Below are 114162 nucleotides of genomic sequence, written 5' to 3'. Positions count from 1 at the left end.
CTGGGGGTGGCGCTCACCCTGTTTGATGCCAGGGAGCAGATAGAGATCCTCAAGCCCGATCTGGTGCTGCTGGACGTCTGGCTGCCCGATGGCGAGGGCTTTGCCCTGCTGCGGGAGCTGCGCCAGGCGGGGGCTTCCCTCGACGTGATACTGCTCACCGCGGCGCGGGAGGCCGGCGCCCTGCAGGAGGCGATGCGGCTCGGGGTGGTGGATTTCATCCTCAAGCCCGTGGTGTTCGAGCGGCTGCGCGACACCCTCGACAAATATTGCCAGAACCGCGCCGCCCTGGCGGCCTTGGCCGACATCGATCAGCAGGCGGTGGACGCCCTGCTGGGGACGCCGTTGCAGCAGGTGGCGGCAGGCGGTCTGCCCAAGGGGATCGACGGACTCACCCTGCAGCGGGTGCTGGCGGCGCTGGGGTCGCAGGGGGCCAGCGCCGAGGAGATCGGCGGCCGGGTCGGGGTGAGCCGCACCACGGCGCGCCGCTATCTGGAGTTTCTGGTGGGCCAGCAGCTGGCGAGCCCGGAGCTGGAGTACGGCACCGTGGGCCGGCCGGAGCGGCGTTATCGCCAGCCCTGAGCGGGATAGCCACGCATCTCGTCTTGCCAATAAAAAGAGCGCCTGTCGGCGCTCTTTTGCTGTGTAAGATCCGCCAACTCAGCTCGGTTCGGATTGCAGTGTGGCGGCCGGTGCGCGGCGCGCCTGCCACCACTGCCACACCGGCAACAGCAGCATCATCAGGGTGATCAGGGTGAAGGCGAGGGTGATGGGGCGCTCCCACAGGAAGCTCAGGGAGCCGTCGTTGATCACCAGGGCCCGGCGCAGGTTATCCTCCAGCATGCCCCCCAGAATGAAGCCGAGCAGCATGGGCGCCATGGGGAAGTCCAGCAGGCGCAGGCCGATGGCGATCAGCGCCACCAGCGCCATCACATAGATGTCCATGGTGTTGAAGGAGACCAGATAGACCCCGATCAGCGAAAACAGCAGCACCATGGGGATGAGCACCGGGCGCGGCACCTGCAGGATCTTGGCCAGATAGGGGATGAGCGGCAGGTTGAGGATCAGCAGCACCACGTTGCCCAGATACATGGAGATGATCACCGACCAGAACACGTCCGGGTGCTCCATGAACAGGCGCGGGCCCGGCTGGATGCCGTAGGCGATAAGGGCCCCCAGCATCAGCGCCGTGGTGCCGGAGCCCGGGATCCCCAGGGTCAGCAGCGGCACGAAGGCCCCGCTGGATGCGGCGTTGTTGGCCGCTTCCGGTGCGGCGATGCCGGTCAGGCTGCCCTTGCCGAACTCCTCCTGCCTGCGCTTGCTGGCGAAGTTGCGCTCGGCGCCATAGGCCATGAAGGAGGCGATGGTGGCGCCGGCCCCCGGCAGCACGCCGATGAGAAAACCCATCACCGAGGAGCGGGCAATGGGGGGCGCTATCTCTTTGACCTCGTCCCTGCTCAGCTTGAGGGAGCCGAGCTGCTGGATCTTGCGCGCCTCCTCCTTGCTGGTGTCCTTGCCCGGGCGCAGCACCGTCATCAGGATCTCCGCCAGGGCGAAGGTGGCCATGGCCAGCAGCAGGAAGGAGAAGCCGTCGCGCAAGTCCGGCAGACCGAAGGTGAACCTGTCCACCCCGACGCTGCGATCGATGCCGACGGTGGATAGCATGATGCCGAACAGCGCCATGATCAGCGCCTTGAGCACCTGGCCCTTGCCGGCAAAGGCCGCCACCGCCGAGAGCCCTAGTACCATGAGGGCGAAGTAGTCTGCCGACTGGAACGAGAGGGAGACCTTGGCCAGCAGCGGCGCCGCCACCATCAGGAAGATGGCGGACAGGGTGCCGCCGGTGAAGGAGGCGTAGGCAGCGATGGCCAGCGCCTTGCCCGCCTGCCCCTTGCAGGCCAGCGGATAGCCGTCGATGGCGGTGATCATGCTGGCGGAGCAGCCCGGGGTGTTGATCAGGATGGAGGAGGTGGAGCCGCCGAACATGGAGCCGTAATAGACCCCGGCCATCAAAATGATGCCGGAGGCGGGATCCAGCCCGTAGGTGATGGGGATCATCAGGGCGATGGCGGTGACGGGCCCAAGGCCCGGCAGCATGCCGATGAAGGTGCCGACGAAACAGCCGACGATCACCATGAAGATGTTGATGGGCATCATGGCGGTGCCCAGTCCTTGCAGAATGCCGTCTAACATGGGTTCTCCTTATCCCAGCAACTGGGTGAACAGCCGGCCCGGCTCGAGGTAGACGTTGAGCCCCTTGGTGAGCAGGGCCCAGAAGATGAGGGTGAACGGCAGGCTCACCTTGCAGGCGAAGGCGAGGCTCTGCTCGCCCATCAGCCGGATCCCGCCGATGAGAAACAGGGTGGTGGCGACCAGAAAACCGAGCCAGCCAAGGGCCAGGCCGTAGGCCAGCATCAGCAGCAACAGTGCAAACACCAGCCGCCAGTTGCCACTTTCTCGCTGCAGCCGCTCGCCGCCCGGAAAGCAGATCAGCAGCAGGGAGAGCAGGGCGCCGGCACCGGCCAGGGCATAGGGCAGGGTGCTTGCGGTGAAGGGTTCATATTCGTCCCCAGGGTAGCCGGGGATCTGGGTGGCGTGATAGCCGTAGGCGAGGGAGAGCAGCAAAAACAGCAGCCCCCCGAGTCGCTCCTTGGTCAGGTGCATGGGATGACTCCGATGGGCGGGCCAGGCCCGCCGACAGTGGGATTACTTGATGAAGCCGAGTTCGCGCATCAGGCCGCCGATCTGCTGCTCCTGCTGGATCAGAAAGGCGGTGAACTCGGGGCCGGCTTGATAGAGATTGGTCCAGTTGTTGCGGGCGCGGACCGTCTCCCACTCCGGCTTGTCATACATCTGCTTGAGCAGGGCGGCGAATTCGGCCGACTTGTCGGCGCTGACGGCGGGGGAGGCGAAATAGCCGCGCCAGTTGGCAAAGACAGTGGGGTTGCCCTGCTCGCTGAAGGTGGGCACCTCGCTGGCATCTGGCATCCGGGTCGGGGCCGTCATGCCGAGGATCCGCATCTGGCCAGACTTGACCGCCTCCATCGCCTCGCCAAAGCCGGTGGAGAGCACCTGGGTTTCTCCTGCCAGCACCGCCGCCATGGCGCTGCCGCCGGCATCATAGGCCACGTAGCGCAGCTTGCCGGCATCCGCCCCGGCATTCTTGAAGGTCATGGCCGCCACCAGATGATCCAGGCTGCCACGGGCTGAGCCGCCGGCAATCTTCACCTTGGCGGGGTTCTCCTGATAGGCGGCCAGCAGCTGGGGCCAGCTCTGATAGGGGGAGTCCAGCGGGACGGCCAACGCCTGGTAGTCGGCGATGATGGCAGCCACCGGGGTGAGATCCCGGAACGATTGCGGCAGCTCCTTGGAGAGGGATTTGACGATGATGGGGGTAGAGTTGACCATCAGGGTCTTGTCGGACTGGGCCGAGGTCTCGATCAGGTGAGCGATGGCCTTGGCACCGCCACCGGCCGAGATGTTCTGGTAGGAGGCGGTGGTGATGAGGCCGGATTTGGTCAGCGCCTCGCCGGTGCCGCGGGCGGTGTTGTCCCAGCCGCCGCCGGCGCCGCCCGGAATGAGGAAGTGGATTTCGTCGATCTTGGCCTGAGCGCCGAGGCTGACGCCCAGCAGGCAGCAGAGCAACGTGCGTTTGAGGGTTCCTTGCAACATGGTGTACTCCTTGTGATTGTTGCAGGAAGGTTAATTAATCAGGATTGGTCGGCAAACAATCTGACCGTAATGGCTATTAAGGCTGTTGTGGTCATTGTGTTCATTCTGGTCACGATGGGGTGAGATTGGGCCATGGCGGGGCTGAAGGTGGCCAGGATGGTACTGCGGCAGCGGCTGAAAAGGCGCGAGGCTCCCCGTCAGAGGAGGAGCCTCGCGGATGACGGGCTGGCTTATCCCTGTGATGCGGGTGCGGCGGAGACCTGGTCGCCGCCGGTGCCCTGCTGCTTGATGGCCTCGGTCGCCTGCTGCCTGCGCTGCAACTGCTCCATCACCAGCTTGTAGGCGATGTAGTACTTGTAGATGTTGCCCACGTAGGTCACGGTTTCCGGCCCTATTTTCTCCGCCGCCACGTACTCGACGTTGTGAAACCAGACGTTGGGATCCAGCCCCCGTTTCTTGGCCTCGGTGCGCAGCCGCGCCACCCGGGCGGGCCCGGCGTTGTAGGAGGCGAACGAGAAGAGTGCCTTGTCGAGGGCCGTCATGGGCTCGTCTGCATAGTAGTGGTCGATCATCCAGCGCATGTATTTGACGCCGCCGTGGATGTTGGGCTCGAGCTGGCGGATGTCGCCCACTTTGAGCCCCTTGCCGGTGGCGGGCATGATCTGCATGATGCCGATGGCACCGACGTGGCTGCGCGCTTTGTGATTGAGGGCCGACTCCTGATAGCCCTGGGCCGCCATCAGCAGCCAGTCCACCTCGTATTTCTCGCCATATTGGCGAAACAGATCCACCACCTGTAGAAACTTCTGGCGCTCGGCATCGGCGGCGGCGCTCTTGACGAACTTGTTCTGCTTGAGATAACGGGCCAGGATGGCGTCGCCACTGTGTTTGCCGCGCAGGGCGGCTATCTGTTCATTGAGCATGGCCAGCAGTTGCGGGCTCTCCTTGCGCACCGCCCAGGCGATGACCCCCCCTTGCCGGAACACCGGCTGTTCATGGATGCGGATGGCGGGGAATATCTTTTGCCAGAACCGGGCCTTGTGTTCGTCCATGACGATGAAGGGCAGCAGGCCGGCATTGACCATCTCCACCAGATCTTCATCTTCCAGCGCCTCCGGGGCGGGCTGGATGTCGATGAGGGGTTCACCCGCAGCCTTGCGCGCCTGGTTGTAGGCTGTGAGGCTCTCGAAGTAGCTGGAGGAGGGGCGCACATAGATCCGTTGGCCGGCCAGATCGGCGGCGCTCTCCACCTTGGGAGAGGCCGGTCCCGAGATGAGCAGTTCCCGCACGTTCTCCAGCAGAGGATCGGTAAAGAGCACCCCCTGCAGTTTGCGCCGCTCGGTGATGGTGAGGTTGGCGGCGGCGATGTCGCCCTTGCCCGCGATGAGGGCTTCCAGCAAGGCCTCGCGCGCTACCGGGATGAAGACCAGGTGCAGCTTGAGATGGCGCTTGAGGCTCTTTTGCTTGCGCAGCTGCTCGTTGAGCCGCTTCTCCACCTCGATGAAGGCATCGTAGGTGACGCCTCGCTGCACCCCCTTGTAGATGAAATAGCCGGTCTTGTTGTAGGTGGTGAGCACCCGGATGGTGCGCCGTGCCAGCATGGCATCGAGATCGCCAAGCAGGGGCTGTGCCAGCTGGTCGCTGCTGAAGGCCAGGGCGGCCGGCTCGGGGTCGGCTTCCTCTGCGGGGGAGGTTTGCGCTGCCGTGGCGGCCTGCAGCGGGCCGCACAGCAGCCAGCCCAGAAGGATCCATAACCGTATCATGACGATGCCCTCGTGTGTTTCATTGAGTGTAAGCGGCATGGGGCGGGCGCTTTAGCTCATTGGGTTTGGTCGGTGAGGGGCGCATAGCACGATAGGCCCTATCCTGCGGGAGCGAGGCGATGGGGCTTAGGCAAAAAGGAGAGCGGCATAAACGAAAAGGGGAGCCATAGCTGCTCCCCTTGAGTTGGTGTACTTGGTGCTGTGCAGGCCGTTGGCGCTAGAACCAGAAGCCGATGATGAAGGAGCCCGCCAAGGTCAGCATGACGTTGGCCACCGCATAGGTGCCGGCATAGCCGAGCGCCGGGATGGAGCTGTTGGCCGCCTCGTTCACCACGTCCATGGCCGGGGCGCAGGTGCGGGCCCCCGTGATGGCGCCGAGCAGCAGGGCCGGGTTCATCTTCAGCACCCAGACTCCGAACAGGTAGCCCACCAGCACCGGCAGGGTGGTCACCAGCATGCCGGAAAAGAGCACCACGGCACCGACCTGGCTCAGGTGGTCCAGAATGCCGCCGCCAGCTTTGAGGCCGGTGCTCACCATGAACACCGCCAGACCGAGATCCTTGGCCAGACGCAGGGCGCCCGGCGGCACGTAGCCGACGGTGGGGTGGTTGGCGCGCAGGTAGCCCATCAGGATCCCCGCCAGCAGCAGGCCGACGGCGTTGCCCAGCCCAAACTCGAGCTGGCCGAACACCAGGGAGACGGAGCCTATCAGCAGCCCCAGCACGAAGAAGGTGGTGAAGGCCACCAGATCCGTGGTCTGGCTGTGGATGCTGATGAAGCCAATCTTGTTGGCCAGCAGCTTGACCCGCTGCTTCTCGCCGCTGATCTGCAGCACGTCGCCCTTTTGCAGCATGATGTTGCGATCGAACGGCATCTCGATCTGGGAGCGCACCACCCGGTTGAGGAAGCAGCCCTTCTCGGTGAGGTTGAGCTCCACCAGATGGCGACCCACCACCGCATCGTTTTTCACCACTATCTCTTCGGTGACGATCTGCAGGTCAAGCAGGTTGCGGTCGAACACCTCCTTGCCGTTGCGGTAGTTGACGTCGAGCTTCTCGTGGCTCTCGGGGTAACCCACCAGGGCGATCTCGTCCCCTTCCTGGATGACGGCGTCGCCATCCGGGCTCGCCAGGATGCCGTTGCGGCGGATCCGCTCCACGTAGCAGCCGGTGTGGGGGTAGATGCCGGTCTCGCGCAGGGTGCGGCCGCCGATCCAGGCGGCGAGCTCGGGACCAACCCGGTAGGCACGGATGATGGGCAGGTAGGTCTTGCGGCTCTCGTTGTCGGAGAGGCCGCGCTCACGGGCGATCTTCTGCGCCTCGGTGTTGAGGTCGAGCCGTGCCAGCGAAGGCAGGTAGCGCACCACCAGCATCAGGCCGACCAGCCCCACCAGATAGGTCAACGCATAGCCGATGCCCATGTTGTCGAGCACCGACTGCATGTCGGTCTGATGGGGCAGGTTGAGCAGGCCGCTGCGCAGGGCATCCTGCGCACCCACCAGCGCCGGGGTCGAGGTGAGCGAGCCGGCCAGGATGCCGGCCGCCATGCCCGGCCCCAGGTTGAAGAACTTGGCGAGCCCCACGGTGAGGAAGAGGGCGGTCAGCAGGATCACCAGGGTGAGGGTGATGTAGTGGATGCCGTCACGCAGGAAGACGCTGAAGAAGTGCGGCCCCGCTTCTATCCCCACGCAGAAGATGAACAGCATGAAGCCGACGTTCTCCGTGGTGGCGGTGAATTCGAAGCCCATCTGGCCGAACAGCAGGGCGGTAAACAGCACGCCGATGGTGTTGCCGATCTGGAAGTTGCCGAACCTGACTTTACCGAGCAGCAGGCCGAAGGCCAGTACCACGAACAGCAGCAGGGAGTCGCTTTGATGTAGCAGTGTCACAAAATCTATGGTCATGCCCGGAAAAACCGAGGAAAAAAGTGGGGCCGATATTGTGCCGGATCCCTCACCAATAAAGAAGCGTCAAAGGAGGATTAATCGGCACTAACCCGCCACGCGACCCGCCTGTGTGAGGGAAACTGCGGGGCGGGTCTGGTGATGACCTCTATTTCCCTCTGCCAGCCCCGCTGTCAATTAGTGATTCCTGCTATCTGTGATCCTCGTCTTTCCGCTCTGCTTGAAAATTTATTCTCTGCTGTTTGGCAGGGCGGTTTCCTGGTTTTTCAGCACATCTGACTGAAGGGGATGGCATGAGTCCGGGAGCTGATAGGTGGGTGTTGCCAGGGAGTGACCCACGTTGTGCGGGATGGCGAAAAGATATCTGCAAAAGGCATCTGTCGGCGGCGATGGCAACCCATTCAGGGGGGTGACCAAAAACAGCAGAAAATCAGGTCGGCAGGGAAAAACATTGTCCGTCGCTGGCAATGGCCTGCCAGCCTAGGCCGTCATTGGCTTTGCTCTACTTACCCACAGAATCTGTGGATAACCATGTTCATGAAACTTGGTGATCAGGCTGTATCCCGCGCCAATACTGGGCTGCAAGGACTGTTCAAAAAATACCTGAGATAAATTGTTTCTATAAAAATCAAATAGTTAGGCGCAGCAGAACAAAACGCTGCCGGGGCGGATGCGGAATCAAAAGGGAGGCGTCACCGCGGGATGCGGCTTGTGCATTAAAATTGGCAGAGGAAAGCACTAAAGTGGATAACTTGCACCGAGATGGTGAGGAGATTGGCTCCCCCGACTGGACTTGAACCAGTGACATACGGATTAACAGTCCGCCGTTCTACCGACTGAACTACGGGGGAACATCAGGCAAGGAGGAGCATCATACAGAGGTCGTATTTCGAGGTCAATAGCCGCTTCTTCCGGCAGAGTGGATACCCAGCCCACCCCATCTCGGAGTACACTTCTGCTCTTGCGTTTTTTTGCCGGGAGTCGTCATGAGCAAGTTATTCCAGCTGGCCAGCCAGTTTCAACCCGCCGGGGATCAGCCAAGGGCCATCGCCCAGCTGCTCGATGGCATCGAATCCGGCCTTGCCCATCAGACCCTGCTCGGGGTGACCGGCTCGGGCAAGACCTTCACCATGGCCAACGTCATCGCCACCCTCAATCGCCCTACCATGATCCTGGCTCCCAACAAGACCCTGGCGGCCCAGCTCTATGGCGAGATGAAGGAGTTCTTCCCCGACAACTCGGTGGAGTATTTCGTCTCCTACTACGACTACTACCAGCCGGAAGCCTATGTGCCGACCACCGACACCTTCATCGAGAAGGATGCCTCCATCAACGATCACATCGAGCAGATGCGGCTGTCGGCCACCAAGGCACTGCTGGAGCGCCGTGACGTGGTGATCGTCGCCTCGGTGTCGGCCATCTACGGTCTGGGAGACCCGCAAGCCTACCTCAGCATGATGCTGCACCTGAAAGTGGGGGACCTGATCAATCAGCGGGATATCCTGCGCCGCCTCGCCGAGCTGCAGTACACCCGCAACGACATGGCCTTCCAGCGCGGCACCTTCCGGGTGCGGGGGGAGGTGATCGACATCTACCCTGCCGAATCGGACAAGCTGGCCCTGCGGGTGGAGCTGTTTGATGAAGAGGTGGAGCGCCTCTCCCTGTTCGATCCGCTGACCGGTGCCATCGAGCAGACGGTGGTGCGCTACACCATCTACCCCAAGACTCACTACGCCACCCCGCGCGAGACCATTTTGGGGGCCATCGAGCACATCAAGGAGGAGCTCAAGAGCCGCCGTGAGCAGCTGTTGTCGCTGGGCAAGCTGGTGGAGGAGCAGCGCATCAGCCAGCGTACCCAGTTCGACATCGAGATGATGCAGGAGCTGGGCTACTGCTCCGGCATCGAGAACTACAGCCGTTACCTCTCCGGCCGTGCCCCCGGCGAGCCGCCACCCACCCTGTTTGACTATCTGCCGGGGGACGGCCTGCTCATCATCGACGAATCCCACGTCACGGTGCCGCAGATCGGCGCCATGTTCAAAGGGGACAGATCCCGCAAGGAGACCCTGGTGGAGTACGGCTTCCGGCTCCCCTCGGCGCTCGACAACCGGCCGCTCAAGTTCGACGAGTTCGAGGCGCTTATGCCGCAGACGGTGTTTGTTTCGGCCACCCCCGGCCCCTACGAGCTGGAGAAATCCGGCGGCGATGTGGTGCAGCAGGTGGTGCGCCCCACCGGCCTGCTCGACCCCGAGATCGAGGTGCGTCCGGTCACTACCCAGGTGGACGACCTGCTCTCCGAGATCCGCAAACGGGTGGCGGTGGAGGAGCGGGTGTTGGTCACCACCCTCACCAAGCGGATGGCGGAGGATCTGACCGAATACCTGGCGGATCACGAGGTGCGGGTGCGTTATCTGCACTCGGACATCGACACCGTCGAGCGGGTGGAGATCATTCGGGACCTGCGCCTCGGCAAGTTCGACGTGCTGGTGGGGATCAACCTGCTGCGGGAGGGGCTCGATATGCCGGAGGTCTCGCTGGTGGCCATCCTGGATGCAGATAAAGAGGGTTTCCTGCGCTCCACCCGCTCCCTCATCCAGACCATCGGCCGGGCGGCGCGCAACCTCAACGGCAAGGTCATTCTCTACGGGGATACCATCACCAACTCCATGCAGGTGGCGATCGAAGAGACCGAGCGGCGCCGTGCCCTACAACATGCCCACAACCTCGAACACGGCATCACCCCGACGGGGCTCAACAAGTCGGTGGGCGATGTGATGGACATGGGGGGCAGTCGCAGTGCGGGCAAGAGCGGGCGGGGCAGTCGCAAGGCCGCCGAGCCACAAGGGGAGTACCATGCTCGTTCCGCCAGCGAGATCAGCAAGGAGATCAAGCGGATGGAAGAGCAGATGTTCCAGCATGCACGGGATCTGGAGTTCGAGCAGGCGGCAGCGCTGCGGGACCAGATCCAGCGGCTGCGCAACGAGTTGATCGAGAGTTGAGTGCCTTGCCGGGCGCCCGACGCTGGCTGATCTGGCGGCGTTTGCGCCGCCTCTATCGGGGTTTTCGTCACCCCGATACCCCCTGGTGGGCCAGGGGGCTGGTGATCCTGGTCCTGCTCTACGGTATCAGCCCGCTGGATCTCATCCCCGATGTGGTGCCATTTGTTGGCTGGCTCGACGATGCGACCCTGCTGCTGCTCTTGTTGTGGGGTTGGGAGTTATGTCTGCCAGGTGCTGTGAGGGCTGCGCTCGCCGAGCGGGAGTAGGCCGCCTTGGCCGTGCCCGCTGCATCGCCCGTTGATTTGATGAAAAGTGTCATGCCGGTTGTGTTTGGGCGTGATAAAAAAGAGCATGGTGGGGGAGATTGTGGCGCTCAATGCATTGGCGTAGACTCCACGCCGTTCACTTTATGGGTATGAGAAAATGGATCTGATCCTGTTTGCGATTGATTTTATCCTGCACGTCGACGTGCACTTGAAAGAGCTGTTTGAAAACTATGGGATCTGGGTTTACGCCATCCTGTTTCTGATCATCTTCTGCGAGACCGGACTGGTGGTAACCCCCTTCCTGCCGGGTGACTCCCTGCTGTTTGCCGCCGGTGCGCTCACCGTGGGCAGTGTGCTGGATGTGCATACCCTGGCCGCCGTGCTGATCATCGCCGCGGTACTCGGCAACGTGGTGAACTACACCATAGGTCACTTCTTCGGCGAGCAGCTGTTTCGCAATCCTGACTCCAAGATTTTCCGGCGGGATTACCTGGACAAGACCCATGCCTTCTACGCCAAGCATGGCGGCAAGACCATCATCATCACCCGCTTCCTGCCCATCGTACGCACCTTCGCGCCCTTCGTGGCGGGCATGGGTGCCATGACCTACCCGCGCTTCCTGGCGTTCAATCTGGTGGGCGGTCTGTTGTGGGTCCTTTCATTCGTCTATGCCGGCCACTTCTTCGGTAATCTGCCGGTGGTGCGTCAGAACTTTACCCTGCTCATCTTCGGCATCATCGGCATTTCGCTGCTGCCCATGGTGATCGGCATGGTGAAGGCCAGAATGAACGCCAGCAAGGCGGCGTCCTGAGCACCCTGCCACCTGGCTGATGAAGCAAAATGACATAAAAAGAAGGGAGCCGCTGGCTCCCTTCTTTATTTGTACTGCTATCGGGCTTAGCTGCAGCAGCGACCCTTGACCAGATTGCCGATGGCCACCACGACGAACACCAGCAGGTAGACTGCGAAGATGGCCACCAGCCACTGAGGCATGGAGAAGCTCAGGAACTGCCAGGTGACCTCGCTGCAATCGCCATCCGGGTAGAACATCCAGGGGATCCACTGATCCAGCGGCGCCCAGCTCGGGAAGTCGACAAAGCCTTCGCAGACGTTGAAGGGGGAGGGATTGACCTGATAATCCACATGCTTGAGCGCCAGTTTCAGGCCCCAGAAGGCACTGGAGCCCCACAACAGCAGAGCGCTCCAGCGCACGTACCATTTCTGCGGTGCCACCATGCCGAGCAGCCCTGCGGTGAGGACTCCCAGCGTGGCGATCCGCTCATAGACGCACATGACGCAGGGATGCAGGCCCAGCACATGCTGGAAGAAGAGGGCGCTCAACTCGAGGAACAGGGCAGAGGCTGCAAGCAGACTCCAGGCCAGGCGATGGGCGGCAATACGGCGCAGAAACTCTATCATCTGGTTGATCTCACAGAAAAAACAGTGGCTGAATTAGAGCAGAGCAGGGGCCAAAAGGAAAGGGCCCGCATGGGCCCTTATGGTATCAATGCAGGACGGGCAGCGCCGCCGGCGCGACGTTGTCGAGCACCAGCCAGCCAGCCTGATAGAACCAGTCGGTGAGCGGCCCGAGCAGCATCTCTACCGAGAAGAAACCCACCAGTCCCAGCACCAGGGTATAGGGCAGTGCCATCCACACCATGCGCCCGTAGGAGAGGCGCAGCAGCGGTGCCAGCGCCGAGGTCAGCATGAACAGGAAGGCGGCCTGGCCGTTGGGGGTGGCCACCGACGGCAGGTTGGTCCCGGTGTTGATGGCCACGGCCAGCAGTTCGAACTGCTCGCGGCTGATGGCGTTGTTGAGCAGCGCCGTCTTCACCTCGTTGATGTAGACGGTGCCGACGAAGACGTTGTCACTGACCATGGAGAGCAGGCCGTTGGCCAGATAGAAGAGCGCGAGCTGGGCGTCCGGCTCGGCGGCCAGCACCCACTGGATCACCGGTTTGAACAGCTGCTGATCGATGATGACGGCGACCACGCTGAAGAAGACGGCCAGCAGTGCGGTAAAGGGCAGCGCCTCCTGGAATGCCTTGCCGAGGGAGTGCTCCTCGGTGATGCCGGTGAGCGAGGTGGCCAGCACGATGACCGACAGGCCGATGAGGCCCACCGCCGCCAGGTGCATGGCCAGCCCCAGGATCAGCCAGAGGGCGATCGCTGCTTGCACTATGAGCTTGGCCTTGTCCTGGGCGGTACGTCCGGCCTCTTCATAGCGGTTGTAATCTTCCATGATGCGGCGTACCGCGTCCGGCAACTTGGCGCCGTAGCCGAACCAGCGGCACTTTTCGACCAGAACACAGGTGAGCAGGCCGCAGATGAACACCGGCACCGTGACCGGAGACATGCGAATGGCAAACTCGCCGAAGTTCCAGCCCGCCTGCTCGCCGATGATCAGGTTCTGTGGTTCTCCTACCAGGGTGCAGACACCGCCGAGGGCGGTACCGATGGCGGCATGCATCATCAGGCTGCGCAGGAAGGCGCGAAAGTCGTCCAGATGTTGGCGATTGAGTTCATTGACAGCGTCATCATCGGTATGATCGTGCGGGTTGCCGAACTCCTTGCCGGAAGAGACCTTGTGATAGATGGCGTAGAAACCGGTGGCGACGCTGATCACCACGGCGATCACGGTGAGGGCGTCGAGGAAGGCTGACAGGAAGGCGGAGACTAGACAAAATGCCAATGAAAGCAGGGTCTTGGAGTGGATCCGGATCAGCAGCTTGGTAAACACATAGAGCAGCAGCTGCTTCATGAAATAGATGCCGGCCACCATGAAAACCAGCAGCAGCAGTACCTCGATATTGGCCACCAGCTCATGTTTGACCTGCTTGGCCGAGGTCATGCCGATCAGCACGGCCTCAATGGCCAGCAGGCCGCCAGGTTGCAGCGGATAGCACTTGAGCGCCATGGCCAGAGTGAAGATGAACTCGACGACCAGCAGCCAGCCGGCGATGAAGGGATCAAGGTAAAAGGCGATCGGGTTGATCAGCAGGAATAGAAGAATAGCGGCCTTGTACCACTGGGGTGCATTGCCCAGAAAGTTCCTGGCAAAGGCTTGCCCTAAGCTGATTGGCATAATAATGGGTCTCTGTGTTGTGGTTGGTATCTGCGTCTATGCAGTCAAGACAGGCTCGACCAGAACATCCGGATGTTGTCCCTTATCAGATTGATTCCTCATGATTTTAATCAAAAAGAGCATTAACTATAAATAACATAGTCGGCCTTGCCCACGAGATTGGCCGTTTTATCGACAATCGATGGGGTTGGCTGGCACCCATTGCAGGAATCAATACATATTTTTAACAAATATGGCCTGCTTATGTGAGCAGAGGACCGACCTTCTGCTTGCCAGCCCTCCCTGCTTTGCTATTATTCGTGAGCCTTTTTACGTACTACAACAGAGTCACTACATGGTCATAAAAGCGCAGAGCCCTGCAGGGTTTGCCGAGGAATATATCATCGAGTCCATCTGGAACAATCGCTTTCCTCCAGGATCCATCTTGCCGGCCGAGCGTGAGCTGTCCGAGCTGATTGGTGTGACTCGAACCACCTTGCGTGAAGTGCTGCAGCGTCTGGCCCGTGATGGCTGGCTCACAATTCAGCATGGCAAACCGACCAAGGTGAACAACTTCTGGGAAACCTCGGGCCTCAACATTCTGGAGACCCTGGCCAGGCTGGATCAGGACAAGGTGCCGGATCTGGTAGCCCAGCTGCTGTCGGCGCGCACCAACATCTGCACCATCTTCATTCGTGGTGCGATCCGCAACAATCCGGAGCAAGCCGCCGAGATCCTGCGCGGTGCCGACGTGGTAGAGAACTCCCCGGAAGCCTATGCAGAGTTTGATTATCGCCTGCACCACCAGCTCTCCTTTGCCTCAGGCAACCCGATTTATGCCCTGATCCTCAACGGCTTCAAGGGGCTGTATAGCCGGGTTGGCCGTTACTACTTCTCCGACAAGCAGGCCCGTGAAGCAGCCGATGCCTACTACAAGACCTTGCTGAACCTGGCCGAGACCAAGAATCACGAGGCCGTGTTCATGACGGTACGTCAGTACGGCATCGAGTCAGGCAAGTTGTGGACCCGTCTGCGTCAGGACATGCCGAGCAATCTGTGCGACAACTGATGGTATTCTGATGCAAGAAAAACGCGCCAAATGGCGCGTTTTTTTATGGTGGATAGCTGCTTGCTCAAGCCGGTTTTTTCTCCGGGCAACGCCCGATGATATCGGCAGGCAGTTCACCATTGTCCTGCTCCAGCACCACATCGAACCCCCACAACTGATGCAGATGCTTGAGCACCTCGTGCCGGGAGTCCCCCAGCGGGATCCGGTTGTGCGGCACGTAGCGCAGCGTCAGCGAGCGATCGCCTTTCACCGCCACGTTGAATACCTGGATGTTGGGCTCCAGGTTGCTCAGGTTGTATTGGGCCGACAGGGTATTGCGCACTTGGCGGTAGCCCTCGTCATTGTGGATGGCGGAGACCTTGAGATAGTTCTTCAGATCGTCGTCATCAATGGCGAACAGCTTCATGTCGCGCATCACCTTGGGGCTGAGGAACTGGCTGATGAAGCTCTCATCTTTGAAGTTCTGCATGGCGAAATGCAGGGTATCGACCCAGTTGCTGCCGGCGTAATCGGGGAACCAGTATCTGTCCTCCTCGGTCGGGTTCTCGCAGATACGGCGCAGATCGGTAAACATGGCAAAACCGAGGGCGTAGGGGTTGATCCCCGAGTAGTAGCGGCTGTTGTAGGGGGGCTGGTAGACCACGTTGGTGTGGCTGTGCAGCACCTCAATCATGAAGCGATCGCTGATCTTGCCCTCGTCATAGAGGTGATTGAGGATGGTGTAGTGCCAGAAGGTGGCCCACCCTTCGTTCATCACCTGGGTCTGCTTTTGCGGATAGAAGTACTGGCTGATCTTGCGCACGATGCGCACTATCTCGCGCTGCCAGGGTTCCAGCAAAGGGGCATTCTTCTCGATGAAATAGAGAATATTCTCCTGTGGTTCAGCCGGGTAGCGTCTGTCTTCCACCCCGGAGGCCTTGTGCTGCTTGGGCAGGGTGCGCCACAGCTCATTGACCTGGGTCTGCAGATAGTCTTCCCGTGCTTTCTGGCGGCGCTTCTCTTCGGCCAGCGAGATCTTCTGGGGCCGCTTGTAGCGATCCACCCCGAAGTTCATCAAGGCATGGCAGGAGTCGAGCAACTTTTCCACCGCATCGATGCCGTGTTTCTCTTCACACTCGGTGATGTAGTTCTTGGCGAACAGCAGATAGTCGATGATGGAGGAGGCATCGGTCCAGGTCTTGAACAGGTAGTTGTTCTTGAAGAAGGAGTTGTGGCCGTAGCAGGCGTGGGCCATCACCAGTGCCTGCATCGGCATGGTGTTCTCCTCCATCAGATAGGCGATGCAGGGATCCGAGTTGATGACGATCTCGTAGGCCAGCCCCATCTGGCCACGTTTGTAGTTGCGCTCGGTGTGAATAAAGCGCTTGCCGAATGACCAGTGCTGATAACCGATGGGCATGCCGACACTGGAGTAGGCATCCATCATCTGCTCTGCCGTGATCACCTCGATCTGGTTGGGGTAGGTATCCAGTCGATAGAACTTGGCGACCCGGGCTATCTCCTGATGGTAAATGTCCAGCAGGTCGAAGTTCCAGTCCGGGCCATCGTCCAGCGGTGCGACTTTTCTTGCGGTTTCTACCATATGACCTCCCTCACGCCGCTTGCTTCTTGAACAGCTCCCGGAATACCGGATAGATATCCTCTACCTTGCGAATGTGTTCCATCGCGAAGTGGGGGAACTCGCTGGCGACCGATTCATATTCGTGCCACAGCGTCTGATGGGCACGGGTGGTGATCTCGATATAGGAGTAGTACCGCACTCGCGGCATGATGTCCCGCGCCAGGATCTCCCTGCACTGTGGCGAGTCGTCGGCCCAGTTGTCGCCATCCGAGGCTTGCGCCGCATAGATGTTCCACTGATGGGCAGGATAACGCTCGTTGATGATGTCGTTCATCATCTTGAGGGCGCTGGAGACGATGGTGCCACCGGTTTCCTGGGAGTAGAAGAACTCATGCTCGTCCACCTCCTTGGCCTGGGTATGGTGGCGGATATAGACCACTTCGACGTTTTTGTAGGTCCGGCTCAGGAACAGATAGAGCAGGATGTAGAAGCGCTTGGCCATCTCCTTGGTGGCCTGATCCATGGAGCCTGACACGTCCATCAGGCAGAACATCACCGCCTGGCTGGAGGGGACGGGCCGTTTGACGAAGTTGTTGAATTTGAGATCGAAGGTGTCGATGAAAGGGACCGCGTCGATCCGTCTTTTCAGCTCCCTGATCTCCTTCTCGAGCTGGGCTATTTCGGCAAAATGTTCGTTGGGATCTGCTGCCAGCAGGGCCAGCCTATCTTCCAGCTCATGCAGCTGGCGTTTCTTGCCGGCCTGCAGCGCCATCCGACGGGCCAGCGAATTTTGCAGTGAACGCACCACGTTGATGTTGGCAGGCACCCCGTTGGAGGTGTAGCCCGCCCGGTAGGTTTTGACTTCCATCAGCTGGTTGAGCTGGGTTTTCTGCAGCCGAGGCAGCTCGAGATCTTCAAACAGCAGATCGAGATACTCATCCTTGGAGATCTGGAAGACGAAGTCATCCGCCCCTTCTCCCTGGTTGGAAGCCTGCCCTTCGCCAGAGCCTTGACTGCCACCTCCTCCCTTGGGGCGGTCAATCTTGTCGCCGGAGACGAACTGGTCATTGCCGGGATGCACCATCTCCCGTTTGCCGCCTTGCCCCTGATGGAAATGGGGCTCGCCGATATCCTTGGTCGGGATGCTGATGCTCTCGCCTGTGTCTACGTCCTGGATGCTGCGCTTGGAGACAGCATCAGAGACCGCTTGTTTGATTTGCTTCTTGTAGCGGCGGATGAAGCGCTGCCGATTGACAGCGCTTTTGTTTTTGCCGTTGAGCCTGCGGTCGATAAAATGCGCCATAACTCCCCCTTGAACAGTCAGGGTCAGGATGACTTGCGTACCCTGAGATACCATTCGGAGAGCAGTCGCACCTGTTTGCGGGTGTAGCCTTTCTCCATCATCCGTTCGACAAAGTTATCGTGCTTCTTCTGCTCCTCGGCTGAGGTTTTGCTGTTGAAGGAGATAACCGGCAGCAGCTCTTCCGTGTTGGAGAACATCTTCTTCTCGATCACGGTGCGCAGCTTCTCGTAACTGGTCCAGTTGGGGTTACGGCCTGCATTGTTGGCCCGGGCACGCAGCACGAAGTTGACGATTTCGTTGCGGAAATCTTTCGGGTTGCTGATCCCGGCGGGTTTCTCAATCTTCTCCAGCTCGCTGTTGAGCGATGCGCGGTCAAACAGCTGGCCGGTCTCGGGGTCACGGTACTCCTGATCCTGGATCCAGAAATCGGCGTAGGTGACGTAGCGGTCGAAGATGTTCTGACCGTACTCGGAGTAGGACTCGAGGTAGGCGGTCTGGATCTCTTTGCCGATGAACTCCACATAGCGCGGGGTCAGATAGCCCTTGATGAACTCAAGGTAGCGATCATGCAGCTCTTGCGGGAACTGCTCGCGCTCGATCTGCTGCTCCAGCACATAGAAGAGGTGCACCGGGTTGGCTGCCACTTCCGCGTGGTCGAAGTTGAAGACGCGGGAGAGGATCTTGAACGCGAAGCGGGTCGACAGGCCATTCATCCCTTCGTCCACCCCGGCGTAGTCGCGATACTCCTGATAGCTTTTCGCCTTGGGATCCGTGTCTTTGAGGCTCTCGCCATCATAGACCCGCATCTTGGAGTAGAGGCTCGAGTTTTCCGGCTCCTTGAGGCGTGACAGCACGGAGAACTGGCCCAGCAGTTCGAGGGTGCCGGGGGCGCACTTGGCATCGGTCAGCTCGCTGTTGACCAGCAGCTTCTCGTAGATCTTCACCTCTTCGGAGACGCGCAGGCAGTAAGGCACCTTGACGATATAGACCCGGTCGAGGAAAGCCTCGTTGTTCTTGTTGTTGCGGAACTGCTGCCATTCGGATTCGTTGGAGTGGGCCAGCAGGATGCCGTCGAAGGGCAGGGCGGAGAGCCCCTCGGTCCCGTTGTAGTTGCCTTCCTGAGTGGCGGTCAGCAGCGGGTGCAGCACCTTGATGGGCGCCTTGAACATCTCGACGAACTCCATGATCCCCTGGTTGGCCTTGCACAGCGCGCCCGAGTAGGAGTAAGCGTCGGCATCATCCTGGGCAAAGTGCTCCAGCATGCGGATATCCACCTTGCCGACCAGCGAGGAGATGTCCTGGTTGTTGTCATCACCCGGTTCGGTCTTGGCGATGGCGATCTGGTCGAGGATGGAGGGATTGACCTTCTCCACCTTGAACTTTGTGATGTCGCCACCAAACTCGTGCAGTCGTTTGGCGACCCAGGGGGACATGATGGGGCGCAGATAACGGCGCGGGATGCCGTACTCCTTCTCCAGAATTTCGCCATCTTCTTCGATGTCGAACAGGCAGAAGGGGTGGTCGTTGACCGGTGACCCCTTGATGCGATAGACAGGCACCTTCTGCATCAGGGATTTGAGCTTCTCTGCCAGCGAGGATTTACCACCGCCAACCGGCCCCAGCAGATAGAGGATCTGCTTCTTCTCTTCCAGGCCCTGAGCGGAGTGCTTGAGATAGGAGACAATCTGTTCGATGGCCTCTTCCATGCCGTAGAAATCTTTGAAGGCGGGATAGCGTGCCACGACGCGGTTGGAGAAAAGGCGACTGAGTCTGGGGTTGACCGAGGTGTCGATCATTTCCGGTTCGCCGATGGCGACCAGCAAACGCTCGGCGGCGGAGGCGTAGCAGGATTTGTCCTGCTTACACATATCCAGAAATTCCTGGATGGTGTATTCCTCTTCCCTGGCTTTCTCATATCGCTGTTGATAATGCTCGAAGATGCCCATAACTTTGCCCTCGTTATAGTCGCTTACCCTGAAAAGAGTGGATCACTACTTTTGTTCTGTTTACCTCATTAAGCCTAGTCAACAGCCCCCAGTAATCCATCACCAACTATTGGTTTAAATTTGCAAGGGTACTTCCCGACCCAATGCGGGAAGGCGCAATCAGTGACACACCTATGTTACTGACTGTTAAATTATTTTTGCCACGATAGTGAGGTAAATGTCAAAGACATAAAAAATAAATGTTTGTCAGAAAATGGAAATGACATCGCGTTTATTTGGGAGACTGGCTGCAGCACAGACGGGGCAAGGGGCAGGGCGTAGATGAGATGAACTGGCATTACGTTTACGTGCACGGAAAGTGTTTTGTTTGGTGTTTTAGCTCTAATTTTTACATTGACGCTACATTGCGACTGCTCTAGATTGGCCCTGTGTCAGGCAGTCAGCGCTTTAGCAAGAGAGTGGCTGGTTGCTGATACAAAGCTCTGTTTAAGCACGTTTCCGTTGGCTTGACCCTCGCAGATGCGAGGGTCTTATTTTTTTGGGCTCCAACCGATGTTTAGGCCGCTTATTCCTGTTGGCGAGCGGCATAAATGTTGGATACGGCCGTCAGTACATCGGCAAAGGGGTGGGACGCCAGCTGGCCGAATCCAGCCAGGCTTCTGGCCTTGAGCCGGGTGGTGAGCGGGGTGGTGATGCCGCACAGGAAACGCGTCAGGATGCGGGGATCCCGGCTGTGACACAGGGCCACCAGTGGCTCGCACCAGGCTCTGAGCCCCTGTTCATTGGGGAGTGTCCGGCTGGGTAAGGAGGGAAGCTGCGCCACCTCTCCCCGACAAACCGAGCAGTGCCCGCAATGGGTGGGCGCGGCCTGATCGGCAAAGTAGCGGGCCAGCTCATGGCTCAGGCAACTGCTGGAGGTAAAGAACCCCAGCAATGCCTGCAGACGCGCCAGCTCGCTTTGCTCTTTCTTTTCAAACAGTCCGTGCAGCTGATCGGCCAGCGTTGCTATGTCCAGATCTTGTTGCAGCACCCGATAGACCTCGGTCATCTGCTTGCTCTCCAGCTCAATCCAGCCTTGCTGCTGCAGATAATCCAGCGCGGCAGCGGCTCGCGACCGCTCTCCCTGATAACCTTGCCAGAGCGCCTCGAAGTCCATGGTGCACCAGCTGCGCGCCAGTGGGGCACTGGCGAATACTTGCTCCAGAAACTGGCGTCGCGCCGGATTGAACCGGGCCAGGATGTCGGCCTTGTCCAGCACGAACTTGAAGCGGTACTCGGCAAAATAGCTGTAGGCCGGCGCTATGATGCCCGCCATCTCCAGGTAGACCAGCAGGGTCTTGAGCGGCAGTTGGCGGATATTGGTGTCGTTGGAGAGGCGCAGCAAACCAAATTCCCACTCGCTGCCGCTTTGTTGCAGGATCTCGAGCAAGGTGACGATGGCCGCTCTGTCCGGGGTGTCGCCATAGACGAAGTTTTCCAGCACCGGCAACTGGCTGTGATTGGCCAGTACCATGCAGCGGGAAGGCAGACCATCCCGGCCGGCGCGGCCTATCTCCTGACTGTAGTTTTCGATGGATTTGGGCAGATCGTAATGGATCACCCGGCGAATATCGGCCTTGTCGATCCCCATGCCGAAGGCGATGGTTGCCACGATGCAGTCCAGCTTGCCGGCCATGAAGTCGTGCTGGATCTGGCTGCGCAGGGTGGCATCGAGCCCGGCGTGATAGGCGCGCGCCTTGATCCCGGCTTGTTGCAAGCGGGCGGCGCACTGCTCTGCGGTGTGCTGCAGGGTGACATAGATGATGGTCGGTGCGGCGGGGTCACGAGCCAGCTCGACATGCAGCCAACCATCGCGAGCCTCGTCAGGCAGCGGTACCACGGCCAAGTCCAGGTTGGCGCGATAAAAGCCGGTGACGATGAGCCCCTCATCCTCGATCTCGAATTTGGCCTGCATGTCGGCCATGACCGCCGGAGTGGCGGTGGCCGTCAACAGCAACACCTGCGGGATCTGCAATTCACGGCGGTAATCCGGCAGCTTGAGATAATCGGGGCGAAAGTTGTGGCCCCACTCCGAAATGCAGTGGGCCTCGTCCACCACCAACATCGACAGCGGCACCTGCTGGATGAAACGGCGAAAGCGTTCGTTCTTGAGCCGCTCTACCGAGATCATCAGGATCTTGAGCTGGCCATCGCTGGCCTGCTGCATCACCCGGCGGCTCTCTTCCGGCGTCAGGCTCGAGTCGAGGGTGGCGGCGGCGATCCCTTTGCTGCGAAGGAAGGCGAGCTGATCGTGCATCAGCGCGATCAGCGGCGAGATCACCAGGGTCAGATGGGGCAGGGCAAGCGCCGGCAACTGATAACAGAGGGACTTGCCGGAGCCGGTGGGGAAGATGGCGGCGGCACTCTGGCCAGCCAGTAATCGGCTGATCACCGCCTCCTGTCCCGGTCTTAACCGATCGAAGCCGAAGTGACGGGTCAACAGGGATGAGATCATGGCAGGGCTCCAGCACAAAAACCGTCATGATACCACCGCCGGGGAGTGTCTGGATGGCCAAGCGAGGGAAAACGGCATCCATTTGAATGCTGTTGATATTGTGTTATCGCATTGTTGTGGTTTTTTTGTGAGGTAAACCGGATATTTTTCAGTGATTATATGGAAAAAAGCGGTTGCAGATGGGATATTCCTTGTCCGCAACCCCGTGTGTTACCGGACAGGCTCAACAGAAGGCTTGCCGGGGCAGATGACGCCAGCCGTGACATGGGTGTCGCCTGGCGTAGCGGTTGCCAACAGGACTAATGATTCACGCACTTCGGTGCTCAGGGACTATTTGATGACACAACAACACCCCCTCGTAAGACTGGTCAACAGTACCAGCCTGGTTAGCCAGATCCTGGTCGGTCTGGTCTTCGGTATCCTCCTTGCCATGTTCATGCCGGAATGGGCCAAAACGGCGGGTCTGCTCGGCAGCCTGTTCGTCGGCGCCCTGAAGGCGGTCGCCCCGCTGCTGGTCTTTGTACTGGTCATGGCGGCGATCATCGGCCACAAGCAGGGCCAGAAGACCAACATGAAACCGATCCTGCTGCTCTATCTGCTGGGTACCTTCCTGGCTGCTGCGGTTGCCGTCGTGGCCAGCTTCCTGTTCCCCTCCAACCTGCATCTGGTGGCCAACAGTGCCGAGATCACCCCGCCGGGCGGCATCACCGAGGTACTGCAGACCCTGCTGTTCAACGTGGTGACCAACCCGGTCAAGGCGCTGCTGGATGCCAACTACATCGGCATTCTGGCCTGGGCCATCGGCCTTGGCATCGCCATGCGCCACGCCAGCGAGGGGACCAAGGCGGTGATCACCGACCTGTCCCACGGCGTCTCCACCATCGTGAAAGCGGTGATCCGCTGCGCGCCGCTCGGCATTCTGGGCCTGGTTGCCTCCACCCTGGCCGAGACCGGCTTTGACGCCCTGTTCGGCTATGCCCAACTGCTGGTGGTGCTGATCGGCTGCATGCTGTTCATCGCCTTCGTGGTCAACCCGCTGATCGTGTTCTGGAAGATCAAGCGCAACCCCTATCCGCTGGTGCTGACCTGCCTGAAAGAGAGCGGCGTGACCGCCTTCTTTACCCGCAGCTCCGCCGCCAACATCCCGGTCAACATGGCGCTGGCCGAGAAGCTGCGCCTGCCGGAAGACACCTATGCGGTCTCCATCCCGCTGGGTGCCACCATCAACATGGCCGGTGCCGCCATCACCATCACCGTGCTCTCCATGGCGGCGGTTCACACTCTGGGGATGGAAGTTGATCTGGCCACCGCCATTCTGCTCTCCGTGGTCGCCACCATCAGTGCCTGCGGTGCGTCCGGCGTGGCCGGCGGCTCCCTGCTGCTGATCCCGCTGGCGTGCAGCCTGTTTGGTATCAGCAACGACATCGCCATGCAGGTGGTAGCCGTGGGCTTCATCATCGGGGTACTGCAGGATTCTGCAGAGACTGCCCTGAACAGCTCCACCGACGTGCTGTTCACCGCCGCGGCCTGCATGGCCGAAGATGAAACCCTGCTGGATGCCGCGCCGGTGCCCAATAGCGAAGCCTGATAGCACCGTCTTCACCGCACTGAAAACGCCCTCATTCGAGGGCGTTTTTTATGGTCTGGTGATCTGGGGGCTGGTCTGGTCCGGTCCGCATCTTCGTGAGATGAGGGGAGCAGGCTGCAGTGAATACCGCAGGCGCATCAAGAGCCTGGATGAACGCATGGTCAGGCAGGCTGCGTGACACCGGCTTGTATAAGCTGCACGCGTTACGGGCTAGCCAATTGCCGGTTGCCGTTCGGGGGGGATGACGAGATATGAGGGGAATAGGAGGGATGGGGAGCAGGGCCGGTATTTGGCGAGTGGTTTGCCGGCCAACATGCCTGTGCATGCTCGCCTACAGGAGAGTCATCATCTGCTGCTGTTGGCACCATAAAAAATGCCAGCCGGTTACCCGGCTGGCATGTTTGCTGGCATGGCCGAGTGTCAGCCGAGCAGTTGGTAGAGGATGGCGGAGATGGCCGTCATTCCCATCACAGCCACGAAGACGTTGCTGATATGGCCCTGATACTTAGCCATGGCCGGCACGCGCTTGATGGCGTACATCGGCATGATGAACAGGATAGTGGCGATGATGGGGCCGCCCATCGACTCGATCATGCCGAGGATGGAGGGGTTGATCACCGCGGTACCCCACAGGGTCAGGATGAAGAAGGCGATGATAAACATCTCGACCTTCTTGTGGTTCGGCTCCTTGCCGGATTTGCGCAGGTTCTGGACGATCATCCCCTTCAGGCCTTCACGGGCCCCCAGGTAGTGGCCGAAGAAGGAGGAGACGATGGCCACGAATGCCACCAGCGGGCCGAAGTAGGAGATGATGGGGCTGGCGTGCTGGTTGGCCAGGTAGGAGAGCACGGCGATGTTCTGGGACTTGGCTTCTGCCAGTTGCGCCGGGGTCAGGCTCATCACGCAGGAGAAGACGAAGAACATCACGAAGCCGAGCAGGATGGTGGCGGTGCGCTTGAGGATGGCGTCAGACTTCTCGACCGCGTGCTCGCCGTGATCGCGGCGCTGGGCCAGCGAGAAGCTGGAGATGGCCGGGCTGTGGTTGAAGGAGAACACCAGCACCGGAATGGTCAGCCACAGGGTGATGGCAAAGTCCTTGCCGGACGGCATCTGGGAGAGGGCCGCGCCGGTCCAGTCCGGGATCAGGTAGAAGGAGATCCCCACCAGGATGGCGATGAGCGGGTAGACCAGGAACTCGGTCACCTTCAGCATCAGTTTTTCACCGGCCAGCATCACCGACATCATGCCCATGATCAGCACGATGGAGAGGATCCAGCGCGGGGGTGCCGTCATCTGCAACTGGTTGACCATGAAGCTCTCAACCGTGTTGGTGATGCCCACCCCGTAGATCAGCACGATGGGGTAGATGGCGAAGAAGTAGAGCAGGGTGATTAATTTGCCGGCTCCCACGCCGAAGTGCTCTTCCACCACTTCCGTGATGTCGGCATCGGGTCTGCTGGAGGAGAGTACGAAGCGGGCGAGGCCGCGGTGGGCCAGGTAGGTCATGGGGCCAACCAGCAGCGCCATCACCACCAGTGGCCAGAAGCCACCCATGCCGGCGTTGATGGGCAAAAACAGAATGCCGGCGCCGACGGCGGTGCCGAACAGGCTGATCACCCAGCTGGTGTCTTGTTTGGTCCAACCACGTGATTGGATGGAGCGGGTTCCTTGCTCCTGTGAGGTCGCAACGTCCTGTGCGCCGGTGACAGTATTAGACATGTGTCTCACCCCGAATTGTGGTTTTTATTGAATCGGCGCAAGGATACGGTTTTTTTAATCAAAAATGTTGATCAAATTCACCTTTATGGGGCTCAAACCCGCATTCTTTTGTGGAAATGTGATCGAAAGAAGAATTAATCAATTATTTTTTATAAAAACCTACGTTAGTTTAATGTTAATGCACGAATGTTGCACAATCTTTTGTAGGCAAAATGTTATATGGCAAGTTGCCGAGAGAGTTGGCGGATCATGCTGGCGGTGGCGCCCCAGATGAAGTGGTGCTGCCAGGGGATCCAGTAGATGGTGTGCAGGTGATCGGCTCTGGGAATGGTGAGTGCGATATGGTGGCGTGGATCCAGCAGGTGGTTGAGCGGCACCTCAAAAGCCTGGTCGACCTCGTCCCGGCTCAGGGTGAGCTGATAGTCGGCCGTGACCAGCCCCAGCACCGGCAGCACGTCGTATTGGGAGACGGTGTTGAGGGGCGTGAGGGTGCCCAGCACCTCTATCTGGGCAGGGACGATGCCGAGCTCTTCCTGGGTTTCCCGCAGCGCCGTGTGGATCAAGTCCCGGTCGTCCGGATCCTGCCTGCCGCCGGGGAAGCTTATCTGCCCTGCGTGGTGGCGCAGGTGCGGGCTGCGTCGGGTCAGCAGCAGTTGCAGGCCGTCGGCCCGCTCGACCAGCGGCAGCAGCACGGCGGCGGGCTTGAGCCCGGCCACCGTCAGCCGGTGGGCGGGGGCAGGGCGTTGCAATAAAAAGCGGGTCAGCAGTTCGGCACGTTCCATCTCGATTCTTCTTCGCTCCAGTTGCTGTGATCCATTTTGTCAGGTTTTCAACGCAGTGTGTCCAGCAGCGGCAGAATGCGGGCCACCTTGTCATAGGTTTCCTGATATTCGTCGTCCACGTCGGAGTCGGCAATGACGCCGCCACCGGCCCAGCAGTGGAGCTGGCCCTGTGCGGCGATCAGGGTGCGGATGCAGATGCTGGTATCCATCCGGCCATGCTGGCTCAGATAGCCGATGCTGCCGCAGTAGGCGTTGCGCCGCTGGGGCTCCAGCTCTTCGATGATCTCCATGGCCCGGATCTTGGGGGCGCCGGTGATGGAGCCGCCGGGGAAACAGGCGCGCAGCAGGTCCACCGCCTGCCACTGCGCATCTAGCTCGCCGTGGATGGTGGACACCAGGTGATGCACCGCCGGAAAGGACTCTACCGCAAACAGGCTGGGCACGCTGACCGAGCCGGGTCGACTCACCCGGCCGATGTCGTTGCGCAGCAGATCCACGATCATCAAATTCTCCGATCTGTCCTTGTCGGCGCCAGCCAGCTCGAGGGCGCTGGCCTGATCCAGCGCTGGGTCGGCCAGCCGCGGGCGGGTGCCCTTGATGGGCTTGGTCTCGATATGGCGCTGGTCGAGCAACAGGAAACGCTCGGGGGAGAGGCTCAATATGGCCCCTTTCGGCAAGCGCAGGAAGGCCGAGAAGGGGACGCGATTAGCCTGTGACAGTGCCTGATAGGCCTGCCACTCGTCGCCCCGATAGGGTGCGCTGAAGCGTTGGGTCAGGTTGATCTGATAGCAGTCCCCGGCGGCCAGATAGGCCTGGACCTTGGCAAACTTGTCACCGTATTGCGCGCGGCTCATGTTGCTCTGCCATTTTCCCTGAAGCGCAAAGGGCTCAGTGGCGGTGGCCTGCTGCGCCTCAAGCCACTGCAGGCGGCGGGCAAGACCGGCTTCATCGCCCCAGTGCACCAGTTGCCACTGGCCCGTTGCCACGTCCCGCAGCAGGGCCCAGTCATAGATGCCGACCGCCATGTCCGGGATGGTCACGTCACGGGCGGCCAGGCTCGGCAGACGCTCGAAACGGCGGCCCAGATCATAACCAAACAGGCCGAGTGCTCCGCCGATGAAGGGCAGGGGCGTCGCTTGATTGATGACCTCTCCCAGCAGGGCGTGTTGGCGTTGGGCCAGCAGCATCAACGGATCATCTTCACGGGATTCGTGCTGATCTCCCTGCGCGATGCGGGTCAGCGCTCCCTCGGTCTGCAAAGTGGCCAGCGGATCGGCGGTGATGATGTCAAAGCCGTTGTCCGCTCCCAGCGGGCCGGCGGATTCCAGCAACATGGCCCAGGGCAGATGATGAAGGCGTGCGAACAGGGCATGGAGCGCCATCTGGTGATCAAAATGGTGGATATGCAGCGTTGGTTTCATTTTTTGTTACACAGGCAACAGTTTACAGCCTGCTCCCTAGCCGGTACGGGGGTGGCAAGCGTATCATAGCCGCCGGAATTTTTAGAAAAAACACGCCGTTGTCTTATCGGGCCGACAGGCAAGCCGCCTGGCACCACCCCACCGAAGCACGGCTCATATGGAAGCCCTTGCTCTGCATCGAGCCGGAGACAAGGACCAGTGAGGATGATATGAGCATCATTAAAAAACAGGATTTTATCGATTCCATCGCCGACGCCCTGCAGTACATCTCCTACTACCACCCCCTCGATTTCGTGCAGGCCGCCAAGGCAGCCTATGACCGCGAGATCAACCCGGCCGCCAAGGATGCCCTGGCCCAGATCCTGATCAACTCCCGCATGTCTGCCGAAGGGCATCGCCCCCTGTGTCAGGATACCGGCATCGTCACCTGCTTCGTCAAGATCGGCATGCAGGTGCAGTGGGACAGCGACATGACGGTGCAGGAGATGGTGGACGAGGGCACCCGCCGTGCCTACACCAATCCGGACAACCCGCTGCGCGCCTCCGTGCTGGCCGACCCTGCCGGCAGTCGCAAGAACACCAAGGACAACGCCCCGGCCGTGGTGCACATCGACATGATCCCGGGTGACAAGGTGGAAGTGAGCATCGCGGCCAAGGGCGGCGGCTCCGAGAACAAGTCCAAGATGGTGATGCTCAACCCCTCCGACGACGTGGTCGAGTGGGTGCTCAAAACTGTGCCGACCATGGGCGCCGGCTGGTGTCCACCCGGCATGCTGGGGATCGGCATCGGCGGTACAGCCGAGAAGGCGGCTGTACTGGCCAAAGAAGCCTTGATGGAGCATATCGACATTCAGGAGCTGATCGCCCGTGGCCCGCAAACCACCGAAGAGAAGCTGCGGGTCGAGCTCTATGACAAGGTCAACAAGCTGGGGATCGGTGCCCAGGGGCTCGGCGGTCTCACTACCGTGCTGGATGTGAAGGTGAAATCTGCGCCGACCCACGCCGCTTCCAAGCCGGTGGTGATGATCCCCAACTGCGCGGCGACCCGTCACGTGCACTTCGAACTGGACGGCTCCGGCCCGGCCGAGCTGACTCCGCCGAAGCTGGAAGATTGGCCGGAGATCACCCGCTCGGCCGGCGGCAACGTGCGCCGTGTCAATGTCGACGGCATCACCAAGGCAGAGCTTGCCAGCTGGAAGAGCGGGGATACCGTGCTGCTCTCCGGCAAGATCCTGACCGGTCGCGACGCCGCTCACAAACGTATTGCCGACATGCTGAAAAAAGGCGAGGGGCTGCCGGAAGGGGTCGACTTCACCAACCGCTTCATCTATTACGTCGGCCCGGTCGATGCCGTGCGTGACGAAGTGGTCGGTCCAGCCGGCCCGACCACCTCCACCCGGATGGACAAGTTCACCGACATGATGCTGGGAGAAACTGGCCTCATCGGCATGATCGGTAAATCCGAGCGAGGCCTCAAGACGGTCGAGAGCATCAAGCAGCACCAGGCTGTCTATCTGATGGCCGTCGGCGGCGCCGCCTATCTGGTGGCCAAGGCGATCAAGAAGGCGCGGGTAGTGGCCTTTGCCGACCTGGGTATGGAAGCCATCTATGAGTTCGAGGTGGAAGACATGCCGGTGACTGTGGCGGTTGACTCTCAAGGCAACAATATCCATGAGACAGGCCCGGCTTACTGGTCTGCCAAGATTGCCGAGCTCGACGGCAAGCTGGCGTGAGCGAAAGCTGTTTGATGGCTGTTCACGCGTGCTCTTGAGACTTGTCTCGAAGCTCAGTGTGAACGGACACGGCGCGTGACAGTTATCGATACCACCGTTATACCGCTGCAGCCATAGCAGACAAAACGAAGGCGACCCCAGGGTCGCCTTCTCTTTTGGCTTGCGTGCAGTCGCATTAGCGCCAACTGCCAACTGCCAACTGCCAACTGCCAACTGCCAACTGCCAACTGTGCTCAGTGCGAGGGGCTCTGCACCTTGCTTTCATGTCGGCTTCCACTTCCGTCTGTCGGCTGGCACTTGCCTGATGGCTGCAAGGCTCTTGTCACTCAGTGATTGCTGGGCTGTTCAGCGCTTACCGAAAAGCCCGTTCAACTCAGCAGCCAATCCTAGAAGGCGTCTCCTCGCACTCTTGGCACCTGTCAGTGGTTGAGATAGACATCTTGCCCGCCATAGACCAGTGAACCACTGTGGACAGGAGAGGATGCGGCCGGCTCGAAGAAACGGGTCAGTACCCCGCAGCGTTGCCCCAACTTGCTCAACTTGGCGCGATCCAGCATGACCTGCTCCGGCAGCCAGGTCAGCACGGCGGCGCAGCGGCCGTTGCCCAGACTCTGTTCCAGCGTACGTTGCCAGTTTTTGATCTTGGGGCTGTGCAGCACCAATACTCTGGCGGGATTGATCCCCTGTGCCTGCAGCTGCTTGGCTATTGGCAGGCCGGGTGGCGCAATCAACAGGATCCAGCCGGTATCGCCATGGCTCAGTCTCACCAGCTCATCAAGCAGCGGGGCTTCATGGGCAATCGTTGCGCTATAACGCTCATCATCCATGTTGCCTTGATGCCGGGTGGGCCAAGGATTGCTCATACCGGCTGAGGTGGTGATTGGGTGCTGACTCATGGGCTGGCTCATATGTTTGTCCTGTATGAATAACCATGCTGTATACACATACAGTAGTTGCTGTTGGTGTCAGTGACAAGCCATTTGTGCTCTAAAATGTGATCGAATTGGCAGTGATTCAATCTATATTGTTGATTACAAAGGTTATTTATTTAATGTTGGCGGTGGGTGTTTTTTAGCCTATGGACAAAGCAGGAGGGGACGCCCATGGTTATACAGTATGTCTTGCACAGAGGAGAGATGAGATGGACGTCAGCACCTTGCAACGACTGGATGCCAATATCCTGCTCGGGATCATCAATGAGAAGCTGCGGCTGGAGTGTGACGGGCTGGAAGAGTTGTTGGCCTACTACGACATGACGGAAGATCAGCTGGCTACCCGCTTATTGCAGATAGGCTATCACTATGACCCCATAAGCAACCAGTTCAAAGCCCATGGTTGACCCGCAGAAATCAACCGAACAGCCTTGGTCTTTGCTTTTCATGAACGGCGCACATTGAAATCGTTTTCAATGTGCGCTGAATTTTCAGTTATTTTCAAGGATTTTCAGCACTTGGCAATCATTGAAAACCTATTCACGTATTTATATTTTCATGAAGATATTAACTGTATGATTTTTAATGAAATTAAAGATTCATAATGGCAGGTTTCAGGAAAGGGTTTTCAAGCTTGAACTGTCATTTTTATGCGTTAAAGTGTGACTTGCGTTAACTTTTAAACCATCGGCTTTAGCTAGTATGCCCACGCCGGAACATATTCTGAGATAACAACAGCGCCGGTCCCTGATGGGATAACAATTTATTATTCTGTAACGAAGGAAATGGTTTATGGCTACCAAGAAGAAGACAGACCAGGATCTCCAACTGGATAAAGATCAGCTCAAGGCGAGTATCGTGCGTCACCTGCGTTCTACCTTGGGTACAAGCGAACAGAAAGCCTCGCCAGAAGCGTGGTGGAAAGCGACCGCAGCCGCCGTCAACGAACAGGTGTACGAGCGCCTGACCCGCACTCAGCAGACCCACTTCAAGAAAGATACTCGTGCGATTCACTATCTCTCTGCTGAATTCCTGATGGGGCGTTTGACCTCCAACAACCTGCACAACCTCTCCCTGTACAAAGTTTGCGAAGAGGCGCTGGGTGAACTCGGTCTGGAACTGACCGATCTGTGTGAACAAGAGCCCGACATGGCGCTCGGCAACGGCGGTCTGGGCCGTCTGGCCGCCTGCTTCATCGATTCCCTGGCGACCCTGAACTACCCGGCAGTCGGGTATGGTATTCACTACGAGCACGGCCTGTTCCGTCAGGAAATTCAGGATGGCCGCCAGATTGAGCGTCCCGACTCCTGGCGTGAATATGGCAACCCCTGGGAGATCTGCCGCCCGGAGTCCGTGCAGGAGATCCCGCTCTATGGCTATGTCGAGACCGTCTTTGGCGACAACGGTGGCCTCAAGAAGGTGTGGCACGCCGGCCGCAAGATCAAAGGGGTGCCTTGGGATATCCCGGTGGTCGGCTTTGGCGGCCATACCGTCAACATCCTGCGCCTGTGGGAATCCCGCGCCTCCGAGTTCTTTGACTGGGACGTGTTCAACGCGGGTGGCTATATCGATTCCCAGGCGGAGAAAGCCCAGGCCGAGACCATCTCCAAGGTGCTCTATCCGAACGATGAGACCGATGCGGGCAAAGAGCTGCGCCTGATCCAGCAGTATTTCTTCTGTGCCTGCTCCATCAAGGACATCATGCGTCGCTACAAGCGGGTGCATGGCGCCGATTTCAGCAACTTTGCCGCCCAGATTGCCATCCAGCTCAACGATACCCACCCCACCGTGGCCATCCCGGAACTGATGCGGGTGCTGGTGGACGAAGAGGGGCTGACCTGGGACGCGGCCTGGGCCATCAGCTATCAGGTCTTCTCCTACACCAACCACACCCTGCTGCCGGAAGCGCTGGAGAAGTGGTCGGTCAGTTTGTTCGAGAAGGTGCTGCCCCGTCATCTTGAGGTGATCTACGAGATCAACGCCCGCTTCCTGAGCGAGCTGGTGGAGCCCAAGTGGCCGGGTAACGACGCCATCAAGGCCAAGCTCTCCATCATCGAAGAGGGTGATGTACGCAAGGTGCGCATGGGTAACCTGTGTGTCATCGGCTCCTCCAAGGTCAACGGCGTGGCCGAGATCCACTCCAAACTGGTGAAGGAAGACCTGTTCCCCGAGTATGCCGAGTTGTGGCCCCAGAAGATGTGCAACGTCACCAACGGGGTGACCCCGCGTCGCTGGCTGCTGGCTTGCAACCCGGAACTGGCCGAGCTTTACAACGAGGTGGTGGGCAAAGAGTGGCCGCTGCAGCTCGACAAGCTGCGCAGCGTGGTCAAGTTTGCCGACGACAAGGCGTTCCAGCAGCAGTTCATGACCATCAAGCGCCACAACAAGGAGAAGCTGGTCAAGGTGATCAAGGCCGAAACCGGCATCGAGGTGAGCTCGGAGGCGATCTTTGACGTCCAGATCAAGCGTCTGCACGAGTACAAGCGTCAACAGCTGAACCTCATCCATATCATGGCGCTCTACCGTCGCCTGCTGGCCAACCCCGACTATGACATGCATCCGCGGGTGTTCATCTTCGGCTCCAAGGCTGCGCCCGGTTACAAGCTGGCCAAAGACATCATCTACGCCATCAACAAGCTGGCGGAGCGGGTCAACAACGATGCGCGCATCCAGGGCAAGCTGAAAGTGGTGTTCATGCCGAACTACCGCGTCAGCCTGGCCGAGAAGCTGATCCCGGCGGCTGATGTCTCCGAGCAGATCTCCACCGCCGGCTATGAAGCCTCCGGTACCGGCAACATGAAGATGGCGCTCAACGGTGCCATCACCATCGGTACGCTGGACGGCGCCAACATCGAGATCGCCGAAGAGGCGGGAGCCGAGAACTGTGCCATCTTCGGTCTGAACGTGGACGAGGTGAAGGCATTGAAGGGGCGCGGCTACAACCCGTACGACTTCTACTATGCCAACTCCGAGCTCAAGGCCGTGCTGGACTGGTTTGATACTGACTACTTCACGCCGGGTCGTCCGGGCGAGCTCTCCTCCATCAAGCGTTCCTTGCTGGAAGGGGGGGACCCCTACCTGACCCTGGCCGATTTCGCCTCCTACTCGGAAGCCCACAAGCTGATCGATACCTGGTATCGGGATCCGGCCCTGTGGGCGAAGAAGGCCATCATCAACTCGGCCACCATGGGCAAATTCAACTCCGATCGCTCCATCCAGGACTATGTGGATCGCATCTGGCAACTGAAACCCTGCAGCATCGGCTGATGAGACGGTAAACCAGCAGACCCCCGCCATGCGGGGGTTTTTTATTTTACGTGGGTGGTTGTTGGTGGGAGGCTGCGCGGAAAAGAGAGCCCAGAGGGAAACGTCAAACCAGAACCGTCAAAATACGGCTCTTCTAGTCGAGAAGGGGACTGTTACAGGTGGTGACTGGGTGAGAAGGGGGGCCGTCTGGCCGAGACTGCATGCAGAAGAGCCAATAAAAAGGCCCCGTCAGGGGCCTTGGTACTCGGCATATCAGTGCAGTATGTCACCCATGAAGTAGGCGAGCAGGGTCAGAATGACGGTGAAGACCAGGTTCAGCACCAGGCCGGCCCGCATCATCTCACGCTGCTTGATATGGCCGCTGGCGAACACGATGGCGTTGGGCGGGGTGGCCACCGGCAGCATGAAGGCGCAGGAGGCACCGACGGCGATCAGCACGGAGACGACGATGGGCGATACACCCAGCGCCTGGGCTACCCCGGCAAACAGCGGCACCAGCAGGGCGGCAGTGGCGGTGTTGGAGACCAGCTCGGTCAGGAACACCACGAACGCGGCCAGACAGAGCAAGATGATGAAGATCGGCATGGTGGCCAGACCGTTGGAGAGGTGCTCCGCCAGGAAGGCGTTGGCCCCGGTCTGTTTGAGGATGGCGCTTAAGGTGAGGCCGCCACCAAACAGCATCAGCACACCCCAGTCGGTGTTCTGGTTGATGTCATCCCAGCTGGCCACCCGGCTGATGGCAATCGCCACGATGGCGCCCATGGCAATCAGGGTATCGAACTGGGGAATGCCTCCCAGAGCCTTGGCAATGGGCTGGGAGCCGATCCACAGCAGTACTGTGGTCAGGAAGATGAGCAAGGTGATCTTGCGTTGACCAGTCCACTGGATGGTGACCTGCTCGGTGCTGACCTGATGGGAGAGGTTGGGACGGGTCACCATATAAAGCAGGCCGATGCCCACCGGCATGAAGATGAGCACCACCGGGATGCCAAACTTCATCCAGTCGGTGAAACCCAGCCCCATCTGGGCGGCGGCGATGGCGTTGGGCGGGCTGCCGACCAGGGTGCCGATGCCGCCGATGCTGGCGCTGTAGGCGACCCCCAGCAGGACGAAGACCAGGGTGCGGCGCTCCTTGTGGGCATCGAGACCTTTCAGCATGCCGAGGGCCAGCGGCATCATCATGGCGGCGGTGGCGGTGTTGCTGATCCACATGGAGAGGGCGGCCGTGATGGTGAAGAGCACGATGGCGGCCCAGCCGAGGTGGCCCCTGGCAAGCTGCATCACCTTGGCGGCGATCTGGGTATCCAGCCCCTGTTTGGAGAGTGCAGCGGCCAGTGCAAAGCCGCCGAAGAACAGAAACAGCACCGGGTTGGCAAAGTCCGTCAGCGACTTGCTCATGTCAAAGACCCCGAGCAGGGTGGCAAGTACCGGGATGGAGAGGGCCGTGATGGTGATGTTGACTGCTTCAGTCAGCCAGAGGATGGCGATGAAGACCAGGATCCCCAGCCCCTTGTTGACGTTGGGGTCAAAGGGGAGCCAGGCCAGCATGGCACAGAGCAGCAACACATCCAGGATGACGATCCCGGATTTGATGTCCAGCCAGCGTGATGGGGTAGTGGAGGGTACTGCAGATGTGTGCATATTGTTCTCTCGGTTAATTTATGGTTGTTGTTGTGTTGCCGAGATTACATTCATCCCCCCGTTTGAAACAGGGGGAACTGGTCAAAGCATGCCGGGACTCACAGAGTCAAGGCAAACGAAAACATTAAATAAACATAAATTAAACATATCGGTATCATTTGTGGCCTAGATGAAGCTGTGCAACCACTCCTTGAACAGACTGGGAGGAAGGGAGCCACTGCGCTGTGCCAGCATCTTGCCCTGCTTGAAGACCATCAGGGTGGGAATGCTGCGAATGGCGTAACGGGCGGCAATGGCGGCTTGTTGCTCGGTATCGACCTTGACGAAGCGGAGTCTTGGTTCAAGTCCACTAGCAACTTGTTGAAAAACAGGTGAAAATTGAAGGCATGGCCCGCACCAGCTGGCCCAGAAGTCGACTACGACCGGGATGTCAGACTGGATCAGGGTATCGAACTGCTGCTCCTGGCCGTTGACCGGGGTGGTGGCGAACAGCCCGCTCTTGCAGCGGCCGCATTTCGCGTTTGAATCCACTTTTTCTTCAGGCAGGCGGTTCCTGGTGAAGCAATGGCTACAATAGGTAGTGATAAATGACATAATTGATTCCTGTATGCATAAGCCCTGCAACATCTTATTGCGCTGACAGGGCAGAGTAACGGTAACATAGTAGTCAGTTATCTTTCACAGCCAGTTATCCTGTGTCGACATGATGTCGGTGGATGCGTGGCCATGACATGAGAATCGAGACGGGATGAATAATGTGACACGGGTCAATCGTGTTGTGCTTAGCCTGATCATCGTATCGCTGCTGGGGTTTTCCGGCTATTGCTGGCAGCTGCTCAGCCAGCAGCAGAAGGCCTCCGAGCTCAGCGTTGCCGCAGAGTTGATCCTCAACCGGGTCAATACCGACACCGTCTATCTGCTTGGCCGCGAGAAGGCCAACGACGGCAACGTACAGCAACGTCTCAACCAGTTGTCGAGCAACCTCGACAGCTTCGTGCGTCAGGTGCGCAACGATCCAGACTCTGCCGACAATCCCCACTCCCAATCCCTGTTGCACGACATCGACAGCTATTTGCTCGACTTGGCCAAGCTTTATTCCATGGAGATGGCGATCGAGTACATAGAGCAGCCTTTTCAAAAACAGCTCAACGGCTTGCTTGCCACCCTGCCGGCAGACTCTCCGCTTGCCATCGACCTGACCGAGCTGGCCCAGCTCAGTCACTACCTCAAGCGCAGTTGGGACAAGGGCGAGCAGCTGCGGCTGCAGGCCCTGCAGCGCCGCCTCAAGACGGCCTATCCTTCCAATCCCGTAGTGGCAGGGCTGGCTCAGCTGAGCGAGGACGTCAGCCATCAGGTGGTGGAGTACCACGTGCTGCGCAACCAGGTGATCGACATGCACGAACTGGAGGGGCTGTCACTCTGGAAGCAGAGCAAGATGGAGCAGGCCTCCTCCCTCAAGAGCCGCTTCTATCTGATGGTATTGGGGGGGGCCATGCTCTGTTTCGGGCTGGTGGCGGTGACCCTGTGGCGGCGCAACCAGAAACTGAGCGAGCTGTCGCGCCAGACCGGCTTGCTGGCCCAGGCCAAGAGCGATTTTCTGGCCAACATGAGCCACGAGATCCGCACCCCCATGAACGCCATCATCGGGTTCAGCTCGCTGGCACTGCAGACCGAGCTGGATCAGCAGCAGCGGGATTACCTCAGCAAGATCAAATCCTCGTCGGATACCCTGCTGCTGCTCATCAACGACATTCTGGATCTGACCAAGGTGGAGTCCGGCAAGCTGACCCTGGAGGAGATCGACTTCGATCTGAGCGAGCAGATCGACTCGCTGGCTGGCATGTTTGCCGACCTGGCCGAGCGCAAGCAGGTCGAGGTCATCATCAACAAGTCGCCGGCCGTGCCGGATTTTCTGCGCGGCGATCCGCTGCGCCTCGGCCAGGTGCTGGTCAATCTGGTCAACAACGCCATCAAGTTTACCGAGCGGGGCGAGGTAGAAGTAGCCATCACCCTGGTCAACCAGCACCCCATGCAGGTGCGTTTCAGCGTGCGTGACACCGGCATCGGCATCGCCGAGGAGAAACAGGCCCAGCTGTTCCAGCCCTTCACCCAGCTGGAGGCAGGCAATACCCGCAAATACGGCGGCTCCGGGCTGGGTCTGAACATCTCCCAGCGTCTGGTCGAACTGATGGGGGGCCGGATCACGGTGCAGAGCAAGCCGGGAACGGGCTCGGTCTTCCAGTTCGAGATCCCCATGACCAAGGCTGTCTATGGCGTCTCCGGGCGTCGGGTCTTCTTCGAACATCAGCCGCTGGTGCTGGTGATGGATGACAACGAGCTGGTGCTGGATCTGGCCAAGGATATCCTGGGTCGGGCCGGAGCCAGGGTGATGGCGGTCAACAGCCTCTCCCGGGCCCGCCAGGTGCTGCGGGAAGAGGGGCAGAATATCCGGCTGGCCATTCTGGATTGGCGCATGGGGCAGGAAGACGGGCTGGATCTGGCACTCGAGATGTATCAGCACAGCCAGTGGCGCCGTCTGCCGATCCTGATGACCAGTGCCTGGGCCAAGGAGGGACTGCATGGGCGGATGGAGAGCATGGGATTGACCCACTTCCTGCCCAAGCCGATGACCGAAAATGCCCTGCTGGCCAAGGTGGACGAGCTGCTCAACGGCAGCTCCCACGATCAGCAGTTCCGCCAGGCCGAGGCGCAGGGGGATCAGCAGCATTTTCGCGATCTGCTGCAAGGCATCCGGGTACTGCTGGCCGAGGACAACCGGGTCAACCAGCAGCTCATCATCGAATACCTGCGCCGGGTCGATGCTCTGGTGACCGTGGTGGGCAACGGCCGGGAGGCGGTCGAGCGGGTGGCCGAGCAGCCTTTCGACGTGATCCTGATGGACTTGCAGATGCCGGTGCTGGACGGGCTGGATGCCACCCGCCAGATCCGCAAGATGGTCGACAAGCACGATGTTCCCATCATCGCACTGACCGCTAGCGCCATGCCGGGGGACAGGGAGCGTTGCCTCGGGGTCGGCATGAACGGCTATGTCACCAAGCCGGTCAGCAAGCTCGATCTCTACAACAACCTGCTGCAGTGGGTGAAGAGTGCCAGCGGCGAGCGGCGGGTGCCGCTCGAAGTGAAACCGCCCGATCTGATGGGAGTGCTGGATCTGGAGGATGCTCTCAGGCGGTTGGAGCAGGACAAGGAGGCGCTGCAGATCCTGTTCAAGCTGTTCATGTCGGAGCACAAGGACGACCTGTGGGAGATCCGCTCCGCCCTGCGTCGTCAGCAGCCCGATATCGCCTGCCGGTTGCTGCATACCCTCAAGGGGGTTTCCGCCAATATTTCCGCCTCCCGTCTACAGATCATGGCCGGTGAGCTGGAGTGGCGGTTGCGCCAGCAGGAGGAGCTGACCGAGCAGGATCTGGAGCAGTTGCAACAGGTGTTCAGTCTGACCCGGGAGGAGGTGTCCCATTTTCTGCTCACCGGGGAGCAGCATGAAACACCGTACGCCGGCTTCGGACAGCGTGATGATCGCTTGTTGTAACAGGTGAAATAGCAATAATTCTCAAGCCGCTTGCTTCAGGCTATCATGACCCCCTCGTATCGCCCCCAGCCGGGGGCGATTGCATTGAGTTTCCCCGTGATGGGCGCCGGCCCTGGGCCGGTCGCGACAAAGGATATCTACGTGAGCGTATTTGCAAGGCTGGGCTGGTTCTTCAAGGAGCAGTGGCGGCGTTACCTGATCGCCATCTCCCTGTTGATGATGGTGGCCCTGTTGACCGTGATCCCGCCCAAGGTAGTGGGCTGGGTGGTGGATGGCATCGCCAAAGGGTCCCTTGATAGTGCAACCCTGACGGGCTATCTGGCCGGGCTGTTCGGTCTTGGTCTGCTCATCTATCTGCTGCGCTATGTGTGGCGAGTCATGCTGTTTGGCGCCTCCTATCGGCTCGCCTATGTGCTGCGCAACCGGCTGTTCAGCCACTTCACCCGCATGAGCCCGGACTTTTATCAGCGCCACCGTACCGGTGATCTGATGGCCCACGCCACCAACGACATCCAGGCGGTGGAGATGACCGCGGGGGAAGGGGTGCTGACCCTGGTGGACTCCATCATCGTCGGGGTGCTGGTGCTCTCCATCATGTGCAGCCAGTACTCCTGGCAGCTGACCCTGCTCTCCCTGTTGCCGTTGCCGGTGATGGCGTTCTTCATGAACCGCTTCGGCACCCAGATCTACAAGGAGTTCAAGGCGGCGCAGGGAGCCTTCTCGCGGCTCAACAACAAGACCCAGGAGGCGCTCTCCGGCGTGCGGGTGCTCAAGTCCTATGCGGTGGAGTCGCTTGAAGATCGCGGCTTTGCCGAGCTGACCCGGGAGGCGGGCGCCTGCAACATGGCGGTGGCCCGCATCGATGCCAAGTTCGATCCCGTGATCTACCTCTGCATCGGCTGCTCCTACTTTCTGGCGGTGGCCGGCGGCAGCGCCCTGGTGCTGCGTGACGAGCTGACCCTGGGGGAGCTCACCAGCTTCACCATGTACCTCGGCCAGCTGATCTGGCCCATGTTCGCCATCGCCTGGTTGTTCAACATCATCGAGCGCGGCAGCGCCGCCTATTCGCGGATTGAAAGCCTGCTCGACGAGCGCAGCGACATCGAAGAGCCGGCCCATCCGGTGGCGCTGGCCTCGGCCTTTCCGCTGCGCGCCGTGGCGCTCAGCTACCAGCTCGAGCAGCGCACTCTGCTGCGCAATGTGGATTTCACCCTGCAAGCCGGCGGCATGCTCGGAGTCGTCGGGCGCACTGGCGCGGGCAAGAGTTCTCTGCTCAAGCTGTTGATGCGACTGGCCAACCCTACTGTGGGGGAGATCCGCATGGGGGAGGTGCCCATCTCGCAACTGGCGCTGGGTGAGCTGCGCGGTCAGTTTGCCTATGTGCCGCAGGAGCCGTTTCTCTTCTCCACCACCATTGCCGCCAACATCGCCCTCGGCCGCCCCGATGCCAGCCGGGAGGAGATTGAGCGGGTGGCGCGCATCGCCTGCGTGCACGACGACATCAGCCGTTTCCCCAAAGGCTATGAGACCGAAGTGGGGGAGAAGGGAGTGACCCTCTCCGGCGGTCAGAAACAGCGGCTCGCCATCGCTCGAGCCCTGCTGCTGGAGGCACCCATCCTGGTGCTCGACGATGCCCTCTCGGCGGTGGATGCCCACACCGAGCAGCAGATCCTGCATGCCCTCAAGGCCCACAAGCGTACCCTGATCCTGGTCAGCCACCGGATGACGGCGGTGGAGCAGGCCGACGAGATCCTGGTGCTGGAAGAGGGCCATGTCAGTGAGCGGGGTCGCCACGGCGCCCTGATGGCTCACAACGGCTGGTACGCCGACATGGTGCGTTACCAGCGTCTCGAGCAAGACGTGGAGGAGAGCCTGTGAGCCCACTCATCAAGAGTGCCTTCACTCTGTATGGCGCTGAGCCCGAGTGCTGGTATGTCGACCTGGGGCCTCATCATCAGCGGCTGAAACAAGACGTGGAGGAGCACCTGTGAACCCGACCATCAAACGACTGCTCGGGTACTGCGCCCGTTATCCACGCTGGCTCATTCAGGCGGGGATCTGCCTGCTGCTGGCCACCGGCGCCGAAGTGGCCGGTCCCTTGCTCATCAAGCTGTTCATCGATGACTATCTGGCGCCGCGCCAGCTGGTGTGGCCGGCCATCACGGCCATCGCCGCCGGCTATCTCGGCTTGCAGGTATTGTCTGCGGCCGGTTTCTACCTGCAGTCCCTGCGCTTCAACCGCATCGCCCAGGCGGTGGTGCAGCGGCTGCGCGAGCAGGTGTTTGCCACCGCCATCCGGCTGCCGGCCCGCTACTTTGACCAGCATCGCTCCGGTTCGCTCATCTCCCGCATCACCAACGACACCGAGGCGATCATGAACCTCTATGTGCAGGTGATCGGGCTGCTGGTGCAGAAGGTGGTGCTGCTGTGCGGCATCCTCATCTCCATGGCGCTGCTGGATCTGCGGCTGATGCTGGTGTGTGCCTGTCTGTTGCCGGCGGTGGGCGGCGTGATGTGGCTCTATCAGAAACTGAGCGTGCCCGTGGTGCGGGCGACCCGCAGCCTGCTCTCCGACATCAACAGCCGCCTCAACGAGTCGCTGCAGGGGATGCCGGTCATTCAGGCCATGGTGCAGGAGCGCCATTTCGCCAACGCTTTTGCCGAGGTGAATCAGCAGCACTGGGCGGCGCGCCTCAAGAGCCTCAAGATCAACGGCATCCTGCTGCGCCCGCTCATCGATCTCTTCTACATGATGGTGCTGATCGGCCTGTTGGCGCTGTTTGCCCGCGAGGGGCTGAGTGCGGAGGGTGCCATCCAGGTGGGGGTGCTCTACGCCTTCATCAGCTATCTGGGACGGATGATCGAGCCGCTCATCGAGATGACCAACCAGCTCAACCAGTTGCAGCAGGCCATGGTGGCCGGGGAGCGGGTCTTTGCCCTGCTCGATGAAGCGCGCGAGAGCACCGAGGGCGAGATGCGCCCGCTCCAGGGGCAGGTGAGCTTCGAGCGGGTGAGCTTCTCCTACGATGGCGAGCAGCAGGTGCTGCGGGACGTGAGCTTTACCGCCAAACCGGGCCAGATGCTGGCGCTGGTGGGCCATACCGGCAGCGGCAAGTCCACCATCATCAGCCTGCTGATGGGCTTCTACCCGCTGGATCAGGGCCTTATCCGCTTCGATGATCACCCGATGGCGAGCCTGTCGCTCTCGGCGGTGCGCCGCAGCATCGGGCTGGTACAGCAGGATCCCTTTATCTTCGTTGGGACGTTGGCGGAAAACCTGCGCCTTGGCCGCGACGGCATCGACGAGGCGCGCCTGTGGCAGGCGCTAACCGAGGTACAGCTGGCCGAGTTCGTGCTGAGCCTGCCGGAGGGCTTGAATACCCTGATGGAGGAGGGGGGCAAGAACCTCTCCGCCGGCCAGCGTCAACTGCTCTCCTTTGCCCGCGCCCTGGTGGGGGATCCGCGCATCCTCATTCTGGACGAGGCGACCGCCAGCGTGGACTCCCAGACCGAACTGGCCCTCTCTTCGGCGCTGGCGGCGGCACGGCGCGGTCGTACCACCATCGCCATCGCCCACCGCCTCTCGACCATCGTCGACGCGGACGAGATCCTGCTGCTCTCGCGCGGTCAGGTGAACGAGCGGGGTAGCCATGGCGAGCTGATGGCGCTGGGCGGTCATTATGCCCAGCTGTTCGAGATGCAGAGCCAGGGAGCCTGGCTGGAAGAGAAGCGGGCCTGATCGACCGCCACAGGAATGAGCAGAGGGAACCCGTGCGGTTCCCTCTTTTTTGATGAGGGGAAATGACGGCAAGCGTGATCCGCGTCCTTGTCGAACGCCAGCCATGCTGGCAACATGTTGTTTACATCAACTCATCGGATCAGTTCGCATATGGATTTGCAACGTTTGAAGGCCAACCTGGCGCTGCGGCTCTTTGCCTGGCGCTATATCCCTGTCATCGGATTTTGTGCCCCCGTCATCGAAGAGATGAGCGCCAAGACGCTGCGCATTCGCATTCCGCTCGGTTGGCGCACCCGCAACCACCTGGGCAGCATGTATTTCGGCGCGCTGGCCACCGGCGCCGATCTGGTGGGCGGTCTGCTGGTGATGGAGAAGGGGCGGCAGCGGCGCAAGAAGGTGCACTTCGCCTTCAAGGATGTGCAGGGGGAGTTTTTGAAACGGCCCGAGGGGGATGTGCAGTTTGACTGCGCGGCCGGGGAGGTGATCGACGCCATGATCGACGAGTCGCTGGCCAGCGGTCAGCGCATCAACCGCCCCATCCAGGTGGTGGCCACCTGTCCGTCGCTGAACGGGGATGAGGCGATGGCGCGCTTCGTGCTGACCCTGTCGATCAAAGCCAGCTGAATATCAAAGGGCGCGTTGGCGCCCTTATTCAAGCGAGGTCAGAGGATCTCCGGGCTGACGCCTTCTTTCACGACCACTTTCATGCCGTTGAAGTTGACCACTTGCTCGCCCACTGTGCTGGGTAGCACTTGCGTGGCAGAGCATAGGGATCAGAGGATCTCGGGGCTGATGCCTTCTTTCACCACCACCTTCATGTCGTTGAAGTTGGCCATCAGCTTGGCCACTGTGCTGGGTAGCGCTTGCGTGGCAGAGCGTCGGGATCAGAGGATCTCGGGGCTGACGCCTTCTTTCACGACCACTTTCATGCCGTTGAAGTTGACTACTTGCTCGGCCACGATCTTGCAGCGTTTGCGGGTCTCGACCTGACCGTCCACCTCTACCAGCCCTTCGGCGACCAGCGCCTTGGCCGCACCGCCACAATCGGCCCAACCCTGATGTTTGATAAGGTCGCACAAGGCAACGAAGGGGTGGCCTTCGAGCAGAAACGTCTCCATGGGAAATCCTCTAGTGGATGAATGGCTGAAACAGCAGGGCGGTTATTTTAGGCAGTTCGGGCCGCCAAAGAAAGGGCAAGGGCACCTCTCTGCGGGCAATTGTGGTTTGCAAGACCATTTTTGGGGCGCACACCATAGCAGTCAGCCCGGCAGTGGCCGGGCTGACTGAGATCATGGGGCAAACCCCTTTCAGCCGAACTTCACCACGGCTTCACCGCTGACGGCGATGGCGCCGGTGGCCGTCAGGATGCGGGTGGCCAGGGTGATGATGGGCTTGTCGCTGCGCAGGGCGATGATCTCCACCTCTGCCGTCACCTCATCCCCCACAAACACCGGCTGCTTGAAGGCGAGGCTCTGACCGAGGTAGACGGTGCCCTTGCCCGGCAGTTGCTGGCCCAGCAGCCCCGAGAAGAGGCTGGCCAGCAGCATGCCGTGCACGATGGGGCGCTCGAACGGCGTGGTGGCGGCGAAAGCGGGATCCAGGTGCAGCGGATTGAAATCCTCCGACAACCCGGCAAACGCCTCGACCTCTGCCGCACCGAACCGCTTGGTCAGGCTGGCCTGTTGGCCCACCTCGAAGGGAGGCATGCTCATGCTGGCTCCTCCTCGGGGGTCTGGGCAAAGACTGGGTTGAGCCTTACCTTGACGTAGCTACCGGGGGCCGCTTCCAGCCCTTCGCTCGGGATGCGGGCAGGGAGGGGGGCGGGATCCTCTTCCCGGCTCTGGATGAAGGCGGCCATCTGCGGCCACCAGGAGCCTGGGGTGTGGCTTGCGCCGGCGAGCCACGCCTCGGGGCTGATGGCCTCGGCGTCGTTCTGCCAGAAGCCGTACTTGTTGGCGTCCGGCGGATTGACGATGCCGGCGATGTGGCCCGATTCAGCCAGGATGAAGCGCTGCTCGCCACCGAACAGCTTCATGCCCTGCCAGGTCCCTTGCCAGAGGGCGATGTGATCGTCCATGGCCGAGACCAGCAGCACCGGGGTCTTCACCTTGCCGAGATCGATGCGGGTGTGGCGGATCTTGAGCTCCCCCTTCCCCAGCTGGTTCTCCAGATAGAGCCGGCGCAGCAGGCTGCTGTGGGTCTTGCCCGCCACGTTGGTGCTGTCGCTGTTCCAGTGCAGCAGATCGAACGCCACCGGGCTCTGCCCCTTGAGGTAGCTGTCGATGTAGTAATTCCAGTAGAGGCTGTTCTCCCGCAGCAGGCTGAAAGAGACCGCCAGCTGGCGCCCGTCCATGATGCCCTTGGCTTCGTTCTGGGCTTCCAGCGCCGCAATGATGGGCTCGTGGATGAAAATGCCAAGTTCCCCCGGCTGGGAGAAGTCGAGCAGGGTGGTGAACAGGGTGGCGGATCGAACCCGTTGCTTCTGGCGCCTGGCAGCCAGCCAGCCCATGGCCAGGGAGAGGGCGGTACCGCCGATGCAGTAGCCGATGCCGTGCACTTCCCGCTCGCCGGTGGCCGCCTCCACGCCATCCAGCGCGGCGATGACGCCGTCCACCACGTAGTCGTCGAGATCGATGTCGGCCTGGGCCGGACCCGGGTTGCGCCAGGAGATCATGAACACCGTCTGGCCCTGGGCGACCAGCCAGGCCACCAGGGAGTTCTGGGGCCGCATGTCCAGGATGTAGTACTTGTTGATGAAGGGCGGCACGATCAGTACCGGCGTCCTGGCCACCGTTTCCGTGGTCGGGCTGTACTGAATGAGCTCATACAGCTCGGTGCGCTGCACCACCCGGCCCGGCGTCAGCGCCAGATCCCGCCCCAGCTCAAAGGCGGACTCGTCGGTCAGGCGGATGTTGAGCTGATCGGCGCTGCGCTCGAGATCTTCGGCCAGCAGCGCCAGCCCGCGCACCAGATTCTGGCCGTCAGACTCCAGGGTCAGCTTGAGCAGCTCCGGGTTGGTGGCCAGAAAGTTGCTGGGGGCCATGGCGTTGATGTACTGGCGGGTAAAGAAACGCAGCCGCTCCCGGCTCTTCTGGGGCACTCCCTCGAGGGCATCCACTGAAGCCAGCAGGTGCTTGGCGGTCAGCAGATAGGATTGTTTGAGGTAGTCATAAATGGGCTGCTCGCTCCAGGCGTCGGCCTTGAAGCGACGATCGCTGCGCTCGGGAGCGATGAGCGGTTCGCTCTGCTGGCCTGCGCTTTTGAGCAGGGTGTGCTGCATCAGTTTGAGCTGATCCTGCCACCAGTTCATCTGGGCATTGATCAGTTGCCAGGGCTGTTGGCTACCCTGTTCCAGCACCTGGCCGAGATCGTCGAGATTGGTCTGCAGCAGGGCTTGGGCCGTGCGCTCGGTCTGCGCCTTGGCCATGTCCAGCAGCTTGTCGTTGTAGTGGGCCAGGGCCTCGAACAGCGGGCCGTAAGATGATTGGCTCATGTTCTCTCCTTCACCCATCCCCGGCGCAGGGCGAGCCTGTCGTGACGGAGCATGGGGAGATGTGGCTGCCCGTCGCGGGCAGCCAGGGGGATATCAGGCCTTGCCCGTGCTCTTTTTGATGCCGTCGGCAGCCAGGGCGTCGAGGTCGTCCTTGAACTGCTGGCCGAGGGTGTTGAGCTTCTGGATGTCGTCCAGCATCTGGCGGGAGAGCTGGCTGGCGGTCTCCAGCTGGACGGTGCCGAGGGCCGCCAGGCTCTGGGCATCCTGCACCTTGCCGGCGGCCTGCAGCTGGTTCAGTCCCAGCTCGGCATAGGCGTTGGCGGACGCCAACTGTAGCCGGGTCAGCTGTTCGATGTTGCTGGCCAGCAGCTGGTTATAACGGGTGAGGGGGGCGGCAAAGCCTTGCATCTGCTCGGTAAAGGTCTTGATTACGTCCATATTCATCGCGTGTCTCCGTGGTTGGCAGAAGGGTATTGCAAAAGGCCGATGGGCCCATTCTTCGGTTACATCCGTTCGACTACATCCTTAAGTCGTTGCGTGTCGTTTGCTCTGTTCAAACGCACGTTTAGGCATTGTGTTACCAAATGAGGCTTGATGTAAATAATATAAATGTTAATTTTTGGCGAAATATTGATTCTGGTCTGTCCAGTTTGGCTGGCCCGATTCAGACGAGGGGTGACGCAGCCACGTCCGTCGGGTCTCGTTCCCAGGCCGCCGGGCTGGTAGGCTGACGCCACTCCCTGAGTCTTGAGGAATGCATCGATGAAACCTGCTCGCCTGCTGCTTGCCATGGGGGCTGTGGCCCTTGGTGGCGTTGCCCACGCCAGTACCCCTGTCCAGCTCTCCTTGCCCGGCGTCAATCTGCCCGCGTCCCATCAGGTGGAGGGGGCCAGAGCCTCTGTGCTCTATGGTCGCACCGGTCAGGTGAAAGGGATCGATCTGCCGGTCTTCGCCCTCTCCGACGTGGATCAATTCACCGGTCTGCAGCTTGGCATCTTCCTTGGCGCCGGTCGGGTACGCCACCAGTTTGGCGGGGTGGCGATCAACGCGGTCAACTGGCACGAGGGTCAGGACAAGGGCGTCAACCTTGGCTTCGTCAACCTGACCAACAATGTGCAGGGCCTCAACTGGGGTGCCGTCAACATCGCCAAGGGCAATGCCCTGGCCAACGTCGGCTTCGTCAACTATGCCGAGCGCACCACCTTCCAGCTGGGCTTCATCAACGCCACCAAGCACTTGGACGGTCTGCAGATTGGCCTCGCCAACTACGCCGAGAACGGGGTTTTCCCCATCTTGCCGCTGATCAATTTCAAGAAATCCTTCTAAGCCGCGCCGCCAACCTTGCTTTAGGGGCTCCAGCCATTACCCTGTGCTGCATTGATAGCGTGCAGAGGTGACACTGGCATGACAATGGAACACATGGATGCCATCGGCATTGGCTGGGACGTAAGAGGCTGGCAGGGCAGTGCCCAGGCGGTGGCTGTGGTGGGGTGGCAGGCGCGTGAACAGCGGCTGCACTGGTTTGGGGTATCGCCCCTGTTTCGACTGAGCTCACGGGTTGCGCCGGATCTGGATGCCTTGCTGCGCCCGGCACTGCACGACGAGATCCACCTGCTGCAGGTGCTGGCCTGCCCGCAGTTGGCGCTCGGGATCGACGCGCCGCTGGCGTTTCCTCGCGCCTTGGTCGAGCTGCTGGCGGGGAGGACGACCGAGTGCGCCGTGCCCCAGCGCGAGATAGACAACCCTTATGCCTACCGGGATTGCGAGCGCTGGCTGCACCGGCAATATGGCAAGAAGCCGCTCTCGGCCACCTTCGATAGGCTCGGCAACAACGCGACCCTGGCGCTCGCCATGCTGCCCCGATTGGCAGACTTGCAGCTGGTGCCCAAGCAGCAACCGCAGGCCGATCGCGCCGTGCTGGAGGTCTATCCCGCTCTTGCCAAGGTGGGGGGCAAGGCATCGGCGGTGCGCGCCGAGCTGCTGGCGCATCTGCCGGCCGATGTGACGGCGGGGACCGATCGCTACGATGCCGCCATCTGCGCCCTGATGGCGCTGCAATACGCCGCCAAGGGGAGTGTCTCCCTGCTGCCGGCACTGGTGGCGCCACCTGCCGAGATGGCTTTGGACGAAGGCTGGGTTTACCACTTCACTCGCCCCTGATAAACCGGATCGGGCCGACCAACCCGATCCGGCCTTTGGCCGGCTGGTTATACCTTCACTTGCACCAACCGGTTGCCTCCTTCCACTATATTGCCTTGCAGCCTTGCAGCCTTGCAGCCTTGCAGCCTTGCAGCCTTGCAGCCTTGCAGCCTTGCAGCCTTGCAGCCTTGCAGCCTTGCAGCCTTGCAGCCTTGCAGCCTTGCAGCCTTGCAGCCTTGCAGCCTTGCAGCCTTGCAGCCTTGCAGCCTTGCAGCCTTGCAGCCTTGCAGCCTTGCTGGCCGATGGCCGATGGCCGATGGCCGGGGCTGCCGCAGGTATCTGCCGGTTTACTCGTCATCACATGGCTCTGCGCACCAAAAGCCCATTTATTAATCTCATATGCCATCAAACAAGAGTTTTGTACTACCTTCTCAAGCCATGCCGGCCATGCTCGCGGTTGCAAGCTGCGGCATGTCAGTGCAGAGGGGGCCGGTGATGGCGATGGCAACCAGCGTCATCGATAATTTTGCCGACCAAATAAGGGTTTGTGCTGATCAAGGGTGGAAGAGCAATATCTTCATCCGATATATTGCGCCTTTCCCCTGACTCTTCTCTGCGGTGATGTCGATGAAACGCATTCTCTCTATCCAGTCCCACGTGGTGTTCGGCTGTGCCGGCAACAGCGCCGCCGTGTTTCCCATGCGCCGTCTCGGTATGGAGGTATGGCCCATCAACACGGTGCAGTTCTCCAACCACACCCAATATGCGGCCGGATGGCAAGGAATGGCGATGCCCGCAGGGCATATCAGTGCCCTGTGCGAGGGGCTCTCGAATATCGAGGTGCTGGCCCACTGCGACGCTGTGCTAAGCGGTTATCTGGGCTCGGCGGAGCAGGGGGACGAGATCCTGACTGTGGTGGCCGCGGTCAAGGCTGCCAATCCTGCCGCCATCTATTTTTGCGATCCGGTGATGGGCCATCCAGAGAAAGGGTGCATCGTCGCCCCTGGGGTGACCCGTTTCTTGACCGAGAAGGCGCTGCCGGTGGCCGACATCATGGCCCCCAATCTGCTGGAGCTGGAGACCCTGTGCGACGTCCATCTGACGGATCTGGCGCAGACACGGGCCGCAGCCCATCAGTTGCTGGCACGGGGGGTGAAGATGGTGCTGGTCAAGCATCTTGGACGCGCCGCTCGCGAGCCGGGTCGTTTCGAGATGCTGCTGGCCACCCCCGAGGGGGATTATCTGATCGACCGCCCGCTCTACGAGTTTGCCCGCCAGCCGGTGGGAGTGGGGGACCTCATCAGCGCGCTGATGCTGGCCAATCTGCAGGCGGGTTACGATGCCGTCAGCGCGTTCGAGCGCACCAACGCGGCGGTGGATGCGGTACTGCTGCACACCTGGCAGGCCGATGCCTATGAATTGCAGCTGATCGCGGCTCAGGAGGCCTTTGCCGCCCCCCTGATCAAGGCGCGGGCCGAACGGCTGGCCTGATCGCGCCATCGGGGGACAAGTCTGGGCGTGGATGATCCACGTTCTGCTTGGCCCCCTGATCACTCTTCCTCACTTCTCTCTCGGTTAACAGCCCATCCCTGCGCCGCTTATCTGCTTGCACACCGAACGAGGCAATGTCGCCTCAGCCGTCATCTTGGTCCTGACACCGGGCATCCGGTTCAGATCAGACCGTTATCCTGTTCCCGCTACTCTGCCTCATCGAACGTGACCTGCCGGTAGTGCTCGACCGTGGGGAAGGGATCGTAGAAGTGATGGAGCAGGGCCTTCCACTGCTGGTACTGGGGTGAGCCACGAAAGCCCTGGGTGTGATCTTCGAGGCGCTGCCAGTTGACCAGCAGCAGATAGCGGTGGGGAGTGGTCAGCGAGCGCTGGAGCTGGTGCCCGCCGTAGCCCGGCATGGTGCTGATGATGTGCTGGGCCTGGGAGAATGCCAGCTCGAAGGCGGCAGCCTGACCGGAGATGACCTGCAGATGGGCGACTTCCAATATCATGGTGACTCCTTGTCCCAAGGATAAAGGGGCCATTGCAGCAGGTCGGGCAGGGAATGACAAGGCCGGCCGCTGGAGCCGGCCTTGTCGGTATGATCACGGCTCTGCTTGAGTGCCGATCAGACGCGTGGGTGACGGGCCCGGTAGCGCTCGGCCATGGCGTTGGCCGCGATCATGGCGTGGTAGACATCCTGCTCGCTGACGCTCATCGGCATGTTGCCCATGGTGTCGAGGGGATCGCAGGCAAGTTTGGCCACCTGGCGCCACTCGCTCTCCACGAAACGGCTCAGCCCCATCTCCTGCAGAGTCATGGGCAGGCCGGCCAGCTGGATGATGCGCATCACCTCGTCCAGCTCGGCCTGGGGCGCGCGCTCGAGTACCAGCTGGGTGAGCAGGCCGAACACCACCTTCTCGCCGTGCTGGGCTCGGTGCAGATCCGCCACCACCGACATGCCGTTGTTGACCGCATGGGCTGCCGCCAGGCCGCCCGCTTCGGCGCCCACACCGCTCAGATAGATGGTAGCTTCGATGGTCTGCTCCAGCGCCGGGGTGGTGACATGGTGGCGCACCGCGTCCATCGCCAGCTCGATGTTCTCTCCCAGCAGCTCGTAGCAGAGCCGGGCCAGCCCGAGGCCGGTGCGGGAGGGGCGCTTGCCCACCAGATTGATGCCGTCCGCCCGGTAACAGGCGCGGGCCTCGAAATAGGTGGCGAGCGCATCACCTACGCCGGCGGCGAAGAAGCGGGCGGGAGCCGCCGCTATGATGGCGGTGTCGGCGATAACCACATCCGGGTTCTGGGGCAGGAACAGATAGCGCTCGAACTCGCCCGCCGGGTTGTAGATCACCGCGAGGGCGGTGCAGGGGGCATCGGTGGAGGCAATGGTGGGAAACAGCACCACGGGGCGGCGCAGGTAGAAGGCCACCGCCTTGGCGACGTCCAGGGTCTTGCCGCCGCCGATGCCGACGATGACGTTGGCCCCCTGTTGTTCGGCCAGATCGCACAGACGGCGGATCTCGATGTCGGTGCATTCGTAGTTGAACTTCTCGACCGCCCCCTTCAGACCTGCCTGCAGCAGGCCGGCCAGCGTCTCCTCCCGCACCCGCTCCAGAATGAACTCGTCGCTGACGAGCAGGGCGTTGTCGCCGAAATCTTTTACGTGATCATGGAGTTGGGGCAGCAGATCGTGGCCGATGATGAACTTTTTGGGGGAGGTGACGGTACGAGGCAGGATAGGCATGCAGTATTCCTCAAGGCAGTGAGCGGCATCCGTTTGGTATGCAAACGGGTCTTTCTGCCACACCATACGCCTCGTCTGGCGTGAGGTGAAGGAACAATCGTATGCAAATGGGGCTATAGCAGACTCAAAATTAATCTTGATGCTGTTTTGATTGTTTTGTGAAAGCTGGAGGGGTAACGCAACGCGCCCTCCATGGGGAGGGCGCACTGTGGCTACAGAGTAAGGGCGAGCAGTGAAGAGGCGCGCGAAGCGGAGGCAGTGCGCGGCTCAGAGCTGCTTGTAGAAGAAGAGGGTGGCCGCCAGGGTGCCGTCGGCACTGCGGGCAAAGGCGGGGATCTGGCCCGCCTCCTGGTAGCCGAGCTGGCGATAGAGGCGGGAGGCGGCATCGCCCACCCGGGTGTCGAGCACCAGCAGGCTGCGACCGGCCTCTCTGGCCCCTTGCTCCATGCTGGCCATCAGGGCACGGCCGACCCCCTTGCCACGGTGGAGACTGTGCACCATCAGTTTTTCCACCTCGGCGCGGTGACGGCCATTGGCCTTGGTGCACAGCGAGAGCTGGAGGGCACCGACCAGCTGGTGTTGCAGGAAAGCGACCCAGAGCCGGCGGCTGCCCGCGGCCAGCTCCGTCTCTATGCCCTGCCAATAGACGAGCCCCTGCTCTTCGGTCAGCGGCGGCAGAAAGCCCACCGACGCGCCGCTGGCGACGCTGTCTTGCAGCAAAGTGATGAGGGCAGGCTTGATGCCCTGGGTGGTATCAACCTCAACTATGTCCATCAGGAGTCCTTGTCAACGAAGTTCACGCCGCCGGCCCGGTCTGCCGCGGCGCCTGCCGCCAACGGGACCGGTGGCAGGCTGACTGGCTAGACTCGCCGTTTCTGCCGCCAATTTCAAGTCGTTGTCGCTCGCCGGGTGCGCCCGATCACGCCCTCCAGGCGGGTTTCCCTCAGCGGATGAGCTTCTGTTCGACCAGCCAGGCAAACAGCAGCCGGGAAACCGGAGAGATCTCGGCCATATGGCGGCTGTCGAGCCAGCGCAGCTCGGCGATCTCCGCCGAGGCGACGGGAGTGCCGTCAGCCTCGCCGGTGTAGCAGCGCAGCCTGACGTTGACCCCCTGCGGCTTGCCGTCGGCCTGGGCACTGAACTCGCAGGCAAACGCCAGGGTGTCGGGCTTGAGGGCCACGGCCAGCTCCTCCTCGATTTCGCGCATCAGCGCCGCCTCGTCGCTCTCTCCCGCTTCGCGCTTGCCGCCGGGAATGTAGTAGATGTGCTTGCCGTGGGAGCGGGCACAGAGCAGTTGCTGATCCTTGAAGGTCAGCCAGGCGAGTTTGTCGATCATGAACGTCTCTCTGGTGATGGGGTGGTGGCTTGTTCGCACAGGGTGCGATAGGAGCGGCTCTCCAGCCGTTCGGGGTTCAGCCCGAGCCGGGCGGCCAGGGACAGCAGTTGCTGGCGATAATCTGGCAGCAAGGATTCGTCATCGGTCATGATGGCCAACTCGGCAAAATCGCCAAGCCCCGCCAGGTGATCCAGGGTGACGTGGAAGGGGCCGACGAAATAGATGCTGCGCACTTTGCGAAGGGTCAGTATCGGCTGGTAGCCCAGGGTGTGCAGCATGCTGATGGCCTTGTCGGCGTCGGTGATGTTGACCGCCTCGCAGCGATCGGGTTCGGGCCCCTTCACGATCCAGAGCCGGATGCCGGAGGGCTGCATGGCGCGGATCAGCAGGCTCTTGCCCGCTGCGCTCAGGCTGCGGTCCGGCGTGTCGAAGTAGGTGTCCTGCTCCTGGTTGCGCTCCAGCATCACCTCGGGATTGAGGGCGGCGAGGGCAGTGGTGAAGGCCTCGACATCGCCGAGCCTGTATTTGAACTCGACCTCGAAGCGGCCCTGAAAGTGCTGTGCTGACATCGGCAGGCATCCTTGAGTGCGGGGATTGGCATGGCGGGCAGCCTAGCAAAGTTGGCGGGCTGGCCCAAGGGGCAAGGCGGCAGGATGTGGAAACGATCTGTTTCCGGGGGCCATGGTTGATCAATGCGCAGCCTGTCGCCGTGATCAAGGGCAGGCACCGCACACGGTCGAGTCAGTGTGGGCATGGCGGTTGCTCACAAGCTCGCCGAGCGGCCGGCAAAAGTTCGCGCTGGCGCACAGGATGGGGCGTGCAGGCTGGGCGAGGGCAGATCCCTGTGTTTTAATCCTCGCCACGTTTGCGGCAGCCGCCCCGTGCCGGGCCGCTGCCTTCGCTTTGGCAAGATGCAGGTGAGAAGATGCAAGTGACAGCAGAGAGCAAGTTTATCGGACTCGGGGTGGCGGGCAATTTCGCCGGTCATCTGGAGCAGGCCGGCGAGGCCTCGGATTTCGTGGCGGTGGTGGTGCGCGACACCAGCGCCCCCAAGGCGCTGTTCCCCTTCTACGTACCGGGCCACCCCGGCCAGCTCGGCGTCTTCCCCTTGAGCGGCGATGCGATCTTCTTGCCGGAAGCGGCGGTGAGCGGCGATGAAAAGGTGCAGATAGAGCCGGAAGTGGCGCTCTGGTGCGAGCTGGAGTACGCGGGGGAGCAGGTGGTGGCCATCCATCCGCGCGCCTTTGGTGCCTACAACGACTGCTCCATCCGCCGTCCCAACGCCAAAAAGATCAGCGAGAAGAAGAACTGGGGCGAAGAGAGCAAGGGGCTGGCCCCCGCGATGCTGCCCCTGTCCCATTTCGCCGCCGGCTGCGAGCTCGATGACTACCGCATCGCCTGCTACCTGGAGCGGGACGGCGAGCTGCACCCCTACGGGGTCGACAGCGCGGCGGTGGATTACAGCTACTTCCACGGCCAACTGCTGACGTGGGCCATCGACAAGTTCAACCATCAGCAGGACGAGGGGCCGGCCGAGCACATCCAGGGGCTGCTGGCCCAGGCCGGACGTCCGGCCCATGCCCTCATCAGCATCGGCGCCACCCGCTATACCCCGTTTGGCGAGACCCACTTCCTCAAGCCCGGCGACACCGCCTGCGTGCTGCTCTATCCGGCCAGCCGTTATAGCGAAAGTGATATCCGTGAGGCCATTCGCACCCGTCAGTTCGGGCCGGATCTGTCGGTGCTGCTGCAGGCGGTCAAGACCCGCTGATAACTCGGCCTTCCCCCGTGCTGGCGGGGGAAGGCCGGCTGCGCGTTGCATTCGCCATCCTCCCCCTCGCGATTGTTACTCGGTCCCGCTTACCCGGCTCGGCCATTTGGCTTACCATTGCTCTTTTTGCCGAACACGTTGTCGAGCAGGTTGTTGAATAATGGGGTAGCCGATGGGCGAGTTGAAAACCATGGGGTTGTTTCTGGTGACGGCGCTGGCCGAGATCCTGGGCTGTTATCTGCCCTATCTCTGGCTGACCCAGGGGCGCAGCGTCTGGCTGCTGCTGCCGGCGGGGTTGAGCCTGATGCTGTTTGCCTGGCTCCTGTCGCTGCACCCGACCGCAGCCGGGCGCGTCTATGCCGCCTATGGCGGTGTCTACATCTTCGTGGCCATCCTCTGGCTCTGGCTGGTGGACGGCATCCGACCCAGCCTGTGGGATCTGGTGGGGTCGCTGGTGGCCCTGTGCGGCATGGCCATCATCATGTTTGCCCCCCGCGAGGCGTGAAGCCGCATCGCCCGCAGCTCAAGGAGAAGAAGGATGACGCTCATCAGGGCCTGTACCCTGCAGGACATGGCAGGTTTGCTGGCGCTCTATCGGGAATTGCGCCCCCATGACCCTGCGCTTGCGCCGGATGCGGCCCGCACGGCGCTGACGGCCTTGCTGGCGCAGCCTCATCTCCACCTGCTGGTGGCGGAGGTGGATGGCCAGCTGGCGGCCACCTGCCAGCTCGGCGTGGTAGCGACCCTGACCAACGGCGGCCGGCCGTTTGGCATGGTGGAGCATGTGGTGACGGCCTCTGCGTTTCGGCGCCGGGGCATCAGCCGGCAGTTGCTGACCCATGCCCTCGCGCTCGCCTGGCAGCAGGATTACTACAAGGTGATGCTGTTCTCGGGGGAAGGGCGCGAGGCGGCCCACCGGCTCTATGCGTCGCTCGGCTTCAAGGCCGGCATCGAGAAGGGGTTTGTCCTCAAGCAGGTCGACGCCATGGCGACGGCCGGGCAGGCCCCGAACAACCAATCTGTTGAGTGAGTACGATAGAGATAGATATGAGACTGGAGCAGGCAGAGCGCGGTGATTATCAGGCCCTGATCGCGCTGTGGGAGGCGTCGGTGCGCGCCACCCACCATTTTTTGCCGGATGAGGAGATCGCCACCCTGCGCGAGCTCATTCTGGCACACTACCTTGACGCCGTGACCCTCACCTGCGCCCGCAACGACCAGGGTATCGCCGGCTTTTGCGGGGTGCACGAGGGCAACATCGAGATGCTGTTCATCGACCCGGCGCTGCGCGGAGGCGGGGTGGGTCGCCTGCTGGTGGCCGATGCCATCGCCAGGCTGGCGGCGACCCGGGTGGACGTCAACGAGCAGAATGAGCAGGCGCTCGGCTTCTATCGCCGCCTGGGCTTCGAGGTGGTGGGGCGCTCGGCGCTGGACGGGCAGGGCAGACCCTATCCGTTGCTGCACATGTCCATTGCGACAGCTGGCACTGACAGACCGGTGGCGCCATCATGAAAAAAACCGCCCTTGGGCGGTTTTTTGTTATGACGGGATCAGGACGGCTTGTTACTCCTCGTTGGAGTTGTCCTGATAGTCGTCGCGCTGGGCCTTGGGCAGGCGGCGCATGGGGGTAAAGCCGATATCCTCGCCCACCACTTCCCGCTTGCGGGCTGGGGCTGGCTTCTTGCCGCCATCGCTCTTTGCCTTGCTTTTGCCTGCGGCGGATTTGCCGTTGCCGCCCTTGGCATTGGCGGCGCCACGGGCGCGCGGCGGATTTTGTACCGGCTTGCTGCCCGGCAGGGTCTGCCGGCTCGGCTTGCCACTGGGCTCATACCCTTCCAGGATCTCCACCGAGAGGGATTGGCCGATCAGCGCCTCTATCCCCTTGAGCTGGCCCAGCTCGTCCTGGCTCACCAGCGAGATGGCCTCGCCGCCACGGCCGGCGCGGCCGGTGCGACCGATGCGGTGGATGTAATCCTCCGCCATCTGGGGCAGCTCGAAGTTGATCACGTGGGGCAGCTGATCGATGTCGAGGCCGCGAGCGGCGATGTCGGTCGCCACCAGCACCCGCACCTTGCCTTCCCGAAAATCCGCCAGCGCCCGGTTGCGGGCACCCTGGCTCTTGTCGCCGTGGATGGCGACGGTATCGAGCCCGTCTTTTTGCATCTGCTGGGCCAGGCGATCGGCGATCTGCTTGGTGCGCACGAACACCAGCACCCGCTGCCAGTTGCCACGGCCGATCATGTGGGAGAGCAGCTCGCGGCGACGTTCCCGGTCGACCTGGATGATGCGCTGGGTCACCTGCTCGGCGGCGGTGTTGCTGGGATCCACCTCGATCAGGGTGGGCTCTTTGAGCAGGTCATCCGCCAGCGCCTTGATCTCGCTTGAGAAGGTGGCGGAGAACAGCAGGGTCTGCCGTTCGGCCGGCAGCGCCTTCATGATGCGGCGAATGTCGACGATGAAGCCCATGTCGAGCATGCGATCCGCTTCGTCCAGCACCAGCACTTCCAGCTCGGACAGGGTCAGCGCCCCCTGGGTCAGCAGATCCAGCAGACGGCCCGGGGTGGCCACCAGGATGTCGATGCCGAGCTTGATGGCGTCCAGATTGGGCTTGATGCTGACGCCGCCGTAGGCGATCAGGGTGCGAAACGGCAGGTGGTGGGCATATTTGATGATGCTCTCACCCACCTGGGCGGCCAGTTCGCGGGTCGGGGTCAGCACCAGGGCCCGCACCTGACGGCGGCCACGGCCATGGTTGGCCAGCAGGCGCTGCAGCATGGGCAGGGTGAAACCGGCCGTTTTGCCTGTGCCTGTCTGGGCGCCGCCGAGCACATCCTGTCCGGCCAGAATGGCGGGGATGGCTTGTTGCTGGATGGGGGTTGGCTGTTCGTAACCCAGCTCCTTGACGGCCCGCAGGATGTGCGGAGACAGACCCAGTTCGTTGAATGACATGTTCGAGAGAGACTCCTCTGGTGAGCCTTGGGCTCAGCGGATGGCAGGTGCGCTGGCACCCGCCACAAGATGGAAATGATAACGGGGGCGTAATATAGCAGATGCGCGCCCTGCACGCAGCAGCCGTGTCGCGTTGTCCGGCTGCCGCGTGCCGCGGCCTCAGAGCAGGGCCAGGATATCGTCTCGCAGGCTCTCGGGTTTGGTGGTGGGGGCAAAGCGGTCAACCACCTCGCCGTCCCGGTCGATCAGGAATTTGGTGAAGTTCCACTTGACGTTCTCCAGCCCCAGCAGACCCGGTTTCTCCTTCTTGAGCCACTGATAGAAGGGGTGGGCCTGCTCGCCGTTGACCTCGCACTTGGCCATGATGGGGAAGCTGACCGGATAGTCGAGGGAACAGAAGCGGGCGATCTCCTCTGCATCTCCCGGCTCCTGATGGCCGAATTGATCGCAGGGGAAGCCCAGGATCACCAGCCCGCGTGGGCCCAGTTCGCGATAAAGCGCCTCCAGTCCGGTGTACTGGGGGGTAAAGCCGCAGCGGCTGGCGACGTTGACCACCAGCATGACCTGGCCTTGCAGGGTGGACAAGGGCAGTTCGGTACCGTCAAGGCGTTGCAGGATAAGGTCGGGCAATGACATGAAGCACTCCTGTTGCATGGGGCCCATTCAGGGCGTATCGCTCCACGGTAACGGGCGCGACGGCGCGGAGCAAGCGCCGCTTTCCCCTTTGCCATGAAAGATCTGGCCTGGTATGAGGCCATTTGAGTGCGCCGGATCACAGGCTGGCGAGGGCGACCAGATAATGGGGGCCTTGTGTGCCCGGATAGCGTATTGATGGTGTGACTTCTGAGGATAAGCAAACCGGTTTGTGTCTTGCCCTGGAAGTCGCTAAAAAGCGCCCTCTCTCCACTTGTTGCGAGTCAATCTTGGACTATCAAGCCGTCATGGACGCCATATACACCCGGGGATGGGTGATAGTGGATGATTTTTTAACCGCCGCCGAGGTGGATGCCCTCAAGGCGTGTCTGCCGGATGCGTGGCGGCCGGCGGGGATCGGTCGCGATGCCCTGCATCAGGACAACCGCACCATTCGCCGGGATCAGATCCACTGGCTCGAACCCTCCCTCGGTGCGCCGGTGGCCGACTATCTGGCCCGGATGGAGGCACTGCGGCTGGCCGCCAACCGGATGCTGATGCTGGGGCTGTTCGACTACGAGGCCCACTTTGCCCGCTATCGCAGCGGTGACTTCTATGCCACCCATCGCGATGCCTTCGCCGGGCGCTCCAACCGCCGTCTCACCTCGGTGTTCTACCTCAACAACGACTGGCAACCCCAGGCGGGTGGGGTGCTGCGGATGTACGATGACGACGAGCAGTTGCTGATGGATGTCTCGCCCCGGGGCGGGCGGCTGGTGCTGTTTCTATCCGAAGAGTTCCCCCACGAGGTGTTGCCCGCCAACCAGGAGCGCTACAGCATCGCCGGCTGGTTTCGGGTCAACGGCAGCGGCAACGGCCGGCTCGATCCGCCGCGCTGATCTCTTTTCATCCAATTTCTGACACAGGCGGGAATTTTTATGGCCGTTGTCGGCGGATGGGGCTCCCATCGGCTGACAAGGCTTGATCTCCCTTGCTACACTGGCCCGCACTTATCTTCGTATCTGGCTTCGTCCGGTTTTAATGCGGTTGGGTTTTAAATGGTGATGGCGAAGCCGCTTTTCCCAAGGGATCACATCTAATGAAGAACATCCATGTCTTGCTGCTGTGCGGCGGCGGTGGCTCCGAGCACGAAGTCTCGCTGCGCAGTGCCAATTTCCTCGAAAAACAGCTCTCCCTCCTGCCCGGCGTGGAAGTGACCCGGGTCGAGATGTTTGCCGACCGCTGGCTCAGCGCCGATGGCCGCGAATGCAAGCTGGGGCTGGACAAGCTGCTGTCGTTTGACAGCGTGGCCCGGCCGGTGGATTACGTGGTGCCCTGCATCCACGGCTACCCTGGCGAGACCGGCGACCTGCAATCCTTCCTCGAGCTGGCGGGCCTGCCTTATCTGGGCTGCGACGCCGAGGCGAGCAAGATCTGCTTCAACAAGATCAGCACCAAGCTGTGGCTCTCCGCCATCGGCATCCCCAACACCCCTTATCTGTTCCTGACCGAGCAGAACGACGCGGCGCTGAGCGAGGCGAAAGCCGCGCTGGCCAAGTGGGGCAAGGTCTTCATCAAGGCGGCCTCCCAGGGCTCTTCCGTTGGCTGCTACTCCGCCAGCAACGAAGCGGATCTGGTGAAGGGCATTGCCGATGCCTTCGGTTATTCCGAGCAGGTACTGATCGAAAAAGCGGTCAAGCCGCGCGAGCTGGAAGTGGCGGTGTACCAGTACGGTGACGAGCTGGTGGCCACCTATCCGGGCGAGATCTGCGTGCCGCAGGACAAGTTCTACACCTATGAAGAGAAGTACAGCAGCGCCAGTCACACCGAGACCGCACTGCGCGCCGAGGGGCTGACCCAGGCGCAGGCTGACGCCATTCACGAGTACGCGCTCAAGGCGTTCCGTCAGCTCAAACTGACCCACCTGTCGCGTATCGACTTCTTCCTGACCGAAGAGGGCGAGATCCTGCTGAACGAAATCAATACCTTCCCGGGCATGACCTCCATCTCCATGTTCCCGAAACTGCTGGAGCATCACGGTCACCGCTTCGCCGACTACCTTGAGCAGATCCTGCGCAAGGCGGTCTGAGGCCGGCGTCCGAGCAGGGTGAGCTGAATGATGAAGAGGGGCCTGCGGGCCCCTCTGTCGTTGTTGCGGTGGGCGATGTCACATAGCTTCCGGGGTGAACAGCCAGATGTGCGCCCCTTGTGGATCTGCAATCAGCGCCATGCGCCCGACCCCCGGGATATTCATGGCGGGCACCACCACGCTGCCGCCGTGCTGGTTGACCCTGAGTACCCTGGCATCGACGTCATCCACCGCGATATAGGTTGCCCAGTGGGGTGGTACGCCGGCCATCTCGGGATGACCCCGGGTGGCCTGCACGCCGGCGATCGGCCTGCCATTGGCAACCAGCATGGGGTAGTCGCCGCCCTCCATCGCCATGGTCTGGCTCTCCCAGCCGAGCACCTCGGTGTAGAAACGGATCCCGGCCTCGGCATCGGGCAGATAGAGCTCGTGCCAGGTGAAGGTAGTGCCTTCGGCCAGGGCGTGCTCGCGGGCAATATCTTGTTCTGCCATCGTCGTCCTCCTGTGTCCCATGCGTGGGTGCATGGGTTGACGACCAAGTATAGAGAGGTGTGGCCTCCCGGCTTGCCCCGGATGGGGGGCCTTGCTGCGCGGTGGACGGCTCGCTACAATCTGCCCCCCTTTTTGTCCTGCCATAGGCATCGCCAGAGCCGCGTTCCATGAAGCCAATTCCCGATCACGCCGTCAATCGCCTGCGCATCTGGCGCAAGAGCGTCTCGACCCGACCCTTTCTCGCCCGTGGCGGCAGCGTGCCGCGCTGCGAAGCCTGCCAGCTGCGCCACGACTGGTGTGCCTGCGAATGGCGCCCCGAGCTCAAGGCCGAGGCCGGCTTCTGCCTGCTGATGTACGACAGCGAGCCGATGAAGCCCTCCAACACCGGCCGTCTCATCGCCGATGTGCTGCCGGATACCACCTGGGCGTTTCTCTGGTCGCGTACCAAGCCCCATCCCGAGCTGCTGGCCCTGCTGGCGGATCCCGTCTGGCAACCCTATGTGGTGTTTCCCGCCTGCGAGAAGGCACCGGCCCGGCTCACCTCGGTGGTGACCCCGCTCCCAGGCAAGAAGCCGCTGTTCATCCTGCTGGACGGCACCTGGCCCGAGGCGCGCAAGATGTTCAACAAGAGCCCCTATCTGGACGGCTTTCCGGTGCTCTCCATCAAGCCCGATGCGCTCTCCACCTATGGCATGCGGGTAGCGCACTGCGACGAGCACCTGTGCACCGCCGAAGTGGCGGCCTGCGTGCTGGAGGTGGCCGGCGAGCTGGCGGCGGGACAGGCACTGCAGCTCTGGTTCAATCTCTTCAGCAGCCGCTACATGGCGGGCCGGGTCAGCCGGGCCCCCGGCGAGGATGAAGCTCATCTGCAGCAGGCGCTGGCCGACATCAAGGGCAATGAGGCGACCTGTGCCCCCGATGCTGCCTGAGCAGGGGGGTGAGGGAGCCGGCATGCTTGCCAGCCGTTTCACAGGGATGATTAATTGATGAAAATCAGGAATCAATTGCCTGCCACTGTTTCGTTAGCTTCATGAGCCAAGCCCCATTAGGATAACGACCAGCGTTGTTCATCAGGCTCATGGCGAGCCTGCGCCGTGCGGGCCCTTGCCGGCCCCGTCAATGTTGTGAGGCTATGGATGGAATTGGAACTGTTTACCCTGCTTGCCCTGTTCGGCGTGGCCCTGGTGGCCGGCTTTATCGATGCCATTGCCGGTGGGGGCGGCCTGCTGACGGTGCCCGCCCTGCTCGCCACCGGCATGCCGCCGGCGCTGGTGCTCGGCACCAACAAGCTGCAGAGCAGTTTTGGCTCCTTCTCCGCCACCTGGTTCTATGCCCGCAAGGGGCTGCTGGAGTGGCACATCATCTGGCCAGCGGTGATCTGCACCTTCATCGGCGCGGCGCTCGGCACCCTGGCGGTGCAGACCATCGACGCCGCCATCCTGGAGCGGTTGCTGCCCTTCCTGCTGATGGCCTTCGCCTGTTACTTCTTCTTCTCTCCCCGGGTGAGCGATGCCGAGAGCTCCCGCCGCCTCGCTCCCATGGCGTTCGCCCTGCTGGTGGGCGGCGGGGTGGGCTTCTATGACGGCTTCTTCGGACCGGGCACGGGATCGTTTTTTGCCATCGGTTTCGTGGCGCTGGCAGGCTTTGGCATGGCGCGGGCCACCGCCCACACCAAGCTGCTCAACTTCACCTCCAACATCGCTTCGCTGCTGTTTTTCGCGCTGGGGGGCAAGGTGGTGTGGAGCGTCGGCTTCTGCATGGCGCTGGGCCAGTTCATTGGTGCCCGTTTCGGCTCGAAAATGGTGCTCAAGCAAGGGGTCAAGCTGATCAAGCCGCTGCTGGTGACCGTCTCCTTGCTGATGTCCGCCAAGCTGGTGTGGAGCCAGTACCCCGAACTGTTTGCCTGGCTGGGGTAAGCGCTTTTCGCTGACAGCGACAGTCATGGCTGTCTACACAAAGGGGCCCGATCCGCAAGATCGGGCCCCTTGTGTTGTGATGCTCAGCTGGCCAGCGGCTGGAAGTGGGCTTGCAGGGCCTGCACCAGCTGGGCGATGCGCGCACGCTTGAGGCTGTTTGGCCGATAGACCAAATGCAGCGGGCGGGCGAGCCCGGCGAGGGGGCGAGCCTGGGGCCCCTGTGCGCCGACCAGCGCCAGCAGGCCGGCCGGCAGCAGCACAGGGCCGATGCCGGCCTTGGCCAGCTCGATCAGCGCCAGGTAGGAGTCGAGCTCCATGGCGGGGATGAGGCCAAGGGCCGCCAGCGGTTCGCGCAGGTAGCGGTTGGAGGGGTTGTCCAGGTCCATGGTGAGGATCTGGCGCAGCCCTTGATCGGCGTTTTCGCCCTCGCGCTGATCGCCCTCCACCAGATAGAAGGGCTCCTCCAGCAGCAGTTTGGCCTCCAGGCCGTGGCCCGGTGGCAGGCGCCCAGCGCAGATGCCGAGCAGGGCATCACCGCTGCGCACCCGCGCGAGAATGACCGGAGTGTGGTGGGTGGAGAGGGCGAGGTGGGGATCCTGTCGCAGGTAGTCGTGCATGAAGCGGGCGAGGTAGCCCGCCAGCAGGGTCTCGGAGCAGGCGACGGGCAGGGGAGTCAGATCGGTGAGGGTCTGGCTGTCGGCCAGCACTCCCTTCATCTCGGCGAGGCTGGGAGCGACCCGGGCCAGCAGCTCTTGCGCCTGGGGGGTAAGCCTTATCTGGCGCCCGTCCGGCTCGACCAGCTTCTTGCCGAGGCGCTGCTCCAGCTGGGCAATGCGCTTGCTCACCGCCGACTGGCTGATATAGAGCCGGCTGGCTACCTTGGCCATGGTGCCTTCGCTGGCCAGCAGGCAGAGTGTCTCCAGCCCTTCCAGTAACATATCGCCTCCCGTCATCTGCGTAGGAAGGCGTTACCTTAGGGGCTGACGGGGTTGGGATCAAGCATCCTTCGCCGTCCTGACGGGGCGCAGGCGCCACTCCCGCAGGGGCGGTGCGAAGATCACCAGGTTGCCAAGCAGGCTGATCATGACCCCCACCACCGACACCGGCTGCCAGACGAACCCCTCGTAGAAGGTGGAGAGCGTGAGCGCCACCAGGGGGAACAGCACGGTGGCGTAGGAGGCCTTGCTGGCGCCGATCCGCCCCACCAGGGTGAGATAAGCCGTGAAGGCGATGACCGAACCGAACAGGGCGAGATAGACCATGGCCGCCAGGTAGTGACCGTCGGTCGGGATCACCAGCTGCTGGCCGAGCAGGGTGACCCAGCCCAGCAGCAACACCACCCCATAGACCATGCCCCAGGGCACCAGCTGCAGCACATGGTAGCCCTGGCGCTGGCCGCGGGCCGAGACCAGGTTGCCGAGCGAGAAGCAGAGGGTGCCGCCGCAGGCGAGCAGCAGACCTTTCCAGCCGTTTGCACCCAGTTGCGCATCCGCCAGCACCGGCCAGAACAGCAAGAGGGTGCCGAGGAGCCCCAGCAAGGATCCTTGCAGCCAGCGCAGGCCGGGACGTTTGCCCTCGAACAGCCAGAGGTTGAGGCCGTTGAAGATGCTGGCACTGGCGAAGATCACCGCCGACAGGCCGCTCGGAATGTAGAGGGTGGCGTGGTAGAAGCAGAGGAAGTTGGTGGAAAAGAGCAGGCCGCCGAGCAGGGCCGCATAGCGCTGACCCGCCCAGGGCAGGCGCGGGAAACGGCCGCTGGCGGTGAGCAGGGCAAACAGCGCCAGCGCCGCCAGGGCGAAGCGATAGAGCACCGAGACCTCGATGGGAATGGGGCCAAGCTGCCAGGCGATGGCGATCCAGGTGCTGCCCCAGATAAGGACGGTGGCAAGATAGAGCATCAGATTCATGGGGTATCCGGTGAGATGACAACGACATGGGATCAGCATGCAGTGGGCGGCGGTGGCGGGCTTACACCATCTTGCGGTTTTTTGCAGGCAGCCGCAGCCTTTGCCGCCGCGCCGCGTTAAGATGGCGCACAAGGGCCATCAGGCAAGCAACAAGAGGAACGGAGCGGGTGCTGCAGACTAAGCCGGCGGGAGTATTCGATGCACTGGTCAGCACGGGCGCGCGCCTGGAGAACGCCTGCTGGCTGGAACCCGGCCTCGGTGTTGCCAGCTGGCGCAACTGTTACGATCAGACCCGCTACCACAAGCCGGGCCACCATACCCTGAGCGTCTACCTGCAAGGGGGCGAGCAGACCGAGCGGCTGGACGGCCCGGGCGGCCACGGCGGCACCGGCAAGGTGTGCATCATGCCGGATCACCACAGATCCGAGTGGCTGGTGCGCGAGGAGTTTCGCTTCTTCCACCTCTACTTCACCCCGGCCCACCTGACCCGCATCGCCGAAGAGGTGTGCGACAAGGAGGGACGCCACCTGCTGCTGGAAGACAAGACCTTCATCGACGATCCCAAGGCCGCTACCCTGGTGCAGGGCCAGCTGATGCAGCTGGACTGGCAGCACCAGGTGGATCGGATGGCGCTCTCCCACGGCGCCTGGATGCTGATGCTGCACGCTTATCGCCACCACACCCGGGAGGCGCCGCCCCTGCCCGAGGTGCGTGGTGGCCTGGCGCCGGCGGTGATCCGGCGGGTGCAGGAGTACCTGCTGGCCCATCTGGCCGAACCTGTCACCCTGGCCGAGCTGGCGCAGGAGGCGGGCCTGAGCGAATACCACTTCGCCCGCATGTTCGGCCAGAGCCTGGGTTGTCCGCCCCATCGCTACCTGCTGGGGCTGCGGCTCAAGCGGGCCAAGCAGCTGCTGGCCGGCGCCGACTCCCTGGCCAGCATCGCCATCCAGTGCGGTTTCTCGTCCCAGGCCCACCTTGGCAACCGCTTCCGGGAGGCATTCGGCCTGACCCCAGGGCAGTGGCGCAGCCAGCTGTCATCCTCCTGTCACAGATAGGCGGCAGATTGGTTGGCAACGAGGGGGAGCCTCGTTCCTTCAACCTGCACAGGAGTTGCCCTTGAATCATCGCAAACGTCAGATCCGTACCCGCCACCTCTGGTTCAGCCACTGGAATGCCCCTCAGGGCCGCCTTGGCATGCCGACCCCGCCCGAACCGCTCGTTCCTCACAGTTCCCGCTGAAAATCGCCACGACCCGATAGGATTTTCCCGACAACTTTGCCACTATTGCGCCATCAGGATGGACTGGATATGGCCGCATGTTTCTGGAACGCATTGAAGTCAAAGGTTTTCGCGGAATAAATCGCCTCTCGCTCGGGCTGGACAACACCACAGTGCTCATCGGCGAAAACGCCTGGGGCAAGTCCAGCCTGCTGCGCGCCCTCTGGTGTCTTCTGGGTCAGGATGCCGAGCCCTATCAGTTCAGCAGCGATGATTTCCATCAGCCAGAAGATCCCGAACTCGAGCCGGCCCGCCACCTGCAACTGGTGCTCACTTTCAGCGAGCACAGACCCCAGATGTGCCTGCACTCCCGCCGGCTGGCTAGACTTGGTGCGGCCTGGGTCAAGCACAAGGACAAGTTTCACCGCATTCACTACCGCGCCAGCGCCGAACTGCAGAGTGACGGCACCGTCACCACCACCCACGACTTTCTCGACGGCATCGGCAAGAGCCTGCCCATCGACGATGCCCATGAGCTGGTCTGCCTGCTCATCACCATGAACCCGGTGTTTCGGCTGCGGGATGCCCGTACCGCCCGCAACGGGGTGGAGACCCTGCAGTGGGGGGATCTCTCCGAGCACCGGCTGAGCGAGCTGGCCGACAAGCTGATCGACGAGCCCCAGCGCATCGGCGAGCCAGAGCTCAAGGAGGCGTTGCAGGCGGTGCGCCAGCTGATGGATCACTACTTCAACGCGCTGGCCCCCATCAAGAACAAGCCGCGCAGCCAGCGGGAGATCGTCAATCGCCCCATGACCCTGCGCAACCCCGGCAATCTGCAGGCGCTGCTGCGCAATGCCGACAACCGGGCGCTGCAACTGGCGATGGCGGGCATGGCGGCCACCCTGCTGCAGGCGCGGGGCAACCGGGAGCTGGAGCAGGGGGCGCGCCCCATCATGATCCTGGAAGACCCGGAGAGCCGCCTGCATCCCACCATGCTGGCACTGGCCTGGGGGCTGCTGGAACAGCTGCCGGGGCAGAAGCTGCTCACCACCAATTCGGGGGACCTGCTCTCCTCGCTGCCCCTCAACCAGATCCGCCGGCTGGTGCGCCGCCAGCAGGACATCGTCTGCCATCAGCTGGGGGGCGAGCGCTACAGCAGCGACGATCTGCGCAAGATAGCCTTCCACGTGCGCATCAACCGCCCCATGTCGATGTTTGCCCGCTGCTGGCTGCTGGTGGAGGGGGAGACCGAGATCTGGCTGCTCTCCGAGCTTGCCCAGATCTGCGGCTACAGCCTGCGGGCGGAGGGGGTGCGGATCATCGAGTTTGCCCAGTGCGGCCAGTCACCGCTCATCAAGGTGGCGCGGGATTTCGGCATCGAGTGGCATCTGCTCACCGACGGTGACGAGGCGGGAGTCAAGTACGCCACCTCGGCCCGCTCTCTGCTCAAGGGCGAGCGGGAGCGGGATCGGCTGACCCAGTTGCCGGCGGCGGACATAGAGCACTACCTCTATCACAACGGCTTCGAGGCGGTGTTCCGGCGTGAAGCCGGCGTGGGGGGGCGCTCGACCCTCAACGCCGGGCGCATCATCAACAAGGCGATTCACCATCGCAGCAAACCGGGCATGGCGCTGGCGGTGGTGGAGGAGGCGGAGCGACTCGGCGGCGAGCACATTCCGCCAGTGCTGCGCCAGATGTTCGCCCGGGTGGTGGCGCTGGCCCGCGGCCAGGGCTGAGCGCAGCTAGCCCTGGCCGCGGCGGATGGCGAGGGCCTTGAAATCTTGGCAGGCAAGGCGGCCGGCGCCCGTTGCCGGCGTCTGATCGCCAGCCATCAATGGCGGATGCGCTCCCGGCAGGGATTGGGGATGGCGGCGGCTTTGGGTATACTCGGCCCCTTCATCCGGCGCCCATCGGCGCGTTCTGAATCCTTGCTGCTGGAGGCGTCATGTTCGTCCAACTCCCTTTTTGGCTCTTTCCCCTGACTGGCCTGATGGCGCTGGGGGCCCTCATCGCGCTGGGCCTGGTGCTCTGGCGCGGTGATCTCTGCCCGGGCCAGCGCTCGCGGATCACCACCCAGCTCTTCTCGGTCTGGGTGAGCACCGGCCTCTCCCTGATGCTGGCGGTGGAGGCCAAGGCGGCCGACTGGCTGATCTGGAGTGGGGCTGCCGCCCTGATCCTGGGGGTGGTGCTGTCGCTGGCCCAATCCAGGCTGGAGGGCAAGCGCGCCATCCCGGCCACCCTGTTCTGGCTGCCGGCCATGCCGCTGCTGGTCTATGGCATCGGCTTGCTGCAGATCCAGGGCTGGCTTGGCGGCCTGCTGCAGATGGTGCTGCTGGGGGCGGCCTTCGCCCATCTGATGCTGCTGCGCGCCCGTCACCGCCTGCAGGCGTTCAATACCCTGCTGCCGCTGGCCGGGCTGGTGGCCGCCATCCTGAGTCTGCTCTGGCTGGCGGTGCTGGTGGGCTGGCAAGGGAATGACGCCAGCCTCGATGCGCTGATCCCCGGCGTGCTGACTCAGGCTGCCCTGCTGATCGCGGCCTTGCTGCTCTGGTTCAGCCCGCTCTATCGCCAGCAGGAGACGGCGCCGGTGGTGGTCTCTACCGCCCTGTGCGGTCTCATCATCGCCCAGCTTGCGGCGACCAGCGTGCTGCACCAGCTGGCCTGACAGACTGGCGTCATGACAAAGCCCACCCCGGTTGCCCGGGGTGGGCTTTTTGCTGGCCGCAAGCCGTCCCTTAGTAGAAGTCGTCGGCGCCGCAGATGAAGAGGCAACTGCTGCGCGGCTGGGCCAGGTACTCCCGGGTCAGCCCCTCCAGCGGCATGCCGAAGGTGCTGATGTCCTCGGGCGAGGGCAGGGCGGTATCCAGGATCCGGCGCCAGTAGCCGCCGACTCCCTTGGGGGGGCTTGGCAGGTTGAAGGTGAGCGGTTCCCAGTAGGCGTTGAACAGCACGTAGAGGGCCAGCCGGGTTTCGCTCGACAGGGCCGACATGGCGATGGCGTGGGAGTGAGGGCTGAAGTCCGGCTGGGCGGCGTTGACCCCGTGCCAGCAGATCTCGCTGTGGCGCAGGATCTCGGTCAGCGACAGCGGCATGCTCTCCTGCTCCGGGCGCTGAAACAGGTGCTTGCGATACTGGATCAGCTCCTTCATGAAGCGGAACATCTCCTGGCCCATGGCGTCGGGCTGCCACTGCATCCAGCAGGTGTCGTTATCCTGGCAGTAGCCGTTGTTGTTGCCGTGCTGGGTACGCAGCACCTCGTCCCCCATCAGCAGCATGGGGGAGCCCACCGAGAGCAGGGTGGCCACCATCATGTTTTTGGCTTGCCGCAGCCGCAGGGCGTTGATCTGGGGATCCTCGCTCGGCCCCTCCTGGCCGTGGTTCCAGCTGAAGTTGTGATCGCACCCATCCCGGTTCTGCTCGCCGTTGGCGTCGTTGTGCTTGCCGTTGTAGCTGGCCCAGTCCCACAGGGTGAAGCCGTCGTGGCAGGTGACGAAGTTGATGCTCTTCTCCGGATCGGCGTGATGGTAGTGGTAGATGTCCGGGCTGCCGCACAGCCGCTCCACGAAGGGCATCACCGCATTGTCATCTCCGCGCAGAAAACGGCGTACGTCGTCCCTGAACTGGCCGTTCCACTCGCGCCAGCGGGCGCCGGCCAGGCTGCCCACCTGATAGAGGCCCCCCGCATCCCAGGCCTCGGCGATGAGTTTGATGTCGGCGATGCGGGGATCTGTATCGATGGTGCGCAGGGTCGGCGCATTGGCCTGGGGCTGGCCCGACTCGTCCCGCGACAGAATGGCTGCCAGGTCGAAACGAAAGCCGTCCACGTGCATCTCTTGGCGCCAGAAGTGGAGGCTGTCCATGATCATGCGCAGCACCACCGGGTGGGCACCGTTGAAGGTGTTGCCGCAGCCCGAATAGTTGGTGTCCTTCTGATTGGCGTCGAGGATGTAGTAGGCCTCGTTGTCGATGCCGCGAAACGAGAAGGTGGGGCCATCGTCGCCTCCCTCGGCGGTGTGGTTGTAGACCACGTCCAGGATCACCTCGATGTTGGCCCGGTGCAGCGCCTTGACCATGTCGCGAAACTCGGTGAGGGGATCCTCGCCGCTGGCGTACTGGGCGTGGGGGGCAAAGAACGACATGGGGCTGTAACCCCAGTAGTTGGAGAGCCCCTTGGGGGAGTCCTGGGGATCGAACTGGAACACCGGCAGCAGCTCGACCGCGGTGACGCCGAGGGATTGCAGGTAGGGGATCTTCTCGATGAGACCGAGGTAGGTGCCGCGCAGGGTGGGGTCGACCCCTGAGCTCGGCGACTTGGTGAAACCCCCCAGGTGCAGCTCGTAGATCACCGAGCGGGAGAGGGAGTGGGCGGGCAGCTTGTCCCCCTCCCAGTCGTAGTGGCGGGTGTCCACCACCCGATTCTTGGCACACTCCGCCAGGTTGCTGCCGGGGCGGGCCGCCGCCCAGCGATCGTAGTTGGCACCCAGCTCGATGCTGCGGCCATAGGGATCCAGCAGCACCTTGTCCGCATCGAAGCGGGTACCGTAGTAGGGGCGCCAGGGGCCCTGGATGCGATAGGCATAACGTTGACCGAGCTCGATGCCCTCTATATGGATGTGCCAGTAGTAGGCGGTGCGGTTGAGACGGGGTGACAAAGGGATCACCTCAGGGGTGGTATCGTCGGCACTGGCGAACAGCAGCAGTTCGACCCGGCTGGCGAGGCGAGCCCAGATGGCGAAGTTGACGCCGTCGTGCTCGGGTGTGGCCCCCAATTGACGGCAATGACCGGCGGAGATGCGCATGATAAACCTACCCAAAACGAGGAGTTACAAACCATCTGAGTGTAGTGCGCCAAGCTGGCCCCAAACCTGCTTGTCTGAAAAATCGGCGCTCTGTTGCAAATTCCTGCGATTTGTGCCGGTTTAATCTTCGAATGAAGTTTTTTTAGGATATTTACTTGCAATCTGAGCGCCGGCGCCTATTATTGGCGACCTCAGACGCGGGGTGGAGCAGCCCGGTAGCTCGTCGGGCTCATAACCCGAAGGTCGTCAGTTCAAATCTGGCCCCCGCAACCATCTGAGTTCTTGTATCAGGATTGCCTTGCAATGGTTTGATAAACAAGAGAATTCGAACAGGCTACTGCTCAGCCTGAACGAAAAAATACGGACGCGGGGTGGAGCAGCTCGGTAGCTCGTCGGGCTCATAACCCGAAGGTCGTCGGTTCAAATCCGGCCCCCGCAACCAACTATTTGTGTCCATGGCAAGCGCTCGCGTCTGCGGTGGAAACGAAGACAGCAAGGGGCATCTGCTCTGTCTCTTGTGGTGGCAGTACAATTCGGACGCGGGGTGGAGCAGCTCGGTAGCTCGTCGGGCTCATAACCCGAAGGTCGTCGGTTCAAATCCGGCCCCCGCAACCAACTATTTGTGTCCATGGCAAGTGCAGTGCACTGCGGTGGAGACGAAGACAGCAAGGGGCAACTGCTCTGTCTCTTGTGGTGGCAGTACAATTCGGACGCGGGGTGGAGCAGCTCGGTAGCTCGTCGGGCTCATAACCCGAAGGTCGTCGGTTCAAATCCGGCCCCCGCAACCAACTATTTGTGTCCATGGCAAGTGCAGTGCACTGCGGTGGAGACGAAGACAGCAAGGGGCATCTGCTCTGTCTCTTGTGGTGGCAGTACAATTCGGACGCGGGGTGGAGCAGCTCGGTAGCTCGTCGGGCTCATAACCCGAAGGTCGTCGGTTCAAATCCGGCCCCCGCAACCAATTATTTGTGTACATGGCACGCGCTAGCGCCTGCGGTGGAAACGAAGACAGCAAGGGACAACTGCTCTGTCTCTTGTGGTGGCAGTACAATTCGGACGCGGGGTGGAGCAGCTCGGTAGCTCGTCGGGCTCATAACCCGAAGGTCGTCGGTTCAAATCCGGCCCCCGCAACCAACTATTTGTGTACATGGCACGCGCTAGCGCCTGCGGTGAAAACGAAGACAGCAAGGGGCAACTGCTCTGTCTCTTGTGGTGGCAATACAATTCGGACGCGGGGTGGAGCAGCTCGGTAGCTCGTCGGGCTCATAACCCGAAGGTCGTCGGTTCAAATCCGGCCCCCGCAACCAACTATTTGTGTCCATGGCGAGCGCTAGTGCGCTGCGGTGGAGACGAAGACAGCAAGGGGCATCTGCTCTGTCTCTTGTGGTGGCAGTACAATTCGGACGCGGGGTGGAGCAGCTCGGTAGCTCGTCGGGCTCATAACCCGAAGGTCGTCGGTTCAAATCCGGCCCCCGCAACCAACTTCCTTTCTCTATTACGCTAATCCTCAGCTTCTCATCCAGCCGCCTTCGCGGTCTTTCTGCTTTGTGCCGCCTTCACGCTTGATATTGATTTTCAAGTGCAAATCTGGCTGTGACCCCGCTTTGTTGGGTATCATCACTGGTATCTCTTCATGGATGAGGGCCTTGCCCAATGATGCAACCATTTACCTATCTGCCGCCGCAGATCGACATTCACGACGCCGGCCTCGCTGCCGTCCTCACCAACGGCCTGGCCGCCAATCTGCTGATCTGCGCCGAAGATCGCCGCGAAAGCCTGCTGGCCCTGCCCGAGTTTGCCGCCGTCGGCGCCCAGATCGCGCTGGGGCAAAAAGCGCCCTACAGCCTGGTGCTGCACAATACCCTGCAATTGCTGATCTTCCTGCCGGCACACCCCGCGCGCGATCACGCCCTCTACAAGCAGGCGCGCGGCTGGGTTGCGCCGCTGGCCGGGCTCAAGATCGAGCGGTTGGGGCTGCACCTGGAAGGCTTTGACGAGGCCGATACCACGCTGTTGGCCGAACTGGTGCTGGCCACCTTGCTGGCCGCCAACGTGCCGCTGCCCAGTCACAAGCATCGCAGCGAAGATCCCTGGCGCTACCAGCAGATTGCGGTGTCCCCCAATTGCGTGCTGGATCTGGCGCGGATCTATGCCGAGGCGGAGGGCAACGGTCTGGCGCGCCATCTGGCGGTGTCGCCGGCCTCCGATCTGACAGCCCGCAGCTACCGGGAGTGGGTACGCCAGCTCGCCCAGAGCGAAGGGTGGCAGTGGCATGAGTACGATCAGGCCCAGCTCGCCGAGCGGGGGGCTGGGGCCTTCATCGCGGTGGCGCGCGGCTCGGAAGACAACCAGGCCGCCATGGTCAAGCTGAGCTACTGCCCGCCCAATGCGGTGCGGCGGCTGGCGCTGGTGGGCAAGGGGATCTGCCACGATTCGGGCGGCTACAACCTCAAGATCTCCGGCAGCATGTATGGCATGCACCTGGACATGGGGGGCAGCGCGGTGGCGCTGGGGACGCTCCACGCCATCAGTCGGGCCAGGTTGCCCTATGAGGTGCACTGCTGGCTTGCCATCGCCGAGAACCACATAGGCCCGCTGGCCTATCGGCCGGGGGAGGTGGTGACTGCCCTCAACGGTACCACCATCGAGGTGGTGGACACCGATGCCGAAGGGCGCATGGTGCTGGCGGATACCCTCTGCATGGCGGTGAAGGACAATCCGGATCTGCTGATCGACTACGCCACCCTGACCGGGGCTTGCAAGCGGGCACTCGGCAGCCGCTACAGCGGCGCCTTCACCAACCGCCCCCAGTGGCTGGGGGAGCTGATCAATCTTGGCCAGCGCAGCGGCGAGCGGATCTGGCCCTTCCCGCTGGATGAGGACTACGACGACAACCTCGATAGCGAGTGGGCCGATCTGTTACAGTGTGCGCCGGGCTCGTCGCCGGATCACATCGATGCGGCCCGCTTCCTCAGCCGCTTCGTCCCCGCCCAGACCCCCTGGCTGCACCTCGATTTGAGCGGTTTTCGCAACAAGGGCGGCAATGGCGTGGTCAGCAGCGAGGTGACCGGATTCGGGGTCAGATTGACACTGGATCTGCTGGCCGGCCCGCTGGGGCGGCGCAATGAATTTGATCAACCAGAACAGTAAGGGATCCCGTGAAAGTACCAAGTTATGACTGGGTGTTGTTCGATCTGGACGAAACACTGCTCGATTTCCCGGTCGCCCAGGCGCTGGAACAGACGCTGCACATTTACGGCGTGACGCCGACCCCGCCCAAGATGGCGGAGTACCATGCCCTCAACCACCGGCTCTGGCAGCAGTACAACTCCGGCGAGATCGATGCCGCCCACCTGCAGCAGACCCGTTTCTCCCTGTTTGCCGAACAGGTGGACGTGGCACCGATGGCGATGAACGATACCTTCCTGCAGCAGATCATCGCCCTGAGCATGCCATTGGAGGGGGTGGTGGAGACCCTGCAGGCGTTGAAGAGCAAGGTAAAGATGGGGATCATCACCAACGGTTTCAGCCTGCCGCAGCGCGGTCGCCTCGACAAGCTGGGCTGGAACGCGTGGTTCGAGCCGTTGGTGATCTCGGACGAGGTACAGGTGACCAAGCCGGCGGCGGCCATTTTCCAGCATGCCCTCGAGCTGATGCAGCGCCCGGATCCGGCGCGGGTGTTGATGGTGGGGGACAACCCCAAGACCGATATCGCCGGCGCCGCGGCGCAGGGGCTGGCAACCTGCTGGTACAACCCGGCTCGCCAGGATGGTCCGTGCGAGGCGACCCACGAGATCCACCACTTCGCCCACCTCTCGGCCATCGTGCTGGGACAGTAGATGCAACCGAGCCCCTTGCCACACAAGGGGTGAAAAAAACAAGGCAGCCCACGGGCTGCCTTGTTTGTATCCGGCTGTTTGCTAGCGGCCGAGGCGAGCCAGCAACCAGGACTCCAGCAATGCCACGCCGGGAGCCAGCACGGCCTCGTCGAAGTCAAACTCCGGGTGATGATGGGGGGCCGCCAGATTGGCACCCAGGATCAGGTAGGCCGCCTCGCCACCGCTTCGCTGCACCCGTTCGATGAGAAAGCCCGCGTCCTCGCTGGCGCCGAAACGGCGGGTATGGATGGTCTCCAGCTTGAGCGCCTGGGCGAGCGGAATGATCTCTTCGAGCAGGGTCGGACTGTTGTCGATGCCGATGGCTTCACCCTGCTTGCGAATGAGGTAGGTGGCGCCCTGCATCATGGCTGCCCCTTCCACCATCTGCTGCACCTGGCTGAACATGTAGTCGTTGAGGGCCGGCGTGGCGCCCCGGGTCTCTCCCTGCAACAGGGCGTGACCCGGGATCACGTTGCGGCCGCTGCCGCCATGGAGCTGGCCTACGTTGATGCGGGTCATGCCATCGCGGTGGCGAGCGATGCCGAGCATGGCGGTGGTGGCCATGCAGGCCGCCGCCAGCGCATTGCTGCCGGCGTTGGGCTCAAGCCCCGCGTGGGCGGCACGCCCCATGAACTCCACGTCGAACTTGGTGGAGCAGAGAAACTCGGTGGGATTGACCACCAGCTCGCCGCTGTTGGCATGAATGCCGATGTGCAGCGCCAGCAGGGCATCCACGTCGTCGAGTTGACCGCCGGCGGCCAGCGCCTTGCCGCCGCGACAGCCCTCTTCGGCGGGCTGGAAGAACAGCTTGATGCGGCCGTTCAGCCGATCGGCGAGGGCGGCGATCCGTTCGGCCAGCACCAGCCCGATGGCGGTATGGCCATCATGGGCACAGGCGTGCATCCAGCCAGCGTTGCGCGAGTGCCACCCCTCTTGGCTGGGGGGATGCAGCTCATCCTGGCTCTCTTCGACCTCCACCGCATCGATGTCGAAGCGAAAGGCCAGGGTCGGGCCGGGACGGCCGCTGTCCCACAGCCCCATCACGCCCGTTATCTCTTCGATCCTGCCCAGCCAGTCCGGATGGGCACCCTGGCGCAGGGCTCGCTCCTTCTGGGCCTGCACGTCGATGTTGCGGCCCATGATGAGGTTGCTGGCCAGCAGCTTGTCGCCCAGCATGATGGAGAAACCGAGTTCACTGAGGTGGTGGGCAATGAGGGAGCTGGTACGAAATTCACACCAGGCCGCTTCGGGCAGACGATGAAGATCACGACGCCAATGGCTTAGCGCATCTTGTGTCATGGTAATTCCTGCATGGCGAATCCAGCGGACATTGTGACGGGCAGGGGGGCAAGAGTAAATCCCGCAGACGCAAATGCAACAGGGGGAGCCACTGGCTCCCCCTGTTGACAGGCTACCTCTGACAGGCAGCTGTAATTATGTTCGCTTGGTCGTACTAATGGCCGTATTGGTCGCTGTTTTCGATGAACCACCAAAAAATGACATTAAGCGGTGAATTAACCAGCGTGGCGATGCCTGTCGTTGCCCATCAGGATCATTGGGTGGGCAACTAACCGCTTCAAAGCTGTGACAGTGACGGCAGAGAGACGGCAACCAGAGTGAAAAACACAGTAAAAACTGCAGTAACCACAAACTCTTTCATATTTTTGTCTCCCTTGGCTGACTGTTGATGGAACCAAGATACCACAATTGTGCGGTAAAACAATAGTAGATTGCATTTATTGGCTTGAATATGTCTAGTGCGCATCGAAAGCTTCATTTTTGCATTTTTAAGCTCATTTAATCGTCTTGATGGTCATGCTATGCGGTAAAGAGAAGTTGTCTATTTAGTTATTTCAATTAAAACAATGAATTAAGTAATTTCATTGCGATGTTAATGATGGGGTTTATATGAGACTTTTTTGTTTTTTTAAAATTATGTCGGCAAAAAAAGACGATTTTTAGGGGGGAGTGATGACCCCGCCATGGTTTGGGCTGCTCTCAGCGCCATTTTCCGTCTCCAACATGTTTTTGTCGCAGTCGAGCGGTTTTTCCCTGTCGTGACGCCACCTTCTGACATGTCTCTTCCCGTCTTTTTGCAAAATCCCCTCTGCTGATGGTGCTCTGTCGGCCCACTTTTCGTCTCTGTTCGGACCTTTTTTCGGCATATTGGCGGCCCGATGGGACGCCTGCTGGCGGCAACGCCAAGGTGCAGGACAAGAAGAGTGTGCAGAGAGGTGGTGCTGTTCTCGGCAGAAGCCGGACTGCAGAGGGCCGTGTACCGCGTTGTTTCAGCCCTTAACCGAAGTAATGTCGGTTGAGCCGGTTAACGGGTCAAGTGGCCCGAAGAAGGGGGCGGGCAGGCGATAAACAGAGGAAGTACTGCGAGGAGCGCAGGGATGGTTGCAACGAGGTGGTGTCATGGCCCCGGGCGTGGCGAGCAGGGCTCAATAAAAAAGCCCTCCAGTGGAGGGCTTTTGTCACAGCAACCTGAAAGCGGGGCTTAGAACAGGGTGGTGGAGAGATCGTAGAGCTCCTGATCGAACGGGCGCTTGAGGTTCTCGATGCAGTCGATGATGTCGTGGTGCACCATCTCGTTGCGCTGGATGCCGACACAGCGGCCACCGTGACCGGCCAGCAGCTGCTCGACGGCGTAGGCGCCCATACGGCTGGACATGATGCGGTCACGCGCGGTGGGGGTTCCGCCACGCTGGATGTGGCCCAGGATGGTGGCACGGGTTTCGCGGCCGGTCAGGGCTTCGATGTCCTTGGCCAGGGCGTTCACGTCGGTGACGTGCTCACAGATGGTGATGATGGCGTGCTTCTTGCCCTTGGCTTCGCCTTCCTTGATCTGTTGCAGCAGCTTGTCCTTGTCGAACGCCACTTCCGGCACGATCACGTACTCGGCACCGCCAGCAACGGCGGCGGACATGGCCAGATCGCCGCAGTGACGGCCCATGATCTCGACCACGGAGATGCGGTGGTGGGAGCTGCAGGTATCGCGCAGACGGTCGATGGCGTCTACCACCACGTTCAGCGCGGTATCAAAGCCGATGGTGAAGTCGGTACCGGCGATGTCGTTGTCGATGGTGCCCGGCAGGCCGATGCAGGGGAAACCCTCTTCGGTCAGCTTCTTGGCACCCATGTAGGAACCGTCACCACCGATCACCACCAGGGCGTCGATGCCGTGCTTTTTCAGATTTTCGATCGCTTCGGCGCGCACTTTCGGATCTTTGAAGGCGGGGAAACGGGCGGAGCCAAGGAAGGTACCACCACGGTTGACCACGTCGGAGACGCTGTGACGCTCCAGCTTGACGATACGGTCCTGGTGCAGACCGAGGTAGCCATCATAGATGCCGTAGACTTCCAGGCCATGATGCAGACCGGCGCGCACCACGGCGCGGATGGCTGCGTTCATACCCGGTGCGTCACCACCACTGGTCAAAACACCAATACGTTTGATTTGTTTGGTCATGAGTGCCTCTGGATCTGAGTTGTCGAATACGAAATGGTTGAATGAGACAAGCCACTTTTACTATATCGGCTTTCCTATGGGATGCGGCGGCTGCCATAGGAAAAGCGATATGCAGGAGGGGGCAAGCGCCCCCTCCATGGCAGCCGATTACTTGGCCGCGCCAGCGATGATCTGGGAGAAGTCGTCCACTTTCAGAGACGCACCACCCACCAGGCCACCGTCGATGTCCGGCTGACCGAACAGGTCGGCAGCGGTAGCACCGGTGACGGAACCACCGTACAGGATCTGTACCTTGGCAGCCACGGCGGCGTCGAAGCCGGCCAGGTACTGACGGATGTGAGCGTGAACGGCCTGAGCGATTTCCGGAGTGGCAGTCTTGCCGGTACCGATGGCCCATACCGGCTCGTAAGCCACGACGGCGTTCTCGAAGGAGGCGATACCGCAACGGTCGATCACGGCTTTGAGCTGGGTTTCGACCACGGAGTTGGTGGTGCCGGCTTCGAACTGAGCCAGAGTCTCACCGATGCACAGCACGGGGATCAGGCCGCCTTTCTGGATGGCTTCGTACTTGGCAGCAACCACGTCGTCGGTCTCTGCGTGCAGGGTACGACGCTCGCTGTGGCCGACCAGGGAGTAGGTGCAACCGAAGGCTTTGAGCATGGACGGAGCGTTCTCGCCGGTGAAGGCGCCGGACTCGTGAACGTCGGCGTTCTGGGCACCGTAGGCAATCTTGCTGCCGGCGGTCAGTTGCTCAACCAGACCCAAAAAGATAACCGGCGGGCAGACGGCGACTTGCACAGAAGGATGAGCGGCAGCAGCCGGGGTCAGTCCTTTGATCAGAGCTTCGACAGAAGCTTTGGTGCCGTTCAGTTTCCAGTTACCCATTACCAGGTGCTGTCTCATCTTGTATATCTCCTAGGCATTTGATTGCGCGACATTATATGAATTGAACCGAGCCCAAGATAGCTGACCCGGCGGCAAATGACGTAATTTTTTTTCGCTTTCCTGATCCAAATCAGGAATGAAAGGCTCGATTGCTCAATCGTTAACCTGCCCCCGCAAACGGGCCCACCATACCCCAATCCATTCGTGAATGGCAGCCTCGGAATACATCAGATAGCGCCCTTTTGGCAGGTAGCTGTAGAGGGGCTGGGCCACCTGACTCTGCTTGGCGGTGTAGTTGGTGGGGGCGGGCACGGCGTTCAGTCCCTGACCCTGATAGAGCGCCATGGCCCGCGGCAGATGGGTTGCCGAGCTCACCAGCGCCACCCGCTTGCCCTTGAGATGCCGGCTGATGCTGACCGCCTCGTCGTGGGTGTCTTTGTTGTTTTCAAACAACGTCATCCGCGAGCGGGGAATGCCGAGACTCACCGCCATGCGGGCGTTGACCTCGGCGTTCGACAGGGGATCCCCGGACACATAACCGGAGAAGATGAGCTCCGCCTGCGGATAAGCCTGGGCCAGCCGTACCCCCTCGAGGGTGCGGGCCAGCGCAATATTGTTCTGCCAGGATCGCTCGGGCACCGCCGGGTCGCTGACATGGCCGTTGCCGAGCACCACGATGGCCTCGATGTCGGGATGCTGGCTCACTTCGAAGGGGGGAAAGGTCTGCTCCAGCCCGCGGGCCAGCTCGTAGCTCACCGGTCGCATCCCCATCAGGGTGACCAGCAGCAGCGAGAGGGTCGCCAGCAGCTTGCCGGTCTTCTGGAAACGGGTGAACCAGAGCAGCAAGAGCGCCAGCAACAGCAGGCTGAGGGAGAAGGGGAGCGGCATCAGCAGCTGGCCCAGCCACTTTTTGAGGTCAAACAGGGCGTCCACTTGTTATTCCTTATATAACAATGCATTAAAAAATTATTAAGGATTTTGGCGCCCTTGTATAGGCGCCTCTTCCCAAGGCAGCATGGCGCCATCAAGGCGCACAGGTTGTGCAGTGCCTGCCTGCACAACCCCGAAAAGCGCGAAACGGGTGCAAAATGGGCGCCAAACGATGTTTTTTCCATCACCTGGGGGAGGGAGCTGCGCCTTGAGTTTTCAGCAAATTCGGGATGTGACAGAATACCCTCTTTTTCGTCAGGCCCGTTTCCCGTGGCCACAGAGTTGAGTTCGTCTTGAAGCAAGATCAGAGTTTTGACGGGCGCGCCGACAAGTTCGCTCGCAACATTTATGACTCCACCAAGGGGCGCATCCGCACCACAGTGGTGTGGAGCGACATCGAAGCCTGCCTGGCCCGCCTTGGCAACCGGCCGCTGCGCATCCTGGATGCGGGGGGCGGCTTTGGCTATTTCGCCCAGAAGCTGGCGGCCATGGGCCATCAGGTGGAGCTGTGCGATCTGTCGGCGGAAATGCTGGCATTGGCCCGCAGCCAGATCGCCGAGAAGGGGCTGGAAGACAGAATTCGTCTCATCCATTGCCCCATTCAGGATCTTAAAGCACACGTGACCGGCACCTTCGATCTGGTGCTCTGTCACGCGGTGCTGGAGTGGCTCGCCGAGCCGCGCCAGACCTTGCTCGGTCTGTTCCCTTTCGTCAATGCCGGGGGCATACTGTCGCTGCTTTTTTACAACCGTCACGGTCTGCTGTTCCAGAGCCTGGTGGTGGGCAATTTTGACTATGTGCGCCAGGGGCTCAACAAGAAGCGCCAGACTGCGCTGACCCCCACCAATCCCCAGCTGCCGGAGCAGGTCTACGACTGGATTGGCCGGGGCGGGCTCAAGATCATCGGCAAGACCGGGGTGCGGGTGATCCACGACTACATGCGCCACAAGCAGGATCAGCGGGAAAAGTTCGAGGATCTGCTGGCCATGGAGCTGCAATATTGCCGGCAGGAGCCGTTTATCTCCCTGGGGCGCTATATCCACGTGATGGCGCAAAAAACCACCGGTTGAGGCCACCTTTTTTGATGCTACCGGATGTAGCCGCGCGCAAGGCTTTGCGCCCAATACAACAACGAGATGACAACATCATGATGAGTACATCCCGTACCCTGCCCGAAATGGTGGGATGGGTCAGGCAGGAGGGGTTGGCGCTGAGCCTGCCCACCGATCGGCTGGCCTTTCTGATTGCAATCAAGACGCTGTCCGAAGATGAATCGGATCTGTCTGAAGCGGCGCTGCACGATGCCTTTGGCTACGTCAGCAACGCCTTCGGCCAGATGGACGAGACCCTCACCGGTCGTGCCAACAACGCCATCAACGATCTCATTCGTCAGCAGCTGCTGTCGCGCTTCAACACCGACATGGTGGCGGGGGAGAGCCTCTATCGCCTGTCGCGCCTTGGCATGAGCATCGTCGATTTCTTCATGGATCAGCGCCAGGTTGACTCCATCAAGCTCTCCATCCTGCTCGAACACCTGGCGGCCGAGCTCGACACCGCCCGCAAGGCGGCGCTCGAGACCAACACCCGCGAGCAGTGGGATGCCGAGGTGCTGCCACGGCTCACCTTCTCGCTGGAAGAGACCCTGGGGCGCATCGATCTTACTCAGCGCGCCATGGATGAGCAGCAAAATCAGGTCAAAAACGAGATCGCGGCCCTGCTGACCCAGAACTGGGTCGATGCCATCCACAGCTGCGAAAAACTGCTGCACGAGACCGGCCAGACCCTGCGCGAACTACAAGATACCCTGGATGCCGCCGGCCACCGCCTGCAGGCGGGGCTGCTCAACATTCAGGAAGCGGCGCAAGGGCGTGACGATCTGTTCCACGTCGAGGAGCTGACCCACGCCCTGCAGGGGCGGCTGGATGTCATCACCAGCTGGGGCCAGCAGTGTATCGAGCTGTGGGCCCGCTATGACAGGCACGTTCACAAGTTCATCCGCAACGCCATCGACATGGACAAGAACCGCGCTTTCAGCCAGCGGCTGCGCGACTCCATCCGCAATTTCGAGCAACACAACTGGTTGCTGCGGGTGGCCGAAGAGCCGCGTCTGCTGGAGCTGCGCGACGAGACCATCGCCATCCACGACGAGGAGGTGACCGGCGAGGTGCCCCTCGAGATGGAGTACATGGAGATGGTGGACATCAACCAGGAGCTGGCCGAGCGCATCGAGCGCTACCTGGCCCGCTACCCGGAGCAGGGCCAGCAGCTGGATCTCGCCGATGTGCTGCGCGAGTACCTGCTGGACTACCCGGCCCATGCCCATTTCGACGTGGCGCGTCTTCTGATCGACCAGGCCGTGCGCCTGGGCCATGCCAGCGGCGAGCACCAGCTGCATCGTCAGCCTGCATGGAAACCCATTAACCAAGCTGGATCCAAGGTTCAGGCCTATGTCATTGATCAATACTGAGTTTCCCTTGCCGCTGCGGCTCGCAGAGGCGATTGCCAACCCCTTGTTTCCGCGCATTGACACCGCCTTGCGCTCCGGCCGCCACATCAGTGCCGACGAGTTCGAACAGCACTCGGCGCTGGTGGAGTACCACCAGGAGCTGGAGATCTTCTACGGCCGCTATCAGGTTGAACTGATCAAGGCGCCGGAAGGCTTCTTCTATCTGCGCCCGCGCCCGAGCGCCGACATCGGCACCACCGTCCTCTCCGAGCTCGACATGCTGGTGGGCAAGGTACTCTGTTACCTCTACCTGAGCCCGGATCGGCTCGCCTCGGAAGGGGTGTTCGCCATGGGCGAACTGCAAGAAGAGGTGCTGAGCCTGGCCGACGAGAAGCAGCTGCTGCGGATGGTCAACAGCCGCTCCGGCGGCACCGATCTCGACAAGAAAAAGCTCTTGGAGAAGATCCGTACCTCCATGCGCCGTCTGCGCCGCCTTGGCATGATCACCGCCCTCGGCAACAGCGATAAATTCCGAGTCAACGAGTCGGTGTTCCGCTTTGCCGCCGACGTGCGCTCCGATGAGGATCCGCGCGCCGTCCAGCTGCGGATGATCCAGGAGGGCGAGGCCATCTTCCACGACGACGAAATGCCGAGCAGCGACTCGCTGTTTGAGGATATCGAGGCGGATCTCGATGAAGAGCAGCTTGAACTGGAGGTGGAAGATGACCTGCAGCGTTAAATCCAAGGCCCAGATGGAGGCAAAGTCGTGAGAGGCAAATTCAAATCCCTGACCATGGTCAACTGGAACGGCTTCTTCGCCCGCACCTTCGATCTCGACCAGCTGGTCACTACCCTGTCCGGCGGCAACGGCGCGGGCAAGTCCACCACCATGGCGGCCTTTATCGCGGCGCTCATTCCCGACCAGTCGCTGCTCCATTTCCGCAATACCACGGAAGCGGGCTCCAGCAGCGCGTCTCGCGACAAGGGGCTCTACGGCAAGCTGCAGCGCGGCCACTGCTACTCCCTTTTGGAAGTAATGAACAGCCGCGAGCAACGGATCTGGGTCGGCGTTCACCTCGAGCAGGTGGCCAACCGTGACAACAAGGTCAACATCACCCCGTTCGCGCTGGTAGATGTGCCGGAGCAGTTGCAACCCACCGATCTGCTGCTGGAGAAGCTCGATGACGGCAAGGGGCGGGTACGTGCCTTCGCCGATCTGAAAGGGGCCGCCGCGGAGCTGGGGGCGCTGAAAGTCGCCAAGTTCAATACGGTGACCGACTATCACAACTTCATGTTCGAGTTCGGCATCACCCCGAAGAAGCTGCGTGATCAAAAGGATCGCGGCAAGTTCTACCGCCTGATCGAAGCCTCCCTCTACGGCGGCATCTCTTCGTCTATCAGCCGCTCCTTGCGCGAATACCTGCTGCCGGAGAACTCCGGGGTGCGCAAGGCGTTCCAGGACATGGAGGCGGCCATCTACGAGAACCGCCGCACCCTGGAGGCGATCAAGGAGACGCAAGGTCAGCGGGATCTGTTCAAGAACCTCATTACCGAGACCACCCACTATGTGGCGGCCGACTATGTGCGCAACGCCGCCGAGAAGAATCGCCTCTCCGAGCTGGCCCTCAAGGCCCGCCAGGAGCTGGCAGGCAAGCGTCGCCTACTGGCCGAGGAGAAACAGCGCGCCATTTATCTGGCCGACGAGGTGGAGCAGCTCACCAACCGCGAGAAATTGCTGACCGACGAGCTGGAGTCTGCCGCCGAGCATCTGGCCAAGGTGATGGCCGCCGTCAGCTTGCAGAAGAAGATCGAGATGTACCGCGCCGATCTGGCGGAGCTGGTCGACAAGCTGGAGCAGCAGCAGGCGATCGTGGAGGAGATCCACGGCCAGTTGCTGGAGGTGGAAGAGCGCAAAGAGCTGGCCCAAGCAGAGGTAGACAGCCTCAAGACCCAGCTGGCCGATTACCAGCAGGCGCTGGATATCCAACAGACCCGTGCCATCCAGTACCGTCAGGCGGTGCAGGCGCTGGAGACTGCCCGCGAGCAGTGTGAGCTGCCGGGGCTCGGCGCCGAACAGGCGAGCGACACCCTGCACCAGTTCCGCGCCGCCGAGCAGAGTCTCACCAGCCGGGTGCTGGGGGCCGAGCAACAGCTGGCGCTGGCCAAGGCGGCGGTGGCCGAGCACGAAGCGGCGCTGGCGCTGCTTTTGAGCATCGCCCCCGAGACAGTGCGTGAGGCCGCCTGGCCCACCGCGCAGGCACTGCTCAAGCGTCACATCGAAGACAAGGCCCGCATCGCCCAGGGGCAGGGGCTGCGCGCCGCGCTGGCTCGCCTGGAGAAAGAGAGCGAAAGCCAGCAGGCGCTGCTGCGCTTGCGTGACGAGCTGCAGCAGGCCTCTGGCCAGCTTATCGCCAGCCAGGACGAGCTGGAGATCTTCCTCGAAGCCCAGCGCACCCGTCAGGAGGAGCTTTCCGAGCAACAGGCGGAGGTGAACCAGCGCCGCGCCAGCCTCGAGCATCAGGGCACCCAGCTCGGCCGCGATATCAGCGAGCTGACCAAGCTGGCCCCGCGCTGGCTCAAATCCTTTGAAAAGCTCGAGCAGCTGCGCGAGCAGAGCGGTCTGCCGCTCACCACCGCCGAAGAACTTTCTTCCGGCATGCAGAGCGTGCTCGACAAGGAGCGGGAGTTCGAGCAGGAGAGCAACCGCATCGCGGCGCAGAAACAGGCGCTGGAGCTGCAAATTCGCAACCTGCAGCTGGGGGCCGGCGAGGCGGATCCGCGCCTTGCCCGCATCGCCGAGCAGGTGGGGGGCGTGCTGCTCTCCGATGTCTACGACGACATCTCCATCGACGATGCCCCTTACTACTCGGCGCTCTATGGCCCGGCTCGCGGCGCCCTGGTGGTGCTCGACCTCGAAGGCGCCATCGAGCGGCTGAAAAAGCTGGAAGATTGCCCGGAGGATATCTACCTCATTCAGGGCAACCCCGACTCTTTTGACGAGGATCTGGTGGAAGCGGACGAGCTGGGCGATGCCGTGCTGGTGCGCACCAGCAAGCGTCAGGTACGCTTCTCTCGCTACCCCGAGCTGCCGCTGTTTGGCCGTGCCGCCCGGGAAAAACGGATCGAGCAGCTCGACCTTGAGCGCGAAGGGCTCATCGAGGGTTACGCCAAGGCCGCGTTTGAGCAGCAGAAGTACCACCGTCTCTACGGTCACTTCCGCGACTTTATCGGCCAGCATCTGGATATCGCCTTCCGCCCTGACCCCGAAGCCGAAGTGCAGGCCAAGCAGCACGAGCAGCGTAAGCTGCAAGAAACCATAGCCGAGTGTGACAAGCAGCTGAGTGATGCCAAAGCGGCTGCCGCCCAGCTGACCCGCCATATCCAGCTGGTGCAGGGGATGCTGCCCTGTGCCCACCTGTTTGCCGAGACAGACCTGGCAGCCCGCCTCGAGGCGGCCCACGCCGATGTGGAAGCGCTGAAACAGGCCGAAGCCTTTATCGCCAAGCACGGCAAGGCGCTGGAAAAACTGGAAACCATGGTGCAGGTGCTGCGCCAGGATCCGCAGGATCTGGCCGCGCTGCAGGCAGCTTACGATGAGGTGAGCGACCTGCTGGCCGAGCAGAAGCGCCGTTGCTACGCCCTCGATCAGCTGGTGGCCCGTCTGCCGCACTTTGCCTATCAGGATGCGCAAGACCTGCTGGGCAAAGCCTCCGAGATGAGCGAGCGGCTCAAAGAGAAGCTCAAGGCGGCCGAGTTGGCGGCCCGCACCGCTGGCGAGCAGCACAAGCAGATTGCCCAGCGCCACACCGAGGCGTTGCAACTGCGCACCGCCCTCAACTCCAGCGTCGAGGCCAAACGCCAGACCCTGACCGAGTTCGAGCAGGAGCTGGCGGCCATGGGGCTGACCCTCTCTGACGATATGGAAGAGAAGGCGCGCGCCCACAAGAAAGAGATTGAAGAGCTGCTGATCCGCACCCGTTCCCGTCGCACCAGCGCCGAGGCCCAGCTGCAGGTCACCAAGCGCGAGATCGAATCCCTCGGTGGTCGTCTCAAGCTGGAAGGCAAGGATTACTACGGCGCCCGTAAATCCCTGGTGGGCCACAAGGCGAGCTGGTCGCGGGTGGTGCGGCTGGCGCGGGAGACCGACGTCGAGAAGCGTTTAAATAAGCGCGAGCTGGCGTACCTTGACAGCGACGAGCTGCGCTCCATGTCGGACAAGGCCCTCGGCGCCCTGCGGGTGGCGGTGGCCCACGACGAAGCTCTGCGCGATGCGCTGCGACTGTCGGAGGGCAACCGCAGCACCGAGCAGAAGGTGGCCTTCTACGTGCAGGTCTACCGTTACCTTAAAGATCGCATTCGCAACGACATCATCCGCTCCGATGACCCGGTCGAGGCGATCGAGGAGATGGAGATCGAGCTGGCGCGTCTCGCTGACGAGCTCAAGCAGCGGGAAACCCATCTGTCGCTCTCCTCCCACGAGGTGGCGGCCAAGATCACCAACATCATTCGCCGCGAGCAGAACCGCATCCGGGTGCTCAACCAGGGCTTGCAGAACATCGCCTTCGGTCTGGTGCGAGGGGTGCGCCTCAACGTCAATATCCGCGAGGCCCACACCCGTCTGCTGACGGCGCTGGCCGATCAAACCGCCATGCACAACGATCTGTTCGCCGACAAGGAGCTCAGCTTCTCCGAGGCGATGGCCAAGCTGTTCCAGCGTCTCAACCCGCAAGTGGAGCAGGGGGATCGCAGCTATCAGGTGATGGGCGATGTGCTGCTCGACTATCGCAACTACCTGGAGCTGGAGATCGAGGTGCAGCGCGGTGCCGATGGCTGGCTGCGGGCCGAGAGCGGCGCGCTCTCCACCGGCGAGGCGATCGGTACCGGTCAGGCCATCCTCTTGATGGTGCTGATCAGCTGGGAGGAGGAGTCCCGCCGTCTGCGCGGCAAGGACATCGCCCCCTGCCGCCTGTTGTTCCTCGACGAAGCGGCCCGTCTGGATGGCAAATCCATCGCCACCCTGTTCGAGCTGTGCGAGCGGCAGGATATGCAGCTGCTTATCGCCGCGCCCGAGAACATCAGCCCCGAGAAGGGCACCACCTACAAGCTCATCCGCAAGGTGCAGGGCAAGCACGAGCATGTGCATGTGGTGGGGCTGCGCGGTTTTGGCTTTAGCGACGACAAGCTCATCGCCTGACAGAGGCTGACGGACGAGGTATGAAAACGGGAGGCTTGGCCTCCCGTTTTGTTTGGAAACTGTGGCAAAGTAGCGGCGCGGCCATGGCAGGCCGGCACCACGCCGGTTCGCTCACGCCCGCTACCGCTTCATTGGCATCGACAACCCCGCAGGGGAGCAAGGACAAGGCACATGGTTGAAAAGGGGCAATTTTTGCGAAAGGGGCTGCTGCTGTCGCTCACCGTGCTGCTGGCCGCCTGCAGCAGCCGCTATGACGAGAGCCACGGCGGCAGCTGGCGCGGCTATAGCGAGACAGGGCTCGCTTCCTACTACGCCGATCGCTACCACAACAAGCGCACCGCCAGCGGCGAGCCTTACCAGCGCCACGCCAACACCGCCGCCCACATGGAGTTGCCCTTCGGCGCCATGGTGCGGGTCACCAACCTCGCCAACGGCAAGAGCGTGGTGGTCAGGGTCAACGACAGGGGCAATTTCCCGCGCGGGCGCATCATCGATCTCTCCAAGGCGGCTTTCAGCACCATCGGCAATCCTCGCGCCGGGCTTATCAAGGTGAAGATAGAGGCGCTCTAGTCGCTGATTCGTTCAGTGGCTTGAACAGAGTGTCCATCCTGCCCGGCTATATCCCGCCAGGCCGCCCCTCTTACACTGCTGCTCGACGCGAAGGTGGCGCCCGGATTGGGGCCCCTTTGCTTACCCTTGAGAAAATGGAGCAGACCAAGATGAGTGAAGAGAAACGGGTGTCCATCGCCGTGCTGAAAGCCCGCGCCGGCATGAGAGAGCCACTGCGCCGCGAGCTGCTAAAGCTCATTGCGCCGACGCGGCGTGAGCCGGGCAACCTGGATTACGTGCTGTTTGAATTGCAGGACGAGCCGGGCACCTTCTACATGCGCGAGGCGTTCGTCAATCAGGCTGCGCTGGACAGCCACTGCCAGACGGACTATTTCCAGGCCTTTGCCGCCGAGGCGGAGGCACTGCTGGCAGAGCCGCTGCGGCTGATTTTTATGGAGGAGGTGAGCCACGCCTAAATTAGTCGGGCCCACGGCTGGCCCGGCTTTTACTCATGCTCCGATGTCGCCCCGGACGCTATTCCATCACATCCCATTATGGCCCCCCTGGTCTGCGTCTCTGCATCCTCTACCGAGATGATCGGGGCTTATTGCTCTTATCCCGCCTGTTTATGCCTGCCGTCTTTTCATCTCCAGATTGTCCGATAAGATACCCAAATGAAAATCAATGTTGGGGCCAAGCGACATGACCGCCATGGTGGGTTGGTGCTCTGACGAGAGGCGGTCATCAGGCCGTCAAGATGGTTGAGCCGAGGAGGCGGGATGGAGATCGAACTGGCGGGGATAGCGCCAAGTGAGTTTGAACAGCGCTTTGCGGCCGTCAAGGAGGGGATCTTTCCCTATGTCGAGGCAGTGTTTGGCTGGGATGACGAGATGCAGCGTGAGCGGTTGACCAGCAAATATGAGCCGCACTGGTTTTCGTGGATCCTGGCAGAGGGGGAGCGAGTCGGCCTGCTCTGCTGCAAGCCATACGACGATGCGCTGCACATTCATCTGTTGATTATCTTCCCCCGTTATCAGGGTCGGCAGCTTGGTTCGGCCGTCATGGCGCGGCTGCATCACGAAGCGGCATCTGAGGGGAGACTCCGGGTGACCCTATCGAGCTTTAGCGCCAATCAGAGGGCGATAGGATTTTATCGGCGCCTCGGTTATCAGGTGGTAGCGGAAGAGCCGGCGTTCGTCTCCTTGTCCCGGCCGGTGACGAAAGAAGAGTCGTAGTTACTAATGGTTGACGGAGAGCCCTCATGGCAATGCTGGATATTTTAACGGTTCCCGACCCGCGATTGGGCATCAAGGCCGAGCAGGTTGAAGATATCGCGGCCGTGCAAGGCCTGATCGATGACATGCTGGAGACCCTCTATGCCACCGACAATGGTATCGGTCTGGCGGCCACGCAAGTGGGGCGCAAGGAGGCCATCGTCATCATCGACCTGTCAGAAAAACGGGATCAGCCGCTGGTGTTGATCAATCCGCAGGTGACAAGCGGCACTGAACCAGCGCTTGGGCAAGAGGGGTGTCTGTCCGTGCCGGATTATTATGCCGATGTAGAGCGTTACGGCTCGGTGGTGGTGTCGGCACTGGATCGCCATGGCGTGCCTATCACGGTAAAGAGCAGCGATTTTCTGGCCATCGTGATGCAGCATGAGATCGATCACCTGCAGGGCAAGGTGTTTATCGATTATCTCTCGCCGCTAAAGCGCAAGATGGCGTTGAAGAAGGTGAAAAAGCACCTTAAGGCGACATGACGTGATATTTCATGCGGCGCATTACATATCCATTTGATTATCTGCACAGGAGGGCCGGGTAGCCATGTACAAGGTTGGTATTGTTTTATTTGATGATTTCACCGATGTGGATTTTTTCTTGATGTATGACCTGCTTGGGAGAAGCAAAGAGAGCTGGTCGGTGAAAATACTGGGAACCAAGCCTGAGCATGGCTCTGCACTTGGTATCAACGTAAAGACGGATGGAAATGTGGCGGAAGCATGTGATCAGGATGTGGTGCTGATCACCAGCGGGCAGCGTGGTATCCCTGCTGCGCTGCAAGACCACGAGTTCATGTCCGCGTTGCGGCTGGACCCACAGCGGCAGCTGATTGGCTCAATCTGTGCTGGTTCATTCATATTGCATGAACTGGGCTTGCTGAAGGGGAAAAAATTAACAACCAACCCTGCAGCCAAAGCCCAGTTGCTGGAGATGGGGGGAGATGTTCAGGACTTTCCTCTGGTCGTGCAAGGAAATATTGCAACGGCAGGCGGCTGCCTCTCACTGGTTTATTTGATTGGTTGGGTGGCCGAACGGTGTTTTGGTCCGGAAAAACGTAGATTGATGCAATCTCAGCTTATTCCTGCCGGACAAATGGAAATCTTCGAACAGCTGATCTCCTCCACTATCAGAGAGGCTGAAGAGTCATTCGACTGATGTCATTGCTCACTGTTTATATCTGTCTGGACCCATAGCCGGTCTGCCCAAGCAAACAGGATGGCGCATGCACCTCGAATTCAAAAAAATAAATCTGGCGCGTGACTATGGGGTTTGTGTGGCAGCCCGCCGGGACGCCTATGTTTGCAGCTTCCATCGCGACGAGGGATTTGAGGAGTTTCTGACGGGCTATCGGGAGCGGATGGCGACGAGGCTGGCCAACAAAGAGTGGCATTATCTGCATGTCTGGCAGGGGGGCGAGATAGTGGGGCAGCTGGAGTTTTGCACTGTCTCAGCCGAACCGGAAACCGGTTACATATACCTGATCTATTTGACGCCACAGGCGCGTGGTCAAGGCATGGCCGATCTGCTGCTGCAATATATCGGTCACACCTTGTGGCATGCTGGTTGCCGGCGAGTGGTGTTGTCGGTCAGCCGTCTCAACCCGCGGGCGCTGCGTTTCTATCGGCGCAGTGGGTGGCAATATCGGGGGCCCAACCCCAAGCATGCCGAGACAGATTTCTATGAATATTGGTTGCAGGATCCGGCGTGATCAGTAGTCGTATTTGAACGGGAAAAACAAAGTCCCATGGAGGGGAAAATAGATGGAAGTGAGACAGGTTCGGGTATCGGATGCAGATAACCTACTGGCCTTGATGAACAGACTCGACAATGAAACAACTTTTATGCTCTATGAGCCGGGTGAGCGCACCACGACTGAGATCGAGCAAGCTCAAATATTGGCCTCGTTTGTCAGTGCAGACAACAGAGTCATGCTGGTACTGTCGGAGCATGACGAGATTGCAGGTTTTATTGTGGGCATCGGTCAACCGGCAAATCGCAACAAACATGTACTGTATTGCTTTATCGGCATTCAACATTCAGCAACTGGACAGGGCTTTGGCAAAAAAATGATGTCTGCGCTGGAGGCGTGGGCCAGGGCGCATGGCTTTACCCGTATGGAGTTGAGCGTCATGTATCACAATGCCCGGGCTTGTGCGCTATACCGCGCCTGCGGATTCGAGGTGGAAGGGGTCAAACGCAATACGATGAGGGTCGATGGTGCATATGTCGATGAATATGTGATGGCCAAGCTGATTGAGGAGGGGGCATGAGCAAGATGCAGTGGCTGGTTTCCTTGAACGTCGCTCGGTCGTCAAGGCGTGCGCGCAGTTGGGTGTCGCTTGTTCTGGTGTCGCTGCTGGGCTGGCTGCTGGCCATGGCGCCAGTTGATGCCGAGGAGCCGCAGCTCGGCGCCGAGTATCGTCCTCTGGTACAGAGGGTGATCGATGCCGCCAAGGGGCGGGATCCACAGGTCCTTGCCCGTCAGATCAAGTATCCCTTCAAGCAGGAGTATCCCATCCCGGTCATCAAGAGCACGTCCGAGATGGTGGCCCGCTTCGACGAGGTGTTTGATGACGCCATTTTAAACAGCATTGCCAGCTCCCGGGTCGGGCAGGATTGGCAGGCCATGGGCTGGCGCGGCATCATGCTGGGCAGTGGCGAGGTGTGGCTGGATTTTGATGGCAAGGTGATCGGCATCAATCATCAGACTGCGCAGGCTGCAAAACGCAAGGCCGAGCTTGTCGCCAAACAGAAAAGCGATCTTTATCCCGGTCTGCGGGAGTACCAGCGCTCCGAGCTGATGTGGCAGACCGAGAAATTTACCATTCGCATCGACGAGCTGGGTGACGGCCGTTATCGCTATGCCTCCTGGGCCAAGGGCAAGGCGCTCAGCGACAAGCCGGACCTGGTGCTCAGCAATGGCACCGTCAGGGTGGAGGGCACGGGAGGCAACCACACCTATCTATTCACCAGCGGCCCTTACCGCTACGAGTGCGTTGTGACCGTTTTGGGTGAACGGGGCATGCCGCCGGGCGAGTTGGTGGTCTATCAGAACGAGGTTGCCATCATGCACCAGCCGGTGATCAAGGTGCTCTGATATCCCTTGATCTGCCCGGAACGTTCAACGCGCGGCCAGAGCCGCGCTTTTGTTGTCTGCGACAGTTATCTGCAACGGCTGACGGTTTTGCTAGCCCTGCGGTACTCGTACCCCCTTGTCGAGATAGAGGCTGCTGTAGTGGGCACGGTGGGTGACAAACATCACCTGATGACGGCTGCCATCGGAGAGGATGATGAAATCACCGGCCTGGGCGGGAGTGTGCAGGCTGATTTCATGTTCGGGGGCGGTCAGCTTGTCGACCTCCTCCTTGAAGGTGAGGGTGTAAGAATACATAGGGTGCTCCACAACAGGACCTTATACAGACACGCATCAAACGTAGCTGCTGTGGCCCGGATCTGCGGCACCCAAGCGGCACCCGCGCACCATTTAATTTACCGGCCGCGGCGGGCTCGCTATCTTATGGAAAGCGGCCTGCGGCAAGTGCAGGCCAATCATGTCGGCGACAGTCAGGAGCGAGCGATGACAGAGCGTGAGTGGGAACCCGAGTTGGTGCGCATTGCCGCCTTCTCCACCGGTACCAAGGGCGGCAATCCGGCCGGGGTCTGGCTGGGGCCGCAGCTGCCCGGTGTCGAGGAGATGCAGCGCATCGCCGCCGAGGTGGGCTTTTCGGAGACCGCGTTCGCCGCGCCCTTGCCCACGCCAGCAACGCCGGTGGATGAGCAGGCCGGGCCGCGGCAGTGGCGGGTTCGCTATTTCTCTCCTGCCGCCGAGGTGCCGTTTTGTGGGCACGCCACCATTGCCCTCGGGGTGGCGCTGGCCCGCCGGGTTGGCGCCGGCGAGTATCAGCTGCAACTCAATCAGGCCACCATTTCGGTATCGAGCTGGCTGGATGGGGAAGGGGAGTGGCAGGCGGCGCTGCAATCGCCCCCCACTGGCAGCAAGCCAGCCCCTGCCGAACTGGTGAGCGCCGCGCTGGCGCTGTTTGGTTATACCCAGGCAGATCTGGATCCCCGCATTCCACCGGCCCTCATTCATGGCGGCGCCGATCACCTGGTGCTGGCGCTCAACAGTCGCGCCGCCCTGGCGGCCATGCACTACCAGATGGCCGAGGGACGTACCCTGATGCAGCAAGAGGGGCTGGTGACCATCTTGCTGGCGTATGCCGCCCGCGAGCAGCTGTTTCATACCCGCAACCCCTTTGCCTATGGTGGCGTGTATGAGGATCCCGCTACCGGCGCCGCCACCGCGGCCTTTGCCGGTTACCTGCGGGATCTGCACTGGCCCCACGGTGGCATCATCGATCTCTTTCAAGGGGAGGATATGGGGATGGCGTCGCACCTGCATGCCGAGATCCCCCCCGAGCCCGGCAGCTCAATCCGGGTATTTGGCCGCGCCCGCCTGATGTGATCGTCAGACAATGAAAAAAACCGCCAGCTGGCGGTTTTTTACTTTATGTCGGGGCAAACCGGCCTCTTTGGCCTATTGCGGGTTATGTTCCCCAGCCGGGCTCTGCTTCTGGTGATCGCTCTGTAGCCAGTGCAGCAGTTGACGAGCCACCTGCGGGCTACCGAGCAGCGCCATGTGGCTGGTGCGATAGGCAATCATGGTATGGGCGGGGAGAAAGGCCAGCTGGTGGCGTGCCTCGTCATGCAGGCCAAGGGCACTGCGCAGGGGCACCAGACCATCACCAATCAACCGATCTGCCAGCACGCTGCGTTTGGCCGCCGTGGTGGCCGCAATGGCAAAACAGCGCACTCCGCTTGGCAGGGGCAAGGGCGCGCGAGGATCGGCCAAGGGGGAAGAAGGGGGATTCCGGGCAGGGGATGAGTCCATCACCTTGCCGTGACGCAGATCCTTGATGCCGACGCTGCGCAGCTGTGCCAGCCTGACGAACGGCTCGCTGTAGGCAGTCGCCGGCAGCAGTTGCTCGAGCCAGTGGCCGGCGGATTCGAGCGGTGCGCCATGATGGGGTGTGCCGAGAAATAACAGGTTTTTAAGGTGAGCAGGCCAGGCATGGGCGGCCAGGTCGGCGCTGTGACAGGCGCTGCGGATCACCAGCCCGCCCATGCTGTAGGCCAACACGCTGATCTCGCCAAGGCCGCCGGGCCAGTGGGTCGCCAGTTGTTCCAGCTGACGGGCCAGTGCGTGACCGTTCTGCACGATGGAGAGGCCCGAGTTGTAGCGCACATAGATGGGCAGGTAACCCAGCGCCTTGGCCAGCATCTCCCCGTGATTGACCGGCGCATCCTGAGGCCGGGTCTGCCACTGCAGATCGTTCATGCACAGCCCGTGCACCATCAGTAGCACCCGTGCACGAGGAGGCAGTTGCGCCGGCAGGGTCTGCCAGCTCAGGGGCCTGCCGAGATAACGCAGGGTCATGGGGGTGGCCAGGGCATTGTGACTCTCGACCAGCTTGTCCCCCATCACGCCATTGAGGGTGGCGAGCAGGGCCGCGCGGCTGGGCGTGTCGGGAATTTGCTGCAAAGGCGGGGCTGGCGGCAGACGGGCAAGCAGGGCATGAATACCGCTGCCCAGCGCGCTGGCGGCGCCATGTACCCCCTTGTAGACCAGCCCGGTGATCCCCGCCGTCTTTCCTTCCTCCCGCCCCTTGAAGCCCATGCCGCTCAATACCGCCTGATGGACGGCCTCGGTGAGCTGTATCGTCGCAGGCAGGGCCTGAATGAACAGTCGGGTCAGCTCGCGAATATCCGCAAGCTGCCAGGAGGAGGCGGATTGGGGTGCTGTTGGTTGCGTCATGAAAAGCCCCTGTGAAGGTATCGCCGGCCGGCTCCCGCCCGGCAGCGGGGCGGCAGTATGACAACCAGCTTGCGCCGTTTGTCCCGGGTTTGCCAGTGACGCATCGGCGGTTCTTGGCGAGAAGGCTACCTAGTACGCTGCCCGGCGGGCAGGGCAATCCGCTGGCAGAGGCGCTTATGCATCTGATTGGACAGGGTCGGTGGCTGGAGCAGGAGGTATTGGTACTGGCGAGGGGATGGCAAGCATGGCCACTGGATGGGGTTTACGACTGATATCGCCACAAAAAAACCGCCATCAGGCGGTTTTTTGTTCTGCCGGCCCTTATTTCAGGGCTTTTTTCAGCTTCTTGATCTTGCTCTCGTGCTTGGCAATTTTCTCAAGGCGGGCGGCAATCTTCTGCTTGATCTCTTTCTTGCTGACTTTGGCCATCTGGCGTGCTCCTTTTGCAGTGATGACACTTGCGGTGTCGGGGGTAGATCAGTCCATGAAACGCCAGAGTGCCACAGGGTCGCTGATGACACCAACCTTTCGCTCAAAATAACGGCAGACAGCATGCCGGCGTAGGGCCTTGTGTCGCGACGGTCCTAAGCGAGAACAGGGGGAGGTAGTGTTATCGGCAGGCACAAAAAAGCGCCCCGTGGGGCGCTCTTGCTAGCAGGGCTGAGGGTGATCAGGCCTTTTTCAGGTAGGCGGCGACCAGTACGATCTGCACGCCGTTGACCTTGCCTTCGATGTGCAGCGGGTTGTTGGTGAGGCGGATGCCCTTCACCAGGGTGCCGCGCTTGGCGGTGAAGCCCGCGCCCTTGACGTCCAGATCCTTGATCAGGGTCACCGAGTCACCTTCGACCAATACGGCGCCGTTGGAGTCAACGGTGGGCACGCTGTCGTCATCGTCGCTGGCCATGCCCGCTTCTGCCCAGGCCTTGGTCTCGTCTTCCATGTACATCATGTCCAGCATGTCCTGAGCCCAGACTTCGCCTTGAGCGGATAGGTTCTTCAACTGGCGCCACGCCATGACCTGTACCGCAGGTACCTGGCTCCACATGCTGTCGCCCAGGCAACGCCAGTGGTTGACCACTGTGGTCGCCGGCTGCTCCAGCTGGCCACGGCAGGTGTCGCACAGGGCAACGCTGTGATCATCATCGCTGGCCGGAGAGTGGGGGACCGCGAAGGCAGTCAGCGCCTGTTCGGCACCGCACAGTTCACACTTGGCGCCCGCGCGCGCTTGCAGGATGGCATTGATGGTCATGTTTTGGTTCCATTCACGTTGGTAAAATGGCCCGCGATGGGCAGGCCAAGATAATGAAGGGGCGGAATATACCACAAAACCCCGCTCTTTGTCAGGCTAAGCCCGGTCGCTGGCCCGCTGCCGACCATCGGGAACATCAAGGGGACCTGTTGGCGCAGGAGGACTGCGGGGTAGCCATAACGGTGCGGCATAGATGAGAGTGCTTTTTGACGCGGGATCGCTAGAATGAGCCTCCATTTTGACGGCAGAACAGGGGCGCGCGTGCTGGCTCAACGTTTTCAACAACTGGATCGACTGCTGAGCGAAGCCCGGCACTGGTGGCAATACCAACCCTACCACCACCTGGACCTGGCCTTTGCCAAGGCGGCGCCGGCACTGGCTGAGCGGCTCAATGCCCTGTCGCTGGCCGAGATTGAACGGCTCGATGGCGACATGCCTGCCCTGTGCGAGCTGCTGGCCCCCTGGATCCCGCAGGGCTCAGCGCTGCATGCCCTGAGCGCGCTGCCGACCCTGACGGCCGAGCCCATCCCGTGCGAGCGGACCATGGCGATGTACATGCCGGGGCGCAAGCAGGCCCAGATTGAAGCCTTCACTGCCTGTCTGCCCGTGCATCGCGGCCCCTATCTGGAGTGGTGTGCGGGCAAGGGACACCTGGGGCGGCTGGTCTCCCTGCACCGTCAAGCCGAGGTGCTGAGCCTGGAGCTACAGGCGCCACTGTGCGAAGAGGGGCGCCAGCTGGCCGCTCGCGACGGTGCCCGGATGGCATTTGTCTGTGCCGATGCTTTCGCCGATGAGACCGCCCAGCTGATCGCACCGGCCCATCACGCCATGGCGCTGCACGCCTGCGGCGAGCTGCACACCCATCTGATTGAACAGGTGGCGGCGCGCGGTGCCGAGGGGGTGACCCTCTCCCCCTGTTGTTATCACCTGATCCGCACCAGCCACTACCGGCCGCTCTCCGGCCCGGCCAAGGCCAGTGTGCTGCGGCTTGCCAAGAGCGATCTGAAGTTGCCGCTGCAGGAGACGGTCACCGGCGGCGCCCGCATCGCCCGCCTGCGTGAGCAGGAGGTGGCCTGGCGGCTGGCCTTTGACTGCCTGCAGCGCCAGGTGCGCGGGGTGGACGAGTATCTGCCGGTGCCCAACATGCAAAAGAGCCTGCTGACTGGCACCTTCGAGGATTTCTGTGGCTGGGCCGCCGAGCGAAAGGAGCTGGTGTTGCCGGCCGGCCTCGACTACGCCGGGTTTCTGGCAAAGGGGGAGGCGCGCTATGGCGATGTCGCCCGCATGGAGCTGGTGCGTCACCTGTTTCGTCGTCCGCTGGAACTCTGGTTAGTGCTGGATCGCGCCCTCTTCCTGCAAGAGCAGGGCTACCGGGTGGAAGTGGGGGAGTTTTGCGACAAGCCCATGACCCCCCGCAATATCCTGATCCGCGCGGTGCGAGCACGACACGGATAAGCGGCTGGCCTCGTCGCGGCGGGGCCTGATGCAGCGCTGTGCGGTTTGCCCTTTGGTACTTCCCGTTGAGGCGATCGTGTCGTTGAAAGAGCGGCGTGACCGCTCTTTTCTCATTTTTCTTCGGTTTATTTTCATATAACCGAAAGGCTCGTCATCACATCGATTCACAATCCATTTTATGCTCGCCAACCGGCAGAGTGAATTGGCTCACAGTTCCGGCAACATTCTTAATTTTCATCGTGAATTTAGTGGCCTGTAGGATTATTCTCGAGGCGACTCTTATCCCGACGTTATTCTGACATAAGGACTGTCTGTTATGTTCAAGCCTACACATTGTGCTTGGCTGGTTGCGGCTGCCTGCGCATTGCCAAGTTATGCCATGAATATTCAACCCGACCCACAAAATACCGGTGGGTATGTCATTGCCGCCCCGGATCTGGCGGCGGTTGAAAAAACCAAGACGGCCAATCCCATGTACGGGATTTGGGCAAAGGCGTTGGCGACACGTTCCAATACCATTGTCGATGCCATCAAGCCAAGGGCTGCCAGTAATCCGGATAACGTCAAACGGGTCGAGCGGGTATTCACCGAATCGGATTGGGATTATTTAACCCAGATGGCGGCGCCGGAATATACCTATGAGCGCTTCTTGCGGGCGGTCGGGAAATTCCCGGCTTTTTGCGGCGAATATACCGATGGCCGCGATGCCGATGCCATCTGCAAAAAATCCATCATCACCGCCTTTGCCCATTTCGCCCAGGAAACCGGCGGTCACATCGCCAAGGAGAATATCTCCGACAACCCGCTGGCGCTGGAGGAGTGGCAGCAGGCGCTGGTGCACGTGCGCGAGATGGGCTGGTCGGAGGGGCAGACCGGCTACACCACCGGCTGCGGCCAGAACGACTGGCAGAACAAGAAGTGGCCCTGCAGCACAGGGCAGGGTTATTTCGGCCGCGGCGCCAAGCAGCTCTCTTATCACTTCAACTACGGCGCCTTCTCCGAGGCGATGTTTGACGGCGATGGGTCCGTGTTGCTGAGCAACCCCGGGCTGGTGGCCGACTCCTGGCTCAACCTCGCCTCCGCCATTTGGTTCTTCCTGACCCCGCAGGCGCCCAAACCCGCCATGCTGCACGTGATTGATCGCACCTGGGTGCCCTCCCAGCGCGAGATCGCCGCCGGCATCGGCTATGGCTTTGGCACCACCATCAACGTCATCAATGGTGGCATCGAGTGCGGCGAGCAGAACAAAAACAAGGGGCAGCCGGTCAACCGTATCCGCTACTGGGAAGGGCTCGCCGAGCACTATCAGATCCCCGTCAAGGCCGACGAGAAGAATACCTGCTGGCAACAGACCCCCTATGGCAGCCTCAATCTCAACGGCGCCACCGACGTGCTCTACACCAACTGGGACGGCAACTGGAAATACTATCCGGACCGGCCCGGCGGCTACTCGTTCGAATGTGAACTGGTGGGGTTCCAGACCGCCTACTCGGCACTGGTGCCGGGGGATTACGAGAAGTGCGTGACCAACTTCTACGGCTCCCACGCCAACTGGCCCAAGGTGCGGGTAGTGGCCAAACTGGATCCTGCGCCGGTTGACCCGACCGATCCCCCCGTGGGGGATGTGGCCGCCTGGAGCGCCAGCAAGGTCTATACGGCGGGCAACAAGGTGAGCTACAAGGGCGCCATCTATCAGGCCAAGTGGTGGACCCAGGGCAATGAACCGGGTAAGGGTGATCCCTGGGTGCTGGTGCCGGCGAAATAGCGTAAAGCGGCTGGTATCAATAAACTCGGCAATGGATAACACCTCTCTTGCCAAGTCGGGGGACATATTGTTGTCCCCCTTTTCGATATTCGGCCTGTAAAAATAAAACCAGTGTCTAATTGGGTGGGGTAGGATGCGGAGCTGAATGTTTATCAGCGTATAAGCGCGCTCGGTGATAAAAATATCTGACAACAATGGGTGAGGGTGGGCATAGTCAGTCAAAAATATCGCTCTGGCCCAGTTTTAAATCTGGGGTGCGTGCTCTTAAATAGTATTTTTATGGCCAGTGTTGGTGACGGCGCTCCGTTATTGCGCTGCCTCTTTTTTTCGCCAGGCACCCATCGCCAGAATATTCATCTTTATCGAAGCAGGCATATCCAGCGGTTAAAAAACATTGGCCGTCACCCCGCAATGAGGTATCACTGTGTCGATGAGTGAAAATCAGAGGAGACTTCATGTTCAATATTGCCATGCATTTTGAAATCCCGGTAACGGATATGGCGCGTGCCACGGCATTTTACCGCCGTGTGTTTGGCATCGAGTTTGAATTGACCCAGATTGATGGCAACGAGATGGCGCTGTTCCCGCTGACAGAAGGGGTGGAGGGTTGTTCCGGCGCTTTGGCCAAAGGGGAGAGCTATGTGCCCAGTATCGACGGGACGCGGATCTATCTCGCGGTCAGCGAGATTGAGCGGGTGATGGCGATGGCCCAGGCGGCCGGGGCCAGGCAGCTCTACCCGGTGACGCAGGTCGGGGAGGGCATCAAGGTGGCCGAGATTCAGGACTTGGAAGGCAACCGGATTGCATTGCAGGAGCGCTGGCTGCCGGCCTCGTGAGCCATCCCGCAGCCGGTTTTGTGATGGGGGCGGTGGCCGACGAGGATACAACATGGTACTCATCTGATCCGGCAGTGGCGGCGATGGCGCGATCACGTCAACGACGGCATGCGACAACAAGAGGCAAGGAGGCGTGATGAAGGGACATTGTCTGTGCGGCGGGATTGAGGTCTCGGCCGGCGATCATAAGGAGGTGGGGCTGTGTCACTGCAGCACCTGTCGGCGCTGGTCGGGCGGCCCCCTGTTTGCGGTGCACTGCGGCAAGGAGGTGCGCTTTCACGGGCTCACCCCGGTGGCCTATCGCTCCTCGGAGTGGGCTGAGCGAGGATTTTGCCCCACCTGCGGTACCCACCTTTTCTATCACCTGTTGCCGACGGATGAATACATAGTGCCGGCCGGCCTGTTTCAGAGCGAATCCTTCCAGCTGGCGAGTCAGATCTTCATCGATGAAAAGCCCGATTTCTACGAGCTGAAAAACGAGACACCGACCCTGACCGGTCAGCAGGTGTTCGAGCAGTTTGCCCCCAAGCCGTGAGAACGGGGCGAGGCCGCGCGAGCATCGGCCGCAATCAAAGGAACAGACAATGCAACTGGTGGTGATGCGCCACGGGCAAACCCCGGCCAATGCCGAGGAGCGCTATCAGGGGGCGCTGGATATCGGTCTGAGCGACACCGGGGTGGCCCAGATCAGCGCGCAGGCAAGGGTTCTAGCCTTGGCGCAGGCTCCGTTTCAGCGGCTGCTGAGCTCCCCCTTGCTGCGGGCACGGCAAAGTGCGGCCCTGGTGGCGGACGAGCTGGCGCTGCCGGTGACGCTCGCCCCCGCTTTTCGCGAGCGCCATGTCGGGGTGTTCGAGGGACTGACCCAGCAAGAGGCGAGGGAGCGTTACCCTGCGCTGTGGGCACGCAACATCACCCGGCGCTGGGCCGAGGCGCCACCTGGGGGCGAGTCGCTGGACGAAGTCATTGCCCGGGTGGGGCAGGGATTGGCGGAACTGGCGCAGAGCGGCCGCCAGGAACGGGTGTTGCTGGTGGCGCACGGCGTGGTGGCCAAGGTGATCCGGGCGCTGACCGTGGCGGGATTTGACGACTTCTTCGAGTGGCAGCTGGCCAACGGGGCCGTGCTGGAGGTGTCGCTTGCATGTGGCGACGCTGGCGGGCCGCCGGGTTTCTTTGCCCGGCCGGGCAGCGAACATGGCGTCGCTGCCTTGAATTGAGCCAAAGGTGCCAGGCCTGCTGAGCCTTGCTCAGGCCTGACATGTATTGCCTGTCAGGGGGCGTCTGGCAGTGCCTTCCTTGAACAGTTGCGCCCCTGTTTCTTGGCCAGATAGAGAGCGGTATCGGCCCGGCGCACCATGCGTTCCACCGTATCCTGCGGGCCCAGGCTGGCACTGATGCCGATGCTGATGGTGAGCGGCACCTCGGTGCCTGCGCCGAGTTGATGCAACTGTGACTCGACGGCGAGGCGGATCCGCTCCGCACTGGCCCAGGCCAGCTCCAGCGAGGTTTCCGGCAGCAGCACGATGAACTCCTCGCCGCCCCAGCGGCCCAGCATGTCCACCTCCCGCAGCTGTTTGGCAACCCGTCTGACCAGGCTGAGAATGGCCTGATCCCCTTGTTGATGGCCATAGGTGTCGTTGATCTGCTTGAAGTGATCGATGTCGATCAGCAGCAGGCTCATGGTGTGGCCGAAGCGCTGACAGCGTTGCATCTCCAGCTTGACCAGCTCGTCGAAGCGGCGCCGGTTGGCGATCCCGGTGAGGGGATCCGTGGTGGCCGCCACCTTGAGCTCCTCCACCAGCCGGGCCCGCTCCGAGATATCCCGCAGGATGGCGGTCATCTCGGTGGTCTGGCCCAGGTTGATCTTGGCGATGGTCACCTCCAGCGGAAATTCGCTGCCGTCGCGGCGCAGCCCCATCACGGAGGCGCGGGCATGCATGGGGCGCGAGTTGATGGGGGAGTTGCTGAAGGCCTTGAAGTAGCCGTCGTGGTTGGCCCGAAAGCGCTGGGGCAGCAGGGTCTCCAGCCGTTTGCCGAGGTAGCTTTCGTCCACCCCGAACATCTCGCAGGCAGCGGTGTTGATAAGTTCGATGCGCGACTCGCTGTTGACGCTGATGATGCCGTCGTAGGCGGAGTTGACCACCGCCTCGAAGCGCTTGCGGCTCATCTTGAGCGCTTCCTCCAGCTGCTTTTTGGCGGTGATGTCGATGGCGGTGACCATGATGCGAGTGATGCGAGACTGCTCGGGAATGATGGGGGAGATGACAAAGCGCCACCAGCTGGTACGCGACAGGGTGTCGATGGGTAGCTCGCTCTCGAGCCCCGTCTGCTGGCTCACGCACTCGTGCATCGGCTGCTCTATGCTGCCGGTGATGTAGCGGGGAAACATTTCGTTCAGGCGCTTGCCGATGCTGCCGAGCACGTCCAGCTCGAAGGCCTGGGCAAAGGTGTCGTTGGCGGAGACCAGGGTAAAGCGATCGTCGTCGTCGAGGGAAAACACCGCAACGGCGGCACCGATGGCATCGAGAGACGACTTGATGTCGGCATGGGAACCCTGTGTGAACATGCAACCTCCATGGCGAATAACGTATTGATATTCAGTATAGTGCGGCCGTTTTTGATCCTTGGCCCACAGGCAGAAGCAACGCCTTGCCACTGGGTGGGCGGTGATGAGCCCCGCCAGATGGACTGGCTCGACGCCATCGGCTGGGCTTTACTTGCTGGCATCCGCAAGCGAGCTGGCCGGCTTGGCCAGTCACCCCACAGCAAACTGGCACGGAGCGCGTCATGAAGATCAGCATCGAGGCACATATCGAGCAGGAGATAGAGGCCGTCTGGTGGGCCTGGAACGATCCGGACTGCATCGCCAGATGGAATGCAGCCTCCAGCGACTGGCACACCACCGGCAGCCGGGTCGACTTGGTGGTGGGCGGGCGTTTTTGCCATCACATGGCGGCCAAGGATGGCAGCGCCGGTTTTGATTTCACCGGCACCTTTACCCGGGTGGAGGCACCGACCCGCCTCTCGTTCGTGATGGACGACGGGCGCGAGGTGGATGTGCAGTTTGCGAGCGAACCGGGCGGCACCTGGGTGCAGGAAACCTTCGATGCCGAGACGAGCCACACCCCGGCCCAGCAGCAGGCGGGCTGGCAGGGGATCCTCGACAACTTCAAGCGCTATGTGGAAGCGGCAGGCTAGGGGAGGCGCCTGCGCCCATAAAAAAACCACCGCCAGGTCGCGGTGGTTTTTTTATGCTGCTCTGGACGTGCGTCAGAGCATGCCAGCAGGTGGGAGCATTACTCCTCGATATCCAGCAGCACCAGGATGGCGCTGTCGCCGCCCCACTCGCGGGGGGCCTGATGGAACGCCTGTACATTGGGGTGCTGGGCCAGCCAGCTCGGAATGCGCTGCTTGAGGATATGTTTGCCGATGCCGTGCATCACGGAGGCGACGTGGATGTTCTCTTTTTGGCAGAGGGTCAGCAGGGCTGCCAGCTCCTGTTTGGCCTGCTGCTGGTTCATGCCGTGCAGGTCCAGGTAGATCTCGGGCGGATAGCTGCCGCGCTTGAGCTTTTTCAGCTCGAATTTTGACACATCTTCGCGCACGTAACGGGTCGGTCCATCGGCCTCGAGATGGGGCTGGTACTCATCGCTGAAATAGTGGTCAACCCCAAGCTTTTCGCGGCTCTCACGCAGTTCGCGTTTCTGCTTGACCGGGCGCAGGTCGGCCCTTATGGTATCTTGCTTGATTTTCCGGGTACCTTTTATCGCATCGCGGAACAGCTGGGTTTCCTCGTCTGTCGGTGAGGGCGTTTTTTTCATCAGGTACTCGTCTTGCTCGCTGTATAGAATTCTCGGGCCGGATATTACTCGACTTGGAGGTGGATTTGGACAAGATATTTATCGATGAGGTGGTTGCCGAGATGCACACCATCCAGGACATGTTGCGCTGGGCCATGAGTCGTTTCAACGACGCCGGGATCTTCTACGGACATGGTACCGACAACGCCTGGGATGAAGCCGTGCAGCTGGTACTGCCCGCGCTACATCTGCCGCCGGACGTGGATCCGGGCATGCGCCACTCCCGTCTGACCACCAGCGAACGGCACCGCATCGCCGAGCTCATCATCCGCCGCGTGCAGGAGCGGGTACCGGCCGCCTACCTGACCAACAAGGCCTGGTATGCCGGCTGGGAGTTCTACGTGGACGAGCGGGTGCTGATTCCCCGTTCCCCCATCGCCGAGATGGTGGCCAACCGCTTCGCCCCCTTCCTCAAGCATGAACCGACCCGGATCATGGACTTGTGCACCGGCTCCGGCTGCATCGCCATCATCATGGCCCACGAGTTCCCGGAAGCCGAAGTGGATGCCATCGACATCAGCGTCGATGCCCTCAACGTGGCCGAGCGCAACATCAACGATCACGGGCTGGAGCAGCAGGTCATCCCGATCCGCTCCGATCTGTTTCGCGATCTGCCGGTCGGCGACAAGTACGATCTCATCGTTTCCAACCCGCCCTATGTGGATTCCGAAGACATGTCGGATCTGCCGGACGAGTTTCGTCACGAACCCGAGCTGGCGCTGGCCTCCGGCTCCGACGGCCTCAAGCTCACCAAGCGCCTGCTGGCCAATGCCGCCGACTTCCTCAAAGAGGACGGCGTGCTGGTGGTCGAAGTGGGCAACAGCATGATCCATCTGGAAGCCCAGTTCCCGGACGTGCCCTTTACCTGGGTCGAGTTCGAGAACGGCGGTCACGGCGTGTTCGTGATGAGCCGTGCCGATCTGGTGCAATACCAGGACTATTTCGCGATTTACAAGAGCTAAGCAGGAGCACTCATGGCAGGGAACAGTTTCGGCCAACTCTTTCGTGTGACGACCTTCGGCGAGAGCCACGGCCTGGCGCTGGGCGCCGTGGTCGACGGCTGCCCGCCGGGACTGGAGATCAGCGAAGCGGATCTGCAGGGGGATCTGGACCGGCGCAAGCCCGGCACCTCCCGCTACACCACGCCGCGCCGCGAGCCGGACGAGGTGAAGATCCTCTCCGGGGTGTTCGAGGGCAAGACCACCGGCACCTCCATCGGGCTCTTGATCGAGAACACCGATCAGCGCTCCAAGGACTACTCCGACATCAAGGACTTGTTCCGCCCGGGCCACGCCGACTACACCTATCACCAGAAGTACGGCCAGCGCGACTATCGCGGCGGCGGTCGCTCCTCCGCCCGTGAAACCGCCATGCGGGTGGCGGCGGGAGCCATTGCCAAGAAGTACCTGAAACAGGTACACGGCATCGAGATCACCGGTTTCCTCTCCCAGCTCGGCCCCATCAAGGCAGAAGCCTTCGATGCGGCGCAGATCGAGCAGAATCCCTTCTTCTTCCCCGATGCGGGCAAGCTGGAAGCGCTCGATCAATACATGCGCGACCTGAAAAAAGAGGGCAACAGCATCGGTGCCAAGGTGCAGGTCATCGCCAGCAATGTGCCGGTGGGATTGGGTGAGCCGGTGTTCGATCGGCTCGACGCCGACATCGCCCACGCCATGATGGGCATCAATGCGGTGAAAGGGGTGGAGATCGGTGACGGGTTCGCGGTGGTGGAGCAAAAAGGCTCCGAGCACCGCGACGAGATGACCCCGGCCGGCTTTGCCAGCAACCATGCGGGCGGCATTCTGGGCGGCATCTCATCGGGTCAGGATATCGTGGTGAGTATGGCGCTCAAGCCCACCTCCAGCATCACGGTACCGGGCAAGACCATCACCACCGAGGGTGAGGCCACCGAGATGATCACCAAGGGTCGTCACGATCCTTGCGTCGGCATCCGCGCCGTGCCCATCGCCGAGGCGATGCTGGCACTGGTGCTGATGGATCACCTGCTGCGCCACCGTGCCCAGAACCAGGGCGTGCTGACCCATACCCCGCAACTGCGCTGATCGGCCTGTTCACTGCTCGGCTGATCGAGTGGTGCAGCCACAGACACAGTCAAAAGGCGACCTCAGGGTCGCCTTTTTCATGGGCCTTCATCGCGCAGGATCACTGACCGGGTGTCACCTGCTCAGCCGCCGGGTTGTCGAGCCGGCAGGGGGGCGGTGCCACGTCACGGCCGGGTGGTGGCAGGCCGGCAATCACCTCATTGACCCGGGCGAGCTGCGCATCGGTGATGGCCGAGTTGGCAAACATCAGGCTGACCGGTTGGTGATGGAGCAGCAACTGACAGCGGATAAAGCCGTCGGCCCCCAGCTGTTGCAGCCGGTAGCGGGCGTATTGCCACTCCATGATGACGCCGTCCAGCCGGCGGGCCAGCAGCAGCTCGACCAGTCGGTCATCGGCGTTGTATTCGCTCGCCTGCTTGAGGGCGGGGCACGCTTCCATCAGCTGGATGGGGCGGGTGCCGCGCAGCTTGCCAAGACGCAGCTGGCTTTGCTGGCAAAGCTGCGACAGGTCTGACACCGCCAGCCAGGGATCTCGCTGGCCCGGGATGGGGTTGTTGCTCAGCAGCACGAAGGTACTGCGCCGATAGGGCACCGAGAAGCGGGCAAAGGCGCGCCGCTCCGGCGTATCGAGCGCCCCCATGGCCACGTCCAGCTGTTGCTGCTCGAGCAGATGGATGGCCCTGGCCCAGGGCAGGTTGCGAAAGTGGGATTCCAGCCCCGCCTGACTCAGGATCTGGCGGGTCAGGGTGACGTCCAGCCCATCCAGCGTCCCCTGGGGATTGATGTAACTGAACGGGGGCCAGTGGCTCCAGGCCACCGACAGCCTGGGCTCGGCCTGCAGCGGCAGACAGAACCCAACTGCCAGCAGGGAGAGCAAGAGCCAGCCAGGGGCGGCCGACAGAAAATGAACACGCATGAACCTGAACCTCCTTGTACAGGACGGATGCGGCGGTATCGCCGTTATCTGGCATCAAGCATAGCCTGATTCGAATGAGTTCTTGAGCGGCTTTTCCGGGCGGGACGGTGACCTGCTTTTGGCAAACATGCTGGGAGGAACGTCACATTTTTCTCGTTTCTCCTCAATAACTCCGTTAGACTGCGCCCCTATTCTTTCCCCTTTGCTCTGCTCCCCGGGGAAATCGTTGTGTTCTCAACAGGCCCGAGTCTGGCGAGATGGCATCGGCTCAGCAGAGGAGCCCCATCCCGGATTGTCGGCGCCCCTATCCCTAGCAGGTAACTATGAGTTTTACTTCCCTCGGTCTGGCCGAACCCTTGTTGCGTGCCGTTGCCGAGCAAGGCTACGACACCCCGTCTCCCATTCAGCAACAAGCGATCCCGGCGGTACTGGCTGGCCGTGATCTGATGGCCGCCGCCCAGACCGGGACCGGCAAGACCGCAGGTTTTACCCTGCCGATGCTGCAGCGTCTGACTGAAAGCAAGCGCAAGGTCTCCCCGAATCGCATCCGTGCCCTGGTGCTGACCCCGACCCGCGAGCTGGCCGCCCAGGTGGGCGAGAGCGTGCGCAACTACGGCAAACACCTGCCGATCCGCAGCCACGTGGTATTTGGCGGCGTGAGCATCAACCCACAGATGATGGCCACCCGCCGTGGTCTGGACGTGCTGGTGGCCTGCCCGGGCCGCCTGATGGATCTCTACAACCAGAACGCCGTCAAGTTTGACGAAGTGGAAATCCTGGTGCTGGACGAAGCGGATCGCATGCTCGACATGGGCTTTATCCGCGACATCCGCCGCATCCTGGCCCTGCTGCCGAAGAAGCGCCAGAACCTGCTGTTCTCCGCCACCTTCGCCGACGAGATCCGCGAGCTGGCCACCGGTCTGCTGGACAACCCGGCGGTGATCGAAGTCGCTCCGCGCAACAGCACCGCCGAGCGTATCGAGCAGCTGGTGCACCCCTGTGACAAGGCCAACAAGATTGCCCTGCTGAGCCACCTGGTCACCAGCAACAACTGGCAGCAGGTGCTGGTGTTCACCCGTACCAAGCACATGGCCAACCGCGTTGCCGAGACCCTCGACAAGAACGGCGTCAGCGCCGCCGCCATCCACGGCAACAAGAGCCAGGGTGCCCGTACCCGCGCCCTGGCCGGTTTCAAGGATGGCAGCGTCAAGGTGCTGGTGGCGACCGACATCGCCGCCCGTGGCCTGGACATCGACAAGCTGCCGCAGGTAGTCAACTTCGAGCTGCCGAACGTGGCGGAAGATTACGTGCACCGCATCGGTCGTACCGGCCGTGCCGGCGCCGCCGGTCATGCCATCTCCCTGGTCGCGGCCGATGAAGGCAAGCTCATCAAGGCCATCGAGCGGCTGACCAAGCAGAACATTCCGTGCGAGCAGGTGGCCGGTTTTGAAGCCTCCCGCGAGACCCTCGACAACATCGCCCGCGGCATCGGCGCGCCGCTGCGCAAAGAGCCGCGCGATCCGAGCGAGCAGCGCCGTGCGCCACGCCCGCAAGGCCAAGGCCAGCGTCAGGGTGCCGGTCGCTCTGCCAACGGTGGCAATGGCGGCGGTAACCGCTCCGGCAACGGTGGCAAGCCCAAGCCCCAGGGCGGTCAGCGCCCGGAAGGCGGCGCCGGCAAACCGGCTCAGGCTCGTCGTCCTCGCCGCGCTACCCACAACCAGTAAGCGGCCTGGGAGCCTGCTCCCTCGCTCGGTTGATGTAAAAAGCCCCGCCACTCTGGCGGGGCTTTTCTATATCCGGGAATCGGTCGAGTGAGGCGGGCAGTGCCGGTCACTCGCCATAGAGGGTGATCTGCAGCACGTTGGCGATGGCGCTGCCGTTCCAGTGGTACTCCAGATGGCGGGGCTGATGAACGCGGTTGACCAGGCGCGGGCGATAGAGCAGGTAGCAATCGTGGCCGCTGTGGCGCACCGAGCGGTAACAGATGCCGTCCACATCCAGGGCTTTCTGCTCGCGGGCGAAGGCCTGGGAATATCCGTAGTCGGTCGCATGGTAGAGCGGTGTGGCGAGAAAGGCTTCGCCGGTAATGTCAACCAGGCTGGCGCTGAACTCGGCATGGATCACCCGCATCTGCACCTTCTGGGCGGGTTCACGGGTGTAGCCGAAGACGCGCTCCTGGTGGTAGACCGTCTCCTTGATGGCGGTGTCGAGGCTGGGGGCGCAGTAATAACCGCCGAAATCGCCGGTGGTGAAGCGGGCCCCCTCCGGATTGAGGTGGGTGAAGGCGGCCATCACATGGCTGCCACCAGCCAAGCCCACCAGCCAGTCCGCTTTCGGCACCCGCGTCAGCTCGCCGGCCTCTTCCTTCAGCCTGTCGTTGGTCAGTGCCTCGATGGCCCAGACCGCCTCCAGTTCGTCGGCGTTGGCCACGTCCTCATAGAGGCAGATGGTGGGGTAGCGGCTCGGGATGATCCGGTAGGCTGACTCGTCCTTGAATGCACGCTGCGGGGGAGTCTGCATCAGGCTATGCCTCCGCGCCAGGCGTGCAGGCGGATAGCGACCTCATAGAGATCGGCCACGCGGCCACCCTGCATCACCTCCATGGCGCTGCGGCCGGCGAAGAAGGGGTGACTGTTGGACTTGCGCACCCAGCCATAGATGCTCTCGTCCGCGCTGAACAGCACCCGCAGGCTCTTGTGAATGTTGAGCAGGTAGCTCATTCGCTCCTGCAGATCCGCACTCAGTCTGATCCCGCCGTGGGACTCCTTGTACTTGTTCAAAGTTGAACGCGAAGAGATGCCGAGCAGTCGCAACTGTTCATCTGTGTTGCACTGCCATTTGTCCAGGATGCGAAACACCACCGGCAGCGCCTTGCTGGGATCAATGGCGCAATCTTGCCGTTGAAGGTGTGCGGTTGCGACCATGTCAGGCTCCTTGTTGGATTGAGCGTGTGTTCTGTTGCCAAGAAGGCGATCTGTTATCAGTGTACAAGGATTGTTCACATATATACAGGGTGTCGACAAATGGTACATGTGTGAACGTTTGATGCATCAGGGAGATGATCACCGCGCAGGCGGACCCCTTTATATCGATGGCATATACCGATGGCATAGAAAAAGCCCCGCCAACTGGGTTGGCGGGGCTTTTGCGCTTTTGCTATTGGGACATGCAATACCGGCTCTGGCTTAGAGCGCGGGCAGCAGCCCCATGCTGACGCTTATCTGCACACCGACGATCAGCACGCCCATGGCGCCGGCAAGGCCCAGGGCCAGCACGCCACCCGGGGCGCGGTAGTGGTGCGCCTCGGCCCGCTTGCGGCTCTGCCACACCAGGGCCACCGGCAGCAGCACCGCCAGCACTGCCAGCGCGATGGCGGCGTAGCCGAGCGCCATGATGAAGCCCTGCGGGAAGTAGAGGGCAAACAGCAGGGGCGGCACGAAGGTGATGAGGCCGGTCTGGGTGCGGCCCTGCCAGTTGTCCTTGCGATGGGTCACCTTGGCCATGAAGTCGAACAGTCCCAGCGTCACCCCGAGGAAGGAGGTGGCCAGCGCCAGATCGGCGAACAGGTGCATCGCCTGGTTGAAGGCGGGCCAGCTCACCAGATTGCCGACGTTGGCCAGCAGGCTGTCCAGCGCCCCGCCGGTCTGGATCAGAGATTGCTGACCGAGCAGCCCCAGGATGGCGATTTGCCACAGCACGTAGAGGATGAGCGGCAGGGCGGAGCCCCACACGAAGACCCGGCGCAGCTGCTTGGGGCAGTCCCCCAGGTAGAGCATCACGCTCGGGATGGAGCCGTGAAAACCGAACGAGGTGAAGATGACCGGCAGGCCTGCCAGCAACAAGCCCTGACCGAGCGGCATGGAGAGCAGGTGCTGCCCCTCGGCGCGCGGCAGCAGTAGCCCGAGGACGGCCACCATGATCACCAGCTTGACGGTGAACATCAGTCGGTTGAGGTAATCCACCTGTTTGGTGCCGACGCAGACCATGCCGCCAAACAGCAGGGTAAAGGCCCAGGCCGCCTGCTCCTGGCTGAGGGGCAGGCCGGCATCGGCCAGCGCCTGGGCCAGCAGGCTGCTGCCGCCGCTGATGTAGGCGGAGGCCAGCGAGTAGAACAGCATCAGGATGCAGAAGGAGGCAATGCGCTTGCCCCAGGGGCCGAGGAGGTGATCCGCCAGCTGGTGCAGGTACCACTTGCCGGTGTTGAGGCTGGCTTCCACCTGCAGCATGGCGGTAAAGGCCATCAGGCCCCAGAGGCCGATCATCAGCAGCAGGGTGGCGGGCCCGCCAAGGGAGGAGGAGGCCAGCGGCAGGGCCAGCATGCCGGCGCCTATGGTGGTGCCGGCAATCAACAGGGTACATCCCAGGGTTTTGGTATTCATGGTGTCCATCCGAATCGAGAAACTGCGCCGTGCGCAGCAGGCATATGAGGTGTTGGCAAGGCGCCTCCGGGGTCGAGACCGGAGGCTAGCAATATCGGAGTGAACCCATCGTTACGAAAAATCCGCTGGTTGTAAAAGATGGTTGCCAACTTAGCGAATTAAAATGTTGGATACAAGCGTGTAAAGGCGGATTTTGTACTGGGTGGGCAGAATAAGTGGAAATAAAAGATGACAGGAGTGCGCTTTGACTGGTGAAAAAACGCGCCGCTGCGAACCTGGTCGCAGCGGCGCGCGATGCAGAGAGGATTAGCGGCGGCGCTTGAGGGTACGGCTCACATAGTGCAGCCCGCACTGATATTCACCGCCAATCGCCTTGAGGGCCAGCTCCAGCGCCTGGCTGGCGAGGGCATCGTGTTGCTGGGGCAGGGAGTTGATGCCGAAGGGGAGAAAATCGAGCAGGCGATCGTCGCCGAAGGTGGCCATGGCCAGCCGGCTCATGTCGGTCTCCTGTTCCAGCAGATAGTCGAGCACCCCCTCCATCAGGATGTAGGAGGTGGCTACCAGTGCCTGGGGCAGCTGGCCGAGCTGCTGATGCAGCGTCTTGATCAGGCGGTAGCCCTCGGCGCGGGAGAAGTGGGCCCCTTCACACAGATGGCAAGCCGTGCTGTGGCTGGCGACGGCCTGCTCGAAGCCCGCTTTGCGTTCCCGGCTGATCGTGAGCGCCGGCAGCGCGGTGATCAGGGCGATGTGCTTGATTGCCGGCGAGAGCAGGGAGGCGGTGAGATCGCAGCTTGCCTTCTGGTTTTCGCTGGCCACGGTGACGAACTTGTCGGCCGCCATGGCCCGGTCGATGGCGAGCACCTGGATGCCGCGCGTCTGCAGGCCGAGGTAGAAGGGATCTTCGGGTGGCAGGCAACTGGCCACCAGCAAGGCATCCACGTGGCGGCTGGCCAGCATCTCGGCCAGTTCTTTTTCGGTGGCGGGGTCATCTTCCGAGCAGACGATCAGCAGCTGATAACCCTGTACCCGCGCCCCTTGCTCCAGCCGTTTGGCGAGCTTGGCGTAACTGGCGTTCTCCAGGTCGGGCAGGATGAAGCCCAGGGTCTTGGTCTGGCCACCGCGCAGGGAGGCGGCGCGGCTGTCCGGCTGGTAGTTGTGGGCGGTGACCACCGCCATCACCTTGTCGCGGGTGGCCTGGCTGATGCGGTATTGGTCGGCCTTGCCATTGATCACATAGCTGGCCGTGGTGCGCGAGACACCGGCGAGGGCGGCGATTTCATCCAGTTTCATCATGTTGGCTCTGTTTGAGTTGCAAGGCCCACGGGCACTGCCTGGTGAGGGCACCGAAAAGTGTGCGCGGGATCATATCATTGAAAAGCACTCTTTGTGGGTACTTGATCAATTCGCTGAAACGATTCAGTCTGAGTGTAAGTGAAACGATTCAGCTTGTCAGCAGACAATCGATGGCCGGGCATAAAAACCGGGTATGACCCGCGAAGGGATGCAATCCGGTCTATTGTCAGCAGGCGAGTGGCACGAATGGTTATGTTTGATGAGCCGGTACGGTCAGGCCGCCCGGCACCTGATGGAGAATCTCTATGTTGAAGTTGGCGCGACAGCAGATCCTGCTGGGGCAGTCGGTGGCGACCAAGGCCGAAGCCATTGCCCTGTTGGCAGGCAAACTGACCGAAGCCGGTCTGGTGGAAGCGGGATATGTAGATGGCATGCTGGCGCGTGAAGCGCAGCACGCCACCTATCTTGGCAGCGGCATCGCCATTCCCCACGGCACCACCGACACCCGGCATCTGGTGAAGAACACCGGCGTCATGGTGGCCCAGTTCCCGCAGGGGATCGAGTGGGACGAGGGGCAGATCGCCTACGTCGCCATCGGCATCGCCGCCAAGTCCGACGAGCATCTGGGCATTTTGCGCCAGCTCACCCACGTGCTGGGTGATGAGCAGGCGGCGGCGCAATTGAAAGAGGCCACCGATGCCGACACCATCATCAATATCCTGACCGGTGCGACGGCGCCCAAAGAGGTGCAGTTCCTGGCCCTGGCCGACTTCCCGGCCGACGATCGCGACCAGCTGCTGCTGGGCGCAGCCGCCCGCGTCAAATCCGCCGGCTGGGGCGATGCCGCCATGGTGAGCGCCCTGCTGGCAAGTGAACCCGCCTACCTGGGCGAGGGCATCTGGCTGGCCCGGGCACAAGCAGCCCAGACCGGCTGGGTGCTGGCAACGCCTAGCACTGCACTGAACGCAGGGGAGCAACCGGTCAGCGCCCTGCTGCTGCTGTGCGCTGCAGATAGCGGCCATCTGGCGCAGCTCGACAACCTGGCCAAACTGGCGGCTGCCGGTCAGCTGGCTACGCTGGCAGGGGGCGAGGGGCTGGCCATGCTGCAAGCGGGGCCCGCGAGCGGTCTTTCCGATACCTTCACCATCATCAACCCCCATGGGTTGCACGCCCGTCCGGGCGCCATGCTGGTCAAGGTGGCCAAAGAGTATGAATCCGATATTCGCGTGGCGAATCTGGATGGCAGCGGCGAGGCGGTCTCCGCCAAGAGCCTGATGAAGGTGATTGGCCTTGGCGTCAAGTGCGGGCACCGTCTGGCGTTTCGCGTCGAAGGCCCGGATGCCGAAGCGGCGCTCAAGGGCATCGGTGCCGCCATTGCGGCCGGGCTGGGCGAGGGGGCGCACTGATGGACATAGTGACCATCACCCTCAATCCGGCGCTCGATCTCACCACCCGTCTCGAGGCGATGAGCCTGGGCGAGGTGAACCTGGTGAGCGAGGCCAACCTGC

100 protein-coding genes and 9 tRNA genes (2 of these 109 cut by a window edge) are annotated in these 114162 nt (G+C 61.5%); 62 read left to right on the top strand and 47 right to left on the bottom strand.

All coding sequences use genetic code 11. The features are described 5' to 3' along the window. Positions 1-579: the 3' portion of a response regulator gene (locus tag AHA_RS12400; protein WP_011706286.1), read on the top strand. 87 nt of this gene lie to the left of the window's left edge; only the last 579 of its 666 coding nucleotides appear in the window; its start codon lies off the left edge, out of view; its stop codon occupies positions 577-579. A gap of 78 nt (positions 580-657) precedes the next feature. Here the strand turns inward: AHA_RS12400 and AHA_RS12395 are convergent, their stop codons facing one another. The 6 genes from AHA_RS12395 to AHA_RS12370 all read right to left on the bottom strand — a co-directional run bounded on the left by AHA_RS12395 (position 658) and on the right by AHA_RS12370 (position 8186). Further along, complete coding sequence (locus AHA_RS12395) at positions 658-2190, bottom strand: tripartite tricarboxylate transporter permease (protein ID WP_011706285.1); 1533 nt, start codon at positions 2188-2190, stop codon at positions 658-660. 9 nt (positions 2191-2199) lie between these two features. Next, the gene (locus tag AHA_RS12390) at positions 2200-2661 is read right to left on the bottom strand and encodes a tripartite tricarboxylate transporter TctB family protein (protein ID WP_010634132.1); all 462 of its coding nucleotides are present in this window, start codon (positions 2659-2661) and stop codon (positions 2200-2202) included. Between the two features lie 42 nt (positions 2662-2703). After that, positions 2704-3669 (bottom strand): tripartite tricarboxylate transporter substrate binding protein, encoded by a 966-nt coding sequence (locus AHA_RS12385; protein WP_011706284.1) that lies wholly within the window; start codon positions 3667-3669, stop codon positions 2704-2706. A gap of 230 nt (positions 3670-3899) precedes the next feature. After that, on the bottom strand, positions 3900-5432 hold the full coding sequence (locus AHA_RS12380) for an MltF family protein (RefSeq protein ID WP_011706283.1): 1533 nt from the start codon (positions 5430-5432) through the stop codon (positions 3900-3902). A 217-nt stretch (positions 5433-5649) separates the two neighbouring features. Further along, positions 5650-7335, bottom strand: a complete 1686-nt coding sequence (locus AHA_RS12375; protein WP_011706282.1) for an aspartate:alanine antiporter — start codon at positions 7333-7335, stop codon at positions 5650-5652. A gap of 775 nt (positions 7336-8110) precedes the next feature. Continuing rightward, positions 8111-8186, bottom strand: a tRNA-Asn gene (locus AHA_RS12370). A gap of 135 nt (positions 8187-8321) precedes the next feature. Here AHA_RS12370 and uvrB point away from each other — a divergent pair. The 3 genes from uvrB (at position 8322) to AHA_RS12355 (ending at position 11411) form a co-directional block, all read left to right on the top strand. After that, on the top strand, positions 8322-10334 hold the full coding sequence (gene uvrB / locus AHA_RS12365; RefSeq protein ID WP_011706281.1) for an excinuclease ABC subunit UvrB: 2013 nt from the start codon (positions 8322-8324) through the stop codon (positions 10332-10334). Beyond that, entirely contained in the window at positions 10331-10600 is a 270-nt protein-coding gene (locus AHA_RS12360; protein WP_011706280.1) for a YkvA family protein, read from the top strand. The genes uvrB and AHA_RS12360 overlap by 4 nt, the downstream gene beginning before the upstream one ends. 157 nt (positions 10601-10757) lie before the next feature. Next, positions 10758-11411 carry a DedA family protein gene (locus AHA_RS12355; RefSeq protein ID WP_011706279.1) on the top strand — a complete coding sequence of 218 codons (654 nt, stop codon included), beginning with the start codon at positions 10758-10760 and terminating at the stop codon, positions 11409-11411. A gap of 86 nt (positions 11412-11497) precedes the next feature. On the opposite strand, the gene dsbB is transcribed toward AHA_RS12355, so the two are convergent. Then, a complete protein-coding gene (dsbB, locus tag AHA_RS12350; RefSeq protein ID WP_011706278.1) occupies positions 11498-12019 on the bottom strand; it encodes a disulfide bond formation protein DsbB in 522 nt (173 codons plus the stop codon). Between the two features lie 85 nt (positions 12020-12104). Then, on the bottom strand, positions 12105-13685 hold the full coding sequence (gene nhaB, locus AHA_RS12345) for a Na(+)/H(+) antiporter NhaB (protein ID WP_011706277.1): 1581 nt from the start codon (positions 13683-13685) through the stop codon (positions 12105-12107). A 334-nt stretch (positions 13686-14019) separates the two neighbouring features. On the opposite strand from nhaB, the gene fadR reads away from it, so the two are divergent. After that, complete coding sequence (fadR, locus tag AHA_RS12340) at positions 14020-14733, top strand: fatty acid metabolism transcriptional regulator FadR (RefSeq protein ID WP_011706276.1); 714 nt, start codon at positions 14020-14022, stop codon at positions 14731-14733. A gap of 64 nt (positions 14734-14797) precedes the next feature. On the opposite strand, the gene AHA_RS12335 is transcribed toward fadR, so the two are convergent. The 4 genes from AHA_RS12335 to AHA_RS12320 form a co-directional block, all read right to left on the bottom strand. Continuing rightward, entirely contained in the window at positions 14798-16315 is a 1518-nt protein-coding gene (locus AHA_RS12335) for a SpoVR family protein (RefSeq protein WP_011706275.1), read from the bottom strand. Positions 16316-16325: 10 nt separating this feature from the next. Beyond that, positions 16326-17597 carry a YeaH/YhbH family protein gene (locus tag AHA_RS12330; RefSeq protein ID WP_011706274.1) on the bottom strand — a complete coding sequence of 424 codons (1272 nt, stop codon included), beginning with the start codon at positions 17595-17597 and terminating at the stop codon, positions 16326-16328. Between the two features lie 23 nt (positions 17598-17620). Further along, positions 17621-19543, bottom strand: coding sequence for a PrkA family serine protein kinase (locus tag AHA_RS12325; protein WP_011706273.1), 1923 nt, complete (start codon positions 19541-19543; stop codon positions 17621-17623). Positions 19544-20108: 565 nt separating this feature from the next. Beyond that, positions 20109-22037 carry a RecQ family ATP-dependent DNA helicase gene (locus AHA_RS12320; protein WP_011706272.1) on the bottom strand — a complete coding sequence of 643 codons (1929 nt, stop codon included), beginning with the start codon at positions 22035-22037 and terminating at the stop codon, positions 20109-20111. Positions 22038-22374: 337 nt separating this feature from the next. On the opposite strand from AHA_RS12320, the gene sstT reads away from it, so the two are divergent. Beyond that, a complete protein-coding gene (sstT, locus tag AHA_RS12315) occupies positions 22375-23625 on the top strand; it encodes a serine/threonine transporter SstT (protein WP_011706271.1) in 1251 nt (416 codons plus the stop codon). 420 nt (positions 23626-24045) lie between these two features. Here the strand turns inward: sstT and AHA_RS12310 are convergent, their stop codons facing one another. The 3 genes from AHA_RS12310 to pabB form a co-directional block, all read right to left on the bottom strand. Then, positions 24046-25344 (bottom strand): serine/threonine transporter, encoded by a 1299-nt coding sequence (locus AHA_RS12310; RefSeq protein ID WP_011706270.1) that lies wholly within the window; start codon positions 25342-25344, stop codon positions 24046-24048. A 215-nt stretch (positions 25345-25559) separates the two neighbouring features. Further along, positions 25560-26126 (bottom strand): CoA pyrophosphatase, encoded by a 567-nt coding sequence (locus AHA_RS12305; protein ID WP_011706269.1) that lies wholly within the window; start codon positions 26124-26126, stop codon positions 25560-25562. A 47-nt stretch (positions 26127-26173) separates the two neighbouring features. Next, complete coding sequence (gene pabB, locus AHA_RS12300; protein WP_164927797.1) at positions 26174-27508, bottom strand: aminodeoxychorismate synthase component 1; 1335 nt, start codon at positions 27506-27508, stop codon at positions 26174-26176. 248 nt (positions 27509-27756) lie between these two features. On the opposite strand from pabB, the gene AHA_RS12295 reads away from it, so the two are divergent. Further along, complete coding sequence (locus tag AHA_RS12295) at positions 27757-29280, top strand: fumarate hydratase (protein ID WP_164927661.1); 1524 nt, start codon at positions 27757-27759, stop codon at positions 29278-29280. A gap of 419 nt (positions 29281-29699) precedes the next feature. On the opposite strand, the gene AHA_RS12290 is transcribed toward AHA_RS12295, so the two are convergent. Next, positions 29700-30188, bottom strand: coding sequence for a cell division inhibitor (locus tag AHA_RS12290; RefSeq protein ID WP_164927660.1), 489 nt, complete (start codon positions 30186-30188; stop codon positions 29700-29702). Positions 30189-30421: 233 nt separating this feature from the next. On the opposite strand from AHA_RS12290, the gene AHA_RS12285 reads away from it, so the two are divergent. Then, a complete protein-coding gene (locus AHA_RS12285; RefSeq protein ID WP_164927659.1) occupies positions 30422-30619 on the top strand; it encodes a DUF4250 domain-containing protein in 198 nt (65 codons plus the stop codon). Between the two features lie 385 nt (positions 30620-31004). After that, positions 31005-33479 carry a glycogen/starch/alpha-glucan phosphorylase gene (locus AHA_RS12280; protein WP_011706264.1) on the top strand — a complete coding sequence of 825 codons (2475 nt, stop codon included), beginning with the start codon at positions 31005-31007 and terminating at the stop codon, positions 33477-33479. A 252-nt stretch (positions 33480-33731) separates the two neighbouring features. On the opposite strand, the gene AHA_RS12275 is transcribed toward AHA_RS12280, so the two are convergent. Both AHA_RS12275 and trxC read right to left on the bottom strand, forming a co-directional pair. Next, positions 33732-35120 (bottom strand): SLC13 family permease, encoded by a 1389-nt coding sequence (locus AHA_RS12275; RefSeq protein ID WP_011706263.1) that lies wholly within the window; start codon positions 35118-35120, stop codon positions 33732-33734. Positions 35121-35285: 165 nt separating this feature from the next. Next, entirely contained in the window at positions 35286-35714 is a 429-nt protein-coding gene (trxC, locus tag AHA_RS12270; protein WP_011706262.1) for a thioredoxin TrxC, read from the bottom strand. 154 nt (positions 35715-35868) lie between these two features. Between trxC and AHA_RS12265 the strand changes: the two genes are divergently transcribed. The 4 genes from AHA_RS12265 to AHA_RS12250 all read left to right on the top strand — a co-directional run bounded on the left by AHA_RS12265 (position 35869) and on the right by AHA_RS12250 (position 43033). Beyond that, the gene (locus AHA_RS12265) at positions 35869-38670 is read left to right on the top strand and encodes a response regulator (RefSeq protein ID WP_011706261.1); all 2802 of its coding nucleotides are present in this window, start codon (positions 35869-35871) and stop codon (positions 38668-38670) included. A 141-nt stretch (positions 38671-38811) separates the two neighbouring features. Then, positions 38812-40548, top strand: coding sequence for an ABC transporter transmembrane domain-containing protein (locus tag AHA_RS12260; protein ID WP_011706260.1), 1737 nt, complete (start codon positions 38812-38814; stop codon positions 40546-40548). Between the two features lie 109 nt (positions 40549-40657). Beyond that, positions 40658-42409 (top strand): ABC transporter transmembrane domain-containing protein, encoded by a 1752-nt coding sequence (locus AHA_RS12255; RefSeq protein ID WP_011706258.1) that lies wholly within the window; start codon positions 40658-40660, stop codon positions 42407-42409. A gap of 150 nt (positions 42410-42559) precedes the next feature. Beyond that, the gene (locus tag AHA_RS12250; protein ID WP_164927658.1) at positions 42560-43033 is read left to right on the top strand and encodes a DUF4442 domain-containing protein; all 474 of its coding nucleotides are present in this window, start codon (positions 42560-42562) and stop codon (positions 43031-43033) included. 260 nt (positions 43034-43293) lie between these two features. On the opposite strand, the gene ybcJ is transcribed toward AHA_RS12250, so the two are convergent. The 4 genes from ybcJ to AHA_RS12225 all read right to left on the bottom strand — a co-directional run bounded on the left by ybcJ (position 43294) and on the right by AHA_RS12225 (position 46346). Then, a complete protein-coding gene (ybcJ, locus tag AHA_RS12240) occupies positions 43294-43527 on the bottom strand; it encodes a ribosome-associated protein YbcJ (protein ID WP_010674882.1) in 234 nt (77 codons plus the stop codon). Positions 43528-43716: 189 nt separating this feature from the next. Further along, positions 43717-44121, bottom strand: coding sequence for a MaoC family dehydratase (locus AHA_RS12235; protein WP_011706256.1), 405 nt, complete (start codon positions 44119-44121; stop codon positions 43717-43719). Beyond that, complete coding sequence (locus AHA_RS12230; RefSeq protein WP_011706255.1) at positions 44118-45902, bottom strand: class I poly(R)-hydroxyalkanoic acid synthase; 1785 nt, start codon at positions 45900-45902, stop codon at positions 44118-44120. The genes AHA_RS12235 and AHA_RS12230 overlap by 4 nt, the downstream gene beginning before the upstream one ends. 93 nt (positions 45903-45995) lie before the next feature. Then, the gene (locus AHA_RS12225) at positions 45996-46346 is read right to left on the bottom strand and encodes a phasin family protein (RefSeq protein ID WP_011706254.1); all 351 of its coding nucleotides are present in this window, start codon (positions 46344-46346) and stop codon (positions 45996-45998) included. 318 nt (positions 46347-46664) lie between these two features. Between AHA_RS12225 and AHA_RS12220 the strand changes: the two genes are divergently transcribed. The 3 genes from AHA_RS12220 to pdxY all read left to right on the top strand — a co-directional run bounded on the left by AHA_RS12220 (position 46665) and on the right by pdxY (position 49532). Then, positions 46665-47228, top strand: a complete 564-nt coding sequence (locus tag AHA_RS12220) for a VC2662 family protein (protein ID WP_011706253.1) — start codon at positions 46665-46667, stop codon at positions 47226-47228. A 78-nt stretch (positions 47229-47306) separates the two neighbouring features. Beyond that, the gene (locus AHA_RS12215; protein ID WP_011706252.1) at positions 47307-48062 is read left to right on the top strand and encodes a DUF429 domain-containing protein; all 756 of its coding nucleotides are present in this window, start codon (positions 47307-47309) and stop codon (positions 48060-48062) included. A gap of 606 nt (positions 48063-48668) precedes the next feature. Continuing rightward, positions 48669-49532, top strand: coding sequence for a pyridoxal kinase PdxY (pdxY, locus tag AHA_RS12210; protein WP_011706251.1), 864 nt, complete (start codon positions 48669-48671; stop codon positions 49530-49532). A gap of 206 nt (positions 49533-49738) precedes the next feature. Here pdxY and AHA_RS12205 read toward each other — a convergent pair whose 3' ends face one another. From AHA_RS12205 to cyaB, 5 genes are all read right to left on the bottom strand, one after another. Further along, complete coding sequence (locus AHA_RS12205) at positions 49739-50044, bottom strand: antibiotic biosynthesis monooxygenase family protein (protein WP_011706250.1); 306 nt, start codon at positions 50042-50044, stop codon at positions 49739-49741. A 116-nt stretch (positions 50045-50160) separates the two neighbouring features. Continuing rightward, on the bottom strand, positions 50161-51279 hold the full coding sequence (locus AHA_RS12200; RefSeq protein ID WP_164927657.1) for a glycerol dehydrogenase: 1119 nt from the start codon (positions 51277-51279) through the stop codon (positions 50161-50163). Positions 51280-51546: 267 nt separating this feature from the next. After that, on the bottom strand, positions 51547-52053 hold the full coding sequence (locus AHA_RS12195; protein ID WP_011706248.1) for a GNAT family N-acetyltransferase: 507 nt from the start codon (positions 52051-52053) through the stop codon (positions 51547-51549). 169 nt (positions 52054-52222) lie between these two features. After that, positions 52223-52615, bottom strand: a complete 393-nt coding sequence (locus AHA_RS12190) for an NUDIX hydrolase (protein WP_026141403.1) — start codon at positions 52613-52615, stop codon at positions 52223-52225. Beyond that, positions 52612-53184 (bottom strand): class IV adenylate cyclase, encoded by a 573-nt coding sequence (gene cyaB / locus AHA_RS12185; RefSeq protein ID WP_011706246.1) that lies wholly within the window; start codon positions 53182-53184, stop codon positions 52612-52614. The genes AHA_RS12190 and cyaB overlap by 4 nt, the downstream gene beginning before the upstream one ends. A gap of 356 nt (positions 53185-53540) precedes the next feature. On the opposite strand from cyaB, the gene AHA_RS12180 reads away from it, so the two are divergent. The 4 genes from AHA_RS12180 to AHA_RS12165 all read left to right on the top strand — a co-directional run bounded on the left by AHA_RS12180 (position 53541) and on the right by AHA_RS12165 (position 55898). Then, positions 53541-54386 carry a DUF5718 family protein gene (locus AHA_RS12180; RefSeq protein ID WP_011706245.1) on the top strand — a complete coding sequence of 282 codons (846 nt, stop codon included), beginning with the start codon at positions 53541-53543 and terminating at the stop codon, positions 54384-54386. A 172-nt stretch (positions 54387-54558) separates the two neighbouring features. Then, a complete protein-coding gene (locus tag AHA_RS12175) occupies positions 54559-54891 on the top strand; it encodes a YnfA family protein (RefSeq protein ID WP_011706244.1) in 333 nt (110 codons plus the stop codon). Positions 54892-54924: 33 nt separating this feature from the next. Then, positions 54925-55416, top strand: coding sequence for a GNAT family N-acetyltransferase (locus AHA_RS12170; RefSeq protein WP_011706243.1), 492 nt, complete (start codon positions 54925-54927; stop codon positions 55414-55416). 17 nt (positions 55417-55433) lie between these two features. Continuing rightward, entirely contained in the window at positions 55434-55898 is a 465-nt protein-coding gene (locus AHA_RS12165; protein WP_011706242.1) for an acetyltransferase, read from the top strand. Between the two features lie 51 nt (positions 55899-55949). On the opposite strand, the gene AHA_RS12160 is transcribed toward AHA_RS12165, so the two are convergent. After that, a complete protein-coding gene (locus tag AHA_RS12160; RefSeq protein WP_011706241.1) occupies positions 55950-57335 on the bottom strand; it encodes a DEAD/DEAH box helicase in 1386 nt (461 codons plus the stop codon). A 159-nt stretch (positions 57336-57494) separates the two neighbouring features. Continuing rightward, positions 57495-57971, bottom strand: coding sequence for a glutathione peroxidase (locus tag AHA_RS12155; RefSeq protein WP_011706240.1), 477 nt, complete (start codon positions 57969-57971; stop codon positions 57495-57497). Between the two features lie 287 nt (positions 57972-58258). Between AHA_RS12155 and AHA_RS12150 the strand changes: the two genes are divergently transcribed. Both AHA_RS12150 and AHA_RS12145 read left to right on the top strand, forming a co-directional pair. Further along, the gene (locus AHA_RS12150) at positions 58259-58867 is read left to right on the top strand and encodes a 2OG-Fe(II) oxygenase (RefSeq protein WP_164927656.1); all 609 of its coding nucleotides are present in this window, start codon (positions 58259-58261) and stop codon (positions 58865-58867) included. Between the two features lie 200 nt (positions 58868-59067). Continuing rightward, positions 59068-60057, top strand: coding sequence for a D-alanine--D-alanine ligase (locus AHA_RS12145; RefSeq protein WP_011706238.1), 990 nt, complete (start codon positions 59068-59070; stop codon positions 60055-60057). Between the two features lie 78 nt (positions 60058-60135). On the opposite strand, the gene AHA_RS12140 is transcribed toward AHA_RS12145, so the two are convergent. Beyond that, positions 60136-60549, bottom strand: coding sequence for a VOC family protein (locus AHA_RS12140; RefSeq protein WP_011706237.1), 414 nt, complete (start codon positions 60547-60549; stop codon positions 60136-60138). Between the two features lie 167 nt (positions 60550-60716). On the opposite strand from AHA_RS12140, the gene AHA_RS12135 reads away from it, so the two are divergent. Continuing rightward, positions 60717-61478: a tRNA-uridine aminocarboxypropyltransferase gene (locus AHA_RS12135; RefSeq protein ID WP_011706236.1), complete on the top strand. Its 762-nt coding sequence runs from the start codon at positions 60717-60719 to the stop codon at positions 61476-61478. A 207-nt stretch (positions 61479-61685) separates the two neighbouring features. Further along, complete coding sequence (locus AHA_RS12130; RefSeq protein WP_011706235.1) at positions 61686-62465, top strand: TSUP family transporter; 780 nt, start codon at positions 61686-61688, stop codon at positions 62463-62465. A gap of 83 nt (positions 62466-62548) precedes the next feature. Here the strand turns inward: AHA_RS12130 and AHA_RS12125 are convergent, their stop codons facing one another. After that, a complete protein-coding gene (locus AHA_RS12125) occupies positions 62549-63403 on the bottom strand; it encodes a LysR family transcriptional regulator (protein ID WP_011706234.1) in 855 nt (284 codons plus the stop codon). Positions 63404-63460: 57 nt separating this feature from the next. Beyond that, entirely contained in the window at positions 63461-64372 is a 912-nt protein-coding gene (locus AHA_RS12120; RefSeq protein WP_043161018.1) for a DMT family transporter, read from the bottom strand. A 167-nt stretch (positions 64373-64539) separates the two neighbouring features. Here AHA_RS12120 and AHA_RS12115 point away from each other — a divergent pair, with 167 nt between their 5' ends. The 4 genes from AHA_RS12115 to AHA_RS12105 all read left to right on the top strand — a co-directional run bounded on the left by AHA_RS12115 (position 64540) and on the right by AHA_RS12105 (position 68255). Further along, the gene (locus tag AHA_RS12115) at positions 64540-65427 is read left to right on the top strand and encodes a helix-turn-helix domain-containing protein (protein WP_011706232.1); all 888 of its coding nucleotides are present in this window, start codon (positions 64540-64542) and stop codon (positions 65425-65427) included. A gap of 61 nt (positions 65428-65488) precedes the next feature. Further along, positions 65489-65611 carry a hypothetical protein gene (locus tag AHA_RS21960; RefSeq protein WP_256681955.1) on the top strand — a complete coding sequence of 41 codons (123 nt, stop codon included), beginning with the start codon at positions 65489-65491 and terminating at the stop codon, positions 65609-65611. A gap of 77 nt (positions 65612-65688) precedes the next feature. Continuing rightward, positions 65689-67326, top strand: coding sequence for an ATP-dependent endonuclease (locus AHA_RS12110; protein WP_011706231.1), 1638 nt, complete (start codon positions 65689-65691; stop codon positions 67324-67326). 209 nt (positions 67327-67535) lie between these two features. Then, positions 67536-68255, top strand: a complete 720-nt coding sequence (locus AHA_RS12105; RefSeq protein ID WP_011706230.1) for a hypothetical protein — start codon at positions 67536-67538, stop codon at positions 68253-68255. 70 nt (positions 68256-68325) lie between these two features. On the opposite strand, the gene glgX is transcribed toward AHA_RS12105, so the two are convergent. Next, entirely contained in the window at positions 68326-70389 is a 2064-nt protein-coding gene (gene glgX, locus AHA_RS12100; RefSeq protein WP_011706229.1) for a glycogen debranching protein GlgX, read from the bottom strand. A gap of 196 nt (positions 70390-70585) precedes the next feature. Between glgX and AHA_RS12095 the strand changes: the two genes are divergently transcribed. The 10 genes from AHA_RS12095 (at position 70586) to yjjG (ending at position 74228) form a co-directional block, all read left to right on the top strand. Continuing rightward, positions 70586-70662, top strand: a tRNA-Met gene (locus AHA_RS12095). 92 nt (positions 70663-70754) lie between these two features. Then, positions 70755-70831 (top strand) — tRNA-Met (locus AHA_RS12090). 96 nt (positions 70832-70927) lie between these two features. Further along, a tRNA-Met gene (locus AHA_RS12085) sits at positions 70928-71004 on the top strand. A 96-nt stretch (positions 71005-71100) separates the two neighbouring features. Then, a tRNA-Met gene (locus AHA_RS12080) sits at positions 71101-71177 on the top strand. Positions 71178-71273: 96 nt separating this feature from the next. Next, positions 71274-71350 (top strand) — tRNA-Met (locus AHA_RS12075). Positions 71351-71446: 96 nt separating this feature from the next. Continuing rightward, positions 71447-71523, top strand: a tRNA-Met gene (locus AHA_RS12070). A 96-nt stretch (positions 71524-71619) separates the two neighbouring features. Continuing rightward, a tRNA-Met gene (locus AHA_RS12065) sits at positions 71620-71696 on the top strand. A gap of 97 nt (positions 71697-71793) precedes the next feature. Then, positions 71794-71870 (top strand) — tRNA-Met (locus AHA_RS12060). A 172-nt stretch (positions 71871-72042) separates the two neighbouring features. Then, the gene (locus AHA_RS12055; protein WP_011706228.1) at positions 72043-73539 is read left to right on the top strand and encodes a M17 family metallopeptidase; all 1497 of its coding nucleotides are present in this window, start codon (positions 72043-72045) and stop codon (positions 73537-73539) included. A gap of 8 nt (positions 73540-73547) precedes the next feature. Continuing rightward, positions 73548-74228, top strand: coding sequence for a pyrimidine 5'-nucleotidase (gene yjjG, locus AHA_RS12050; RefSeq protein ID WP_011706227.1), 681 nt, complete (start codon positions 73548-73550; stop codon positions 74226-74228). 81 nt (positions 74229-74309) lie between these two features. Here yjjG and AHA_RS12045 read toward each other — a convergent pair whose 3' ends face one another. From AHA_RS12045 to elyC, 4 genes are all read right to left on the bottom strand, one after another. Next, positions 74310-75566, bottom strand: a complete 1257-nt coding sequence (locus tag AHA_RS12045; protein WP_011706226.1) for a M20 family metallo-hydrolase — start codon at positions 75564-75566, stop codon at positions 74310-74312. A gap of 1201 nt (positions 75567-76767) precedes the next feature. Next, positions 76768-77739, bottom strand: coding sequence for a 6-phosphofructokinase (gene pfkA, locus AHA_RS12040; protein ID WP_011706225.1), 972 nt, complete (start codon positions 77737-77739; stop codon positions 76768-76770). A gap of 147 nt (positions 77740-77886) precedes the next feature. After that, positions 77887-78642 carry a triose-phosphate isomerase gene (gene tpiA / locus AHA_RS12035; RefSeq protein WP_011706224.1) on the bottom strand — a complete coding sequence of 252 codons (756 nt, stop codon included), beginning with the start codon at positions 78640-78642 and terminating at the stop codon, positions 77887-77889. A gap of 135 nt (positions 78643-78777) precedes the next feature. Then, positions 78778-79548, bottom strand: a complete 771-nt coding sequence (gene elyC / locus AHA_RS12030) for an envelope biogenesis factor ElyC (RefSeq protein ID WP_164927796.1) — start codon at positions 79546-79548, stop codon at positions 78778-78780. A 299-nt stretch (positions 79549-79847) separates the two neighbouring features. Here elyC and cmoM point away from each other — a divergent pair, with 299 nt between their 5' ends. From cmoM to AHA_RS11970, 12 genes are all read left to right on the top strand, one after another. Then, positions 79848-80624, top strand: a complete 777-nt coding sequence (cmoM, locus tag AHA_RS12025; RefSeq protein ID WP_011706222.1) for a tRNA uridine 5-oxyacetic acid(34) methyltransferase CmoM — start codon at positions 79848-79850, stop codon at positions 80622-80624. 77 nt (positions 80625-80701) lie between these two features. Next, a complete protein-coding gene (gene mukF, locus AHA_RS12020) occupies positions 80702-82021 on the top strand; it encodes a chromosome partition protein MukF (RefSeq protein WP_011706221.1) in 1320 nt (439 codons plus the stop codon). Continuing rightward, the gene (gene mukE / locus AHA_RS12015; RefSeq protein ID WP_011706220.1) at positions 82002-82739 is read left to right on the top strand and encodes a chromosome partition protein MukE; all 738 of its coding nucleotides are present in this window, start codon (positions 82002-82004) and stop codon (positions 82737-82739) included. Before mukF ends, mukE begins: the two co-directional genes overlap by 20 nt. 27 nt (positions 82740-82766) lie before the next feature. Further along, positions 82767-87194: a chromosome partition protein MukB gene (gene mukB / locus AHA_RS12010; protein WP_011706219.1), complete on the top strand. Its 4428-nt coding sequence runs from the start codon at positions 82767-82769 to the stop codon at positions 87192-87194. Between the two features lie 171 nt (positions 87195-87365). Next, positions 87366-87764: a septal ring lytic transglycosylase RlpA family protein gene (locus tag AHA_RS12005; RefSeq protein WP_164927655.1), complete on the top strand. Its 399-nt coding sequence runs from the start codon at positions 87366-87368 to the stop codon at positions 87762-87764. A 134-nt stretch (positions 87765-87898) separates the two neighbouring features. Further along, a complete protein-coding gene (locus AHA_RS12000) occupies positions 87899-88219 on the top strand; it encodes a putative quinol monooxygenase (protein WP_164927654.1) in 321 nt (106 codons plus the stop codon). A 303-nt stretch (positions 88220-88522) separates the two neighbouring features. Beyond that, entirely contained in the window at positions 88523-88978 is a 456-nt protein-coding gene (locus AHA_RS11995; protein ID WP_011706216.1) for a GNAT family N-acetyltransferase, read from the top strand. Positions 88979-89004: 26 nt separating this feature from the next. After that, a complete protein-coding gene (gene def / locus AHA_RS11990) occupies positions 89005-89505 on the top strand; it encodes a peptide deformylase (RefSeq protein WP_011706215.1) in 501 nt (166 codons plus the stop codon). A gap of 64 nt (positions 89506-89569) precedes the next feature. Continuing rightward, positions 89570-90181 (top strand): DJ-1/PfpI family protein, encoded by a 612-nt coding sequence (locus tag AHA_RS11985; protein ID WP_011706214.1) that lies wholly within the window; start codon positions 89570-89572, stop codon positions 90179-90181. 67 nt (positions 90182-90248) lie between these two features. Beyond that, positions 90249-90734 (top strand): GNAT family N-acetyltransferase, encoded by a 486-nt coding sequence (locus AHA_RS11980; RefSeq protein ID WP_011706213.1) that lies wholly within the window; start codon positions 90249-90251, stop codon positions 90732-90734. 52 nt (positions 90735-90786) lie between these two features. Further along, complete coding sequence (locus AHA_RS11975) at positions 90787-91296, top strand: GNAT family N-acetyltransferase (RefSeq protein ID WP_011706212.1); 510 nt, start codon at positions 90787-90789, stop codon at positions 91294-91296. Next, positions 91293-92123, top strand: a complete 831-nt coding sequence (locus AHA_RS11970) for a hypothetical protein (RefSeq protein WP_011706211.1) — start codon at positions 91293-91295, stop codon at positions 92121-92123. The genes AHA_RS11975 and AHA_RS11970 overlap by 4 nt, the downstream gene beginning before the upstream one ends. Before the next feature lie 90 nt (positions 92124-92213). Here AHA_RS11970 and AHA_RS11965 read toward each other — a convergent pair whose 3' ends face one another. Continuing rightward, positions 92214-92417: a hypothetical protein gene (locus tag AHA_RS11965; protein ID WP_024946319.1), complete on the bottom strand. Its 204-nt coding sequence runs from the start codon at positions 92415-92417 to the stop codon at positions 92214-92216. Between the two features lie 186 nt (positions 92418-92603). Here AHA_RS11965 and AHA_RS11960 point away from each other — a divergent pair, with 186 nt between their 5' ends. Further along, positions 92604-93491, top strand: a complete 888-nt coding sequence (locus AHA_RS11960) for a PhzF family phenazine biosynthesis protein (protein WP_011706210.1) — start codon at positions 92604-92606, stop codon at positions 93489-93491. A gap of 72 nt (positions 93492-93563) precedes the next feature. On the opposite strand, the gene AHA_RS11955 is transcribed toward AHA_RS11960, so the two are convergent. Together AHA_RS11955 and AHA_RS11950 are read right to left on the bottom strand one after the other, a co-directional pair. Continuing rightward, positions 93564-94841, bottom strand: a complete 1278-nt coding sequence (locus AHA_RS11955; protein WP_011706209.1) for a lipase family alpha/beta hydrolase — start codon at positions 94839-94841, stop codon at positions 93564-93566. A 670-nt stretch (positions 94842-95511) separates the two neighbouring features. Continuing rightward, positions 95512-96090 (bottom strand): PhnA domain-containing protein, encoded by a 579-nt coding sequence (locus tag AHA_RS11950; protein ID WP_043163706.1) that lies wholly within the window; start codon positions 96088-96090, stop codon positions 95512-95514. A 225-nt stretch (positions 96091-96315) separates the two neighbouring features. Between AHA_RS11950 and AHA_RS11945 the strand changes: the two genes are divergently transcribed. From AHA_RS11945 to AHA_RS11925, 5 genes are all read left to right on the top strand, one after another. Then, positions 96316-97545: a methyltransferase gene (locus tag AHA_RS11945; protein WP_011706206.1), complete on the top strand. Its 1230-nt coding sequence runs from the start codon at positions 96316-96318 to the stop codon at positions 97543-97545. Between the two features lie 316 nt (positions 97546-97861). After that, positions 97862-99310 carry a chitinase gene (locus AHA_RS11940; protein ID WP_011706205.1) on the top strand — a complete coding sequence of 483 codons (1449 nt, stop codon included), beginning with the start codon at positions 97862-97864 and terminating at the stop codon, positions 99308-99310. A 455-nt stretch (positions 99311-99765) separates the two neighbouring features. Beyond that, positions 99766-100146, top strand: a complete 381-nt coding sequence (locus AHA_RS11935) for a VOC family protein (protein WP_011706204.1) — start codon at positions 99766-99768, stop codon at positions 100144-100146. Between the two features lie 136 nt (positions 100147-100282). After that, complete coding sequence (locus AHA_RS11930; protein WP_011706203.1) at positions 100283-100681, top strand: GFA family protein; 399 nt, start codon at positions 100283-100285, stop codon at positions 100679-100681. Between the two features lie 49 nt (positions 100682-100730). Next, entirely contained in the window at positions 100731-101360 is a 630-nt protein-coding gene (locus AHA_RS11925; protein WP_011706202.1) for a histidine phosphatase family protein, read from the top strand. A 53-nt stretch (positions 101361-101413) separates the two neighbouring features. Here AHA_RS11925 and AHA_RS11920 read toward each other — a convergent pair whose 3' ends face one another. Continuing rightward, a complete protein-coding gene (locus tag AHA_RS11920; RefSeq protein ID WP_011706201.1) occupies positions 101414-102709 on the bottom strand; it encodes a sensor domain-containing diguanylate cyclase in 1296 nt (431 codons plus the stop codon). 221 nt (positions 102710-102930) lie between these two features. Between AHA_RS11920 and AHA_RS11915 the strand changes: the two genes are divergently transcribed. Beyond that, positions 102931-103341: an SRPBCC family protein gene (locus AHA_RS11915; RefSeq protein ID WP_011706200.1), complete on the top strand. Its 411-nt coding sequence runs from the start codon at positions 102931-102933 to the stop codon at positions 103339-103341. Positions 103342-103439: 98 nt separating this feature from the next. On the opposite strand, the gene smrB is transcribed toward AHA_RS11915, so the two are convergent. Beyond that, positions 103440-103964 (bottom strand): endonuclease SmrB, encoded by a 525-nt coding sequence (gene smrB / locus AHA_RS11910; protein WP_011706199.1) that lies wholly within the window; start codon positions 103962-103964, stop codon positions 103440-103442. 65 nt (positions 103965-104029) lie between these two features. On the opposite strand from smrB, the gene prmB reads away from it, so the two are divergent. After that, positions 104030-104965 carry a 50S ribosomal protein L3 N(5)-glutamine methyltransferase gene (gene prmB, locus AHA_RS11905; protein WP_011706198.1) on the top strand — a complete coding sequence of 312 codons (936 nt, stop codon included), beginning with the start codon at positions 104030-104032 and terminating at the stop codon, positions 104963-104965. 12 nt (positions 104966-104977) lie between these two features. Beyond that, positions 104978-106066, top strand: a complete 1089-nt coding sequence (gene aroC, locus AHA_RS11900) for a chorismate synthase (protein ID WP_011706197.1) — start codon at positions 104978-104980, stop codon at positions 106064-106066. A gap of 100 nt (positions 106067-106166) precedes the next feature. Here the strand turns inward: aroC and AHA_RS11895 are convergent, their stop codons facing one another. Beyond that, entirely contained in the window at positions 106167-106982 is an 816-nt protein-coding gene (locus tag AHA_RS11895) for a substrate-binding periplasmic protein (RefSeq protein WP_011706196.1), read from the bottom strand. A gap of 323 nt (positions 106983-107305) precedes the next feature. Between AHA_RS11895 and AHA_RS11890 the strand changes: the two genes are divergently transcribed. Then, a complete protein-coding gene (locus tag AHA_RS11890) occupies positions 107306-108706 on the top strand; it encodes a DEAD/DEAH box helicase (RefSeq protein ID WP_011706195.1) in 1401 nt (466 codons plus the stop codon). Between the two features lie 106 nt (positions 108707-108812). Here AHA_RS11890 and AHA_RS11885 read toward each other — a convergent pair whose 3' ends face one another. The 4 genes from AHA_RS11885 to cra all read right to left on the bottom strand — a co-directional run bounded on the left by AHA_RS11885 (position 108813) and on the right by cra (position 112654). Next, positions 108813-109502 carry an RES family NAD+ phosphorylase gene (locus AHA_RS11885; RefSeq protein WP_011706194.1) on the bottom strand — a complete coding sequence of 230 codons (690 nt, stop codon included), beginning with the start codon at positions 109500-109502 and terminating at the stop codon, positions 108813-108815. Then, positions 109502-109906: an antitoxin Xre-like helix-turn-helix domain-containing protein gene (locus AHA_RS11880; RefSeq protein WP_011706193.1), complete on the bottom strand. Its 405-nt coding sequence runs from the start codon at positions 109904-109906 to the stop codon at positions 109502-109504. Before AHA_RS11880 ends, AHA_RS11885 begins: the two co-directional genes overlap by 1 nt. A 261-nt stretch (positions 109907-110167) precedes the next feature. Beyond that, positions 110168-111361, bottom strand: a complete 1194-nt coding sequence (locus tag AHA_RS11875; protein WP_011706192.1) for an aromatic amino acid transport family protein — start codon at positions 111359-111361, stop codon at positions 110168-110170. A 306-nt stretch (positions 111362-111667) separates the two neighbouring features. Beyond that, complete coding sequence (gene cra, locus AHA_RS11870) at positions 111668-112654, bottom strand: catabolite repressor/activator (RefSeq protein WP_017410145.1); 987 nt, start codon at positions 112652-112654, stop codon at positions 111668-111670. Between the two features lie 305 nt (positions 112655-112959). Between cra and fruB the strand changes: the two genes are divergently transcribed. Together fruB and pfkB are read left to right on the top strand one after the other, a co-directional pair. Next, positions 112960-114060 carry a fused PTS fructose transporter subunit IIA/HPr protein gene (gene fruB, locus AHA_RS11865; protein WP_011706190.1) on the top strand — a complete coding sequence of 367 codons (1101 nt, stop codon included), beginning with the start codon at positions 112960-112962 and terminating at the stop codon, positions 114058-114060. Continuing rightward, positions 114060-114162 carry the beginning of a 1-phosphofructokinase gene (gene pfkB / locus AHA_RS11860; protein ID WP_011706189.1) on the top strand. 887 nt of this gene lie beyond the right edge of the window, so 103 of the gene's 990 nt are visible here — the first part of the coding sequence; it begins with the start codon at positions 114060-114062; its stop codon lies beyond the right edge, outside the window. Before fruB ends, pfkB begins: the two co-directional genes overlap by 1 nt.

Source organism: Aeromonas hydrophila subsp. hydrophila ATCC 7966, assembly GCF_000014805.1.
Taxonomy (GTDB): Bacteria; Pseudomonadota; Gammaproteobacteria; order Enterobacterales; family Aeromonadaceae; genus Aeromonas; species Aeromonas hydrophila.
The sequence above is the reverse complement of the archived record's forward strand: the minus strand, read 5'-3'. Positions and strand labels throughout refer to the sequence as shown.

What these genes read in the sequence shown, in the direction of transcription:
- AHA_RS12395 (WP_011706285.1), bottom strand. Translation starts at nt 2,190, where the DNA reads ATGTTAGACGGCATTCTGCAAGGACTGGGCACCGCCATGATGCCCATC.
- AHA_RS12390 (WP_010634132.1), bottom strand. Translation starts at nt 2,661, where the DNA reads ATGCACCTGACCAAGGAGCGACTCGGGGGGCTGCTGTTTTTGCTGCTC.
- AHA_RS12385 (WP_011706284.1), bottom strand. Translation starts at nt 3,669, where the DNA reads ATGTTGCAAGGAACCCTCAAACGCACGTTGCTCTGCTGCCTGCTGGGC.
- AHA_RS12380 (WP_011706283.1), bottom strand. Translation starts at nt 5,432, where the DNA reads ATGATACGGTTATGGATCCTTCTGGGCTGGCTGCTGTGCGGCCCGCTG.
- AHA_RS12375 (WP_011706282.1), bottom strand. Translation starts at nt 7,335, where the DNA reads ATGACCATAGATTTTGTGACACTGCTACATCAAAGCGACTCCCTGCTG.
- uvrB (WP_011706281.1), top strand. Translation starts at nt 8,322, where the DNA reads ATGAGCAAGTTATTCCAGCTGGCCAGCCAGTTTCAACCCGCCGGGGAT.
- AHA_RS12355 (WP_011706279.1), top strand. Translation starts at nt 10,758, where the DNA reads ATGGATCTGATCCTGTTTGCGATTGATTTTATCCTGCACGTCGACGTG.
- dsbB (WP_011706278.1), bottom strand. Translation starts at nt 12,019, where the DNA reads ATGATAGAGTTTCTGCGCCGTATTGCCGCCCATCGCCTGGCCTGGAGT.
- nhaB (WP_011706277.1), bottom strand. Translation starts at nt 13,685, where the DNA reads ATGCCAATCAGCTTAGGGCAAGCCTTTGCCAGGAACTTTCTGGGCAAT.
- fadR (WP_011706276.1), top strand. Translation starts at nt 14,020, where the DNA reads ATGGTCATAAAAGCGCAGAGCCCTGCAGGGTTTGCCGAGGAATATATC.
- AHA_RS12335 (WP_011706275.1), bottom strand. Translation starts at nt 16,315, where the DNA reads ATGGTAGAAACCGCAAGAAAAGTCGCACCGCTGGACGATGGCCCGGAC.
- AHA_RS12330 (WP_011706274.1), bottom strand. Translation starts at nt 17,597, where the DNA reads ATGGCGCATTTTATCGACCGCAGGCTCAACGGCAAAAACAAAAGCGCT.
- AHA_RS12325 (WP_011706273.1), bottom strand. Translation starts at nt 19,543, where the DNA reads ATGGGCATCTTCGAGCATTATCAACAGCGATATGAGAAAGCCAGGGAA.
- AHA_RS12320 (WP_011706272.1), bottom strand. Translation starts at nt 22,037, where the DNA reads ATGATCTCATCCCTGTTGACCCGTCACTTCGGCTTCGATCGGTTAAGA.
- sstT (WP_011706271.1), top strand. Translation starts at nt 22,375, where the DNA reads ATGACACAACAACACCCCCTCGTAAGACTGGTCAACAGTACCAGCCTG.
- AHA_RS12310 (WP_011706270.1), bottom strand. Translation starts at nt 25,344, where the DNA reads ATGTCTAATACTGTCACCGGCGCACAGGACGTTGCGACCTCACAGGAG.
- AHA_RS12305 (WP_011706269.1), bottom strand. Translation starts at nt 26,126, where the DNA reads ATGGAACGTGCCGAACTGCTGACCCGCTTTTTATTGCAACGCCCTGCC.
- pabB (WP_164927797.1), bottom strand. Translation starts at nt 27,508, where the DNA reads ATGGCGCTCCATGCCCTGTTCGCACGCCTTCATCATCTGCCCTGGGCC.
- AHA_RS12295 (WP_164927661.1), top strand. Translation starts at nt 27,757, where the DNA reads ATGAGCATCATTAAAAAACAGGATTTTATCGATTCCATCGCCGACGCC.
- AHA_RS12290 (WP_164927660.1), bottom strand. Translation starts at nt 30,188, where the DNA reads ATGAGCCAGCCCATGAGTCAGCACCCAATCACCACCTCAGCCGGTATG.
- AHA_RS12285 (WP_164927659.1), top strand. Translation starts at nt 30,422, where the DNA reads ATGGACGTCAGCACCTTGCAACGACTGGATGCCAATATCCTGCTCGGG.
- AHA_RS12280 (WP_011706264.1), top strand. Translation starts at nt 31,005, where the DNA reads ATGGCTACCAAGAAGAAGACAGACCAGGATCTCCAACTGGATAAAGAT.
- AHA_RS12275 (WP_011706263.1), bottom strand. Translation starts at nt 35,120, where the DNA reads ATGCACACATCTGCAGTACCCTCCACTACCCCATCACGCTGGCTGGAC.
- trxC (WP_011706262.1), bottom strand. Translation starts at nt 35,714, where the DNA reads ATGTCATTTATCACTACCTATTGTAGCCATTGCTTCACCAGGAACCGC.
- AHA_RS12265 (WP_011706261.1), top strand. Translation starts at nt 35,869, where the DNA reads ATGAATAATGTGACACGGGTCAATCGTGTTGTGCTTAGCCTGATCATC.
- AHA_RS12250 (WP_164927658.1), top strand. Translation starts at nt 42,560, where the DNA reads ATGGATTTGCAACGTTTGAAGGCCAACCTGGCGCTGCGGCTCTTTGCC.
- ybcJ (WP_010674882.1), bottom strand. Translation starts at nt 43,527, where the DNA reads ATGGAGACGTTTCTGCTCGAAGGCCACCCCTTCGTTGCCTTGTGCGAC.
- AHA_RS12235 (WP_011706256.1), bottom strand. Translation starts at nt 44,121, where the DNA reads ATGAGCATGCCTCCCTTCGAGGTGGGCCAACAGGCCAGCCTGACCAAG.
- AHA_RS12230 (WP_011706255.1), bottom strand. Translation starts at nt 45,902, where the DNA reads ATGAGCCAATCATCTTACGGCCCGCTGTTCGAGGCCCTGGCCCACTAC.
- AHA_RS12225 (WP_011706254.1), bottom strand. Translation starts at nt 46,346, where the DNA reads ATGAATATGGACGTAATCAAGACCTTTACCGAGCAGATGCAAGGCTTT.
- AHA_RS12220 (WP_011706253.1), top strand. Translation starts at nt 46,665, where the DNA reads ATGAAACCTGCTCGCCTGCTGCTTGCCATGGGGGCTGTGGCCCTTGGT.
- AHA_RS12215 (WP_011706252.1), top strand. Translation starts at nt 47,307, where the DNA reads ATGACAATGGAACACATGGATGCCATCGGCATTGGCTGGGACGTAAGA.
- pdxY (WP_011706251.1), top strand. Translation starts at nt 48,669, where the DNA reads ATGAAACGCATTCTCTCTATCCAGTCCCACGTGGTGTTCGGCTGTGCC.
- AHA_RS12205 (WP_011706250.1), bottom strand. Translation starts at nt 50,044, where the DNA reads ATGATATTGGAAGTCGCCCATCTGCAGGTCATCTCCGGTCAGGCTGCC.
- AHA_RS12200 (WP_164927657.1), bottom strand. Translation starts at nt 51,279, where the DNA reads ATGCCTATCCTGCCTCGTACCGTCACCTCCCCCAAAAAGTTCATCATC.
- AHA_RS12195 (WP_011706248.1), bottom strand. Translation starts at nt 52,053, where the DNA reads ATGGACATAGTTGAGGTTGATACCACCCAGGGCATCAAGCCTGCCCTC.
- AHA_RS12190 (WP_026141403.1), bottom strand. Translation starts at nt 52,615, where the DNA reads ATGATCGACAAACTCGCCTGGCTGACCTTCAAGGATCAGCAACTGCTC.
- cyaB (WP_011706246.1), bottom strand. Translation starts at nt 53,184, where the DNA reads ATGTCAGCACAGCACTTTCAGGGCCGCTTCGAGGTCGAGTTCAAATAC.
- AHA_RS12180 (WP_011706245.1), top strand. Translation starts at nt 53,541, where the DNA reads ATGCAAGTGACAGCAGAGAGCAAGTTTATCGGACTCGGGGTGGCGGGC.
- AHA_RS12175 (WP_011706244.1), top strand. Translation starts at nt 54,559, where the DNA reads ATGGGCGAGTTGAAAACCATGGGGTTGTTTCTGGTGACGGCGCTGGCC.
- AHA_RS12170 (WP_011706243.1), top strand. Translation starts at nt 54,925, where the DNA reads ATGACGCTCATCAGGGCCTGTACCCTGCAGGACATGGCAGGTTTGCTG.
- AHA_RS12165 (WP_011706242.1), top strand. Translation starts at nt 55,434, where the DNA reads ATGAGACTGGAGCAGGCAGAGCGCGGTGATTATCAGGCCCTGATCGCG.
- AHA_RS12160 (WP_011706241.1), bottom strand. Translation starts at nt 57,335, where the DNA reads ATGTCATTCAACGAACTGGGTCTGTCTCCGCACATCCTGCGGGCCGTC.
- AHA_RS12155 (WP_011706240.1), bottom strand. Translation starts at nt 57,971, where the DNA reads ATGTCATTGCCCGACCTTATCCTGCAACGCCTTGACGGTACCGAACTG.
- AHA_RS12145 (WP_011706238.1), top strand. Translation starts at nt 59,068, where the DNA reads ATGAAGAACATCCATGTCTTGCTGCTGTGCGGCGGCGGTGGCTCCGAG.
- AHA_RS12140 (WP_011706237.1), bottom strand. Translation starts at nt 60,549, where the DNA reads ATGGCAGAACAAGATATTGCCCGCGAGCACGCCCTGGCCGAAGGCACT.
- AHA_RS12135 (WP_011706236.1), top strand. Translation starts at nt 60,717, where the DNA reads ATGAAGCCAATTCCCGATCACGCCGTCAATCGCCTGCGCATCTGGCGC.
- AHA_RS12130 (WP_011706235.1), top strand. Translation starts at nt 61,686, where the DNA reads ATGGAATTGGAACTGTTTACCCTGCTTGCCCTGTTCGGCGTGGCCCTG.
- AHA_RS12125 (WP_011706234.1), bottom strand. Translation starts at nt 63,403, where the DNA reads ATGTTACTGGAAGGGCTGGAGACACTCTGCCTGCTGGCCAGCGAAGGC.
- AHA_RS12120 (WP_043161018.1), bottom strand. Translation starts at nt 64,372, where the DNA reads ATGAATCTGATGCTCTATCTTGCCACCGTCCTTATCTGGGGCAGCACC.
- AHA_RS12110 (WP_011706231.1), top strand. Translation starts at nt 65,689, where the DNA reads ATGTTTCTGGAACGCATTGAAGTCAAAGGTTTTCGCGGAATAAATCGC.
- AHA_RS12105 (WP_011706230.1), top strand. Translation starts at nt 67,536, where the DNA reads ATGTTCGTCCAACTCCCTTTTTGGCTCTTTCCCCTGACTGGCCTGATG.
- glgX (WP_011706229.1), bottom strand. Translation starts at nt 70,389, where the DNA reads ATGCGCATCTCCGCCGGTCATTGCCGTCAATTGGGGGCCACACCCGAG.
- AHA_RS12055 (WP_011706228.1), top strand. Translation starts at nt 72,043, where the DNA reads ATGATGCAACCATTTACCTATCTGCCGCCGCAGATCGACATTCACGAC.
- AHA_RS12045 (WP_011706226.1), bottom strand. Translation starts at nt 75,566, where the DNA reads ATGACACAAGATGCGCTAAGCCATTGGCGTCGTGATCTTCATCGTCTG.
- pfkA (WP_011706225.1), bottom strand. Translation starts at nt 77,739, where the DNA reads ATGACCAAACAAATCAAACGTATTGGTGTTTTGACCAGTGGTGGTGAC.
- tpiA (WP_011706224.1), bottom strand. Translation starts at nt 78,642, where the DNA reads ATGAGACAGCACCTGGTAATGGGTAACTGGAAACTGAACGGCACCAAA.
- mukF (WP_011706221.1), top strand. Translation starts at nt 80,702, where the DNA reads ATGATGAGTACATCCCGTACCCTGCCCGAAATGGTGGGATGGGTCAGG.
- mukE (WP_011706220.1), top strand. Translation starts at nt 82,002, where the DNA reads ATGTCATTGATCAATACTGAGTTTCCCTTGCCGCTGCGGCTCGCAGAG.
- AHA_RS12005 (WP_164927655.1), top strand. Translation starts at nt 87,366, where the DNA reads ATGGTTGAAAAGGGGCAATTTTTGCGAAAGGGGCTGCTGCTGTCGCTC.
- AHA_RS12000 (WP_164927654.1), top strand. Translation starts at nt 87,899, where the DNA reads ATGGAGCAGACCAAGATGAGTGAAGAGAAACGGGTGTCCATCGCCGTG.
- AHA_RS11995 (WP_011706216.1), top strand. Translation starts at nt 88,523, where the DNA reads ATGGAGATCGAACTGGCGGGGATAGCGCCAAGTGAGTTTGAACAGCGC.
- def (WP_011706215.1), top strand. Translation starts at nt 89,005, where the DNA reads ATGGCAATGCTGGATATTTTAACGGTTCCCGACCCGCGATTGGGCATC.
- AHA_RS11985 (WP_011706214.1), top strand. Translation starts at nt 89,570, where the DNA reads ATGTACAAGGTTGGTATTGTTTTATTTGATGATTTCACCGATGTGGAT.
- AHA_RS11980 (WP_011706213.1), top strand. Translation starts at nt 90,249, where the DNA reads ATGCACCTCGAATTCAAAAAAATAAATCTGGCGCGTGACTATGGGGTT.
- AHA_RS11975 (WP_011706212.1), top strand. Translation starts at nt 90,787, where the DNA reads ATGGAAGTGAGACAGGTTCGGGTATCGGATGCAGATAACCTACTGGCC.
- AHA_RS11970 (WP_011706211.1), top strand. Translation starts at nt 91,293, where the DNA reads ATGAGCAAGATGCAGTGGCTGGTTTCCTTGAACGTCGCTCGGTCGTCA.
- AHA_RS11965 (WP_024946319.1), bottom strand. Translation starts at nt 92,417, where the DNA reads ATGTATTCTTACACCCTCACCTTCAAGGAGGAGGTCGACAAGCTGACC.
- AHA_RS11960 (WP_011706210.1), top strand. Translation starts at nt 92,604, where the DNA reads ATGACAGAGCGTGAGTGGGAACCCGAGTTGGTGCGCATTGCCGCCTTC.
- AHA_RS11955 (WP_011706209.1), bottom strand. Translation starts at nt 94,841, where the DNA reads ATGACGCAACCAACAGCACCCCAATCCGCCTCCTCCTGGCAGCTTGCG.
- AHA_RS11950 (WP_043163706.1), bottom strand. Translation starts at nt 96,090, where the DNA reads ATGACCATCAATGCCATCCTGCAAGCGCGCGCGGGCGCCAAGTGTGAA.
- AHA_RS11945 (WP_011706206.1), top strand. Translation starts at nt 96,316, where the DNA reads ATGAGCCTCCATTTTGACGGCAGAACAGGGGCGCGCGTGCTGGCTCAA.
- AHA_RS11940 (WP_011706205.1), top strand. Translation starts at nt 97,862, where the DNA reads ATGTTCAAGCCTACACATTGTGCTTGGCTGGTTGCGGCTGCCTGCGCA.
- AHA_RS11935 (WP_011706204.1), top strand. Translation starts at nt 99,766, where the DNA reads ATGTTCAATATTGCCATGCATTTTGAAATCCCGGTAACGGATATGGCG.
- AHA_RS11930 (WP_011706203.1), top strand. Translation starts at nt 100,283, where the DNA reads ATGAAGGGACATTGTCTGTGCGGCGGGATTGAGGTCTCGGCCGGCGAT.
- AHA_RS11925 (WP_011706202.1), top strand. Translation starts at nt 100,731, where the DNA reads ATGCAACTGGTGGTGATGCGCCACGGGCAAACCCCGGCCAATGCCGAG.
- AHA_RS11920 (WP_011706201.1), bottom strand. Translation starts at nt 102,709, where the DNA reads ATGTTCACACAGGGTTCCCATGCCGACATCAAGTCGTCTCTCGATGCC.
- AHA_RS11915 (WP_011706200.1), top strand. Translation starts at nt 102,931, where the DNA reads ATGAAGATCAGCATCGAGGCACATATCGAGCAGGAGATAGAGGCCGTC.
- smrB (WP_011706199.1), bottom strand. Translation starts at nt 103,964, where the DNA reads ATGAAAAAAACGCCCTCACCGACAGACGAGGAAACCCAGCTGTTCCGC.
- aroC (WP_011706197.1), top strand. Translation starts at nt 104,978, where the DNA reads ATGGCAGGGAACAGTTTCGGCCAACTCTTTCGTGTGACGACCTTCGGC.
- AHA_RS11895 (WP_011706196.1), bottom strand. Translation starts at nt 106,982, where the DNA reads ATGCGTGTTCATTTTCTGTCGGCCGCCCCTGGCTGGCTCTTGCTCTCC.
- AHA_RS11890 (WP_011706195.1), top strand. Translation starts at nt 107,306, where the DNA reads ATGAGTTTTACTTCCCTCGGTCTGGCCGAACCCTTGTTGCGTGCCGTT.
- AHA_RS11885 (WP_011706194.1), bottom strand. Translation starts at nt 109,502, where the DNA reads ATGCAGACTCCCCCGCAGCGTGCATTCAAGGACGAGTCAGCCTACCGG.
- AHA_RS11880 (WP_011706193.1), bottom strand. Translation starts at nt 109,906, where the DNA reads ATGGTCGCAACCGCACACCTTCAACGGCAAGATTGCGCCATTGATCCC.
- AHA_RS11875 (WP_011706192.1), bottom strand. Translation starts at nt 111,361, where the DNA reads ATGAATACCAAAACCCTGGGATGTACCCTGTTGATTGCCGGCACCACC.
- cra (WP_017410145.1), bottom strand. Translation starts at nt 112,654, where the DNA reads ATGATGAAACTGGATGAAATCGCCGCCCTCGCCGGTGTCTCGCGCACC.
- fruB (WP_011706190.1), top strand. Translation starts at nt 112,960, where the DNA reads ATGTTGAAGTTGGCGCGACAGCAGATCCTGCTGGGGCAGTCGGTGGCG.